Genomic DNA, 109,166 nt, shown 5'->3' with positions numbered 1-109,166 from the left:
GGCGCACACGGCGCCGGCCGTGAGCACGCGCTTGCGCGGAAAGTGAAAGCCCAGCAGCGAGGCCGCAATGGCGCCCAGCAGGCTGCCGCCCTGCATCACCATCGTGAACAGCAGGCTCTTGGACATGCTGTAGCCCAGCGTCACGAGGATGGTCGGCATCAGCGTGAGCACCGAGATCTGCGCGCCGTAGGTCATCCAGATCGTGATGCACAGCGGCACCGTGCGCCGCGCCAGCGCGCCGCGGAAGATCTCGGTCACGCGCACCTTCGGTCGGGCGGCCTGCGCGAGCGTGCCGTCGTCGGTGATGTATTGCTGGGGCGCCGTCGGCTTGCCCGACAGCCGCCCCGAGGCGAGGCGCGACAGCACTGCGTTCGTTTCCTTCACGCGGCCTTGCGACAGCAGGAAGCGCGGCGTCTCGGGGATGTAGCGACGGTAGAAAGCGCCAAGCAGCGCCGGCACCATGAGGCAGGCGAACAGCCAGCGCCAGGCGTTGTCGCCGGGGAACATCCAGAACACCAGCAGGCCGAAGCCCGGTGCGAGGAAGTTGCCGAGGCCGCCCGCGCCCACGTTCACCATCCCCACGGCCGTGCCGCGGAACTTGGTCGAGCAGAACTCGGCCAGCATGGTGACCGCAATGGCGATCTCGCCGCCCAGCCCGAAGCCCACGACCGCGCGGCCCAGCGCCATCACCGTGAAGTTGGGCGCCATCGCGCAGATGCCTGCGCCGAGCGTGAACAGCAGCAGGTCGATCGACAGCATCACGCGGCGGCCGTAGCGGTCGGCAATGAAGCCCGAAATGATCCGCCCGATGGCCGCGCAGGCAAAGGTGACGGTGTTCAGGAAACCGATGTCCGACGCGCTCAGCCCCCACTGCTCGCGCAGCATGGGGCCGACGATGCCCACCGCGTTCTGTTCGAAGGCATCGAACAAGCAGCCGATGAGGATCAGAAAAATGATCGTGTGGTGCGAGCGCGTGACGCCGATGGTGTCGAGCGCGCGATCGAGCTCGGCGACTCGGGGCGAGTCGGGCCCGGAAGAAAGTGCAGGTCCAGCCATGAGAAACCTCTGAAGAAGGATTGAAGTGCTTGCTTGCGCGTGGCAGCCCGATGTCGCGGATCGCATCGTAGGCGGCAACGCGCCTGAACGGCATATGGATTTCACCTACTTTGATAAATTGAAATCCAAATTTCAAACAGGAACAGCCTCAAGCAAGCGGCATGCCGGGGTTTCTCAGGCTCGGGCAGCGGGTTCTCAGGGGTTGGACCGAAAAAAGGGGCGCGAACGCACCTGCAGCGGGCGCTCGTGCACCGAGGGCGTGCGCCGCTAGGACCTCGCCGAGCCGGCCAGCGCCAGCAGCTCGTCGATTTCCCAGTGATCGTCTGCGTGCCGGCCGTATTTGGCGGCGACCACGGTGCCCCGCGCGTCGAGGAGCAGGTCGGCCGGCAAACCCGCGATGCCGTTCTCCGCCCGTTGGTAGAAGCGGCCCGTCGCAAGAACCCAGCGCAGGCCGCTCCAGAAGACGCGCGGGTGCAGGAAGGCCAGCCGCGAGGTTTCCACGCCGAAGCGCCGGTAGTGGCTCTTGGTCGGGTCGGCCACGCAGTCGAACGGCAGCTGCGCCTGGTACTTGCGCATCTCTTGCGCTGACGAATGAAAGAGCACGACCTCGCGGATGCCCGCCGCCGCCAGCTCTTCTTGCCTTCGGGCGAAGGTCATCAGATGGAAGTTGCAGACCGGGCAGCCCGCGAAACGGCGAAACTGCAGGTGGACCCAGCGCGCGCCGGCGTCCGGCAGCTGCAAGGGCTTTCCGTGGATCGTTTCCAAGACCGTGGCGGGCACCACATCGCCGGGCGAGAACTTCATCGAAGGTCCTTCAGAAGGGTTGCGAAGACGCCGGGCGGGCTGCCGGAAAGCGTCTTCCTATTTTTAAGTACACTGTACGTTTATTACTTTACAACCCCTTCAAGAACGGAGTCAAGCGTGGGACGTCCCGCCAAATTCACCCGTGAACAGCTCCAGCAGGCCGCGTTGGCGCTGGTCGATGCGGACGGCCTCTCCGGCCTGACCATGCGCGCGCTCGCGAGCCGGCTCGAGACCGGCGCCATGACGCTCTACAACTACGTCTCGCAACGCGAGGAGCTGGAGATGCTGGTGGTCGAGGCGGTGCTGGGCAAGGTGCGCTGGGAGACCGACAGCCACCAGCCTTGGCATGAAGCGCTGGAAGACATCGCGATCGCGCTGTGGCGCGTGATCCGCGACCATCCCCATGTGATTCCGCTGATCCTCACGAAGCGCAGCCGCTCACCCGCGGTGTTCGAAGTGACCGAAGCCTTGTTGCACACGCTGGCCCAAAGCGGCCGCAGCGGCGCCCGCCTGCTCGTGGGTTTTCGCGCGGTGTCCGCGCTCATCATGGGCGCCGCGCAGGCGGAGCTTGCCGGACCGCTCACGCTGCAGGCCGACGAATCGCCCGACGACACCATCGCGCGGTTCCAGGCCCTGCCGGCGGACCGGTTCCCACACCTGATCGAGATTGCCACCGCCGCCACGGCCAGCGATGCGGAGACCGAGTTCCGGGCCAGCCTGTCGCTGCTGATCGACGGCCTGCGCGCAGACTCTGCGCCGCAGGCCTGAAGCCGATCAGGCGAGCGCGAGCGCCTCGACCCGGTCCAGCGCGCGCGACGCGCCGCCCAGGCGCGTCGCCAGGTGCTGCGCGCGCTTCAGGTACAGGTGCGCGTCGTGCTCCCAGGTGAAGCCCATGCCCCCATGCACCTGGATGGCCGTGCGCGTGCTCTGCTGCGCGCCGTCGATGGCGGTGAACTCGGCTGCGGCGCAGGCGAAGCGCCAGTCGGGCAGGCCGCCGTCGAGCGCGGCGGCGGCGTAGCGCACGGCCAGGCGTGCGTTGTCGACGCCCATCCAGGCGTTGGCGAGCTGGTGCTTGATGGCCTGGTAGCTGCCGATGGCCTTGCCGAACTGCACGCGCTCGCGCGCATAGGCACAGGCGAGGTCGAGCGCGGCTTGCGCGGTGCCGACGAGTTCGGCGGCAAGTGCGACACGGTGCGCTGCGCGCACACGGGCACGCGCTTCGGGTGCGACGGGCAGTGTCTCCCATGCGAGTGACGGCGCAGGAGTCGCCGCAGCCTGCCGCAGCGTGGGGTCGAGCGCATCGGACGCAGCGCCCTCAGGCATCGACCGCAACGCCACGCGCAACGGCACCACGTCGTCGTACCAGCCCTGCACCACCACGAGGTCAGAGGCTTGCCCCGCGTGGTCGATCCAGCCGTCACCCTCCGCGACGCAATGGAAGGCACGCTCACCCGCCATCGCCGCGCGCACCCAGTCGCGCAACGCATCGGGCGCGGCGTCGCCACAGGCCTGCAACCACAGCGGCAACAGCACCGCACTACTGGCCAGCGGCAGGTTCAGCAGCTGCTGGCCGGCGGCCTCGGCCACGATGCAGGCCTCGCTCATGCCGAGCCCCAGGCCGTCGTGCGCCTCGGGCACCAGCAGCGCCATCCAGCCCATGCCGGCCATGTCGGCCCACAGCGACTGCTGCGTGGCATCGGTCCAGGGCAAGGCACGCCGTGCGCGCGTGAGCGGGTGGTGGTCGGCGAAGAAGCGGTGGGCCGACGCATGCAGCATCTGCTGCTCGTCGTTCAATGCGAAATCCATGGCGGGTCGTGTAGTCGTCTTCTTCAGTTCTTGGGCAGGCCCAGCATCTGCTCGGCCAGGATGTTGCGCTGCACTTCGGAGGTGCCCGCCAGGATGGTTTCGGCACGCGTCCACAGGTAGTCGCGCACCCAGGCCGCGGCCTGCGGGTCGGCGCCCGTGGGCTCGGGGCCGGCCAGCGCGCGCTCGCCCAGCACCTCCATGGCCGTGGCGAGCAGCTTCTGGTGCGACTCGCTCCAGTGCAGCTTGGTCGACGACCCCTCGGGGCCCGGCGGCCCGCCGCGCATCGCGTGCGTGAGCGCGCGGTACGACTTGAGCTTTAGCACATGGCTGTCGACCGCCAGCCGCGCAAGGTCGCGCCGCAGGTGCGGGCAGTCGAGCGCGGGGCGTCCGCCCCTCTGCACGCTGGCCGCCAGCCGCGTGAGCGCGCCCAGCTCCTGCGTGAAGCGGACCTGGCGCGGAATGAAGTAGGTGCCGCGCTCGAAGCTCGCGGCGGCCATCGCCAGGCGCCAGCCACCGTTCTCCTCGCCCACCAGCGCGTCGAGCGGCACCTTCACGTCCTCGAAGAAGACTTCGTTGAAGTCCGACTCGCCCGTGATCTGGCGGATGGGTGCCACGCGCACGCCGGGGCTCTTCATGTCGACCAGCAGGAAGCTGATGCCCTTGTGGCGCGCGGCCGCGGCGTCGGTGCGTGCGAGCACGAAGCAGTAGTCGGCAATGTGCGCGAACGAAGTCCACACCTTGTGGCCGTTGAGCACATAGTGGTCGCCGCGCCGCTCGGCGCGCGTGGACAACGCCGCCAGGTCGGAGCCCGCGCCGGGCTCGGAGTAGCCCTGGCACCAGATCTCGCGGTTGCTCAAAATGCCCGGCAGAAAGCGCGCCTTCTGCGCCTCGCTTGCGAAGTGGATCAGCGTGGGCGCCAGGATGCCGTGGCCGATGATGTTCACGCCCAGCGGCGCGCCGATGCGGGCCTGCTCCTCGTGGAAGATGGCCTGCCGCGTGAGTGGCCAGGCCTTGCCGCCGTGGGCCTCGGGCCAGCCCAGGCCCGACCAGCCGGCCTGGCACACGTGGTCTTCCCAGGCGCGGCGCCAGCCCAGTTCGTTGGCGTCGGGCGTGCCCCCGGGCCAGGCCGCGACGAAGCGCGGATAGTGCGTCTCGAACCAGTCGCGCAACGTGAAGCGGAAGGTTTCGTCTTCCGCCGAGTAACCCACTTGCATGCTTGTCTGCTTTCTCGTTCTTGCTGATGGATCGCGGATGTCAGTCGGCCTTTGCGCCTGAATCCTTGATGACCTTGGCCCACTTCACGATGTCCTTGCGCAGGAACGCCGCGAACTCGTCGGGCTTGTTGCCGATGATGTCCAGGCCCAGGCTGCGGAACTTGTCCTTCACCTCGGGTTCCTTGAGCACTTCCTGCAGCTCGTCGTGCAGCTTGTTCACGACCGCTGCGGGCGTCTTGGCCGGCGCGACCACGCCCAGCCACGGCATGGCTTCGTAGCCGGGCAGGCCCGACTCGGCGACGGTGGGCGTGTCGGGCAGCGACTGCGAGCGCTGCGCCGTGGTCACGGCCAGCAGGCGCACCTTGCCGTCCTTGATGAACGGGCCCGAGGACGCGTACGCGTCGAACATCACCTGCAGTTGGCCGCCGATCATGTCGGTGAGCGCGGGCGCGCTGCCCTTGTAGGGGATGTGCTGCATCTTCACGCCGGCCACGCTGTTGAAAAGCTCGGCCTCCAGGTGCGTCGACGTGCCCGCGCCCACCGAGCCGTAGTTGGCCTTGTTGGGGTTGGCCTTGAGCCAGCTCACGAGCTCGCCCACGTTCTTCGCCGGAATGCTCGGGTGCACCACGAGCACGTGCACCACCGAGGCCACCTGCGAGACAGGCGCGAAGTCTTTCACGGGGTCGTAGTTGACCTTGCTGTACAGGCTCGGCGCAATGCCGAGCGACGAAGCCGCGAGCAGCAGCGTGTGGCCGTCGGGTGCGGCCTTGGCGACGTACTCCGACGCGATCATGGTGCCGGCGCCGGGCTTGTTCTCCACCAGCACGGGCTGGCCCAGGCGCTTGTGCAGCCGCTCGGCGAGCAGGCGCGACATGATGTCGGCCGCGCCGCCCGGCGAGAACGGCACGACGAGCGTGACCGGCTTGGTCGGGTAGGTCTGCGCCACAGTTGTACTGGCCGCAAAAGCGGTGGCGGCCAGGGCCACGCAGGCCAGTGCTTTCTTGAACATGGGATGTCTCCTGTCTCTGTCGATGGTTGTGGTTCTGTCTTACGAAGCCAGGACCAGCGCGTCGAGCGCGCGCACGCCCTGGCCCTGTTCCTTCACGAGCAGCGGGTTGACTTCGACCTCGTCTGCCTGTTCCTGCAGCGCCAGCACGGCGCGTGAAAATCCGGCGATGGCGCGGCATGCGGCCTCGACGTCGCCCAGCGGCCGGCCGCGGTAGCCCGTGAGCAACGGAAAGGCCTTGAGCTCGCCGAGCATGTCGCGCGCCATGGCAGCGTCGACGGGCAGCACCCGGTGGCTCACGTCCTTGTACAGCTCGGTGAGCACGCCGCCCAGGCCCACGGTGAGCGTCATGCCGAACACCGGGTCGCGCGTGGCGCCGAGGATCAGTTCGGCCTGCCCTGCTTCCATCTTCTGCAGCAGCGCGCCGTCGATCTGCGCCGTGGGCGCGTAGGCGCGTGCCGAGGCCATCACTTCGTCGAAGGCCTTGCGCACCTCTTGCGCATTGCCCAAGCGCAGGCGCACGCCGCCCGCCTCGGTCTTGTGCGCGATGTCGGCGCTGAGCACCTTCAGCACGACCGGAAAGCCCAGCCGCTCGGCCACGGCCGCGGCTTCGTCCGCCGTGCGCGCCACGGCCTCGTCGACCGGCTGCACGCCGAACTCGGCGAGGTAGCGCTTGGTCGTGTGTTCGTCGGCCCGGCCCGCCAGCGCGGCGCGCGGGGGCGCGGGCTGGCTGCGCACCTGCAGCCACGGGTTGTGCTTGCGCCGCTCCTGCCACAGCAGGAAGGGCGACAGCGCCGACACGGCCACGCCGATGTCCTCGAACACCGGCACGCCGCCCGCGCGCAACTGCTCGCGCGTCTTCGCTGCGCCGGTGTCGATGGCGACGATCAGGCGCGGGTGTTTTTCGGCCACGGCGCACAGGTCGTCGGCCATGCGGTCGAGCATGTAGCCCGGCGCGTAGACCACGATGGCGTCGATCGCGTCGGACACCGCCAGCGCTTCCATCGCCGTGCGCACGAAGCCGGGGTCGTTCACCACGTTGCCCGTCACGTCGACCGGGTTGGAGACCATGCCGTAGTCGGGAATGCCGGCGCGCAACTGGTCTTGCAGCGGCTGCGGCAGCGTGGGCACGTCGAGCCCCTGGCCGATGAACTTGTCGGCCAGGATCGCGCCCAGCGCGCCCGAGATCGTGATGATCGCCACGCGTTGGCCCGCGCTGCGCTGCCGGTAGCCTGCCAGGTGCGCGAGCTGCGCCATCTGCGCGAAGTCGTGGCTCTGGATGATGTTGAGCTGGCGAAACGCCGCCTGGTAGATCTGCTGGTCGCCCGCCAGCGCCGAGGTGTGCGAGCGCACGGCCTCGGAGCCCTTCTCGGTCTCGCCGGCCTTGTAGAGGACGAGCAGCTTGTCGCGCCGCACGAACTCGGCCGCGGCCTCCATGAAGCGCGGACCGTCGCGCAGCTCTTCGATGTAGCCGAGGCCGACCTCGGTCGCGTCGTCCTGCGCCAGGTACTCGAGGTACTGCGCGAAGTCCACGCAGGCTTCGTTGCCGGTGTTGATGAAGTGGCTGAAGTCCACGCCCAGCCGCCGCGCAATGGCGTACACCGCGGCGCACACATTGCCGCTTTGCGTGAGCAGGCTCACGCGGCCTGGTCCCTGCTGCATCGGCGCGGTGTTGAACACCGAAGCGAAGTTGGTGTGGGCCTGCGTGTTGAGGTTGGCAAAGCCCATGGCGTTCGGGCCCGCGACCACCATGCCGGTGGTGGCCACGAAGGCCTCCAGCTCGGCCTGCAATGCAGCGCCCGCGTCACCGGCTTCGGCAAAGCCCGCGGCATACACGATGACAGCGCGCACGCCGCGCGCCTGGCAGCGCTTCAGCATCGGCGTGACCTCGGCCGCGGCCAGCGCGAGCACCACCAGGTCGGGTGCGGCGGGCAGCGCTTCGAGGTCGGGCCAGCAGCGCAGGCCGAAGACTTCTTCGTACTTCGGGTTGATCGGGTAGATCGCGCCCTGGTAGCCGAATTTCGTGAGATGCGCGAGCGGCATGCCGCCGATGCGCGCGGCATTGCCGCTGGCGCCGACCACGGCAATGGAGGCCGGGTTCAGCAGGGGTTCGAGGCGGTGCAGGGTCATCTTGATTCAGGCGGAGGCGGGGTTCTTCTGGATGGCCGAGGCCAGGCCGCGGTCGCGGGCCGTGAGAAAGCCCTCGCTCAGGTGCGAGAGCTGGTGCGTGTCGAAGTGCGCGGCCAGCGCGGTGCGCAGGCCCTGCGCGTCGAGCGTGCGGTTGATCGAGCGCTTGATCAGGCGCAGCCCGAACGGCGGCGCCTTGGCGATCTGCTGCGCGAGCGCCAGTGCGGCGTCGGCCAGTTCGGCATCGGGCACGACGCGGTTCACCATGCCGATGGCGTGCGCCTCCTGCGCCGACAGCTTGCCGCCGGTGTAGAGCATTTCCTTGGCCTTGCGCGCGCCCATCACCCACGGGTGGATCAGCACCTCGGTGGCCGCCGCGCCCAGCGTGTGGCCCACGGGGTCGCTGAAGAAGGCCGACTCGCCCGCGACCACCAGGTCGCACATGTTGGCGATCATGAAACCGCCTGCCACGCAGGCGCCCTGCACCTGCGCGATGGTGGGCTTGGGAAAGTCCCAGATGCGCATCGAGTAGTCGAAGTAGCGCAGCTCTTCGTAGGCCCAGCGCTCTTCCACGGTGAAGTTGGCGCGTTCGGCCTGCGCCTGCTTGAGGTCGTGGCCGGCCGAGAAGTGCGCGCCCTTGCCGCCGAGCACCACGGCGTTCACCGTGTCGTCGCGCGCGGCGTCGTCGAAGGCGGCCATGAGCTCGTCCAGCATCTGCTGGCTCTGGGCGTTGCGCTGGGCGTCGCGGGCCAGCAGGATGCGGCGCACGGCGCCGTGGTGTTCGATTTCGAGGGTGTCGTACGCCATCGTGTGTCTCCGGGTCTGTGTCTGTCTGGGTCTTGAGCGAGGGCAGTTTAGACTTCGGAATTCCTGCATCCCAAACACTAATTCCAATTTTTCCCACTATATGGACGAACCCAGAGAGACCGCCGGCGCCCAGAGCCTGCGGCGCGCTTTGCAGTTGCTGCGCCTGCTGGCCGAGCACCACGAGGAAGGCATCAAGCTCACCGAAGTGATCGCTGCCTCGGGGCTGGAGCGCTCCACCGTGCACCGCCTGCTCTCGTGCCTGGCCGAGGAACAGTTCGCCGAGCGCGACCCCGACGGCAAGGCCTACCGCCTGGGCATCGACGCCATGCAGATGGGCTTTGCCTCGATGCGCCGCGTGCCGCTGGTGGACTCGTGCCGCGCCCTCATGCAAAAACTCGCGCGCATGTCGGGCGACACCGTGTTCCTCGTGATCCGCCAGGGCGACTACTGCGTGTGCCTGCACCGCGAAGAGGGGCACTTTCCGGTGAAGGTGTTCACCACAGACGTCGGCGGACGCCGCCTGCTGGGCCTGGGCGCCGGCGGGCTGGCGCTGATGGCCGCGCTGTCCGATGCCGAGATCGATCGCATCCTCGAACGCCACACCGCCGAGTACGCGCAGGCCGGCTTCACCCGCGAGCGCATGAAGCAGGCCGTGAAGCGCACGCGCGCGGCGGGCCATGCCGACATCGTGGACACGCTCACGGAAGGCGTGTCGGGCGTGGGGCGCACCTTTGCGGCGTCGGCCACCACGTTGGCGGCGATCAGCTTCGGCGCGATCACGCCGCGGCTGCCGACGGCGCGCAAGAAGGAGATGGCGCTGTTGTTGAAGGCGCAGTTGCCGCGCAACGAGGCGGCGAAGTAATCAGCGAGAGGCCGCGCGCGGCCTCTTAAAGCTCGTCGTTTTCCTCGTGCCCCAGCTCGATCGCCGCCAGCCGCTTGCGACCGGCCGAGCCTGCGGCCTCGATCACCATCGTGGCGATCAGGTCGCACACGCCCATCACGGCCGCGTGGTTGTCGAGCAGCCCCGGGCCGCGGCAATCGCATTGCAATGACCACGTGGCGCCCGCGAAATCGGGCGAGGCGCGGTCGCTGATGTAGACGATCTTGGCGCCGACGCGCTGCGCGCCTGCGAGCAGCGTGTCGAGCTGGCGCGTCTGGCGGCGGGTGCCGAACACGATCACGCAGTCGCGTTCACCCAGCCCTGCCAGGTGCTCGGCCAGCGTTTCGCCGGGGCCCGGAATCGCCGTGACGCGCGGCACCACCTGGATGATCTGCCAGCGCAGGTACAGCGCGAACGCGTGGCTGCTGCGCGTGCCGAAGATCAGCACCTGCCCCGCGCCGATGATCGCCTTCACGATCTCGGCCATCTGCTTGTCGCTCAGCCGCTCGAAGGTGCTCGCGAGGTTGGCCTGCGACTGCTGGAAGTGCGTGGCCACGAGGTGGCCGCGCTTCGAGGCTTCGGTGGCGTTCTGGAACAGCGGCGAGCCCGTCTGCTTTTCTTCGCGCACCTGGCGCCGCGCCTCTTCATAGTTCTCGTAGCCGATGCGGCGGATGAAGCGGCTCACCGTGGAGGGCGACACGCCCGCAAGCTCCGCCAGTTCGTTGCCCGCATAGCTGGCCAGCTCGCCGGGAAACTCCAGGACGAAATCGGCAAGCTGGCGTTCGGTCGCGGACAACTGGTCGAGCTGGCTGCGAACGCGGCGGACGAAGGAATCGGCGGACATGGGTGGGTGGTGGGGAGTGGCGCACGATGATGCCATGCCGCCTGCGGCGCCTCGGGCAAGCGCAGGCATTGGACTAAAGTCCCATGACGGCCCCCGCGCCACGCGTTACCTTGCGATGGCAACCCTGCGGCCATCCCCTTCCCCATCCTCCACACACCGATGAGCGCCACCCCACCCACGACGCCCGCCGACCCCGTCTTTGCCGCGCGCATGGCCGCCTTGCGACGCAACTTTCCGTTCTCGCTGCTCGGCATGATGCTCACGGCGGGGCTGGTGGTCGTGGCGCTGTGGGGCGCCGTTTCGCACGAGCAGTTGCTCGTCTGGGTCGGCGCCAACGCGGCGCTCACGGCGGCGCGCGCGTGGCAGGTGGCGTGCTACCGGCACGCCGAGCACGATGCAGCCGCGCTGCGGCGCTGGCAGCGCGGCGCCATGGTGGGCGCGGTGCTCGGCGGCTTGCTGTGGGGGCTGCCGCTCGCGGCGTGGATGCTGCAGGTGTCGCTGCCGCAGCAGATGTTCATCGTGGTAGCGATGCTCACCATGGGCACGGGCGCGATCTACGCGTACTGCATCGACCTGGGGCTGCTCTACGGCTTTCAGGTGACGTACTTCGCGCCCGCGATCCTCGCGATGGCCACGCTCGACGACGTGCTGCTGCGCGTGATGTCGGCGGCCGGCGTGCTCTACCTGTTCGTCACGCTGGCCTTCGCGCAGCGCATGTACCGCACGCAGGTCGACTCGCTCGAGCTGCGTTTTGAAAACCTCTACCTACTACGCCAGCTGCGCCTGGAGAAAGACGCGGCCGAGCGCAGCGACCTGGCCAAGTCGCGCTTCCTCGCCGCAGCCAGCCACGACCTGCGCCAGCCGGTGCATGCGCTGAGCCTGTTCGTCGGCGTGCTGCGCGGGCAGGCGCTGCCGGCGGCGAGCCGGCACCTGGTCGACAGCATCGGCCGCGCCGCCGCCGCGATGGGGCTGCTGTTCGAAGGCCTGCTCAATGTGTCGCGGCTCGACGCCGGCGTGGTGCGCGTGAAGGCGCGGCCGTTTGCGCTGGCGGGGCTGCTCGACCAGATCGTGCTGGAGTTCGCGCCGCAGGCAGCGGGCAAGTCGCTGTCGCTGCGCTTGCGCGCAGTCGATGCCGTGGTGCACTCCGACCCCGCACTGCTCGACCGCGTGCTGCGCAACCTGGTGGAGAACGCGATCCGCTACACGGCGCGCGGCGGCGTGCTCATCGGCTGTCGCCGCGCGGGCGCGGACGCGCTGCGCATCGAGGTGTGGGACACGGGCGTCGGCATTCCGCCGACCGAACAGGAGCAGGTGTTCTGGGAGTTCCACCAGCTCGGCAACCCCGAGCGCGACCGCACCAAGGGGCTGGGGCTGGGCCTGGCGATCGTGCGGCGCACGGCCGCGTTGCTGGGCCATCCGCTGGCGCTGCGCTCGCGCGTCGGCCGGGGCACGGTGTTCTCGGTGACGGTGCCGCTGTCGCGGCAGGCATTGCCCGTGCCCGAGGCACCGCCCCCGCCGCTGCCGGCCGACACCGGCCGCCTCGTGCTCGTGGCCGAGGACGACGGGGAAAGCCGCCACGGCCTGCAGCTGCTGCTCGAAAGCTGGGGCCTGCGCGTGATCGCGGCCGAAAGCGGCGACGAACTGCTGTCGCTCGCCGCGCGCCAGGCCGGCAAGCCGGCGCTCATCATCAGCGACTACCGCCTGCGCGCGGGCGAGACCGGCATCGACGTGGTCGACCGCCTGCACGAGGACTACAACGACGACGGCATTCCCGCGCTGATCGTGAGCGGCGACACCGATCCGCGGCGCCTGAGCGACGTGGCGGCGCGCGGCTGGCAGATGCTGCACAAGCCGGTGGACCCGGCGCAACTGCAGGCGACGGTGTCGCAGTTGATCACTGGCTGAGGTCGGCACCGCGAACTGCGGGCTCGCGCGTCACGCTTGAATTCCTTCAATGGAACAGCGACATTTCCCGCTGAACCCATCGACGCCATTCATATGTCCAACGCCCGGCTGCCCTCTTTCAAGTTCCTCATCGGCTTCGAGGCGGCGGCGCGCCTGGGCAACTACTCGCGCGCGGCCGAAGAGCTGTTCGTCTCGCAGTCCGCCGTGAGCCACCAGATCTCGCAGCTCGAGCAGCAGGTCGGCCAGCCGCTGTTCCGGCGCAAGGGACGCGGCGTGGAGCTGACGGTAGCGGGGAGTCTGCTGCTGGACAGCGTGGGCAAGTCGCTCGAGCACATCCGCAACGGACTGGCCCGCATCGAAACCTACATGGACGACCGCCTCGTCACGCTGGTGTGTCCCGCGCCCGTGGCCAGCGGCTGGCTGCAGCCGCGTGTCGACCGGCTGCTGCAGGCGCACCCCGAGCTGTGCCCGATCATCTCGGTCGACGAAAGCGCGCGCTTCATCGACGAGCTCGACGTGGACATCGCGATCACCCGCGAACCGCTGCGGCAGGAAGGCGTGTTCGAAGTGCCGCTGCTCACCGACGAACTCGTGGCCGTCGGCCCGCCTGCTCAGAAAGACGACGCCAACCTCGGCCTGCTGTGCCTCGAAGAAGACCTCACGAGCGACCGCATCGGCCCCTTCATCCGCACGCATTTCGGCGGCCTGCGCAAGGCCGCGATCTACGACGACCCGCGCCTGGTGCTCGATGCGGCGCTGCGCGGCCGGGGCATCGCGCTGGTGTCTCGCCTGCTGGCCGACGACGCCTTGCGCACCGGGCAACTGCGGCAGCTGGCGGACAGCCCGAGCCTGCCGCTGGGCACCCTCTGGATCTCGCGCGCCGAGGGCCCGTCACGCCTGCCGCTGGTGCGGGAGGTGTTCGACAGCCTGCTGCAGTTTGCGCAGGAAGACACCAATGACATGAGCCAAATCGATCAATTCATTGAAAAGACATCAATTGTGTAGATAGATAGGCGTCGACAGAATCCAGGGCTTCCTAGTAGTAACCCTGATTCGAATGACAACGCGACGCACTCTTCTCGGCCTGAGCGGCCTGGGCTTTTTCGGTGGACTCGTGACCGCTTGTGGTGGCGGCGGTGGTGGGGGTAGCGGCATGCTGCCGCCCTTCCCCGTGCCCATGCCGACCCCTTCGCCCGCACCGCCCCCGACGCCGGCGCCCTCGTCCGGCTGGCGCATGCCCGACGAAGGCGACGCCCACCGCGCGGTGTGGATGGCCTTCGCGGCCCGCGAATCCATCTGGACGGCCGAGATGCGCCAGCCGGTGTTTCAGGCGCTGGCGCGCATCGCCAATGCCATCAGCGTCTACGAACCGGTCAAGATGCTGGTGAACCCCGCGGATGTTTCCACGGCCCGCCAACTGTGCGGCTCCAACGTGCACCTGATCGAACACGCCATCGACGACCTCTGGATGCGCGACACGGGCTGCGTGTTCGTGCGCAACGCCCGCGGCGAGCGCGCGGCCGTGAACTTCAACTTCAACGGCTGGGGCAACCGGCAGCCCCATGCACGCGACGCCACGGTGGCGGCGCGCATGGCCGAGCTCACCGGCGTGCCGCTGCTGCGCAGCAGCCTGGTGCTGGAAGGCGGCGGCATCGAGGTCGACGGGCAGGGCACGGCCCTCATCACGGAGAGCTGCGTGCTCAACAAGAACCGCAACCCGGGCGTCAGCAAGGCCGATGCAGAGGTCGAGCTCAAGCGCATGCTGGGGCTGGACAAGATCATCTGGCTGCCGGGCATCGCAGGCCACGACATCACCGACGGCCACACCGACTTCTACGCCCGCTTCCTCAAGCCCGGCGTGGTCGTGGCGGCGCTGGACACCGACCCGACCTCCTTCGACCACGCCGTCACGCGCCGCCACCTGGAGCTGCTGACCGGTGCCACCGACGCGCGCGGCCGCCCCCTGCAGATCGTCACGCTGAAGACGCCTGGCCAGGTGCGCCCCACCTATGCACGCAAGGATTTTGCGGCCGGCTACGTCAACTTCTTCCTCACCGACAAGGCCGTGTTCATGCCCGAGTTCGGCGACGCCGTGGCCGACAGCGCAGCCCGCGCGGCGCTGGCGGCGCACCTGCCCAGCCACCAGATCGTGCAGCTGGACATCGACGCCATCGCCGCGGGCGGCGGCGGCATCCACTGCACGACCCAGCAAGAGCCGGCGTGATGCCGCGCCCCCGCCCCTGATTCCGGAGACCGACATGCACCTTCCCCTGACCCGCCGCCTGCTGCACGGCCTGAGCCTGGCCCCTCTGGCCTCGTTGGGCGTGGTCGCCACGGCCACGGCCGCAGCCCCCGACACCTGGCACATGCCCGACGAGGGCGATGCGCACCGCGCCACCTGGATGTCCTTCGGCCCCAGCGAACGGGTCTGGGGACGGCGCCTGCTGAAGCCGGCGCGCGAGCACCTGGCGCAGATCGCCCGCACCATCGCCGCCTTCGAGCCCGTGCACCTGCTGGTGCGCGAGCAGGAGCACGACATGGCCGCGCGGCTGTGCGGCAACCGCGTGACGCTCGAGGTGCAGCCGGTCGACGACCTCTGGATGCGCGACACCGGCCCGGTGTTCGTGCGCAACGGCGCGGGCGAGTGGGCCGGCGTCGACTTCAACTTCAACGGCTGGGGCAACAAGCAATCGCATGCGCGCGACGCCGAGGTGGCCGAATACGTGACCGACGCCGCCGAGGTGCAGCGCCTGCGCACGCGGCTCGTGCTCGAAGGCGGCGGCATCGAGGTCGACGGCGCGGGCACGGCCATCATCACCGAGAGCTGCGTGCTCAACGCCAACCGCAACCCCGGCCTGCGCAAGGAGGCCTGCGAAGCCGAGTTGAAGCGCCTGCTGGGCCTGCGCAAGATCATCTGGCTGCCCGGCATCGCGGGCCACGACATCACCGACGGCCACACCGATTTCTACGCGCGCTTTGCCGCGCCGGGCGTGGTGGTCGCGGGCCTGGACGACGACCCCGACTCCTACGACCACGCCGTGACCCGGCGCCACCTGGAGATCCTGCGCCAAGCCACCGACGCACGCGGGCAGCGCCTGCGCGTGGAAGTGCTGCGCGGCCCGGAGACCGTGCGCAGCACCTTCGAGTCGGACGAATTCGCGGCGGGCTACATCAACTTCTACGTCTGCAACGGCGCCGTCATTGCGCCGCAGTTCGGCGATGCACGCGCCGACGGCAACGCCCGCGCGCTGCTGCGCGAGCTGTTCCCAAAGCGTGAGGTGGTGCAGCTCGACATCGACGCCATTGCCGCTGGCGGCGGCGGCATCCACTGCACGACGCAGCAGCAGCCGCGCTGACGGCGTTGCGGCGCTGACTGGTTAGCGCGGGCGCCCGAGCATCCCCGCGCGCCGCGCCGCAATCACGGCCTGCGTGCGGCTGGTCACGCCGAGCGCGCCGAAGATCGCCGAGATGTGCGCCTTGATCGTCTTCTCGCTGGTCGCCAGGCGCAGCGCGATCTCGGCGTTGCGCAGCCCTTCGCACAAGAGCTGCAGCACCTCGGACTGCCGCCCCGTGAGCGTGCTCAGCGCATCGGTCGGCGTCGACAGCACGGGCAGCATGGCAGCGCCTGCCGGCGAGGCCTGCACCACGTTCTGCTCGCCCGCCATGACGCGGCGCAGCGCGTCCATGAGCTGCTGGCTGTCGGCCGACTTGTGCACGAAGCCCTGCGCGCCGGCGTCGAGCGCGGTGTCGATGTCATGCGGGTCTTCGGACGCCGACAGCACCAGGATGCGCAGGCCGCTGCGCCGCCGGTGCAGCTCGGCCAGCAGGGCCGCGCCGCCGAGGTCGGGCAGGTAGTAGTCGGTCATCACTGCATCGAGCCGGGGCAAGGTCGAAAGCGCCTCGAGCGCCTCGGCGCCGTTGCGGGCCGTGGCGACGGTCATCGAGGGCTCGGCCTCGCGCAGCGCGAGGAACAGGCCCTCGCGGAACATCGCATGGTCGTCGATCAGCAGGATGGTGGCGGGCATCCGCCGATTTTGGCCGCAACCGGCGTCTGCCCCACGGTTTCCCGTGGCCAACAGGGGAAACCCGCTGGGCGCGACCCCGGGGTCGCTGGCCACAATGCCGTGCACACATCGGCGCTCCCAACATCCAACGACAAGAAGGACCAGATGCCATGGCGGAATTCGACTACGTGATTGTGGGCGGCGGCTCGGGCGGCGCGACGCTGGCCTCGCGCCTGAGCGAAGACCCGTCGGTGACGGTCTGCCTGATCGAGGCCGGCGGCGACGGTCGCGGCATCCTCGTGCGGGCGCCGGCCGCCGTGGTGGCGATGCTGCCGGGCCGCCCGCGCATCAACAACTACGCCTACCAGACCGTGCCGCAGCCCGGCCTGAACGGACGCCGCGGCTACCAGCCGCGCGGGCGCTGTCTGGGCGGCTCCAGCGCGATCAACGCCATGCTCTACGTGCGCGGCCACCGCGAGGACTACGACGACTGGGCTCGTTCAGGCTGCGCCGGCTGGAGCTTCGACGAGGTGCTGCCGCACTTCCTGCGCGCCGAGGGCAACCAGCGCGGCGCGAGCGCGCTGCACGGCGCCGACGGCCCGCTGCAGGTGGCGGAGCAGCAAAGCCCGCGCGCCCTCAGCGAGGCCTTCGTGCGCGCTGCCGCCGAGTGCGGCATTCCGCGCAACGACGACTTCAACGGCCCCGAGCAGGAAGGCGCGGGGCTCTACCAGGTCACGCAGTTCCACGGCGGTGCGAAGAACGGCGAGCGCTGCTCGGCCGCCGCGGCCTACCTGCACCCGGTGATGGACCAGCGCCCCAACCTCTCGGTGCTGACCGGCACGCAGGCCCTGCGCGTGGTGCTCGAAGACCGGCGCGCGGTGGGTGTCGAGGTGCGGCGTGGCGGCAACGTCGAAACGATTCGCGCGCGCCGCGAAGTGGCGCTGTGCGGCGGCGCCTTCAACTCGCCGCAGCTGCTGATGCTCTCGGGCATCGGCGACCCCGACGAACTCGCGCGCCACGGCATCGAAGTGCGGCATGCGTTGCGCGGCGTGGGGCAGAACCTGCAGGACCACTGCGACTTCATCGTCGCCTACAAGTCGAAGCAGACCGACATGTTCGGCATCGGCCCGGTCGGCGGGCTGCACCTGCTGAAAGCCATCAACCAGTGGCGCCGCGACGGCACGGGCCTGGTCGCCACGCCGTTCGCGGAAGGCGGCGCCTTCATCAAGTCGTCGCCCGAACTGCGCCGGCCCGACCTGCAGCTGCACTTCGTGATCGCAATCACCGACGACCATGCACGCAAGCTGCATGCGGGCTTCGGCTTCTCGTGCCACGTGTGCGTGCTGCGCCCCAAGGGGCGGGGCGATGTGCGCCTGACCGACGCCAGCCCCGACTCGGCACCGCGCATCGACCCGCGCTTCCTGGCCGACCCGGAAGACATGGCGCTGCTGCTGCAAGGCGTGAAGAAGACGCGCGAGATCATGCGTTCGCCCGCACTCGAAAAGTACCGCCACCGCGAGCTCTACACCGCCGACGCCCACACCGACGCGCAGCTCGAGCAGCACATCCGCGCACGCGCCGACACCATCTACCACCCGGTGGGCACCTGCAAGATGGGCGTCGATGCGATGGCGGTGGTCGATCCGCAGCTGCGCGTGCACGGCATCGCGGGCCTGCGCGTGGTCGATGCCTCGGTGATGCCGACGCTGATCGGCGGCAACACCAATGCGCCGACGATCATGATCGCGGAGCGCGCGGCCGGCTGGATGCGCGGGCCTGACGCCTTCGCGGAACCCGCTACGGCTGTGCCGTCGATGAGCCTCGCACCATGAGTTCGCCCGGCAGCAGCAGCTGACGCGGCGCCGCGTCGAGCCCCCGCAGGCGCTCGATGAGGCAGGTGGCCGCGGCGCGGCCGATCTCGTCGGTGGGTTGCGCCACGGTGCTCAGGCCTGGCCCGATGAGCGAGGCCCATTCGGGATCGTCGAAACCCACGAAACCCAGGTCGGCGCCGAAGCGCCAGTCGAGCCGCGCCATGGCCTGCGCCACGCGCAGCGTGACCACGGCATTGCCCGCGACCACCGCCGCGCGGCGGCCGCGCTTGGCGCGCTGGCGCAGCGCGCGCAAGGCCTCGTCGAGCGCGTCGTTCTCGCCCTCGACCGATTCGAAGACCTCGCCCGCCACGCGCGCCTCGTGCGCCGCCACGCAAGCACCGAAGGCGGCCGTGCGCTCGCGCCGCGAGCTGACGCCCTTCTGCGGCTCGGTGACGTACAGCAACTCGCGGTAGCCGCCCTCGACCAGATGGCCGCAGGTGTCGCGCATCGCGGCGTGGTTGTCGAGCGAGACGAAGTCGGTGTGCATGCCCGTGTGCCGGCGGTCGACCAGCACGGCGGGCTTGCCGTGCAGCGTGACCGCATCGACCACGTTGCTGCCGCGCCCCAGCGTGTTGAGGATGAAGCCGTCGACCTGGTAGCCCGCGAGCGCATTGATGGCCTCGCGCTCGCGTTCGCTCTCGTTGCCGAGGTTGAACAGCATCACGAGGTAGCCGGCGTCCTGGCAGGCCTTCTCGGCGCCGCGCAGCACGGCCACCGAGTACGGGTTGGTGATGTCGGCCACGATGAGGCCGATGAGCCGCGAGCGGCCGTGGCTCAGTGCCTGTGCCATCGGGCTCGGCGAGTAGGCCAGCTTGGCGATGGCGGCCTCGACGCGCGTGGCGATGTCGGGGCTCAGCAGGCGCTCGCGGTGGTTCAGGAAGCGCGAGACGGTGGCCTTGGAGACGCCGGCGGCTTCGGCGACGTCGGCGATGGTGGCGCGGCCAGTCGGCTTCATGTCAGGCGGCGGCGGTGTCGTAGCGTGCCGTGGGCTTCTCGCCCGCCAGCGCCTGCAACAGATTGGTCGTCGCCAGCTCGGCCATCGCATGCCGCGTCTCGTGCGTGGCCGAACCGATGTGCGGCAGCGGCGTGACGCGTGGGTGCGTGCGCAGCGGCGACTCGGCCGGCAGCGGTTCCTTCGCGAACACGTCGAGGCCGGCGGCGCGCAAGGTGCCGTGGTCCAGCGCTTCGAGCAGCGCGGCTTCGTTCACGGTGGCGCCACGGCCACCGTTGATGAACGACGCGCCCGGCTTCATGCGCGCGAAGAAAGCGGCGTCGATCATGCCGCGCGTCGCGTCGGTCAGCGGCAGCATCGCGAGCACGATGTCGGCGCGCGCGAGCAGGTCGTCCAGCGGCGTGTGCGTGGCGCGGCCTTGCAGCTCGGGCGCCTGCGTGGCCAGGTCGACCGCGCGACGCGAGTGATAGAGAACCGGCATGCCGAAGCCCAGCGCGGCGCGGCGCGCCACGGCCTGGCCGATGCGGCCGAATCCGAGGATGCCCAGCGTCTTGCCGTGCACATCGGTGCCGAAGAATTCTTCGCCGATGTTCTTCGTCCAACGGCCTTCGCGCACGAGGTTCGACAGCTCCACCACGCGGCGCTGCGTGGCCATGAGGATCGCGAACACCGTGTCGGCCACCGTCTCGGTGAGCACATCGGGCGTGTGGCACAGCACGATGCCGCGCTGGTGCAGTTCGGCCAGCGCGTAATTGTCGACACCGACCGACACGCTCGAGATCACCTCGAGCTGCGGCGCCGCATCCAGCAGCGCGGCATCGACGTTGTAGCTCGAACCGATCAGCCCATTCGCGGTGGCGAGCGCAGCGGCAAAGGCGTCAGGTTCCTTGCGCGGATCGGCCACGGTGACGTGGTGCACGGCCTGCAGGCGCGCCAGCTGGTCTTCGGGCAGCGCCCGGAACACCAGCACATTCTTCTTCGTCATCAGAGCCCCGCTTCTTCGAGTTGCGCCCGCGTCGGCAGGCCTTCGGTGTCGCCGAGCACCTGCACGGCGCGCGCGCCGATCCAGGCGCCGCGGCGTACCGCGTCGGGCACGCGCTTGCCTTCGAGCAGCGCGCTCACCACGCCGGCGGCAAAGCCGTCGCCCGCGCCCACGGTGTCGATCACTTCCTTCACCGGGAAGCCGTCGACATGGCCGGTGCCGGCCACGTCGCTGTCGTAGTACGCACCCGCCGCGCCGAGCTTGACGACGACCAGCTTCGCACCGCGTTCGCGGTAGAACTTGGCCACGTCTTCGGGCTTGTCGTGGCCCGTGAGCAGCAGGCCTTCTTCGATGCCGGGCAGCACCCAGTCGGCGCGCGATGCGAGTTCGTTCACCCAGTGGCGCATCGTCTCGGTGGACGACCACAGCGTAGGCCGCAGGTTGGTGTCGAACGAGATCGTGCGGCCGGCGGCGCGCATCACGTCCATGGTCTTGAGCGCCGCCTGCAGGCTGGTCTCGGAGATGGCCGCGAACACGCCGGTGGCATGCAGGTGGCGCGCGGAGCGCAGCCAGGCTTCGTCGACGTCCGCCGGGCCCATGTGGCTCGCGGCCGAGCCCTTGCGGTGGTATTCGATCGGCGGGTCGCTGCCGTCGGTGACGCGGCCCTTGAACTGGAAGCCGGTGCGCTGCGTCGCGTCGGTGATCACGTGCGAGCAGTCGATGCCTTCAGCGCGCATTGCAGCCAGCAACGCGCGGCCCATCGAATCGGTGCCCAGGCGGCTGGCCCAGCCGACCTTGAGGCCGAGGCGCGACAGGCCGATGGCCACGTTGGTCTCGGCGCCCGCAGTGCGCTTGTGGAACGACTGGGCGTCTTCGAGCGGACCGGGCCGGTCGGCCACCAACAGCAGCATGGCTTCGCCGAACAAGGCGACATCGAAAGCGGTGGGTTCCGTCATGTGTGTGTTCCTACGCCCGTGCGGCGCGGATGAAGTCGATCTGCGTGCGGGTGATGGCCAGCAGGTCGTCGCCCACGAGCGGGTATTCGATGGCATGCGGCACGTCGGCCGGCAGTGCGCGCAGCACCGCGCGCCACGGCGCGACCGAGTCGCCCATCGGCACCGCCACCCACTTGTGCGGCAGGCGCTGCGCGCCCTTGCAATGCACGTAGCGTACGCGATGGCCGAGCGCCTGCGCGGCCTGCAACGGGCACTCGCCGAGCCAGTGCCAGTTGCCCATGTCGAAGGTCATTCCGAGTGGCACGCCGGCGCGGTCGGCCACGTCGAAGAAGGTCTGCAGCGCGGCCAGCGTGCCGGCGCGCACGGTCTGGTCGTTCTCGATGAGCAGTTCGACGCGGGTCTCGGCCAGCGCGGCCTTCAGGCCCCAGAGCGAGCCGTGCGACGAGGGCTGGAAGTCGCCGATGGCCATCTTGAGCCGCTTCGCACCCACGCGCGTGGCGGCGGCGATGCCGCGTTGCAGCGCGGCGCTGTCGAGCCAGCCGCCTTCGGCCCACAGGCCCTCGGGGCTGGAGTAGACCGATGCGAGGCCGTGCAACGCGGGCAGTTCGGCCTCGGCGTCGCGCAGCATCTCGCCGCGCACTTCCACCGAATCGGCACCTGCCGCGCGCGAGAGTTGCGAACACCAGAGCTGGCCGTGCCGCCCCACCTCGGCCGCACCGAAGGACGACAGAGAAATCAGGACTTCGAAGGCCATCAGTGGGCTTGGTGCGAGCTGAGAATCTGACCCAGGAACTGGCGCGTGCGCTCGTCCTTGGGGTTGCCGAAGAACTCCTGCGGCGGCGCCTGCTCGACGATCTTGCCGTCGGCCATGAAGATCACGCGGTCGGCCACGCTGCGAGCAAAGCCCATCTCGTGCGTCACGCACAGCATGGTCATGCCGTCTTCGGCCAGGCCGATCATGGTGTCGAGCACTTCCTTGACCATCTCGGGGTCGAGCGCCGAGGTGGGCTCGTCGAACAGCATGATCTTGGGCGCCATGCACAGCGCGCGCGCAATCGCCACGCGCTGCTGCTGGCCGCCCGAGAGCTGGCTCGGGTACTTCTTCGCCTGCTCGGGAATGCGCACGCGCGTGAGGTACTTCATGGCCACCTCTTCCGCCTGCGCCTTGGTCATGCCACGCGAGCGCATCGGCGCCAGCGTGCAGTTCTCCAGAATGGTGAGGTGCGGGAACAGGTTGAACTGCTGGAACACCATGCCGACTTCGGCGCGCACCGCATCGACGTTCTTGCCGCCCGCCGTGAGGTCGATGCCGTCGACCACGATGCGGCCCTTTTGCACCGTCTCGAGCCGGTTGATGCAGCGGATGAGCGTCGACTTGCCCGAGCCCGAAGGCCCGCAGATCACGATGCGCTCGCCCTGGCGCACCGACAGGTCGATGCCGGTCAACACCTGGAATTCACCGTACCACTTGTTGACCGCTTCCATGCGGATGATCGATTCCGTCGTCATGCCAGGATTCCCTTCAAGCGCTTTCGCTTATTGCATCTTCGGCAGGTCGGCCTGCAGCCACTTTTGATAGAGCTTGTTCAGCTCGCCGTTGGCGGTGTTCTTCTGCACGAATTCGTTCACGGCCTTGGTCAGCTCTTCCTGGCCCGGACGCATCGCGATGCCCATCGATTGCTGCACCAGCGTGAACTTGTTTTCGAAGGTGTTGGCCGGCACGCGCTTGGCGATCTGCGCCGCCACGGTGACCGAGCAGCCGATCGCATCGACCTGGCCCGAGATCAGCGCCTGCATGGCCGAGGCGTCGTCGTCGAAGCGGCGGATCTCGGTGCCTTCGGGTGCGGCCTTGGTCACGGCCACGTCTTGCGTCGAAGCGCGGGCCACGCCCACGCGCAGGCCCTTGAGGTCGCCAGCGGCCTTGATCGAGGTCTTGGTCGCGCCGTACAGCACGATGGTCGCGGCCGCGTAGGGCTGCGAGAACTGCACCTGCTTGGCGCGCTCGGGCGTCACAGCCAGCGAAGCGACCAGCAGGTCGACCTTGTTGGTCAGCAGGAAGGGAATGCGGTTCGGGCCGGTGACCGGCACGATGTTGGCCTTGACGCCCCAGTCTTTCGCCAGCAGCTTGGCCACGTCGGCGTCGTAGCCGTCGGGCTGGTTCTTCGCGTCGGTGGTGCCGTAGGGCGGGAAGTCGACCAGCATGCCGATGGTGATCTCGCCCTTCTTCTTGATGTCGGCCACGGTCTGTGCGGACGCGAAGGGCGCGAACACGGTCAGGGCGGCGCCGAGGCCCAGGGCGGCGAGCGCAACGCGGCGGGTGGTGGAACGGGTCATGGAATGTGTCTCCTGAAAAAGAAAGGAAGCGACGAGAAAAGGGAAAGCGAAAAAAGTGCGGGGATCAGCGGGCGAGCGCCAGGGCGCGCTTGCGCTCCATGCGCGCCGCGAGCAGCGACAGCGGCCAGCAGATCACGAAGTAGATGGCGGCCACCACCGAGAACACGATGAGCGGCTGGAAGGTGGCGTTGTTGACGATCTGCCCGGCGCGCGTGATCTCGACGAAACCGATGATGGCTGCGAGCGATGTGCCCTTGATGATCTGCACCAGGTAGCCCACCGTGGGCGCCAGCGCGATCTTGAAGGCCTGCGGCAGCACCACGTCGCGCATGCGCGCCGCGTACTTGAGGTTGAGCGCCTGCGCCGCCTCCCACTGGCCGCGCGGAATCGCCTGGATGCAGCCGCGCCAGATTTCGCCGAGGAAGGCCGCGCTGTTCAGGATGAGCGCCACGCCCGCGGCGACCCACGGGTTGATGTCCAGCCCCAGCACCGGCGCGCCGAAGAACACCAGGAACAGCTGCAGCAGCAGCGGCGTGCCCTGGAAGATCTGGATGAAGGTGGTCGACACGGCGCGCGCCCACGTCGATTCCGACGTGCGCATCAGCGCGATGGCCAGCCCAAGAATGGCGCCGCCGACGAAGGCGATGGCCGACAGCGCAAGCGTCCACTTGGCCGCTTCGAGGATGAAAAGGAATTCGGGAAAACCGAAGGTGCGCATGGTGTGTGCTCCGTCCGTCGTGGTCAGTCAGTTACCGGCGGTCCGGGTAGTTGAGCGTGCGCTTGTAGATCAGCTTGAACATGGCCGAGAAGGCCAGCGCCAGCGCGAGGTAGATGGCAGCAACCACGATGTAGATCTCGAAGCTGCGGAAGGTCTGCGACTGCAGGTTGGCGGCCACCGAGGTCAGGTCGTCGGCCGAGATGACCGAGACCACGGCCGAGCTCAGCATCAGCAGGATGAACTGGCTCGTGAGCGCCGGGTAGATGGCCTTCAGCGCGGGCTTGATGATCACGAAGCGAAAGATTTCCCAGGGCTTGAGGTTGAGCGCGCGGCCCGCCTCGATCTGCCCCTTGGGAATCGACTCGATGCCCGCGCGGATGATCTCCGTGGCGTAGGCGCCGAGGTTCACCACCATGGCCACCAGCGCGGCCGTTTGCGGCGACCAGCGCAGGCCGATGGCCGGCAATGCGAAGAAGAAGAAAAACAACTGCACGATGAACGGCGTGTTGCGGATCACCTCGATGTACGCATTGACGATGAAGCGCAGCCAGCCCGGCCCCGAGGTCTTGCCCCAGGCGCAAAAAATGGCGACAACCAGCCCCAGCAGGGTGGCGATGAGCGAGAGCTGCACCGTGATCCACGTGCCCTTGAGCAGCAGCGGCCAGGCGGCAAAGACGGCTTCGAATTGGAACTGGTAGTTCATGGTGGAGCGCGCACGGGAAGCCGTGCACGGACCCTGAAAGGAATGCTTGCAGCTTAAATGAAACCGGTTTCAGCGCAATCTAGGGATTCCCCTAGGTGGGCGTTTTGACCCACCCGTCTGCCTACACTGGCGCGATGCCGAACCCCCACGCGGACTCAACTTCCTCCACGGCAAGCACCCCGGCTGACAGCCCCGTCGTGCAGCATTTCCGGCAGGCGCTGCTCTGGCCCTTGCGCCTCGTGCCGGCGCCCGGCGCGGCGCCCTCGCACCACGGCCCCTGGCACGTGCTGCGCGACATGGGCGAGGCCTCGCCGTGGCGCGAAGAGGTGGACGAATACACCGGCGACAGCGGCCGCTTTCACGAACGGCACTACAACGAGTTCGTGAGCTTCCTGCCGTACGTGCAGCGCTTCCTGTACGGCGAAGGCCGATCGCGCAGCAGCAGCAGCAGCAGCAGCAGCAGCAGCAGCAGCAGCAGCAGCAGCAGCAGTGACGGCGACTCGCCGATGCGCGTGTTCCGCCGCCGCGACATCGCGTCCGTGCGGCTGGTGGCGCGGCCCGGCGAGGCGCCCGTCACGCTCGACGTGATTCACTGCGACCTGTACTTCTTCTTCGACATCGACGTGGTGCTGCTCAACCTCGAAGTCGGCACCGACCACCTGAGCCTCGCGCAGGCGCAAGACATCCTCTATCGCTTCGGCCGCGCCTACCCTTCGGGCTGGGAGGCCGACGGCGCCGCCCTGCACTGCATGGCCAGCGTCGAGTGGCTGGGCGCCGACGGCCGCGTGCTCGCCGCCTCCGATGCGCAGCAGCGCGACGCCTTTTTGTCGCACGTGGCACAGCACCGCGCACCGCGCATCGCGGCGCACTGGGCCTACCTGATGCAGCCGCTCGTGAGCGACCATTCGGACGACCCCGGTGTCCTGCGCTACCGCCAGATCGAGTACTACCGCATGCCGGTGATGGCCTACCTGTCGCTCGACGATCCGCGCCGTCTCACGCGTGACGACTTCGTGCGGCTTGCGCTCGTCACGGGCGCGGGCGGGGCCGACGCCCACCTGCCCTACGCAGAGCAGCATCTGGCCGACTTCGAGCACACCTACTGCTACGACCGCTTCTGGGTGAACGCAGGCGCCGCGCCCAACACGCGCTACCTGTGCAACGGCCACGCACTCATCGTCGTGGGCGACGCGCGCTCCGAGTTCTTCTGCTGCCGCGACCGCGGCGTGCTCGCGCAGTTCAGGCACCAGCACTTTTTGTTGTTCCTCATCGCGCATTTCCAGAAGGCCTCGCTGCTGATGTTCTCGGACCAGCTGGTCGAGGCGCTCAATCAACTCGACATCCGCAACACGCCGAGCGTGAAGCAGTTCAAGCGCGCCATCCGCGCGAGCTTCGAGCGCTTTCTGCGCTTCACGCACCGCTACTGGTTCCACGAAATTTCCGAGCAGGCGCAGGTGCGCGCGCTCTCGCACATGTGCGCCACGCACCTGCGACTCGACCCGCTGTACGACGAGGTGAAAGCGCGCATCGCCGACATGAACACGTACCTCGACGCCGACAGCCTGCGCCGGCAAGCCAGCACCGTCGTGCGGCTCACGGTGGTCACGCTGTTCGGCCTCATCGGCACCGTGACGACCGGCTTCCTCGGCATGAACCTGCTGGCCGAGGCCGACGCGCCGCTGTGGCGCAAGGCGATCTGGTTCGGCGTGGTGTTCACCTTCACCACCTGGCTCACGATCTACACGATGGTGAAGTCGCAGCGGCTGTCGGACTTCATCGATGCGCTGTCGAACGACAAGCTGAGTTTGCGGGGCAAGCTGGCGGCGCTCGCGCGGGTGTGGCGGGCAGGCTCGGACTGACGCCTCGGCGCCGCGACGCAGCGCCCGCGTGAAGAACTGAGGTCTTTTGCCATCGGAACGATGCGATGCGCACTCGCGCTGCGGCATCGTTGATTCCTACCATGGGCACTCACAAAGAGACCCTGCCTTCGCGGGTCCGACGGAGACAACCCCATGCTTCCACAACTCTTGCGCCATCGCTGGATGGACGAAGAAATCGACGCCTTTCGCGAGCAGGCGCGCCGCTACATCGCGGCCGAGCTTTCGCCGCACCTGGACGGCTGGCGCCGCCAGGGTTTCATTCCGCGCGAGGTCTGGCGTCCGTTCGGCGAAATGGGCTTCCTGCTGCCCGAAGTCGACGAGGCCTATGGCGGCGCAGGCGCCTCGCCGGCCTACCAGATGGTGGTGCAGGACGAACTGGCCAAGGCCGAGTTTCCCGCCAACACCGGCGTGCACAACCTCGCCGCGCACTACATCCTCGACTACGGCACCGAGGCGCAAAAGATGCGCTGGCTTCCGAAGCTGGCCAGCGGCGAGATGCTGGCCGGCATCGCGCTCACCGAGCCCGGCTGCGGATCGGACCTGAAGGCGCTGCGCACCCGTGCCCGGCGCGACGGCGACCACTATGTGATCGATGGCGCCAAGACCTTCATCACCAACGGCTTCACGGGCAACCTGCTCGTGGTGGCGGTGCGCACCGGCGAGGCGGGCAGCCGCGGCGTGTCGCTGGTCGTGCTCGAGACCGACAACCTGCCGGGCTTTCGCGTCGGCCGGCGGCTCGAAAAACTGGGCCAGCACGCATCGGACACGGCCGAGATCTTCTTCGACGGCGTGCGCGTTCCGGCCGACCACCTGCTCGGCGGCAAGGAGGGCGACGGCTTCATCCAGCTCATGAGCCAGCTGTCGTATGAACGCCTGTTCCTGTGCGTGCCGGCCGCCGCGGTGATCGAGCGTGCGGTGGAGCTGACGGTGCAATACACGCAGCAGCGCAAGGCCTTCGGGCAGACGGTGTTCGACTTTCAGAACACGCGCTTCAAGCTCGCCGAGTGCGCCACCATCGCGCACGTGGTGCGCACCTTCGTCAACGACTGCATCCAGCGCATGGTCGACGGCACGCTCGACCAGGAAGCCGCCTACATAGCCAAGCTCTGGTGCACCGAGCAACAGGGCAAGGTGACCGACGAGTGCCTGCAGCTCTTTGGCGGCTACGGCTACATGGTCGAGTACCCGATCGCGCGGATGTATGCCGATGCGCGCGTGCAGCGCATCTACGGCGGCACCAGCGAGATCATGAAGGACCTGATCGCGCGAAAGCTCGTGGGGTGACACCGGGCCGACACGGGCGGCAGACGCGCGATCTAAGATCGCGCCCATCCTGCTCCATGCCCAAGGCCCGCGAATGCGCATTGCCATCGTCTCCGATATCCACGGAAACCTCCCCGCGCTCGAAGCCGTGGTCGAGGACATCGCCCGCCGCGGCGCGGATGCCATCGTCAACCTGGGCGACAGCCTCTCCGGCCCGTTGATGCCGCTGGAGACCGCGCAATTCCTGATGGCGCAGGACTGGGTTCAGCTGGCCGGAAACCATGAACGCCAGCTTCTCTCCTTGCCGGCCGGAGGGCGCGGCCCGTCCGACGCGTTCGCGCATGCGCGGCTCGGTGCAAAGGAATTCGAATGGATGGCGTCGCTGGTGCCGCACCTTCGCTTCAGCCCTGAGGTTGTGCTCTGCCATGGCACGCCCGCCAGCGATCTCGAATACTTTCTGGAGACCGTGGAGCCCGCGAATTTTCGCGCGGCCACGCTGCCGGAGATCGATGCGCGCCTCGGCCACGTCGAGGCCGAACTGATCGCGTGCGGCCACACGCATGTGCCACGCGCGGTGCACGCTTCCAGCGGGCAATTGATCGTCAACCCGGGCAGCGTCGGCCTGCCGGCGTATGCCGACATCCATCCGCATCCGCATGCGGTCGAAACGGGTTCGCCGAATGCGCGCTATGCCATCGCCGAGCAGCGCGAGGGTGGCTGGACCGCCCGGCTGGTTTCAGTGCCCTACGACCACACGGCCATGTCGGCGCTGGCGCTGAAGCACGGACGGCCCGACTGGGCCCATGCTCTGGCGACCGGGCGCATGCCTTAGAGAACGATCTGCGCGCTGTCGACCGCGCGGATCGGCACGCCGAAGCTCGTGATGTCCGCCAGCGTCGCGTTGTGGTGCGCGCGGATGAAGGCGCCCTTGGCATGCGGCTTGTCGTGCGAGGTGTGGGCGTCGGCCGCCAGCACCACCTCGTAGCCCAGCGCGGCGGCGCGGCGCACCGTCGTGTCCACGCAGAACTCCGACGAATAGCCGCAGACCACCACGCGTTGCACACCCTGCCCCGACAGCCAGGCTTCGAGCGGCGTGCGCAGGAACGAATCGGGCGTGGTCTTGCGCAGGCGCGCGTCGGCTGGCGTCACCTGCAAGGCATCGGCCAGCTGCCAGCGCTCGGAATCGAATTCCAGGTCGATGGCGTTCTCGTGCTGGACGAAGGCCACAGGCACGCCGGCGGCGCGGGCGCGTGCCGTGAGCGCGTTGATGCGCCCGATGACCACTTCGGATTCGTACGGCCGGGGCGGATCGTCGCAAAGGCCGCGCTGCATGTCGATGACGAGGATGGCAGTTTTCATGGCAATGAAGGGCTGTAGCCGTGGATCGCCGGAGTATGCCGCCGGCCCGCGGATTGCCCCCGCGCGCCGAATGTTTCTGTCGCTGAAACCATTGAAAGGCCGACTCCCGCTAGTCTCGCGCCTCAAGACCAACACACATCAAGAAGGCTTTCTCATGGCTGACGACTCGGGTTCGCAAGGCGCTTATCTCCCCCGACTGCTGCGCCGCAGTGCGGTGCTTGCCGCGGCGGGTTGCGCCTTCGTGGCCGGCTGCAGCAGCGCCGGCGGCGGGGAAACGCCCTATGACAAATCGCCGCAGTTCAAGGGCGGCGTGTTCCAGAACATGCCCAACCCCGAGCTGCTGCCCGCCGCCAGCACCTGGCGCATCTGGTCGCGCTTCATCGTCGGCAGCAAGGTCGACACCGTGCCCGTCGACCCGATTCCGGTGCGCGCGCTGACGCCCCAGTCGCTCGACGCGCTCGCGGCCGACGCCAACCATGTGGTGCGCCTGGGCCACTCGTCGCACCTGCTGAAGCTCAAGGGCAAGTACTGGCTCATCGACCCCGTGTTCAGCGAGCGCGTCTCGCCCTTCACGTGGGTCGGGCCGAAGCGCTTTCACAAGCCGCCGATCCAGCTGGAGCAGCTGCCGCCGATCGAGGCCGTGATTCTTTCGCACGACCACTACGACCACCTGGACGTCGCCACCATCGAGTACCTCGCCACACGCGTGCAGCGCTACTTCGTGCCGCTGGGCATACGCGCCCGGCTCGTCGAGATGGGCGTGCCCGCCGAGCGCGTGACCGAGCTCGACTGGTGGCAAGGCGGCGAGCATGCGGGCGTGAAGCTCACGGCCACGCCCGCGCAGCACTTCTCAGGCCGCGCCGTCACACTGACCGACCGCGACCGCACGCTGTGGGCCTCGTGGGTGGTGCAAAGCGGCGATCAGCGCATCTTCTACAGCGGCGACTCGGGCTACTTTCCGGGCTTCAAGCAGATCGGCGAACGCTTCGGCGGCTTCGACCTCGCGCTGATGGAAAACGGCGCCTACGACGCCTACTGGCCCGGCGTGCACATGACACCCGAGCAGAGCGTGCAGGCCTTCGAAGACCTGCGCGGCAAGGCGCTCTATTCAGTGCACAACAGCACCTTCGACCTGGCCTTCCACACCTGGCACGACCCGCTGGACCGCATCGCCGACCTGGCGCAGGCGAAGAAGATCGACCTGGCGACGCCGGTGATCGGCGAAGTGCTGACGGTGGGCCAGGCTCGCACCAACGTGCGTTGGTGGGCCGGCCTGAAGTGAGCGCGCCATCCTCCACGCGCCGGTGAATATTTCGATTGTTTCTCGCCACTTTTAAAAGGTTTACGGACGGTTAACTGACCATCGGTTCAATCGCTTCACCGCCGCGACGACTCCCTCGAAGGAGGCGCCGGCGGGGAAGCCAGATCGTCTGCAAGGCAGCAGCCACAGGGAGCACGACGACAACAGGAACCGGTGCGACATGAGGCCCCGTCACCGAGGCAGAGGCAACCACCCTTCGGGGGCGCTTGGACCGCTGGTTCGAGTGCTTTCGAAGGGTGCGCGCGCACCACGGCGCATGCTTTGCGGCATGAACCACCACGAATGCCGGCAGCGCCCCGCAGACCACCTGCGCGAGGGGTGTCAGGACGCATCGAACCTGTCATCATCGAATTCCGCTCACTGCTTCCGCTCTCGACGATGCCCCTTGCGTCCCTGCTCACGAAACGACGCCCGCGCATCTGGCTGCTGGCCGTCGTTCTCGGCATGGGCCTCGCCGGCAACACGCTCGCGACGCACGGCAACCCGCAAGGCAAAGGCCCACGTGTCGGCGTGCTCGTCAGCGATCTGCGCAACCCCTTCTTCGCCTACATCGCCCGCGCGGTGGAGTCGACCCTGAACCAGGAAGGACGCGGCGCCGCGCAGATCACGGTCGTGTCGAGCGGGTTCGATCCGCAGCGCCAGGACGAGCAGTTCAAGGAAATGATCCGCCAGCGCGTGCAGCTCGTGATCGTGACGCCCGTCGATTCGACCAGCCTCCACGTCCGCGTCGCGGAGGCGCGCGCGGCCGGCATCAAGGTCGTGGCGGTCGATGCGCTCGTGCAGGGCGCCGATGCGGCCGTGGTGACCGACAGCCGCGCGGCGGGCAAGCTGGCCTGTGAACATCTGGTGCGCACGCTCGGCGGCAAAGGCGAAGTGGGCATCATCGACGGCCCTCCGAACACAGCCGCAGTCGGCCGCGTCAAGGGTTGCCGCGAGGCGTTGGGCGCCGCGCCCGGCGTGCGCGTCGTGCCGATCGCGCTCGGCGGCGGCGCCACCAAGGACGGCGGCGTCGAGCAGATGACGCGACTGCTCGCGCACCATCCGAAGCTGTCGGGCGTGTTTGCGATCAACGACCTGTGCGGCATCGGCGCGGAAATGGCGGCCCGGGTCGCAGGGCGGCGCGACCTCGTCATCACCGCGATGGACGGCTCACCGGAGGTGGTGCAACGCCTGCAAGACCCGGCCACATTGATCGCCGGCAGCGCGACGCAGTCGCCCACGTTGATGGGCCAACAGGCGGCCGAGATCGGGTTGAAGCTCCTGGCGGGCCAGACACCGCCGCAACGCGTGCTGCTGTTGCCCTCGAAGCTCGTGACGCGCGAGAACGTCGGCGGCTACGAGGGCTGGTGAGCCCTCCCGCCGACCGACTTACTTGCCTTCCTGCTCGCGCCGCTCGCGCGCGCGCCGCACCTGGCGCGTCTCGTTGGCCTGCGCGATGGCGCGGTCTTTCGCGCGCCGCTTGCCCTGCCGCTTCTCGCGCATGCGGCGCCCCAGGATGTAGCTGCCGAAGCCCGTGACCACGGCGAGGATCACGCCGAGGATGCTGATGTCGATGCCGCCCAGCATCAGAGCACCCGCAGCACGCTCGCCGGCGTGAACCCGAGGTCGGCCACCTTGCCCTTGCGCCCGCGGGTCCCCATCGCGTTGTTGAGCGAGCGGATCTCGAGCGTTTCTTCGCGCTCCTTGCCGCCGCGGGCGACGCCTTCGATCCGCACGCTGCGCGTGTAGGCCACCGCACCGGCCAGCGTGTCCTTGGCCTCCAGGTCGATCAGCGTCAGGCCGCGGCCGCCCTTGGGCAGGCTTTTGAGCTCGGTGATGTCGAAGGTCAGGATGCGCTTGCCGCTCGAGGCGCAGGCCACGTGCGTGGCGGCCGGCATCGGCTCGGCGCCGCTCGCGCCGCCCACCAGCGACGGACGGCACAGCTGCTCGCCCTCGCCCACGTCGATGAAGGCCTTGCCGCCGCGCTGGCGCGACATCATGTTCTCGACGGTGGCCATGAAGCCGTAGCCGCCCGTGTTGGCGAGCAGCACGCAGGCGCCCACCGGGCCCGCGAAGAAGTGCGTGACGTGCGTGCCGGCATCGAGCTCGATGAGCGTGGTGACGGGCTGGCCGTCGCCGCGCGCGCCGGGCAGCGAGGCCACAGGCACGGTGTACACGCGCACGCTCTTGTCCTTCGCGCTGCCGAAGACCAGCAGCGTGTCGACGCTGCGGCATTCGAAGGCGCCGTAGAGCGTGTCGCCCGACTTGAAGCTGTACTCGGGCGCGGTGCCGCCGTTGCCTGCAGCCTTTTCACTCGCCCAGCCCTTCTGCGCGCGGACCCAGCCCTTCTGCGACACGATCACGGTGACGGGCTCGTCGACCACCTTCACCTCGGCCACGGCGCGCTTCTCGGCCTGGATGAGCGTGCGGCGCGGGTCTTCGAAGGTCTTGGCGTCGGCCTCGATTTCCTTGATCAGCAGGCGGCGCAGCGTGGCCGGGCTGGAGAGGATGTCTTCGAGCTTCTTCTGCTCGTCGCGCAGGCCGGCAAGCTCCTGTTCGATCTTGATGGCTTCGAGCCGCGCAAGTTGGCGCAGCCGGATTTCAAGAATGTCCTCGGCCTGCCGGTCGCTGAGGTTGAAGCGCGCAATGAGCGCCGCCTTCGGGTCTTCCGCCGCGCGGATGATGGCAATGACTTCGTCGATGTTCAGCAGCACCAGCTGCCGGCCTTCGAGGATGTGGATGCGGTCCAGCACCTTGTTCAGGCGATGGCGCGAGCGCTTCTCGACGGTGATCTCGCGGAACGCGATCCACTCGTTGAGCATCTGGCGCAGCGACTTCTGCGTGGGCTTGCCGTCGATGCCGACCATCGTGAGGTTGATCGACGACGAGGTTTCGAGCGAGGTCTGCGCGAGCAGCGTGGTCGCGAACTCGTCCTGGCTGATGCGCGAGGTCTTGGGCTCGAACACCAGGCGCACGGCGGCGTCCTTGCTCGACTCGTCGCGCACCACGTCGAGCATCGACAGCATTGCGGCCTTCAGCTGGGTCTGGTCGGCGCTCAGCGCCTTCTTGCCGGCCTTGACCTTCGGGTTGGTGATTTCCTCGATCTCTTCGAGCACCTTCTGCGTGCTGACGCCGGGCGGCAGTTCGTTGACCACGAGCTGCCACTGGCCGCGCGCGAGGTCTTCGATCGTCCAGCGCGCGCGCACCTTGAGCGAGCCGCGGCCGGTGCGGTAGGCGTCGGCGATGTCGCTGGCGCCGCTGATGATCTGCGCGCCGCCCGGGTAGTCGGGACCGGGCACGATCGCCAGCAGTTCTTCTTCACTGAGCTTGCCGTTCGACTTGATCAGCGCCACGCAGGCGTCGGCAATTTCGCGCAGGTTGTGGCTCGGGATTTCGGTGGCCAGGCCCACGGCGATGCCGCTGGCGCCATTGAGCAACGTGAACGGCAGCCGTGCGGGCAGCAGGCGCGGCTCTTCGGTGCTGCCGTCGTAGTTGGGAATGAAGTCGACCGTGCCTTCGTCGATCTCGTCGAGCAGCAGGCTGGTGATGCGTGCCAGGCGCGCTTCGGTGTAGCGCATGGCCGCGGCGCCGTCGCCGTCGCGGCTGCCGAAGTTGCCCTGGCCGTCGACCAGCGGATAGCGCTGCGAAAAATCTTGCGCCATGCGCACCAGCGCGTCGTACGCGGCCTGGTCGCTGTGCGGGTGGAAGCGGCCGAGCACGTCACCGACGACGCGCGCGCTCTTCACGGGCTTGGCGCCCACGGTGCCGTTGGTGCCGCCGAAGCCCAGGCCCATGCGCGACATCGAATACAGGATGCGCCGCTGCACCGGCTTCTGGCCGTCGGACACATCGGGCAGCGCGCGGCCCTTGACCACGCTCAGGGCGTATTCGAGGTAAGCGGTCTGCGCGTAGTCGGCCAGCGTGAGGGTGGTGTCGCCGTCGGTGGGGCCTGCAAGGTCGAGCGGGGGTTGAGAGTCGTCCATGAAGAAGAGAGAAAGAAAACAGTTGCGTGGGGCTGCGTGCGTTGTGCGCTCAGCCCAAAGTGAAAGGGGGGTGCATCGCGGTCTTCGGCGTCACGACAACGGAGACGGCGGCGAAGCATCGCCTGGCTCGGCCGCACTGGTCGGCACGTCGGACAGCTCGGGAACCTCGGGCATGGTCGGCACGTTGCGCGGCGACTCGGACGGCATGTTGCCGCGGCCGATCGCGCCGCCCTTGGGCACCGACATCTCCATGCGGATGCGCCCCGGCGTCTTGCCGCCACCGCTGCTGCCCGTGCCGCTGCGCAGGTTGCCGCCCACGGTCACGGCCGAGGGTTTCAGGTACGCGTACAGCTGCAGCACGGTCTGCACGTAGTTCTGCGTTTCCTTGTAGTTCGGGATCTTGTTGCCCGCGCGCTGCACCGCGCCCTCGCCCGCGTTGTAGGCGGCCAGGGCGAGCTCGATCTGGCCTGGGAACATGGCGATCAGGTCGCGCAGGTAGCGCGAGCCGGCGGCGATGTTGATGTGCGGGTCGAACAGCTTTTTCTCGATCGTGCCGCGCTTGTCCGTCGCCACGCCGTAGCGCTGTGCGGTGGCGGGCATGAGCTGCATGAGCCCCATCGCGCCCTTGGGCGAGACGGCCCTGGCGTCGAAGCCCGATTCGGTGGCGACCAGCGCCTGCAGCAGTTCGTAGTCGATGGCGTGCTTGCTCGACGCATCGCGCAGCGCCGACTTGGCGGTCTTGTAGCCGGGCGAGGCCTCGAACATGGCGAGCAGGTTCTGCGAAGCCGACGACACCTTGCCGTCGAGCCGGCGGTTGATGCTGCTGCGGCCCAGCGGCGACAGGCCCTTGGCGGTGTCGAAGCTCTGGCCGCCGTGAAAGAAGATCTTGTAGCGCTCGTCGACCTTCTCGGCCGCGAAGTGCGCCACGCCGTTGCTGTCGATGTAGCCGTAGATGTCGGCGGCGTGCGCGAGCCCCTGCTGCGTGCACAACAGAAAGGCCAACCACAGCGAACGCTTGAGAACCGACATGCGTGTGAGAAAGAAGAAAGAAAGGAAAGATCAGACGTCGATGTCGACGTCGTCTGCGCGCAATTCCATGAGCTCGCGCCGCGCCGCCGCTTCGCCCTTGCCCATCAGCTTGGTGATCTCGCCCTGGGTGGACGAAAAGTCGAACCGGCCCAATTGGACCTTCATCAGGCGCCGGGTGTCCGGATTGAGCGTGGTTTCCCACAATTGTTCCGCGTTCATTTCGCCCAGGCCCTTGAAGCGACTGATGTTCCAGGCGCCTTCGCGCACGCCATCCTTGCGCAATTTGTCGAGCGTGGCGGTGAGTTCGCCTTCGTCGAGCGCGTAGACCTTGGAGGCCGGCTTCTTGCCGCGCGCGGGCGCATCGACCCGGAACAACGGCGGCTTTGCGACATACACGTGGCCGGCTTCGATGAGCTTGGGAAAGTGCCGGAAGAACAGCGTGAGCAGCAGCACCTGGATGTGCGAGCCGTCCACGTCGGCATCCGACAGGATGCAGATCTTGCCGTAGCGCAGGCCGCTCATGTCGGGCGAATCGGTCGGGCCGTGCGGATCGACGCCCACGGCCACCGAGATGTCGTGGATTTCGGTGTTGGCGAACAGGCGGTCGCGCTCGACTTCCCAGGTGTTGAGCACCTTGCCGCGCAGCGGCAGGATGGCCTGGCTTTCCTTGTCGCGGCCCATCTTGGCGCTGCCGCCAGCGGAGTCGCCCTCGACCAGGAACACTTCGTTGTGGCTGATGTCCTTGCTCTCGCAATCGGTCAGCTTGCCGGGCAGCACGGCCACGCCGGAGCCCTTGCGCTTCTCGACCTTCTGGCCGGCGCGCTGGCGCGTCTGCGCGGCCTTGATGGCCAGCTCGGCGAGCTTCTTGCCGTAGTCGACGTGCTGGTTGAGCCACAGCTCGAGCGTGGGGCGCACGAAGCTGGACACCAGGCGCACCGCGTCGCGCGAATTCAGGCGTTCCTTGATCTGGCCCTGGAACTGCGGGTCGAGCACCTTGGCGCTGAGCACGTACGAGGCGCGCGCAAACACGTCTTCGGGCAGCAGCTTCACGCCCTTGGGCAACAGCGAGTGCAGCTCGATGAAGCTCTTCACCGCGGTGAACAGGCCGTCGCGCAGGCCGCTTTCGTGCGTGCCGCCGGCGCTGGTGGGAATCAGGTTGACGTAGCTCTCGCGCACCGGCTGGCCGTCTTCGGTGAAGGCCACGCACCAGTCGGCGCCCTCGCCTTCGGCGAAGTTGTCGGCGTTCTTGTCGGCATGGCCGCTGCCTTCGAACAGCGGGATCACCGGGTCGCCGTTGAGCGTCTGCATCAGGTAGTCGCTCAGGCCGCCCTTGTAGAGCCACTGCTGGCTTTCCCCGGTCTTTTCGACCGTCAGCGTGACGCTCACGCCCGGCATCAGCACGGCCTTGCTGCGCAGCAGGTGGGTGAGTTCGCCCATGGGCAGCGCGGCGGTCTCGAAGTACTTGGCGTCAGGCCAGGCGCGCACGGTGGTGCCCTGCTTGCGCTCGCCCGCTTCGAGCTTGCGGATTTCGAGCGCCTCGATCACGTCGCCGGCGCTGAAGGCCAGCTTGGCGATCGAGCCTTCGCGGTGCGAGGTCACTTCGAGACGTTTCGACAGCGCATTGGTCACCGACACGCCCACGCCGTGCAGGCCGCCCGAGAAGCTGTAGGCGCCGCCCGAGCCCTTGTCGAACTTGCCGCCGGCGTGCAGCCGGGTGAACACCAGCTCGACCACGGGTGCCTTCTCTTCGGGGTGCATGCCGAAGGGAATGCCGCGACCGTCGTCATCGATGCTGACCGAGCCGTCGGTGTGCAGCGTGACCTTGATCTTCTTGCCGTAGCCCGCCAGCGCTTCGTCGGCGGCGTTGTCGAGCACTTCCTGAATGATGTGCAGGGGGTTGTCGGTCCGGGTGTACATGCCCGGGCGCTGCTTCACGGGCTCGAGGCCCTTGAGCACGCGGATGGAGCCTTCCGAATAGCCGGAAGCGGAATCTGAAGATGTCTTGGGGGAAGTCGCCATGGGGGCGGATTGTAGTCAGTTGGGTTGAAATGACTGGATACCCATACAGGCACCGGCTTCGGTCTTTTCGCACATCAGGCGCTGATTTCTACGGACGGGCCGAACATCCGCGCGCCCAGGAAGTCGATGAACGCCCGCAGCTTGGGCGACGGATGGCGCCCCGAAGGCCAGAGCACGCGGAACGCGATGGTACGGGGCCGCAGCAGATGGTCGGTCAGCACGGGTTGCAGCGTGCCCTCGGCCAGCGCGGCACGCACGCTGAAGTCGGGCAGGCAGGCGATGCCGCGCCCGCGCAGGGCGAAGCACAGGCGGGTCTCGATGTTGTTGCAGATCATCGAGACCGGCGGGCGCACCTCGCTGCCGTCGGGCGCGGGTGCGAGCGGCCAGACCTCCACCTTGCCGGTCGCCGGGTAGCGGTAGTGCAGGCAGGCATGCCGGGCCAGGTCGTCCGGCGAGGCGGGCGTGCCGTGGCGCGCCAGGTAACCGGGCGAGGCCACGAGCAGCTGCGAGAACTCGCCGAGCTGGCGCGACGACAGCCGTGAATCCGCCGGCTCGCCGGTGCGCACCACGGCGTCGAAGCCTTCCTCGATGACGTCCACGAGCCGGTCGCTGAAGTCGAGGTCGAGCTCGATCGCCGGGTAGGCGGCCATGAAGTCGGCCAGCACCGGCAGCACCAGCGAGCTGACCAGCGGCAGGCTCACGCGCAGCCGCCCGCGCGGCGCCTCGGCGGCGTGCGACAGCTCCTGCTCGGCAGCCTCGATCTCGGCCAGCACGCGGCGGCTGCGCGCCAGGAACAGCGCGCCCTCGGCGGTGAGCGTGATGCTGCGCGTGCTGCGGTGGAACAGGCGCACAGCCAGCCGCTCTTCGAGCCGTGCCACGCGCTTGCCCACGGCCGAGGCCGACACGCCGAGCGCGCGCCCAGCCGCCACGAAGCTGCGGGTTTCGGCGACCTGAACGAAGACGGCAAAGCCGCTGAGGCTGTCCATGGGGAATCTCCATTGCGGACTTCGGCGTCCGCATTGAGTGGAACTGTAGCCGTCTTTATCCGAAGTCGGCTTCTTCCTATCGTTGGCCGCATGACCTTTCTCCCCGACATTTCCCCCACTTTTGCCCCGGCCTGGCCGGGCCCGGACCCGTCGCGCATCGACGCCGCCATCGACCGCGCGCTTGCCGAACAGCGTCTGGTCGGCGCCGTGGTGCTGGTGCGCCACGGCGGGCGCCTCGTCCATCGGCGCGCCGCCGGACTGGCCGACCGCGAGGCCGGCCGGCCGATGCATGAGGACGCGCTGTTCCGGCTGGCCTCGGTGTCCAAGCCGATCGTCTCGACCGCCGCGATGGTGCTCGTGGACCAGGGCCGCCTGGGCCTGGACGACCCGGTGACGCGCTGGCTGCCCGGCTTCCGCCCTCGCCTTCCCGATAGCGCTGATGAAGCCGTCATCACGCTGCGCCAGTTGCTCACCCACACGGCCGGGCTGGGCTACCGCTTCTTCGAAAGTTCGGACGACGGCCCGTACGCGCGCGCCGGCGTGTCGGACGGCATGGACCGCGACGATGGACTCACGCTGGCCGGCAACCTGCAGCGCCTGGCCGGCGTGCCGTTGCTGTACCCGCCCGGCACGGGCTGGCTCTATTCGCTGGCCATCGATGTGATCGGCGCGGTGGTCGAGGCGGCCAGCGGCCTGCCGCTGCCCGAGGCGGTGCGCACGCTGGTGACCGCGCCGCTGCAGATGCACGACACGGGCTTCGCCGCCGCCCCCGGCGACCCGCGGCTGGCCACGCCCTACGTGAACGGCCCCGGTGCCACGCCGCCGCAGCGCATGGACGGCCCCGTCGTCGCCACGCCGTTCGAAGGCGCGGTCGGCATCCGCTTCGATCCGGCACGCGCCTTCGACGCCAACGCCTGGCCCTCGGGCGGCGCCGGCATGGTCGGCAGCGCGGGCGACTTCCTGCGCCTGCTCGAAACACTGCGCACCGGCGGCGCCCCGCTGCTGCACGCCGCCACCGTCGACGCGATGGGACGGAACCACACGGGCGACCGGGGGCCGGCGGATGCGCCGGGCTGGGGCTTCGGCCTGGGCTTCTCGGTGCTGCACGACCCGCAGCCCACGCAGACGCCCGAATCGCCCGGCACCTGGCGCTGGGGCGGCGCCTACGGCCACGCCTGGTTCGTGGACCGGGCGCGCGGGCTCAGCGTGGTGGCCTTCACGAACACGCTCTACGAAGGCATGTCGGGCCGCTTCGTCACCGAACTGAGGGACGCCGTCTATGCGTGACACGACCTCTGCTTCACCGCTGCCCTTGTCAGGCCTGCTGGCGCTGGCGGCCGGCGGCTTCATCACCATCCTTACCGAGGCGATGCCGGCCGGCCTGCTGCCGCAGATCGGCGCCGACCTGGGCGTTGCGCCCGCGCTGGTCGGCCAGCTCGTCACCGTGTACGCGCTGGGCTCGCTGGTCGCGGCCATTCCGCTGGTGGCCTTCACGCGCGGCTGGCGGCGCCGGCCGCTGCTGATGGGCGCGATCGGCGGCTTCGCGGTGGTCAACACGGTGACGGCGCTGTCGCACGACTACACGCTGACGCTGGTCGCGCGCTTCTTCGCCGGCGTGTTCGCGGGCCTGCTGTGGGCGCTGCTGGCCGGGCATGCCGCGCGCATGGTGGCGCCGTCGCAGCAGGGCCGCGCCATTGCGGTCGCGATGCTGGGCGCGCCGCTGGCGCTGTCGCTGGGCATTCCGGCGGGCACGCTGCTGGGCGCGAGCGTCGGCTGGCGGCCGGCCTTTCTGATCATGTCGGCGCTGTCGGTGCTGCTGCTCGGCTGGGTGCGCTGGCAGGTGCCCGACTTCCCGGGTCAGGCCGCCGGGCGCCAGCAAAGCGTGCGCCGCGTGTTCCTGCTGCCGGGCGTGCGGCCGGTGCTGGCCGTGATGTTCGCCTTCGTGCTCGCGCACAACATCCTCTACACCTACATCGCGCCCTTCCTCGCGCACGCCGGGCTCGGCACGCAGGTCGGACGGGTGCTGCTGGTCTTCGGTGCGGCCTCGCTGGGCGGCATCTGGCTCACGGGCGTGCTGATCGACCGCTGGCTGCGCGTGCTGGTGCTGGCCGGCACGGCGGCCTTCGCGCTGGCGGCGCTGATGCTCGCCGCGTCGGGTGGATCGGCGGCGGGCGTGTACCTCGCGGTCGCAGTCTGGGGCCTGGCCTTCGGCGGCGCGGCGACGCTGTTCCAGACCGCCTCGGCCCAGGCGGCCGGCGATGCGGCGGACGTGGCGCAGTCGATGGTGGTGACGACCTGGAACCTCGCCATCGCGGGCGGCGGGCTGGCGGGCGGCCTGCTGCTGCAGGGCGGGGGTGCGGGCAGCCTGCCCTGGGCGCTGCTTGCATTGCTGGTGCCGGGGCTGGTGCTGGCGTGGCGGGCCTGCGAGCACGGATTCCCGGGCGCGCGCGGCGCAGCAGCGGCGCCGGCGCGCTGACGACCGCCTGAAACCTGAAGGCAGGCCGCGCGCCTGCCTTCTTTCTTTGATGCGGTATGCGCATCGAAACCGCGCCCACAAATCATCAATGGCTTTGGCCGCCGCGCCACCTGCCGCAGCATGCACTTCGCTACATTCGAAGGATGCAAGCCGCCTCCCCCGCTCCCACCCTTTCGATCAAGCAAGTGCTGTTCTGCGGCGCCATGATCGTCACGCTCTCGATGGGCATCCGCCACGGCTTCGGCCTCTGGCTGCAGCCCATCACGCAGGCGCAGGACTGGAGCCGGCAGACCTTCTCGTTCGCGCTCGCGGTGCAGAACCTGTCGTGGGGCATCTTCGGCGTGTTCGCGGGCATGCTGGCCGACCGCTTCGGCGCGTTCCGCGTGCTGATCGGCGGCGCGATCTTCTATGCACTGGGCCTGTTCGGCATGGCGCATTCGCCAACGCCGCTGCTCTTCACCCTGAGCGCGGGCGTGCTGATCGGCGCGGCGCAGGCGGGCTCGACCTATGCCGTGATCTACGGCGTGATCGGCCGGCAGATCCCGGCCGAGCGCCGCTCATGGGCCATGGGCGTAGCGGCGGCAGCGGGCTCGTTCGGGCAGTTCCTCATGGCGCCCATCGAAGGCCGCCTGATCGGCACCTTCGGCTGGCAGACCGCGCTGGCGATGCTGGCGGTGGTGGTGCTCGTGATCATTCCGCTGGCCTTCGGCCTGCGCGAACCCAAGACCGCGGCACTGGCCGGCCATCGCGACCAGTCGGTGCTGCAGGCCGTGGGCGAGGCCTTCCGCTACCCGAGCTTCGGGCTGCTGATGGCGGGCTACTTCGTCTGCGGCTTCCAGCTGGCGTTCATCGGCATCCACATGCCGACCTACCTGCGCGACCAGAGCCTGTCGGCCGACGTGGCGGGCTATGCGCTGGCGCTGATCGGCCTGTTCAACGTGTTCGGCACGTACACGGTCGGCCTGCTGGGGCAGAAGCTGTCGAAGCCCAAGATTCTTGCGGCCATCTACCTGGCGCGGGCGGTGTCGATCGCCCTCTTCCTGCTGGTGCCGATCTCGCCGCTCAGCGTGTACGTCTTCTCGGCGGCGATGGGCTTCCTGTGGCTGTCGACCGTGCCGGCCACCAACGCCATCGTGGCGGGCATCTTCGGCGTGGCGCACCTGTCGATGCTCAGCGGCTTCGTGTTCCTGAGCCATCAGGTGGGTTCGTTCCTGGGCGTGTGGCTCGGCGGCTTCCTGTACGACACGACGGGCAGCTACAACATCGTCTGGTACATCTCGATCGCGCTGGGCGTGTTCGCGGCGCTGATCAACCTGCCGGTCAAGGAAAGCGCCATTGCGCGCGGGGTCCGGCCGGCCGCCGTGGCGGGCTGACCGCCCTGTCGAGGAGAACCGCGATGACGCCCCGCACTCGCAACCACTACCTGGCCCAAGCCGCCTGGCTCGCCGCCGTGCTGGCGGCGCTGGGCGGCGTGTTCGCGCTGTATGTGCATCCGGCGTTCCTGGTCACGCTGGTCGACCAGGTGTGGTCCTGTTTCTGAACAGGCAGCTATGAAAGATGTAGCAATTCCCGTGCACTCGAGCACCACACCGTCCGAATGGATCGTGCGCTGGTCGCACCTGCTCGCCCCGAACGCCACGGTGCTCGATGTGGCCTGCGGGTCCGGCCGGCACATGCAATGGTTCGCCGGGCGCGGTCATGCAGTGACCGGCGTCGACCGGGCGCCCGAGGCCGTCGAGGCGGCCGGCGTGTTCGGACGTGTGGTGGCGGCCGACATCGAATCGGGCCCGTGGCCCTTCACGGCCCAGCGCTTCGGCGCGGTGGTCGTCACCAACTACCTCTGGCGCCCGCGCATGGCCGACATCGTGGCCGCCGTGGCGCCGGGCGGCGTGCTGCTGTACGAGACCTTCGCGGCCGGCAACGAGGCCGTCGGCAAGCCCTCGCGGCCCGATTTCCTGCTGCAGCCGGGCGAGCTGCTCGGGGCCTGCGCCAGCCTGCAGGTCGTCGCCTATGAAGACGGCTTCCTGGCGGAGCCGGCGCGCTTCGTCCAGCGCATTGCCGCCGTGCGGCCCGGCGAAGCGGCCGCGGGCGCCCCGCCGCGCCACTTCCTGAAGGCCAGCTGAGCCGGCCGACACAACTGTCTCCGGCCCGGCCGGAGTCAGTAGAATGGCCGCTTTCGTCCACCGACAAAGAGATTCCCTTGGAGCAACTGACAGGCAGCATCGTCGCGCTCGTCACGCCGATGCACGACGACGGCAGTGTCGACTACCCCGCCCTGCGGCGGCTCATCGACTGGCACATTGACGAAGGCACCGACTGCCTTGGCGTGGTCGGCACCACCGGCGAATCGCCGACGGTCGATGTGGAAGAGCACTGCGAAATCATCCGCGTATCCGTCGAGCAAGCCCGGGGCCGCGTGCCCGTGATGGCCGGCTGCGGCGCGAACTCGACCAAGGAAGCCATCGAGCTCGCCAAGTTCGCCAAAGGCGTCGGCGCCGACTCGCAACTCCAGGTCGTTCCCTACTACAACAAGCCCACGCAAGAAGGCCAGTACCAGCACTTCAAGGCGATCGCCGAAGCTGTCGGCGATCTGCCCGTCGTGCTGTACAACGTGCCCGGCCGCACCGTCGCCGATATGGCGCACGACACCGTGCTGCGCCTGGCGCAGGTGCCCGGCATCATCGGCATCAAGGAAGCCACCGGCAACATCGAACGTGCCCAGTGGCTCATCCGCGACCTGCCCAAGAGCTTTGCCGTGTACTCCGGCGACGACCCGACCGCGGTGGCGCTCATGCTGTGCGGCGGCCAGGGCAACATCAGCGTCACGGCCAACGTGGCGCCGCGCAAGATGCACGAGCTGTGCGTGGCCGCGCTGGCCGGCGACGTGAAGCGCGCGATGCAGATCCAGTTCGAACTGATGCCGCTGCACCGCAACCTGTTCGTCGAACCCAACCCGATCCCGCTCAAGTGGGCCATGGCCCGCCTGGGTCTGTGCGGCGGCGCCCTGCGGCTGCCGCTCACGGAACTCGGCGAAGCAAGCCGCCCGGCAGTCGAGGGCGCCCTGCGCGCCACCGGCCTGCTCAAGGACTGACCGAGCCCGGGTTTCCCCACCGATCACACCGGTTCCCGCCTGCCCTTTTCCCCTGTTCGCAGCAAGGTCAAGCAACCTTTTGCCGGAACAGTGCTCAGAGAGGGCGGGGCGCTGGGGCCCATCGATTGACCGAACCATTCCACCAAGGAAGACGACGTTGAAGAATATTTCGCGACTTGCACTGCTGGCCCTCGTTGCCAGCCTCGCCGCCTGCTCCGTCCTCGAGAGCGACAAGATCGACTACAAGAGCGCAGGCAAGGCCCCGACGCTCGAAGTCCCACCCGATCTCTCGCAGCTCTCGCGCGACAACCGCTATGCGGTGCCGGGCGGCTCCGTCACCGCCAACGCCTACCAGGCCGGCGTCGCGAACGCACCGGGCATTCCCACCGCCGTGGCCAACATCGGCGACGTGCGCATGGAGCGCTCGGGCACGCAGCGCTGGATCGTCATCAATCGCACGCCCGACCAGCTCTGGGAGCCGGTCAAAGACTTCTGGCAGGAAAGCGGCTTTCTGCTGACCACCGACCAGCGCAACCTGGGCATCATGGAAACCGACTGGGCCGAGAACCGCGCCAAGCTCCCGCAGGACATCATCCGCGGCACGCTGGGCAAGCTGGTCGACTCGGTCTACTCGACCGGCGAACTCGACCGCTTCCGCACCCGCCTGGAGCGCAACCCCAACGGCAGCACCGAGATCTTCGTCAGCCACCGCGGCATGCAGGAGGTCTACAACAACTCCCGCCAGGACCAGACCGTGTGGCAGGCCCGCCCGAGCGATCCTGAGCTCGAGACCGAATTCCTGCGCCGCCTGATGGTCAAGCTCGGCGTGACGCAAGAACAGTCGAAGATCCTGGCCGCGACCACCGCCACGCCCAAGACCGCCACCGTGGCCAGCATCGGCAACCAGCCGGTCGTGCAGATCAACGAAGGCTTCGACCGCGCATGGCGCCGTGTCGGCCTGGCCCTGGACCGCACCGGCTTCACCGTCGAAGACCGCGACCGCAGCGCCGGCGTCTACTTCGTGCGCTACGTGACGCCGAACCCCGACAAGAAGGACGACGGCTTCTTCGGCAAGCTGTTCAGCGGCTCCAAGAAGGACGAAGCGCCGATCAAGTTCCGCATCTCGGTCAAGAGCCAGGGCGAAGCCACCACGGTCTCGGTCCTGAACGACGCCGGCGCACCCGAAACCTCGGCCAACGCGCAGCGCATCGTCAAGGTCATCGCCGACGACCTGAAGTAACCCGCATGCTCCGCTTCCGAAGCCTCGGCAGCGGCAGCACGGGCAACGCCGCGCTGGTCGAATCGACGACCAGCGCCGGCCGCACCACCCGCCTCCTCGTCGACTGCGGCTTCGGCATTCGCCAGCTCGACCGGCGGCTGGCCCAGGCGGGCCTTGCCGCAGCGGACCTCGACGCCGTCTTCATCACCCACGAGCATGGCGACCACATCGGGTGCGCCCATGCGCTGTCGCTGCGCGACCGCATCCCGGTCTGGATGAGCGAAGGCACGTGGCTTGCCACCGGCGGCCGCGACTACGAAGGCCGCCTGCACCTGGCACGCGACGACGCCGAGTTCACGGTCGGTGACCTCTGTCTGCAGCCTTTCACCGTGCCCCACGACGCCCGCGAGCCGCTGCAGCTGCGCTGCACCGACGGCAACCGCACACTGGGCGTGCTGACCGACCTGGGCCACGCTACGAGCCATGTGCTGGCCCGGCTGCGCGGCGCGCACGCGCTGCTGCTCGAGTTCAACCACGACAGCGACCTGCTCGCCGGCTCGGCCTACCCGGCGTTCCTGAAGCATCGCGTGGGCGGCAACTACGGCCACCTGTCGAACACTGCAGCAGCCGAGATCGCCCGCGCCGTGCTGCACGACGGACTGCGCCATGTGGTTGCGGCACACCTGAGCGAGCAGAACAACCGGCCCGAGATCGTGCGGCGCCTCATGGCCGACGCACTGGGTGGCGACGAGGCCGAGATGCTCACGGCGACCGCCGCAGAAGGCTCGCCCTGGCTCGACGTCTGAGAAGGCAGGGCTTCGCCCTCCCCCATGCAAAAAGCCGCCCTCGGGCGGCTTTTTGCATGGTGCGGACCTGGCAGCGGAATTACTGCTTCGGTGCCTCGCCCTTCTTGGCGGCTTCGGTCGCGGCGTTGGCGGCGTCCAGCGCCGACGAAGCGGCGGCCGACGGTGCCGATGCAGGCGCGGCGGCCGGCGGTGCGGCGGGTGCGGGCTCGGTCACGGGAGCGGGCGGCGGGGTCACGACCGCAGGCGCGGCGTCCTCCTTCTTTCCGCAGGCCACCAGGGCGGCAGCGGCGATCAGCGAGGCAATCAGGACGGACGACGGCTTCTTCATGAGGACTCCTTTGGCAATGAAGATCTGGAACCAAAAAATTCTAGACCGCCAACCCCGCCCGGATATGTCGCGGGGGTGTATTTGCGGCATTGGCTTACAAGCCGAGCGTGGAGGCGGGAAAGGCCGGCCGCCCCTGGCGCCAGCACTCGTCGAAGCTTTCGCGCAGGTCGCGCCGTGCACGCGCCTCGCTGCTGCACACGCCGCGGCTGCGTTCGGGGTCGATGCGGTGCAGGCACCAGGTGGGCGTCCAGAGGGCGCTGGGCACCTCCTCGGTCGCGCTGGTGCGCCCCGCCGCGCGGCATTCGACGATGTGGTCCCAGGTGCGGCGCCACGTCACGAAGCGCGCATGGCCGCGTTCGACCAGGTCGAAGCGTCGCGCCAGCAGCAGCAGGCGGCGCCCGCTGGCCGACCAAGCCTGCAGCGCCTCGATGCTCGCGCGCTCGCCCAGGGGCCAGTCGGCGAAGTCGGGGTCGCTGAAGACGATCTCGTTCCAGCCCTCGCGCGCGGCGGCAGACAAGGCGTTGCGCACGAGGTCGGCGAACGCCTCCCGGCCGTCGAAGCGGCCTTCGGTCAGGACCGGTACGGCACCGTCACTCGGCATGCAGCCAGCCCGCCTCGCACCAATCGCCCAGCAGCGCCCGCGCGCCCTCGCTGGCGCGGGCCAGGTCACGCGCGCCAAGCGCGCGCTGATCGGCCAGCCGCCGCATCAGCGTGGCGTCGGCCCCGCCGGCACGGAAGCTCTCGCCGTTGATGTAGATGTGCCGCACGTCGTAGAGCATGCGCGTGCGGCGGTCGAGTGCGACCTCGCGCAGCACCTCGGGCGCCTGGACGCCCTCGCCGAACCAGACATTGGCCTTCGGCTCGGTGAGCGATTCGCCCAGCGCGCGATCGATCGCGTCGGGGTCGTGCAGCGCGGCTTCGACGGCTTTGCGCGCAAAGTCCTGCAGCGCAGCCGGCATCGCGGCCGGGGCCTCGACAGCGGGTTGCGACGGGTCGCGGTAGCGCGCGAGTTCGGCCGGGCCCGCGTCTTCCAGGTCTTCCGAGTAGGCCTGTGCGACGCGCGCCAGCAGGTCGGCGCCCAACTCGCCTACGGCGGACGAGCGCAGCCCGATGGAGTACGTCATGCAGTCGTCGCCCACCGCCACGCCGTCGTGGGCGTACTTGGGCGGCAGGTACAGCATGTCGCCGGGCTCGAGCACAAAGGTCTGCTCGGGCTCGAAGTTCTCGAGCACCTTGAGCGGCACGTCGGGCTGCAGCCGCAGGTCGGACTGCTTGCCGATGGACCAGCGGCGCTGGCCCTGCGCCTGCAGCAGGAACACGTCGTAGCTGTCGAAATGCGGACCGACCCCGCCCGTGTCGCTCGCGTAGCTGATCATCAGGTCGTCCAGGCGCGCATCGGGCAGGAAGCGGAACTGGCGCAGCAGGTCGTGCACGCCGTCGTGGTGCAGGTCGACGCCCTGCACCAGCATCGTCCAGCCCGGCTGCTTCAGCGGCGGCAGCGCGCGCCGGGGCAGCGGGCCGTGCTTCAACGACCAGCCGGCTTTTCCATGCCGGATCAGACGGGACTCGACCCCCTCGCGCTCCGCCAGCGCAAAGAGCGCGGGGCGGTCGATCGGCGGCACCATCGAGGGAATGGCCTGCCGGATCAGCAGGGGTTTCTTTTGCCAGTACCGGCGCATGAACTGCGCGGGACTCAGGTCGCCGAGCAACGGCAGCGGTTGATTGATCTCCATGGGAGAATTCTGCAATGGAAATCTCTGAACAATGCGTGGTCGGCCTGACCTGGACCATGAAAGACACGCTGGGCGATGTGCTGGACGTGCTCGACGAGCCGGTGGAATTCATGGTGGGCGGCGACGACCTCTTCGACGTGATCGAGGCCGCCCTGCAGGGCCATGAGCCCGGTGCGCGCGTCCAACTGCAGATCGAACCCGAGCAGGGCTTCGGCGACTTCAACGACCAGTTGCTCTTCCTGGAGCCGCGCACGCTGTTCCCCGAAGGCACCGAGGAAGGCATGACCTTCGACGGCTCCGCCCTGCCCAAGGGCGTGAGCGACGGCATCCCCAAGGATGCGATCTACACCGTGGCCGAAATCTACCCCGACCACCTCGTGCTCGACGGCAACCATCCGCTGGCGGGCATCGCGATCCGCCTGGACATCACGGTGCGTTCGGTGCGCGAAGCGACCGAAGAAGAAGTCGGCCGCGGCACGGCCGGCACGGCCTTCTTCAAGGTGCCGCCGATGGCACCAGGCAACCAGATGCTGCACTGACACCACGCCATCCAACAAAGCAAAAGCCGGGCACTGCCCGGCTTTTCTCCTTGTGCGCGCGGCCGACCGCTTACATGCGCGAGATGTGCCCGTTGTCGATGCGCACGCGGTCGCCGATGCGCAGGTCGCCCGGGTTTTGCACGTCGAAGGCACGGTAGCCGCCCCGGTCGGTCTGCACCGAGACGCGGTAGCTTTCGTAGGCACGCGGGCCGTTCTGCTGGGCCTCGATGGTGTTGCCCAGCAGGGCGCCGCCCACGAGGCCGAGCGCAGTGGCTGCGGCGCGGCCATTGCCGTGTCCGAACTGGTTGCCCACCACGCCGCCGATGAGGCCACCCGCTACGGCACCGCCACCCGTGGTGCCGGTACCGGCGGTTTCGCTGCGCAGCACCTCGATGTTGGCCACGTGGCCGTACTCGACGTAGGCCGCTTCCTGGTACTGGATCGCCCGCGGCGGGGCTTGGTAGGGATAGCGTGAGGTCTGGTAGACCGGGGCCGGCGCGACACAGGCCGTGAGCGTGGCCAGTGCGAGCACGGACGCGGTGACGGAAATGAAGCGCATTGAGATGTTCATGAAAGAGGCTCCTCGAAGAAAACAGCACACGCCCGGACGGGCGACATGCCTGCTGGGTGTCTAACGTCTCAGCCGAAGCCGCGATGACGAAAGACACACGCTGAAACCTTCGAGGCGAACCGCGCGCCGGCGGTTCCGCTCTTTACGCCTTGGATACTCAGGTGCCCTTCAGCTTTGCTGGGGCCACAAGAGCTCAGTGCTTGCCGGTCGAGCCGTAGCCGCCCTCGCCGCGTTGCGAGGCTGCAAATTCGGTGACCACCTGAAACTGCGCCTGCACCACCGGCACGATGACCAGCTGGGCGAGCCGTTCCATCGGCTGCAGCACGAAGGGCGTGTTGCTGCGGTTCCAGGCACTGACCTTCAGCTCGCCCTGGTAGTCGCTGTCGATCAGGCCGACGAGGTTGCCCAGCACGATGCCGTGCTTGTGGCCCAGGCCCGAGCGCGGAAGGATCAGCGCCGCATAGGCCGGATCGGCCAGGTGGATCGCGATGCCGGTGCCCACCAGTTGCCAGGCATTGGGTTCGAGCGTGACCGGCGCATCGAGGCAGGCCCGCAGGTCGAGGCCGGCGCTTCCGGGGGTGGCATACGCGGGCAATTGATCCACCATGCGCGGATCGAGGATTCGGACGTCGACTTTCACTGACTTGCTGCCTTATTTACTTCTGTTGCTGTTCTTTTTGCTTGCGGGCGGCCTCTTCGAGCACCTGCTGCCACTTGGCGACGCCGGGCCTCAGGTTGAGGCCCTTGAGAAAGCGCTTGCCGAACCACGCGGCCGCGGCGGTTCCCAGGACCAGCACGGGGAGCGACACGCCGAGAGCCCACAGCACCAGGAACACGAACGCGGCCGCGCCGGCCAGCACCTTGAGCGACGCCGGGGCGAGGGCCTTGTTGTCGGCTTTCGCGGCCTCGCCACTTGGCGACTCACGCCGCGCGGCGGCCGTGCCTTGCGCGCCAGGCGAAGGCGTCATGCCGACGTCCAGCCCGTGCTCGGACTCCTTGCCGGGAACGCGGGCCGACTGCCCCGCGCGCGCCGAAAGCTGCTCCACGTAGCGAGCGAAATCGCCATTGGGTGGTGTGTTCGATTCGGTGTTCATCAGGCCCTCCAATCGGGAAGTCGCGCGGCAATTTCCGTGATCAGTTCACGCGCCAGCCGCAGCTTGGGCGCGCGGGGCAGCCCGCGCACGCCCTTCGCGTCCACCAGCAGCAGCGCGTTGTCGTCCTGCCCGAAGGTCAGCGGGCCGATGTTGCCCACCAGCAGTGGGATGCCCTTGCGCTCGCGCTTGGCCTTGGCGTGCTCGACGAGGTTTTCGCTCTCGGCGGCGAAGCCCACGCAGAAGAGCTTCTTGGTCTGCGCACGCTCACTCTTGGCCACGGTGAGCAGGATGTCGGGGTTCTCGACGAAGTGCAGCACCGGCGTCTGGCCGCTGCCGTCTTTCTTGATCTTCTGGTCGCTGTGCGTGGCCGGGCGCCAGTCGGCCACGGCGGCCGTCGCTACAAAAATGCTAGCTGCCTGCGCCGCACGGGTGGTGGCGTCGAGCATCTCCTGCGCCGACAGCACGTCGATGCGGCTCACACCACGTGGCGTGGGAAGGTGCACCGGACCGGCCACCAGCGTGACCTCGGCACCGGCCTCGCGCGCCGCGCGGGCGATGGCGAAGCCCATCTTGCCGGACGAATGGTTGGTGATGCCGCGGATCGGGTCCAGCGCCTCGAAGGTCGGGCCAGCGGTGACCAGCACCTTCTGCCCCGCCAGCAGCTTGGGCTGGAAGAAGGCCGTGATGTCCTCGAGCAACTGCGCCGGTTCGAGCATGCGCCCGTCGCCGGTTTCGCCGCAGGCCTGCCAGCCGCTGCCCACGCCCAGCACGGTCGCGCCGTCGGCGGCCACCTGCATCAGGTTGCGCTGCGTGGCCGGATGGGCCCACATCTCGCGGTTCATGGCCGGGGCGATCAACAGCGGCACCCGGTCGGTCGGACGCGCCAGGCACAACAGGCTCAGCAGTTCATCGGAACGCCCCTGCACCAGCCGCGCGATGAAATCGGCGCTGCAGGGCGCCAGCACGATCGCGTCGGCCTCGCGGCTCAGGTTGATGTGCGGCATGTTGTTGGGCTCGCGGGCGTCCCACTGCGAGGTGTAGACGGTGCGCCCCGAAAGCGCCTGCATCGTGACCGGCGTCATGAACTGCTCGGCCGCCTCGGTCATCACGACCTGCACCGTGGCGCCCGCCTTCACGAGCAGGCGGCACAGCTCGGCCGATTTGTAGCAGGCGATGCCCCCTGTGAGTCCGAGGACGATGTGTTTGCCGGCGAGATCTTGCATGAGTCATATTGTTGCTCACATACCGACAAGATCAGGAATGGGATGGCCTTCGGCCGTGGAGGCACAAAGGGGACACCTATAATCGCAATTTCCCACTGCCCGGATTCACGCGTCCGGAACTGGCATGACCAAATTTGTCTTCGTCACCGGTGGTGTCGTATCTTCCCTTGGCAAGGGAATCGCCTCCGCCTCGCTCGCCGCGATCCTCGAATCGCGCGGCCTCCAAGTCACCCTCATCAAGCTCGATCCGTACATCAATGTCGACCCCGGCACGATGTCACCGTTCCAGCATGGCGAGGTGTTCGTCACCGATGACGGCGCCGAGACCGACCTCGACCTCGGCCACTACGAGCGCTTCATCAACACGCGGATGCGCAAGGCCAACAACTTCACGACCGGTCAGATCTACAAGACCGTGCTCGAGAAGGAACGCCGCGGCGACTACCTCGGCAAGACCGTGCAGGTGATTCCGCACATCACCAACGAGATCCAGGAATACATCAAGCGCGGCGCCGGCATCGGCACCTCGCATGAGGTCGACGTGGCCATCGTCGAAATCGGCGGTACGGTGGGCGACATCGAGTCGCTGCCCTTCCTCGAAGCCGTGCGCCAGATGAGCCTGCGCAACGGCCCGAACAATTCGGCCTTCGTGCACCTCTCGTACGTGCCCTGGATCGCCGCCGCCGGCGAGCTCAAGACCAAGCCCACGCAGCACACCGCCAAGGAACTGCGCGCCATCGGCATCCAGGCCGACGTGCTGCTGTGCCGCGCCGACCGACCGATTCCCGACGACGAGCGCGCCAAGATCTCGCTGTTCTCGAACGTGCCCGAATGGGGCGTGATCTCCATGTGGGACGTGGACACCATCTACAAGGTGCCCCGCATGCTGCACGAACAGGGCCTGGACGGCCTGATCTGCGACAAGCTGCGCATCAACACCCCGCCGGCCAAGCTCACGCGCTGGGACGACCTGGTGTACGAAGTCGAGCATCCGCAACAGGAAGTGTCGATTGCCATGGTCGGCAAGTACGTCGACCTGTCGGACAGCTACAAGTCGCTCAACGAAGCGCTGCGCCACGCCGGCATGAAGAACCATGCGCGCGTGAAGATCGACTACATCGACTCCGAGACCATCTCGACGCAAGACGTGTCGCGCCTGGCGAAATACGACGCCATCCTCGTGCCGGGCGGCTTCGGCCAGCGCGGTGTCGAAGGCAAGATCTCGGCCGCCCGTTTCGCCCGCGAATCGAAGGTGCCCTACCTGGGCATCTGCCTGGGCATGCAGGTGGCCACCATCGAGTACGCCCGCCATGTGGCCGGCCTCAAGAACGCCAACAGCACCGAATTCGACCCCGAAACGCCCACCCCCGTGATCGCGCTGATCACCGAGTGGAAGGACGCCGACGGCACCGTGAAGACGCGCGACGAGAAGTCCGACCTCGGCGGCACCATGCGCCTGGGCGCACAGAGCTCCGACGTCACGCCCGGCACGCTGGCCCACAGCATCTACGGCGACGTGGTCACCGAGCGCCACCGCCATCGCTACGAAGCCAACGTCAACTACCTCGACGAACTGCGCAACGCCGGCCTCGTGATCTCGGCGCTCACGCAGCGCGAGCACCTGACAGAAATCGTCGAGCTTCCGCAAGACGTGCACCCGTGGTTCATGGGCGTGCAGTTCCACCCCGAGTTCAAGTCGACCCCGTGGGGCGGCCACCCGTTGTTCAACGCCTTCATCAAGGCGGCGCTCGACCACAAGGACAAGGGCGCGGGCAGCACCAGCAAGACGCTCAAGGCCGTGGCATGAAGCTCTGCGGGTTCGACATCGGGCTGGACCAGCCTTTCTTCCTGATCGCCGGCCCCTGCGTGGTCGAATCCGAGCAGCTGCAGATGGACACGGCCGGCACGTTGAAGGAAATCACGGCGTCGCTGGGCATTCCGTTCATCTTCAAGAGCAGCTTCGACAAGGCCAATCGCTCGTCGGGCACGAGCTTTCGCGGCCCAGGCCGCGACAAAGGCCTCGAAATCCTGGCCAAGGTGAAGCGCGAACTCGGCCTGCCGGTGCTGACCGACGTCCACACGCATGAAGACATCACCGAGGCCGCCAAGGTGGTCGACGTGCTGCAGACGCCCGCCTTCCTGTGCCGCCAGACCGATTTCATCCACGCCGCGGCGCAGTCGGGCAAGCCGGTGAACATCAAGAAGGGCCAGTTCCTCGCACCGCACGACATGAAGAACGTGATCGACAAGGCCCGCGCTGCTGCCAGAGAAGCCGGCCTCGACGAAGACAGCTTCATGGCCTGCGAACGCGGCGCCAGCTTCGGCTACAACAACCTCGTCTCCGACATGCGCTCGCTCGCGATCATGCGCGAGACGAAGGCGCCGGTGGTGTTCGACGCCACGCACTCGGTGCAGCTGCCCGGCGGCCAGGGCACCAGCTCGGGCGGCCAGCGCGAAATGGTGCCCGTGCTCTCGCGCGCGGCCGTGGCCGTGGGCGTGGCCGGTCTCTTCATGGAGACGCACCCCGACCCCAACAAAGCCCTGAGCGACGGCCCCAACGCCGTGCCGCTCAAGCACATGAAGGCCCTGCTCGAAACGCTGCTGGCGCTCGACCGGGTCACCAAGAAAAACGCATTCCTAGAGGACAGTTTTCAAGCATGAGCAGCGGTTACGTCATTGCCCACGTCGAAGTCACGAATCCGACGCAGTACGAGGAATACAAGAAGTGGTCGAGCGTTGCGATGCAGGCGCACGGCGCCGAAGTCTGCGTGCGCGGCGGCCAGGTGCAGCCGCTCGAAGGCGACTGGAAACCCACCCGCGTCGTCGTGCTCAAATTCCCCAGCTTCGAGCAGGCCAAGGCCTTCTACGAAACGCCCGAATACCTGAAGGCACGCGAAGCGCGTGCCGGCGCCGCCATCATGAACATGATCGCGGTCGAAGGCCTTTGATTCCGTTTTTTGCCAGTCCACTCCACCAAGAGACCCAGAGAAAGAAATAGAGATGAGTGCAATCGTTGACATCGTCGGCCGCGAAATTCTCGACAGCCGAGGCAACCCCACCGTCGAGTGCGACGTGCTGCTCGAATCGGGCACCATGGGCCGTGCGGCCGTGCCCTCGGGCGCTTCGACCGGTTCGCGCGAGGCCATCGAGCTGCGCGACGGCGACAAGAGCCGCTACCTCGGCAAGGGCGTGCTGAAGGCCGTCGAGAACATCAACACCGAGATCTCGGAAGCCGTGCTGGGCCTGGACGCCAGCGAACAGGCCTTCCTCGATCGCACGATGATCGACCTGGACGGCACCGACAACAAGGCCCGCCTGGGCGCCAACGCCACGCTCGCCGTGTCGATGGCCGTGGCCCGCGCCGCGGCTGAAGAGTCGGGCCTGCCCCTGTACCGCTACTTCGGCGGCATGGGCGGCATGCAGCTGCCGGTGCCGATGATGAACGTCATCAACGGCGGCGCGCACGCCAACAACAGCCTCGACCTGCAAGAGTTCATGATCATCCCCGTGGGCGCCAAGAGCTTCCGCGAGGCCGTGCGCTATGGCGCCGAAGTGTTCCACGCCCTGAAGAAGATCCTGGGCGACCGCGGCATCAGCACGGCCGTGGGCGACGAAGGCGGCTTCGCTCCCAGCGTCGAGAGCCACGAAGCGGCCATCCAGCTGATCCTGGAAGCCATCGACAAGGCCGGCTACACCGCCGGCGAACAGATCGCCTTGGGCCTGGATTGCGCGGCCAGCGAGTTCTACAAGGACGGCAAGTACGTGCTGTCGGGCGAAAACCTGTCGCTCACGGCCGAGAGCTGGACCGACATGCTCGCCACCTGGGTCGACAAGTACCCGATCATCAGCATCGAAGACGGCATGCACGAAGGCGACTGGGACGGCTGGAAGCACCTGACCGAACGCCTGGGCAAGCGCGTGCAGCTGGTGGGCGACGACCTGTTCGTCACCAACACCAAGATCCTGCAAGAAGGCATCGACAAGGGCATCGCCAACTCGATCCTGATCAAGATCAACCAGATCGGCACGCTGACCGAAACTTTCGCCGCCATCGAGATGGCCAAGCGCGCCGGCTACACGGCCGTCATTTCGCACCGCTCGGGCGAAACCGAAGACAGCACCATCGCCGACATCGCCGTGGGCACCAACGCCGGCCAGATCAAGACCGGCTCGCTGTCGCGTTCGGACCGCATCGCCAAGTACAACCAGCTGCTGCGCATCGAAGAAGACCTCGGCGACATCGCCGTCTACCCGGGCCGCGGCGCGTTCTACAACCTCAAGTAGCGCCTCGCAGCCTGCATGCGCGCGCGCTTCGTCCCTCCTCTCATCCTGGTGCTGCTGCTGGTCATCCTGCAGTGGCAGCTGTGGAACGGGCGCGGCAGCGTGCGCGAGGTCGCCCAGCTGCGCACCCAGCTGGCCGACCAGAAGGACGCCAACGCCAAGGCCGCGCTCAACAACGAGCGGCTCGCGTCCGAAGTCAATGACCTGAAAGACGGCCTCGAGATGGTCGAGGAACGCGCGCGCGCGGAACTCGGCATGGTCAAACCGAACGAAGTCTTCGTGCAGATCGCGCACTGACCCTTTCCTTCGCCACCGCTTCTCGATGCCAGAGCTTCTCTCGGCCTCCGCCTTTGCGCTGTGGGGTTCTCCCGTCACCTGGCTCGAACTTGTCGCCGCCGTGCTCGCGCTCGCGATGGTCGGCTGCAACATGCGCGAGATCCACTGGGGCTGGCCGTTGGCCATCGTCAGCTCGCTGCTCTACGTGGTGGTGTTCGCCAACGCACGCATCTACGGCGACGCCTCGCTTCAAGTTTTCTTCGCTGTCGTCGCCCTCTGGGGCTGGGCGCAATGGCTGCGCGGCTTTCGCGCCGACGGCAGCGCCTTGCGGGTCAGCCGGCTGTCGCCGCGCGGCACCGCGTACGCCCTCGTCGCCTGCGCGATTGCCTGGCCCGTGGTCGCCCTCTTCCTGCGCCGCTTCACCAACACCGACGTGCCCTGGTGGGACGGCTTTGTCACCGGCCTGAGCCTGGTCGGGCAGTTTTTGCTCGGGCGCAAGTTCATCGAGAACTGGCTCATCTGGCTGGCCGTGAACGTGGTCAGCGTGGGCCTGTTCATCCACAAGGGCCTGTGGCTCACGACCGGGCTGTACGCGGTGTTTGCCGTGCTCAGCGTGGCCGGCTTCCTGGCATGGCAGCGACGCCTGCCGAAGGCCGCAGCGAAGGCGGTGCCCGCATGACGCCGAACCTGCCGACCGGCTGTGTCATCGCGCTCGTGGGCGCCGAGAGCACCGGCAAGACCGAGCTTTCGCGCGCCATCGCGCAGCGCCTGCAAGACCGCGGCACGCCCGTCACGCTGGTGGGCGAGTACCTGCGCGAATGGTGCGAACGCGAAGGCCGCACGCCGCGCCCCGACGAGCAGCAAGCCATCGCCGACGAACAGATGCGCCGCATCGACGCCGCTGCCGCCACGGGCGTGGTGGTGGCCGACACCACGGCGCTCATGACAGCCGTCTACAGCGAGCAGCTGTTCGCCGACACCTCGCTCTACGACAGTGCCCTGGCCGCGCAGCGGCGCTATGCCATCACCTTGCTCACCGCGCTTGACCTGCCCTGGGTGGCCGACGACATGCGCGACGGCCCGCATGCGCGCCAGCCGACCGACACGCTGGTGCGCGCTGCGCTCTCGCGCGCCGGGCTCTCGTACGCCGTGGTGCACGGCAGCGGCGGCGAACGGCTGGCGAACGCATGGAACGCGATCAACACCATCGCCGGCAACGAAGGCCGCGCCCGCACGCGCACCCGCCGCGATGCGAAGCCCGCCTCGTGGACATGGCCTTGCGAGAAGTGTTCCGACCCGGAATGCGAACATAAGCTCTTCAGCGACCTGATGGCGCGCCGCGACCCGCCCTGAGCCTTTCGGTTCGCAGGTGCTAGCGCGCCCTCTCCCCTTCACCGGAGACCCGATGCCCGTTTCGATTGCTGCGCGCCTTGCCCCGCGCGCTCCCGCCGCCGCTTTCCTCGCCCTGCTGCTGACCGTCGGTACCGCTTCCGCGGCCCCCGTGGCCGCCACCGTCGAGAACGCCACCACCCCGACAGCCTGCGCCGAGGAAGACAACGTGTCGATGGTGCTGCGCGGCGACGGCATCCGCCACATGCGCATCGAAGCGCTGCAACCGAGCTACCTCGGCAGCATCGGCAACGACGTCACCGCGCCCGATTTCTCGGGCTGCAATTTCGACGGCGGCGCCCACCCGACCGACCCGGCGCATCGCTTCAAGAAGCGCACCGTCGTGCTGCTCGACAACGCGCAGTGGCGCATCGTCGGCATGACGCTGCCGACCTTCTGGCGATCGGCGCGCGTGCCGGTGCAGGTCGGCGCGCGCCACGACCGCGGCTTTCACCTGCTGCAGGTGTTCAAGAAGGAAAACGGCAAGGCGCTCGAGGCCATCGTGCTCTACCCCTCCGATGGCTACTGGCGCCTCAAGCCGCTGCCCGAGGCACGCTTCGGCGACGGCGTGTACGGCTCGTCGTTCCTGCTCGGCCCGGTCGAGCAGGCCGGGCGGCCGGTGGTGAACATCGCGTCGATCCGCGTGGTGCAGCAGCCGCTCGCCATCCACCTGAACTTTGCCGACGGTGCCAAGGCGGTGGCGCGTGTGACCGAGATCAGCCGCACCCGCACCGCGCTCGACGTGACGCTCTCCAAGCCCACCGCCAGCGCGAAGCAGCCCTTCGCGGTGCTGCGTTCGATGTACGTGACGCCCGACAACGCCGACATGAGCGAGGTGCGCTGGCAGGCCTCGCCGCAGGCGGCCGAGCAGGTATTGCCGCTGCCCGAGGCGAAGACGCTGAACGCCACGCAGGTGCGCTTCGGCCGCAGCCTGCCTTCGAAGCACAACACGAGCGCACCCGACATCGAATTCAGCGGCTTCGACGACGAAGCCCGCTGAACACTACGCTGCGCGCCGCACCTCGCCGGGCGTGAGGCCCAGCACGCGGCGCATGCAGCGCGCCATGTGGCTCTGGTGCGAGAAGCCGCTCTCGAGCGCCACGAGGCTCGCAGGCAGTTCGCTGTTCAGCAGCAGGCTGCGCGCGCGGTCGACGCGGCGATGCACCACATACGCATGCACCGCCTGGCCGGTGGAGCGCTTGAACTGCGTCTTCAGGTGCGAGGCGCTCAGGCCCGCGACCTCGGCCAGTGCGGCCAGCGACAGGTCGCCGTCCAGATGCGCCTCGATGAACTCCGTGACGCGTTTCAGCTGCAGCCGCGTCAGCCCTTGCGCGGGTGACGGCGCCACCTGCGGGCCGGCCGCGATCAACTGCACCGCGAGCGCGGTGCCAAGGCTGTCGGTGTAGAGCCGGCCGTTGGGAAAGCCCGCGCGGCGCTCGGCGTCGAGCGCCCACGCGATGTGCTCGATCTGCGGGTCGCGAAACTGATGGCGCTCGCCGAGCACCGCGCGCTCGGCCGGCAGGCCCATCTCGTCGGCCGTGCGTGCGAGCAGCGCGGGCGCCATGCGCACCACGACCGATGTGCTTGCCGATTCTTCGTGCCAGATGTCGGTGCTGCCGGCCGGCAGGATGTCGAGGTCGCCACGCGTGTAGAGAAAGCGATGGAACTGGCAGGCGCCCGCCACCGGCGCGCCCGCGTGCAGCTTGAGGCGGTGATCGGGCAGCGCCTCGTAGCCGACCACGCCGCCGGGGGTCTGGCGCACGTCGACGCGCAGGCTGTCGGTGGCGGGCGGCACGACGAAGCTGTCGGCCGACAACGCCACCTCGGACGCCGCACCACCGTGCCCGCGCAGATCGGTGTCCAGATCGGTATCGCTCATCGAAACATTATGGGCCGCGCGCGGCGTGCTTGCCGTCGACCGTTTGTGCTCCCCCACGGCCGAATGTGCGCGACCCGACGCCGTGCGATCCGGATCATCGAGCCCATGAACACCACACCCCACACTCCCTACGCAGGCAAGAAAGCCGTCATCACCGGCGGCACCCTCGGCATGGGCCTGGCCACCGCGCTGGCACTGCTCGAAGGCGGCGCCGACGTGCTCGTGACCGGGCGCAATCCGCAGAACCTGGAGACCGCGCGCCGCGTGCTCGGCCCGTTCGGCGCGCGGGCCCATGTGCTGGCATCCGACACGGCCTCGCTGGCCGACATCGACATGCTCGCCGCCACCGTGCGCGAGCGCTTCGGCCGCATCGACCTGCTGCACATCAACGCGGGCATCTCGTCGCTCGAACCCTTCGAGCAGGTGACCGAAGCGGGCTACGACCGCGCCTTCGCGGTCAACACCAAGGGCCCGTTCTTCACCGTGCAACGCCCCGCGCCGCTGATGCCGGCGGGCAGCGCGATCGTCTTCACCTCGTCCATTGCAGACGAAGGCGGCATGCACGGCCTGAGCGTCTACAGCGCGACCAAGGCCGCGCTGCGCTCGATGGCCTCGGGCTTCGCGGCGGAGCTGGTGACGCGCGGCATCCGCGTGAACGTGGTGAGCCCCGGCTTCATCGACACGCCCACGCTCGGCGTCACCGACGCGAGCGCCGAAGAGCGCGCCGAGTTCATGCGGCTGGGCGACCAGATCACGCCGATGCGGCGCCACGGCACCTCGGCCGAAGTGGCGCGCGCGGTGCTCTTCTTCGCCTTCGAGGCGACCTTCACGACGGGCGCACGGCTCACCGTCGACGGCGGGCTGGGCCAGGGCCTGACGCCGGGCGCCGCTTGATCCCTTCTTTCACCAAGGACTTCACATGACCGACGTTTCCCTCATCGGCCTCGGCCCCATGGGCCTGGCCCTCGCGCGCGCCCTGCAATCATCGAAATTCACGCTGACGGTGTGGAACCGCACCGCCGAGCGCGCCAAGCCTCTGCTCAACCAAGGCACGGTGCTCGCACCGACCGCCCTGGCCGCCGTGCAGGCGAGCCCCGTGGTGCTGGTCTGCGTGGCCGACTACCCCGCGTCGCGCGCCATCCTCGCCACCCCCGGCGTTCACGACGCGCTGCGCGGCAAGGTGCTGGTGCAACTGAGCACCGGCACGCCGCAGGACGCGCGCGACGACTGGGCCGCGTTGAGCGGCGTCGCGTACCTCGACGGCGCGCTGCTCGCCACGCCGGGCCAGATCGGCCGGCCCGACACGCCGCTCTTCATCTCCGGTGAAGCACGCGCCCTCGCCGCCTGCCGGCCGCTGCTCGAAGCTATCGCCGGGAACATCCAGCACATGGGCGAGCCGATCGGCAACGCGGCCGCCTGGGACCTGGCCACGCTCTCGTGCATGTTCGGCGCGATGAGCGGCTTCTTCCACGGCGTGCGCATCTGCGAAGCCGAGGGGCTGCCGGTGGACGGGTTCTCTCAGATGATCGGCGCGATCTCGCCGGTGCTCGGCGAAATGATCCAGGCCGAGGGCGAGGCCATTCACGCGGGTCGGTACGGCGAGCCCGAGAGTTCGATGGCCACGTGCGCAGGCTCGGGCCGGCTGTTCGTGAAGCAGGCGCGCGAGGCGCAACTCGACGCGAGCTTTCCGGACTTTTTGATGGGGATGTTCGACCGCGCGCTGGGCGCGGGCCTGGGCAACGAGCGCCTGGCCGCGATGGTCAAGGTGCTGCGGCAGCAGCAGCCGCAGCCCGCCTGAACCGCGTCGCGCCTACTGGACGACCGGGCTGCCCGGCAGCTGGTCGCTCGGCGGCTTGAACAGCTGCGCGGTGTCGATCGCGTCGAAGCGGTACTGCTTGCCGCAGAAGTCGCAGCCGACCTCGATGTCGCCGCGCTCGGCGAGGATCTCCTCGGCCTCTTCCACGCCCAGCCCGCGGATCATCTGCGCCACGCGCTCGCGGCCGCAGGTGCATGCGAAGTGCGGGCCCTGCAGGCCGGCCTGCGGTTCGAAGCGCAGCAGTTTTTCTTCCCAGAACAGGCGGCGCAGGATGGTCTCGACGTCGAGCGTGAGCAGCTCGTCGCGCGTGAGGCTCGACGCGAGGATCGAGATGCGGTTGTATTCCTCGTTGCGACCGATGCGGTCTTCGCTGGCCTGGTCGCGGTCCTTGTCGGAGGTGCCTTCGAGGTTGCCCTCGCCCTTGATTGGCAGGCGCTGGATCAGCAGGCCGGCCGCCACCTGGTCGTCGGCCGCGAGCACCAGCGTGGTGTCGAGCTGCTCGCTTTGCAGCATGTAGTGCTGCAGCACGTCGCTGAGCTTGCCGAGCTTTTCACCGTCCTCGCCGAACAGCGGCACGACGCCCTGGTACGGCGTGGCGCCCGGGAGCTTGTCTTTCGGGTCGAGCGTGATCGCGCAGCGGCCCTTGTTGTTCACGTTGACCATGTCGGGCAGGTGCGCGTCGGCCGGCAGGTCGCCGATCACCTTGGCGGTGGCGCGCACGCTGAGGTCGGGCTTGGCCTCGGCCACGGCCACCTTCACAGGGCCGTCGCCGAAGATCTGCAGGATCAAGGCGCCGTTGAACTTGATGTTCGACTGCATCAGCGTGGCCGCAGCCGTCATCTCGCCGAGCAGTTCAGCCACCGGCGGCGGGTACGGGCCGGTGGCGGTGTTGGAGGCGCGCCGCGCAAGGATCTCCTGCCACGCATCCGTCAGGCGCACGATCATGCCGCGCACCGGCAGGCCATCGAACAGGAATTTGTGCAGCTCGCTCAAAACATCATCTTTCTCAATCAGGCTGTCTTCACGTGGAATACCGCGGAACCGGCTTTGCCGGGCCGCAGGTATTGCCCCCTGCAAGGGGGGAGGAGGCCACACGAAGTGGGCAAGCCTGGGGGTTAGCCAATTTTCTTCAGGCCCTTCGCGAAGCGATGGGCGTTTTCTACATAGTGCTCCGCACTCTGGCGCAGCTTGGCGGCGGCGGCATCGTCGAGCGTGCGCACCACCTTGGCGGGCGAGCCGATGATGAGGGAGTTGTCGGGAAACTCCTTGCCCTCGGTCACGACGCTGCCGGCGCCAACGATCGAATTGCGGCCGATCTTGGCGTTATTCAAGACCACCGCCTGGATGCCGATCAGCGAGTTGTCGCCGATGGTGCAGCCGTGCAGCATCACCTGGTGCCCCACCGTCACGTTGTCGCCGATGGTCAGCGGGCAGCCGATGTCGGCGTGCAGCACCGACAGGTCCTGGATGTTGCTGTTGCGGCCGATGGTCAGCACCTCGGTGTCGCCGCGCAGCACGGCGCCGAACCAGACGCTCGCGTTCTGCGCCAGTTCGACATTGCCCATGACCTGGGCGCTGTCCGCGACCCATGCGCCTTCGCCAAGGCGCGGGGCAATGCCATCCAATTCGTAAATCGCCATCGTGGTTGTCTCCGGAGGGGCAAAACTAGAATTGTAGGGATGCACCCCCGATTGAGCGCGCTGGCCGCGCTGCGCCTGACAGACCCCGACGACAAGGTGGCCGCCACGCGCGCCACAGCTGCACAGGCAGCTACCGTTTCCATAGCACTCGAGCCCCTGCGCACGCCCGGCGACGATGACGGCGTGCCGGGCCGCCCCGAGCGCCCGCTGCGCGTGGCCGCCACCGCCGTGCAGAAGCGCTCGCCCTTCACGCCCGAAGGCCGCGCCGCGCTGATCCATTCGATCTGCCACATCGAGTTCAACGCGATCAACCTCGCGCTCGACGCCGTGTGGCGCTACGACGGCATGCCCGAGGCCTACTACCGCGACTGGCTGCGCGTGGCCGACGAGGAGGCGCAGCACTTCACGATGCTGCACACGCACCTGCAAGGCATGGGCTGGCGCTACGGCGACTTCCCGGGCCACGACGGCCTGTGGAACATGTGCGAGAAGACCAAAGACGACGTGCTCGCGCGCATGGCGCTGGTGCCGCGCACGCTCGAAGCGCGCGGGCTCGACGCCACGCCGCTGATCCAGTCCAAGCTCAAGCGCGTGAACACGCCCGATGCGCTGCGTGCGGTCGAGATCCTCGACATCATCCTGCGCGACGAAGTGGGCCACGTGGCCATCGGCAACCACTGGTACCGCTGGCTGTGCGAACGCGCCGGGCTCGACGCCGAAGCCAACTACCCGGCCCTGGTGGCGCGCTACGACGCGCCGCGCCACAAGCCGCCTTTCAACCTCGAAGCACGCAGCCGGGCGGGCTTCAGCCCCGCAGAGCTGCGCGCGCTGACCGATTCCCGCCCCGAATAATTCTCGTGATGACCGATGTGATTTCCGACCAGACCTGGTCACGCGCCGAGCTGCAAGCCTGCTTGCAGGGCCGCGACACGCCGCCGCACTTCGAACGCTGCCATTTCGACGAGGCCGACCTGTCGCGCCTCGACCTGCGCGGCGCGCAGTTCACGCTGTGCAGCTTCGCCGAAACCTCCTTCGACCGCGCCCAGCTGGCCGACACGCGCTGGACCGGCTGCCGCGCGCGCCAGGCCGACTTCGGGCTCGCCGACCTCACGAACGCGCGCTTCCAGGACTGCGACCTGAACAACACGCAATGGGCGCGCGCCAAGCTGCCCTCGGCGCTCTTCACGGGCGTGAAGCTCACCGGCGCGCACTTCGGCGAAGTGTCGGCGCTGGGCGTCGTGTTCAAGGATTCGCTGCTGATCGACGCGCACCTGCGCGGCCTGTCGTTCCGCAAGCAGACGCTCGCGCAGCTCGACCTGTCGGAGGCCGACCTGTCGGGCTGCGATTTCCGCGAAACCATCTTCGAAGGCGGCAGCCTGCGCAACGCGCACCTGAAGCTCGCGCGCTTCGAAGGCGCCGACCTGCGCGACGTGGACCTGGGCGGCCTGCGGCTGGCCAACGCCGCGCCGTTCAAGGGCGCGACCATCTCCCACCGCCAGGCCGCCGCGCTGGTCGAGGAACTGGGCCTGCGCGTCGTCTGAATCGACTGAAGGTCAAGACGTCGCGGTGCGGCTGTGCACCACCAACTTCGGCGTGAAGTACTGCAGCACCTCGCCGCGCTGGTTGCGTGTCTGGCAGCGCATGGTGACCATCGCGCGGCCGGGCTTGGAGCGCGAGGGCGTGATGTCGACCACCTCGCTCAGCACGTGCAGCACGTCGCCGGGCCGCGTGGGCTTCGGCCACTGCAGCTCGCCGCCCGAGCCGATGATGCCGTCGGCCAGCGGGATGCCGCTGTCGACCAGCAGCTTCATCGTGAGCGCCGCCGTGTGCCAGCCGCTCGCGGCCAGGCCGCCGAAGAAAGTGTTCTTTGCAGCCTCTTCGTCGGTGTGGAAGGGCTGCGGGTCGAACTGCTGCGCGAAGGCCTTGATCTGTGCCACGTCGAGCAGGTGTTCGCCGCTCTGGAAGCGGTCGCCGACCTTCAGGTCTTCGAGATACAACAGCGTGGCCATGGGAGTCTCCTTGTTTCGTTGCCCGTCATTCTCGGGCGATCAGACGCGCTCGAGGATGGTGGCAATGCCCTGCCCGCCGCCGATGCATTGGGTCGCAAGCGCATAACGGCCGTTCTCGCGCGCCAGCAACGAAGCCGCCTTGCCCGTGATGCGCGCGCCGGTCGCGCCCAGCGGGTGGCCGATGGCCAGGCCGCCGCCGTCGAGGTTCACCGTCGCCGGATCGAGCCCGAGGTCGCGGATGCAGGCCAGCGCCTGCGACGAGAAGGCTTCGTTGATCTCGACCACGTCGAGGTCGGCCACGCTCAGGCCCGCACGTGCGAGCGCCTTGCGCGTGGCGGGAATCGGGCCGATGCCCATGACGGCCGGGTCGACGCCCACGGTCGCGAACGAACGGATGCGCGCCAGCGGCTTCAGGCCGTGCTTGGCGGCGAAGGCGTCGCTGGTGACCAGCACCACGGCCGCGCCGTCGGTCAGCGGCGATGAGGTGCCGGCCGTGACCACGCCGTCCGGACGAAACACGGGCTTGAGGTTGGCCAGCGCCTCGGCCGAGGTCGACGGGCGGATGCAGCCGTCGGCATCCACCACCTCGCCGGAGGCCAATCGCACCGGCACGATTTCGGCGGCCAGCCGGCCCTGCGCGCGCGCTTCGGTCGCCTTGCGGTGCGACTCGACGGCCAGCGCTTCCTGGTCGGCGCGGCTCACGTTCCAGCGCTGCGCGACGTTCTCGGCGGTCTCGCCCATCGAAATGTAGGCATCGCTGTTCGCCAGCAGTTCGGGGCTGGGCGAGAAGTTGAAGCCGCCCTGCGGCACCATCGTCATCGACTCCACGCCCACGCACAGGAAAGCCTCGCCCATGCCTGCCTCGATCTGCGCGGCAGCGATGTGCACGGCCTGCATCGACGAGCCGCAGAAGCGGTTCACTGTCATGCCACCCACCTCGTGCGGCAGTCCGGCCAGCAACCCGACGATGCGCGCGAGGTTGTTGCCCTGCGACGCCTCGGGGTAGGCGCAGCCCAGGATGATGTCTTCGAGCAGCGCGGGGTCGAGGTCGGTGCGCTGCAGCAGGCCCTGCACCACGCCGGCGGCGAGCGTGTCGGGGCGCACCTCGGCCAGCGCGCCCTTCTTCGCGAAATGGAACGGGGAACGGGCGTAGGCGGAAATCACGGCTTTCATGGGAACACTCCTTGGGGAAAACTACCATCCAATCGGTAGGCTTCGGGGTTCAAAAAAAGGCACGCCCGGCGTGCCCGTGGTGAAACGGATCGGTCAGTCCAGCGGCAGCGCGCGCCGCAATTGGGCGATGGCGTCGTCGAAATCTTCGACGCGGCCCGTCATGCGCGACGCAAGCAGCGCGCCCTGGCACGACGAGAACACGAAGGCCGCGAGCGAGGCCACGGGGTTGTCTTTTTGCGCCTGCGCCGGCACCAGCGCGCCGAGCACACCGGTGAGCCACATCACCTGCGTGTTGCGCAAGGCCTGCACGGCCTGGCGCAGGTCTTCGTTGATGCAGTCCCAGCCCGGCGCCAGCGCACCGGCCGGGCACAGGCCCGAACCCGCCTTCAGCGTGTTGCGGTACATGCGGAAATAGGATTCGAGCGCGTCCTTGGGCTCGCGGGCGCGCGCCGCCACCCAATCTTTGAAGCTCTGCGTGGCGCCCTGGATCACCGCGATGCCCAGCGCTTCCTTGGTCGGAAAGTGGTGGTACAGGCTCGCCTTGCGCACGCCCACTGCGTTGGCCACGTCCTGGAAGCTAAAGCCCAGGTACGAACGGGTTTCGATAAGCCCGCGCGCCACCGCAAGAATCTGATCGCGGGTGCCGCCGGGGGCCAGGGTGGAAGCGTCGTGCATCTACCTACTATAAGGTAGGGAATCTCGCCCCTGCAAGCGCCGGGGTCAATCGGCCTTGATGCCCGCGGCCTTCACGATGCGGCCGTTGCTCTCGAACTCGCTGGCGATTTCCTTAGCGAAGGCGGCCGGCGTGCCGGTGGTGGGCACGTTGTCGGTGGCCGTGAGCTTGGCGCGCAGCTCGGGGCTGGCGAGCGCCTTGTTGATCTCGGCGTTGTACTTCGCGACCAGCGCCGCCGGCGTGCCCGCGGGCGCGAACACACCGAACAGCGAATGGATGTTGGCCGCGCTGTAGCCCAGCTCGGCCAGCGTGGGCACCTGCGGCAGGCTCTCGAGCCTTGCGGGCGCGCCGGCCGCCAGCGGGCGCAGCTTGCCCGACTGGATGTGCGCCGACAGCGTCGGGCTGGCGTTGGTCGACAAAATTTCGAACTGCCCGCTCAGCGCATCGTTGAGCTGCTGGCCGCCGCCCTTGTACGGCACGTGCGTGACGTCCACGCCGGCCGTCGCGCGCACCTGTTCGAGCACGATGTGCCCGAGCGAGGCCGGCCCCGACGTGGCCCAGCGCACCGCGCCAGGTTGCGCCTTGGCTTCGGCTATCAGCGCGCGGAAGTCCTTCGCCTTGCTGGCGGGCGTGGCCACCAGCAGCACGGGCGAATACATCACGCTGGCCACCGGCACGATCTCCTTCAGCGGGTCGAACGGCAGCTTGCCCAGGTGCGGGCTCAGCACCAGCGGGCTGATGGCCGAGAAGCCCAGCGTCGCGCCGTCGGGCGCGGCCTTGGCCACGGCGTCCATGCCGATGGCGCCGCTCGCGCCCGCGCGGTTGTCGACGATCACCGTGGTGCCCAGTTGCGTGGCGAGCCGGTCGCCGAGCGCGCGGGCGACCACGTCGCTCACGCCGCCCGCCGGGTACGCCACGATGAGCCGCACGGTGCGCGGCACGGCCTGCGCATGCGCGCCGCTGGCCGCGCACAGCGCCGCGGCGGCGAGCAGCCGGGTCGTGGTGCGGCGCGAGGGCTTGGAGGCGGCGAGGAAGTTCATGGTGTCGGTGATAAGCATGCGTCGAAAAGAAGAAGAAAGTCGGTCAGTCCAGCTGCAGCTTGCGCTCGCGGATCAGCTTGGACCATTTCTCATTGTCCGCCTTGACGAACGCCGCGAACGCCGCCGGGCCGAGCGGATGCACCTCGGCACCGGCCGTCGCGAACTTGGCCTTGATCTCGGGCGTCGCCAGGGCTTTGGCAAGTTCACCCGACAGGCGATCGACCACGTCCTTGGGCATGTTGGCGGGGCCGACCAGCCCCTGGAAGCCGACCGCCTCCATGCCCGCGAGGCCCAGTTCCTTCACCGTCGGCACGTCGGGCAGTTGCGGGTCGCGCACCGGGCCGGTCACGGCCAGCGCCTTGAGCTTGCCGCCCTTCACCTGGGGCAGCAGCACGCTGCCCGCGTCGATGAGGATCTGCGTCTGCCCGCCAAGCAGGTCTTGCACCGCGGGCGCGCTGCCCTTGTACGGCACGTGCGTCATGTCCAGGCCCGTCACCTGGTTCATGAGCTCGCCGTTCAGGTGCGTCGAGGTGCCGTTGCCGCCGGAGGCGAAATTGACCTTGCCGGGCTGGCCCTTGGCCCACGCCACGAACTCCTTGAGGTTCTTCGCCGGATGGTCGGGCCGCGTCACCGCGATGTAGCTGCCCTGGCTGATCTGGCCGATGTAGGTGAACTGCTTGATGGGGTCGTACGGCGGCTTGCTCTGCAGGTACGGCGCGATGGCGAAGGGGCCGGTGTTGGCCAGCAGCAGCGTGTAGCCGTCGGCCGGCTGGCGCGTGAGCTCGGTCGCCGCGATCATGCCACTGGCGCCCGGCTTGTAGTCGACCACCAGCTGCTGCTTGAGCGCCTCTTGCAGCGGCACCTGCACCGTGCGCGCCGCGAAGTCGATGCCGCCGCCGGGCGGGTAGCCGACGATCAGGCGGATGGGCTTGGCGGTGGGAAAGCCCTGGGCCATGGCCAGGCCGGCGGTCGTGGCCAGTGCGAGGCCGGTGCAGAGTCTGCGAAGGTTCATGGATGTCTCTCGATGTCTCTTGAATAAGAGCATCCATTTTGAAACATCGCCGGACCTCCGGCACGCACCTTCTCAGGCTTCCTGCGCCTCCGCATCGTTGCCGATGAAGTTGCGCCCGCGCGCCCCGCCCTGCGCATGGCGCAGCATCTCGCGCGCTTCGTCCTCGCCCACGCCGTAGTCGGCGAAACGCGTCTTCACGCCCAGCGATTCGATGAAGGCCGCGAGCAGCGCCGGCGCCTCGGCCAGCGGCATGCGCAGCGCCTGCGCCAGCACCGCGTCGCGGTCGGGCCGACGGCCGATGGCCCGCGCCAGCACCATCGGCAGCGGGAACGAACAGGCGATGCCGTGCGGCAGGCCGTAGCGCAGCGTCATCTCGTACGAAATGGAATGCGCGAGCGCGGTCTTGGTGTTGGAGAAAGCCATGCCGGCCTTCAATGCCGCCAGCGCCATGCGCCCACGCAGTTCGACGTCGTCGAGCCGGGCCATGAGCTGCGGCAGCACCTCCAACGTGTCCTGCACGGCCGCCACGGCGAAGGTGTCGGACATCGGATTGGCGTTGACGTTCCAGATCGCTTCGAGCGCGTGCGACAGCGCATCGAGCCCACTCTGCAGCGTGACCGCCGCAGGCAACGACAGCATCAATTCGGGATCGACGATGGCATGGCTCGGCCAGGTCTGCGGCAGGTGCAGCGAGTATTTCTTCTGGCGCTCGCGGTCCCAGATCGTGGCCCAGGGCGTGACCTCGCTGCCGGTGCCGGCCGTGGTGGGCACGGCGATGAGCGTCTTGTGGCGCGTGGCCACGAAGGGCTGCTCGCCCGCGAGCCCCGCCACCAGATCGGCAAAGCGCCCGTGGTCGTCGGCCACCATCAGCGCCTTCGCCGTGTCGATGGCGCTGCCGCCGCCGACCGCGACGATCACCTCGACGTCGGCATGCGTGCGCCAGAACCATTCGTAGGTCTCGGCCAGTTCCGCCACGTCGGGGTTGGGCCGCGTCTGATCGAGCGTGCAGGCCAGCGCATCGCCGAGCACCGCCTCCAGCCGGTCCAGCAGGCCCAGCGCGCGCGCCTCAGGAAAGGTCACCAGCGCGGCGCGCCGGCCTTCGAGCAGCTTTGGCAGGGACAGCAGGGCCCCTGCCCCGTACACGCTGTGCACGGGGTTGTGGTAGTTGGCGCTCATGGAGAGGTTTCTTCAGGAGGCGGCCAAAGCCGCGGGGACAGGCGCTTGGAACGAGGCTGAGAAAGAGCGACTCATCGGTGCGCGCCCTGCTGGATCCAGCCGCGCAGCCGGGTCGAGAGGTAGTCGGCGGTCATGACCATCACGACGATCACCAGGATGCAGGTGGCCGTGTCCTGGTACTGGAACAGCTTCATGCTGCCCACGAGCTCGAAGCCGATGCCGCCCGCGCCGACCATGCCCAGCACGGTGGCCTGGCGCAGGTTGGTCTCGAAGCGGTAGACGATCACACCAATCCATGCGGTGATCACCTGCGGAATGACGCCGAAGATGATGGTCTGGATCGGCCCGGCGCCGGTGGCGCGCAGCGCTTCGAGCGGACCCTGGTCGATCTCCTCGATCGACTCGGCGAAGAACTTGCCGAGCATGCCCGCGCCGTGCAGCGCCAGCGCCAGCACGCCGGGGAACGGACCGAGGCCGACGGCCGCCACGAAGATCAGCGCCAGGATGATCTCGTTGATGCCGCGCGTGATGTTGAGCACCTGCCGCATCGCATGAAACACGGCGACGTTCGGCGAGATGTTGCGCGCCGCAAAGAAGCACAGCGGCACCGCAAGAATCACCGCCAGCAGCGTGCCCCACAGCGCGATCTGCACCGTCTCGATGGCGGGGCCCACGAGCTTCTGCATGAACTCCCAGTTGGGCGGCAGCATGCGCCCGAGGAAGTCGGCGATCCACGGCATGCCCTTGGCCAGTTCGCCGAAGCTCACCTGGCTGCCGATGGCCGCCCACCAGAGCACGCCGATGCCGGCGAGCACGGCCACGGCGTATTTCCACCAGCCGGGGTTGCCGCCGCTCTTGGCGATCAGCACGTTGAAGCGTCCGATGGCGATCATGATTGCTCCATGGCGAGTTGCGGGGCGGTGCGCGCCGGCACCGCATGAACGGCCGCGGCGGGCACGGCGGGCTCTGCGCCTGCAGGGGCGACTTCAGCGCCCTCGTCCACGCCACCCGGATAGATGAGGTGCAGCACCTCGTCGGTCAGCTCGTCGGGCCGGCCTTCGAACACGATGCGCCCGGCTGCCACGCCGATCACGCGCTGCGCGAACTCGCGCGCGTAGTCGACCTGGTGCAGGTTGCAGATCACCGTGATGCCGTCCTGCCGGCTGGCCTGCTTCAGGTAGTTGAGCACCTTGCGCGAGGTCTTCGGGTCGAGGCTGGCCACGGGCTCGTCGGCCAGGATCACCTTGGGCTTTTGCGCCAGTGCGCGGGCAATGCCCACGCGCTGCTTCTGTCCGCCCGAGAGCGTGTCGGTGCGCAGGTCGGCCTTGTGGTCGAGCTCGACGCGGCGCAGGCATTCGCGGGCGATGGCGATGTCCTTCGCGGGGAACACCTGGAACCACGACAGCAGCGCGGGCATCGAGCCCAGCCGCCCTGTCAGCACGTTCTTGAGCACCGACAGGCGCGGCACCACGTTGTAGTGCTGGAAGATCATCGCCACGTCGCGGCGGACCTTGCGCAGCCCGGCGCGGTCGCCGCGCGAACGCTCGCCGTCCACGTGGATCTCGCCTTCGCTCGGCTCGGCCAGGTGGTTGATGCAACGCAGCAAGGTCGACTTGCCCGCACCCGACGCGCCGAGGATGACGACGAACTCACCCTTGGCGACCGTGAGGTCGACACGGTGAAGCGCAGTGAAGTCGCCGTAGCGCTTGCACAGCCCGCGGATTTCGATCATTTCATCTTCCTCAGGTCGAGGTTCAGCACCTTGGCCGTGTCGCGGATGATGTTGTAGGCCGCGTCGTTGGTCGGGTGGAAACCGTTGAGCAGGCCCTGGTCGGACCAGGGGATGTCTTTGACCTGCAGGAAGGCGGCCTGCACGCGCGCCTTCAGGTCGGCGGGCAGGTCCTTGCGCCACACGGTGGGCGACTCGGGAATCGGCTCCGACTTCCAGACCTCGACCAGGTCTTCGCGCTTGACCAGGCCCTTGGACACGGCAGCGTCGAGGATGCGGTCGGCGATGGCTGCGGCGTCCACCTTCTTGTTCTGCACCGCGATCGCGCTCGAGTCGTGCGAGCCCGAAAAAATCACGCGGCCGAAATCCTTGTCGGGGTTGAAACCCACCTTGATCAGGCCGGCCTTCGGGAACAGATGGCCCGAGGTGGAGCTGGGGTCGACGAAGGCGAAGGTCTTGCCCTTGAGGTCGGCCACCGTCTTGATGCCGGTGTCCTTGTGGGTCACGATCTGGCTGTGATAGTAGGAGCGCCCGGCCTTCTTGGTCTCGGCCACCGCAAAGGCCTCGATGTCGGCCACCGTGGTGCCCAGCACATAAGAGAACGGGCCGAGGTAGGCCACGTCGAGCCGCTTGGAACGCAGCGCCTCGATCACCCCGTTGTAGTCGGCCGCCACGAAGGGCTTGACCGCGAAGCCGAGGGCCTTGGACAGCATGTCCATCATGGCCTGGCTGTTGGCAATCATGGCGCGCGAGTCCTCGGAAGGAATCAGCCCGACAGTGAGAACCTGCTGTGCCCGTGCCATCGGCACGAAGGCGGACGCTGTCACGGCGGCAGTGCCGAGCAGCAACTTTCTACGCTTCATCATGGTTGTCTCCAGTGGTCTGCGTTGCATGGAATCCTCAGGTCGTTTCGAAGGGCAAAAGTACCCGTCTCGAGTCTTCCAGTCGTGCGTGTCATGGTCATGACAGCGTGAGGATTCGGGACGTCTGGCGTGTTTCTGTCGAGGCCTGGTCCGTCTTGAGCGCGAGTACATCACTGGTACTCATATCGATCAAATTCAAATTTTTTCGATGATCTATATACTGAACCTATAGATCAGAAAGGCTCCCGCGATGCGCCTCACCCAGCTGCGTTCCTTCTATGCCGTGGCCCGCGAAGGCAGCTTCACGCGGGCTGCCGAACACCTGCACGTGAGCCAGCCCACCATCACCACGCAGGTGCGCTTTCTCGAAGAGGCCTACCAGGTCGAGCTCTTCCATCGGCGCGGCCGGCGCGTGCAGCTCACCGAAATCGGCGAACAGCTCATGCAGCTGGCGCAGCAGATCTTCAGCCTCGAAGGCGATGCGGTGGCGCTGCTCGGCGACGCCGGCACGCTGCGCACCGGCCACCTGCGCGTGGCAGCCGTGGGCCCGTACCACGTGACCAAGATGCTGGTCGACTTCAGCCTGCGCTACCCCGACGTGAAGGTCACGGTGAGCACCGGCAATTCACAGGACGTGCTCGACCGCCTGCTCGACTACAGCGCCGACGTCGGCGTGCTTGCGCAGCTGGTGCGCGACGACCGCTTTCTGTCGGTGCCCTTCAGCCAGCACCCGGTCGTGATGTTCGTGCCCTCCACGCACCGCTTCGCGAAGCGGCGCAACATCCGGCTCGCGGAGCTTCAGGGCGAGCGGCTCATCCTGCGCGAGCAAGGATCGACCACGCGCAAGGCGCTCGAACTCGCGCTCACGAAAGCCAAGGTCGAGGTCGACGTGGTGATGGAGATCAGCAGCCGCGAAGTGATCCGCGAAGCCGTGGCGCAAGGCCTGGGCATCGCGGCCGTGTCGGGCGTGGAGTTTGTGCCGGGGCCCAACCTGCACATGGTCGGCTTCAGCGACACGGAAATCTTCACCTACGCCCACGTGCTGTGCCTGGCCGAGCGGCGCGAGATGCGCATGGTCAGCGCGTTCTACGACACGCTGGTGCCTGCGATCGAAGCGCGCAAGCGCAAGAGCTGATCGAAGGACCGCTGCGTCAGCCGCGCGGATGGTGCTGCGCGTGCAGCTGCTTCAGGCGCTCGCGCGCCACGTGCGTGTAGATGGTGGTGGTCGAGATGTCGGCGTGGCCCAGCAGCAGCTGCACCGCGCGCAGGTCGACGCCATGGTTCAGCAGGTGCGTCGCAAACGCATGGCGCAGCGTGTGCGGCGACAGCGGCACATGGATGCCCGCCGCAGCCGCCTGCTTCTTCACGATGACCCAGAACATCACGCGCGTCATGCCGGCGCCGCGCGCGGTCACGAACAGGTCGGGCGTCTGCTGGCCGTCGAGGATCACGGGACGCGATTCGTCGAGGTAGCGCTCGATCCAGCGCCGGGCCTCGCCGCCGAAGGGCACGAGGCGTTCCTTGTTGCCCTTGCCGAGCACGCGCAGCACGCCGTCGTTGAGGCTCATGTCGATCGCCTTCAGCGCCACCAGCTCGCTCACGCGCAGGCCGCTCGCGTACATCAGCTCCAGCATGGCGCGGTCGCGCAGGCCGAGCGGGCTCTCGACATCGGGCGCGGCCAGCAGGTCGTCGACCTGCTTTTCGGACAAGGTCTTGATGGCGCGCGGCATCTGGCGCGCGGGCATGAGGCGGATGCTCGGGTCGGCCGTGATGCGGCGCTCGCGCAGCGCCCAGCGGTAGTAGCGCTTGAACACCGTGAGCCGGCGGTTCGCCGACGTCGCCTTGCCCTTGGTGGACAGACGCACGCCCATGTAGGCCTGCAGGTCGGTCTCGCGCGCGGCATCGAGTTCCATGCCGCCCCGCTGTTCGCGCAGCCACTGCGCGAACAGCGCGAGGTCGCGGCGGTAGGCGGCCAGCGTGTTCTTCGACAGCCCGTCCTCGAGCCAGAGGGCGTCGATGAAGGTGTCGATGTCGGCGGTGGGGGGAGCGGCGGCGGCCTCGGTCATGCGGTGCAAGATAACAAAAGAAAAAGCCGCCCGGAACGCGGGCGGCTTTCAGGGGAAGCGAAGCCGATCAGTCGAGCTTGAGGTTCTGCTTCTTCACGACCTGCTTGTACACGTCGAACTCGGCCTTGATCTGCGCGGCGAACTGGTCGGGCGAGTTGGCCACGATCAGCGAGCCGGTGTCTTCGATGCGCTTCTTCACGGCCGGATCTTCCACCGCCTTCTTCACGCCCGCGTTGATCTTGTCGACCACTTCCTTCGGCAGGCCCTTGGGGCCGAGGATGCCGTAGTAAGCCATGCGGTTGACCGGCTCCAGGCCGACTTCCTTGAAGGTCGGCACGTTCGGCAGGCCGGCCACGCGCGCCGGCGCCGACACCACGATCGGCACCAGGCGGCCGCTCTGGATGAAGGGCATCGCCGAAGGCAGGTTGTCAAAGATGATCGGCACCTGGCCGGCCACCACATCGTTCAGCGCCGGGCCCGCGCCGCGGTACGGGATGTGCGTGACGAAGGTCGTGGTCAGGCTCTTGTACAGCTCCATCAGCAGGTGGCCGATGCCGCCCGTGCCCGACGAGGCGTACGAATACTTGCCCGGGTTCTTCTTCAGCTCGGCCACGAACTCGGCGTAGTTCTTGGCGGGGAAGCTCGGGTTCACGGCGATCACGTTCGGCGTGGCCGCGATGTTGATGATCGGCGTGAAGTCGGTGATCGGGTCGTACGGCGTCTTCGGGTTGATGGCCGGGTTGGCCGCCGTGCTCGACACCGTGGCCACGCCCAGCTTGTAGCCGTCGGCCGGCGCGCGCGCGGTTTCGGCCGCGCCCACGATGCCGCCGCCACCGGCGCGGTTGATCACCACCACGGGCTGGCCCAGCACCTTGCCCAGCGGGTCGGCGATCACGCGCGCCACGATGTCCGTCGTGCCGCCGGGTGCGAACGGCACGCTCAGTTCGACCGGCTTGGTGGGATAGCCCTGCGCGAAACTCTGACCTGCCACTGCGACCAGCGCGGCGGCGCCCGCAAGCGCGCTCCATTGACGACGTTGCATCGATAACTCCTTGACTAGACGGGACCGGCCGGGGCCGGAAAAAAGCGAAGCCCGGATGCTAGCGGGTCGGGGCTTTCCTTCATGCTGTGGAATACCCACAGTTGTGGCGGTTTATGCTCGAAGCGGTGAACTACGCGCAGCTGCTCTTCCCCGACTTCTCCCTCATCGCCATCGGCTGGCTCCTGTGCCGCTACACCGCGCTCGACCGCCGCGTGTGGGACCAGGTCGAGAGCCTGGTGTATTACTTTCTATTTCCCGTCCTGCTGTTCCATTCGATCGTGCGCAGCCCGCTCGACTTTGGTGCCACCTCGAGCCTGCTGACCGCGGGCGTGGGTGTCGGGCTGGCCGGCATCGCGATGGCCTACGCCCTGCCCTTCGTGCCGGGCCTGCGCTCGCACATCGACCGCCACGACCACGCCGCCAGCGCGCAGATCGCGTTCCGCTTCAACTCCTTCATCTGCCTGGCGCTGGCCGAACGGCTGGCCGGGCCCGAGGGCCTGCTGCTCATCGCCGTGCTGATCGGCGTGTGCGTGCCGATGTTCAACATCGCCGCGGTGTGGCCGATGACGCGACATGCGCAGACCGGCTTCGTGCGGCAGCTCGTGCGCAACCCGCTGATCGTGGCGACGCTGGCGGGGCTGATCGCCAATGTGCTGGGCCTCACGGTGCCGACCTGGTTGACGCCGACGCTCACGCGGATCGGTGCGGCTTCGCTGGCGTTGGGACTGCTTGCGGCGGGGGCCGGCATGCAGTTCGCGACGCTGGGGCGGGGGAAGGCGCTGGCGGTTTCGGTGCTGGCGATACGGCATTTCTTTCTGCCGCTCGTTGCCTGGGGGCTGTCGCTGGCGTTGAAGCTGGACGCCACGCAGGCTTCGGTGCTGATGGCCTTCTCGGCCGTGCCGACCGCGTCGAGTGCCTATGTGCTGGCGGCGCGGATGGGCTACAACGGACCGTATGTGGCGGGATTGGTCACGCTGTCGACCATCCTGGGCGTGGCAAGCCTGCCGTTCGCGCTGGCGCTGCCACGCTGACCCACCGGCGGCTACGCGTTCGGCCGCCAGTTGCCGTGGAAGCCGAACGGCACGCGGTGCGGCAGCCGGGCTGTCGCGACCGGCGCGGCGCGCAGGTCGCGGGCGTCGAACACGATCAGGTCGCTGCGCCGGGTCTGCGCGCGCCAGACCACGGCCAGGAGCCAGCCGTCGCCTTCGTCGGCGTGCGTCGCGCGCGGCACGAACACCGGCTCCGACACGACATCGCCCGGCGGCAGCGTGTGGAGCTGGCGCTCGCCCGTCTCCAGGTCGATGCGCGCAAGGCTGTCGAAAAGCACGCTCTCGGCATCACCCCGCGCGCGGGCGGTCGCATGGCAGGCATAGAAGCCGTACCGGGTGCGGCTCCCCGCGAAGCGCTCGTCGATGCGCGGGAACTCCCCCACCAGATCATCGAGGTACTCGCGCCGGAAACCGTTGCCGGTGCCGGCCAGGTCGAAGGTCCATCGGCACAGGCGCGCGGCCATCGCGTGCGGGTCGCCGGGGCTGCCCTGCGCATCGGGCAGACCGGGCGCGGTGTCCGACTGCATCACCAACGCGACGACGGTGTCGCCCTCGTCCCACGCATTCATGACGTGGAACATGTGGCAGGCCTCGGTCTCGAACCAGCGCAACGTGTCGACCGCGGCACCGCGCCGCATCACGCCGACGTGGGTGCGTTTGTCGGCATCCCAGGCCAGCAATGGCAGGCCGCGCATCGCGCGCTCCACGCTGGTGGTCAAGGGCGTGACCGGAAAGAGCACGTGCCCGCGCGTCAGCATGAAGTCGTGCGCCATGCTGGCGTACGGTGCGTCGAAGGTCTGCAGCGCGGTCACTTCGCACTGGCTGTCCATCACGCCGTAGAGCATGCCGGGCGTGCCGGGGCCGTCGGGTGAGTAGGCGAAGAAATGCAGCTCGCCGCTGTGCGGGTCGCGCTTCGGATGCGCGGTGCAGCGCGTGGTCAGGCGGTCGCCGAAGCTCTGGTGCCCTCTCGACGCCAGCGTGAAGGCGTCGAGCTCGAAGGGCTGGTGCGATTCCTCGAGCGCGAACAACCGGCCGCCGTGCCAGAGCATGCTGGTGTTGGCCGTGCCGCTGTTGCGCCCGATCACCGCCGGGTCGCTGGTCGCGGGATTGCCGAAGGAGCCGAACAGCGCGTGCCCGGCCTCGTGCTCCAGCTGCCACTTGGGCGTGCGCGCCCAGCGGTTGCGGTACGACACCTGCCCGCCGTCGATGTGGAACGCATGCACCATGCCGTCGCCGGAAAACCAGTGGTAGTTGTCGTCGCGCGGCGCATGCTGCGGGCTCGGCCCCACGCGGTAGAGCGTGCCCGAGAGTTCCGGCGGCATCGCACCGTCGATGGCGAGAGCTGCGATGTCGTGCTCCTCGGTGAGCGGGGCGTAGTTGCCGGTGAAGAAATGGGCGTTGGCCCGGGGCATGGCGGTCACTGAGGTTCCTGGTCGTTCAAAGGGAATGGGGTTCGGCGAGCTGCGCGATGGCGCGCCCGATGTAGGCCGCCAGCGGCGCGTCGATGCCCGAGCCGGCGCGCAGCGTAGGATCGTTGCGGAAGGCCTCTTGCAGCTTCGCGTTCAGTGCCGCATCGCCCCCGGCCTTGGCCAGGGACAGCGCCTGCCAGCGGGCAGCCAGCACGCGCACCGGCGCGCTGTCGGGCGCCGCGCCCTGCCGCATCTGCTGTCGCACATCGGCGATCAGCGGGGGCCAGGCGTCGGTCTGCGCAACGTAGTGCTGCGCGAGCAGAGCCATCTCGGCGGCGTCGCAATGCGCGCCGTACCGCTGCAGCCGCGCGTAGGCCATCGCATGCGAGATGAACTGCATGCCGGCGCGGTCGACACCGGTCAGCGAGTGCAGCGCGGGCTCGTTCCAGTGCATGGCGTAGAGCTGCATGAGCAGGGCTTCGTCGCCGCCGGCCTCTTCGAGCAGCAGCGCGATCCAGCGCTGCGCGAGAGCCTGCGCCTGCGCGCTTTCCGGCGAGGCGCCTTCAGCGACCAGCGCGCGGAGCAGAACGGTCAGCTCGGCGCGCTCGGGTGCCACCGCATCGGCGAAACCGTCGCGGCCCGCCTGGAGCCGGCCGAGTTCGTCGTCGCTGAAATACTTCGCGCCTGCGACCGTGCGCTCGAGCGCCACGAGCCAGTCGTCGATGGCGGGTTCGGTGCGGGCCTGCAGCTGGGCCTGCAGCGTCAGCAGGTGCGTGCGCAATGCCGTGGCCTGCGCGATCTCGCGTTCGAGCTGCGACAGCTGCTGCGCCACGACCTCCGACAGCCCGTCGGCCGCGCGGTCGAGCAGGCCCTGGATCTCGGCCAGCGACAGGTCGAGCCGGCGCAGCGCCTGGATGCGGTACAGCCGCGCGACGTCGTTGCGGTCGTAGAGACGGTAGCCGCCGTCCGAACGCTGCGACGGCACCAGCAGGCCGATGTCGTCGTAATGCCGCAGCGCGCGCACGGTGAGCCCGGTGCGCCGGGCCAGTTCGCCAATCCTCAGGTACATGCCTTCCCTCTCAAGTTGAAGGCATCGTAGGGCGTGCCGTTACGAGAGGGTCAAGGTAGTTTCGTGAAAAAGAGGTGCGCCGTTTTCCGCAGGCGCCGGGGTCAACTGCGCTGCAGCAACGCGGGCACCGCCGACGCCAGCATCGCGACACCCGACAAGGTCAGGAGGCTCAGCACGATCTTGCGAAACGCCGCTTCACTGATCCCGATATACAGCCGAGCCCCCAACAACACCGGCACCGCGACAGCCGCCGCGACCAATGCCAGAAGAGGCACCACCGAACGTCCGATGCTCCCGCTCGCCACATGCACCGCGAAGGCCACAGCCAACATCGAGAGGTTGAAGTTCTGGATCACAGCGCGCTGTGTGTCGCGCTGGAAACCGCGCAGCGTGCACCACAACGTGGGCACGACGCCCGAGAAGCCGCCGATGCCCGCCATCACGCCGCCGATGGCACCCGCAATGCCGTCCGCCGCGCGACCGCCAAAAGTGATCTTCGGCAGGTGCTGCGACATCAGCATGGCCGGGCACCACAGCACCAGCAGCGTGCCCAGACATACCTTGAACAGCACGATGTCCAGGTGCGGCAGCAGCCACACACCGAAGGGCACGCCGACCAGCCCGCCGAGCACGAAGGGCAAAAGGATGCGCTTGTCGAAAGTCCGCCGCACCGTGAGCGCCGCAATCACCTGCCCTGTGAGCGCCCCGAACAGCGCGAGCACGGCGGCCAGTTGCGGCTCCAGCGTCCAGGCCCACACGGACATCGCGACCATGCCAAAAGCAAAGCCCGACAAGCCCTGCACGAACCCCGCCAGCACAGCGCCGACGATCACATAGACATACAAGGCTTGCATGCGGCCGATGATAGGGGCCGCCGCTTCGCCCTCTGACGGAGGTCTATGCCGACGCAGGCACCAGCGCCGTGCGACGCACGCGCCGCACATTGAAGGCGCTGGCGATCAGCACGCCCTGCACCAGCGCCAGCCCGACGATCACGCTCGTGTACTGGCCGGCGTCCATCAGGCGGCCGAACACCAGCGGCGCCACGGCCTGACCGATGTCCAGGCCCGCGTACACCACGCCGTAGACGCGCCCGGTCGCATTGGGCGGCGTCGACTTCTTGACCAGCAGGTCGCGCGACGGCCCGGCGATGCCCGAGACGAAACCCATCGCGCCGAACAGCACCGGCACCATCACGGGCGGGAACTGCGCAAAGGCCAGCACCAGCGCCAGCGCCGCCGCCACGCCAAAGCCCGCGCCCACGATGCGCTCGCAGCGCGAGGGGTCGGAGGCGAGGAAGCCGCCCAGCACCATGCCGGCCGCGCTCGCCACCATGTAGACCGTGAGGCACACCGCCACCAGCGCCACGGGCACCGCGTGCAGATGGCCCGCAGCCACGGGTGCGAAGGTCTGCACCACGCTGATCACGGCGGCGTAGAAAAAGAAGAAGCCGAAGCACATCCACACGGCCGGAATGCGCAAAAAGTCGAACTCACCGCCGACCGGCGTGGGCTCGCCGTGCCCCGTGGCCTTGTGCACGGCCGCCGCATCGAGCGCCAGCACGCTGCGATAGATCCACAGGATCAGGAGCACCACGATCGCCACCACGCCGGCCGAGGCCAGCGCCACGCGCCACGAGAAGGCAATGGCGATCGGCACCACGAAGGCCGGCGCCAGCGCCCAGCCCAGGCTGCCGGTGATGCCGTGCACGCTGTAGGCATGGCCCAGGCGCGTGGGCGCGACCTTGCGGTTGAACAGCGTGTAGTCGACCGGGTGGAACACGCCGTTGCCGATGCCGCCGACCACGGCGCACGCCAGCAGCATCCAGTAGCTCTGCGCTATGGCATAGCCGAAGGCCGCGAGCCCCAGCGCGCCCAGCCCGACGAACAGCACCGGGCGCGGGCCCAGCTTGTCGACGATGAAGCCCGAAGCCGCCTGCACGATGCACGAGACCACGAAGAACACGGTCAGCACCGCGCCCAGCTCGGTGTAGCTCACGTTGAACGCGTCCTTCAGCCACGGGAACAGCGGCGCCAGGATCAGCTGGCTGAAATGGCTCACCGCGTGCGCCAGGCCGACCAGCCCGATCAGTTGGGCGTCGGTGCGCAAAGTGGTGGCGGGAACGGCTGTCGAGGAAGTGGAAGACATGGATTGCTACAAAAAACCGGTGCGGGCACCGATGCTATGCGGCGGCGACGCGGCAGAATGGCGATACAGCGACAACATTTGTCGAAACCATGCCAAGCGCCGCTCCCCCCACCGCTCCGACGGCTCCCGAGCCAGCCCACCCCGCCAAGCCGCGCGGAACGCCCACCGCGCCGACCACCAGCGTGGGCCCGCTCACGCCGCACCTGTACGCCCCCGACGCGGTGCGCCCGCTGCGCGCCAAGGAACACTTTCTAAGCGCCGACACGCTGGTCGAACTGCACGAGCACCCGTGGCCGCAGCTCACCTTCTCGACGCGCGGCGTGATCCGCCTGAGCACGCAAGACGGCAGCTACATCGTGCCGCCGTCGCGCGCGCTCTGGGTGCCGGCGAACATGCAGCACAGCATCACGCTCATCGAAGACGCCGAGCTGCGCACCGTCTACCTGCACGCCTGGATCGCGCCCACCTGGGAGAAGTGCGAGGTGCTCGAGATCAGCCCGCTGCTGCGCGCGTTGATGCTCGCGCTCGACACCACGCCCGACGGCCTGCCGCCGGCCGACCCGCATGCGCCGCAGCGCGAACGCATGATCGCGCCGCTCTTGGTCGACGAGGTCGAGCGCGCCACGCAGATCCGCATCGACGTGCCGCTGCCTTCCGACAAGCGCCTGCGCCAGCTGTGCGAGACGCTGCTGCGCAACCCGGCCGACCGCGCCACGCTGGCCGAGCGCGCCGCCGCCATCGGCGCCAGCGAGCGCACGGTGGCGCGGCTGTTTCGCGACCAGCTCGGCATGAGCTGGCAGCAATGGCGCCAGCAGGCCGTGATGGCGCACGCGCTGCCGCTGCTGGCACGCGGCATGGCCGTGAGCCAGGTGGCGTCGGCCAGCGGCTACGCCACCGACAGCGCCTTCTGCGCCATGTTCAAGGCGGCCACCGGGCGCTCGCCCACATCGTTCCAGCACCGCAAGCGGCCGGCCACCCTTTGATGCCGCAGGGCATGGAGCGGGCACGCCATGGTGCTCTGGCAAGATCGGCGACCGACACCGACACCATGCACTCACCGATCCCCCTGCACATCGCGGCCGAGGCCAGGCCTGCAACGTGGACCGCCGACATCTGGCTGCGCATCCGCCGCCATTTCCTGCTGAAGGCGGTCGGCACCACGGCCTTCACCTGGCTGTTCTTCATCGGCTACTTCCACCTGCTGCGCAACCCGGCCTTCCCGGTCACGGTGATGCCGCTGACGGCGCTGGACCACCTGATTCCGTTCCAGCCCTACACGCTCGGCGCCTACCTGTCGCTGTGGGTGTACGTGGGCATCGCGCCGGGGCTGCAGCTCACGTTCCGCGAGCTGGTGGTCTATGGGCTGTGGATCGTCGCGCTGTGCCTGAGCGGCCTGGGCATCTTCTATGTCTGGCCGACGCAGATCCCGCCGCTGAGCATCGACGTCTCGGGCTATCCCGGCTTCGCGATGCTGCAGGGCGTGGACGCGGCGGGCAACGCCTGCCCGTCGATGCACGTGGCGGTCGCCATCTTCACCGCCGTGCGAATGGCCGACGTGCTGCGCGCGGCGCGCACGCCGTGGCTGTTGCATGCGATCAACTGGGCCTGGTTTGCCGCCATTGCCTACTCCACGCTGGCGGTCAAGCAGCACGTGGTGCTCGACGCGGTGGCCGGCGCGCTGCTCGGGCTGGCCTTCGCGCTGCCCTCGCTGCGCTGGCGTCCCGGCAAACATTGACCAGAGGATTTCCCTAAGGTCGAAGCGGATATCATCAATCACCATTGATCATTCAACACAGGCCGAACGAGGAAGGGATCGACCCGTGGCCCGCCATCCGCAAGGACCCGGCAGCCCATCGATCAACGGCGGCACAAGACGACAGGCATCGCAGATGAGTTCGCTGAAGGAATTGCAGGACCTGATCCACGAGAAGTACGGCATCGAACCGTCCAAGCTCGACCCCCACGCCTCGATGCGTGAAACCGGCGGACTCGATTCGCTGGCACTGGCCGAATTCCTGTTCGCCATCGAAGACCATTTCGGCATCACCATGCCCGACGAAGACGCGACCATCGACACCCTGGCCGAGCTCGCGCAGCTGGTCGACAAGGTCCGCGCCGCCAAGCCCGCGTGAGCACGCACGAAGTCGCCGTCACCGGACTGGGCGTCATGGCGCCCCACGGCGACGCGCCCGACGCGCTGTTCAATGCGCTGCTGCAGGGCCGCTCGGCCCTCGCGCCGGTTTTCCCCGAACTCCCCAAACCCGCCGCCGCCGCCACGGTCGCCTTCGACGAGACGCGCTGGCTCACCAAGCTGCAGCTCGCGGGCGTCGACCGCGTGAGCCAGCTCGCCGTGGCCGCCGCCGACCTCGCCTTGCGCGACGCCGGCCTGGCGATGAGCGATGACGGCGTCGATGCCGAACGCGTGGGCGTCTACGCCGGTTGCGGCATGGGCGGCGCCGCCGCGCTCGAAGCCGCCTACCGCGGCAACGGGCGCGTCTCGCCGCTCACCATTCCCGCCTTCATGCCCAACGCGCCTGCTGCCCACGTGGCGATGCGCAACGGCGTGCTGGGCCCGGTGCTCACCTATTCGGTCGCCTGCGCCTCGTCGTCGGTGGCCATCGCCGAGGCCGCCAAGGCGGTGCAGCGCGGCGAGGTCGACATCGCCATCGCGGGCGGCAGCGAAGCGCTGATCGTCCCGGGTGTGGTGCTGGCCTGGCAGGCCATGCAGACGCTGGCCGGTTTCCAGCCCGGCGAAGCGGCCGGCGCGGTGCGCCCCTTTGCCACCGACCGCAGCGGCTTTGCACTGGGCGAAGGCTCGGCCTTCCTCATTCTTGAATCGGCCGAGCGCGCCCGTGCGCGCGGCGCCCGCCGCTACGCCACGCTGGCCGGCTGGGGCCTGAGCAGCGACGCCACCCACCTCACCAAACCCGACGCGCCCGGCCAGGCCCGCGCCCTGCGCACCGCGCTGCGCCAGGCAGGACTTCAGCCGCGCGACGTGGGCTACTGCAACGCGCACGGCACGGCCACGCGCATCGGCGACGTGGTCGAGCGCAACGCGTTGGCCGAGGTCTGGGGCAGCGACTTCGATGCCCTGCGGGTCAGTTCGACCAAGGCGCTGCACGGCCACATGCTGGGCGCGGCCGGGGCCATCGAGGCGCTCATCACCGTGCTGGCGTTGCACCGGCGCGAGCTGCCGCCCAACGCGAACTGCCGCGAGGTCGACCCCGACTGCCAGATGAACCTCGTCGCCCTCGGCGACAGCGCCGCACCCGCGCTCGACGCCGCCATCAGCAACTCCTTCGCCTTCGGCGGCACGAACTCGGTGCTGCTGTTCCGCAAGGGCTGAGTGTTTTTTCGGGCCCTGCGCACCCCGTGCCGCTGTGCCCCGCGCGATAGAGACATTCCGGGCGCTCCGGTATGCTGGTGGGCGCTTCTCCCCCCATGTCCGTCCCAGGAGGCCACCATGCACGTTCGCTCCACATTCGTTGCCCTCGCCCTGCTCGCCGCAGGCGCCTCGGCGCAGGCCAACAACCTGCTCGACCAGCTGAAAGAACAGGCCGGCGCGGCAGTCAACTCGCAAGGCAGCAGTAGCAGTAGCAGCAGCGGCGGCGGTTCGGCGCTCAGCAACCTCAGCCTCGGCGGCTTCAAGATGCCCGCCGTCGGCTCCAGCACCATCGGCAGCGCGGCCGGCGTGCTCGAGTACTGCGTCAAGAACAACTACCTCGGCGGCGATGCAGCGTCCGTCAAGGACAAGCTGCTGGCCAAGATCACCGGCCAGAAGAAACAGGAAAACGACTTCGCGAGCGGCGCCAAGGGGCTGCTCAAGGGCGGCGACGGCAAGTCGCTCAACCTCAAGGGGCTGTCGTCGAAGGTCAAGGAAAAGGCCTGCGACTACGTCCTGAAAAACGCGACCTCCCTGATCTAGGCTCTTTCTCTCTCTCCCGCTCTCCGCGCGCGGCATGCCCGCCGTGCGCGCGCCCCGCTTCATGAATCCGGCTTCCCCTTCCTCCTCCCCCACGCCCTCTCTTCGCCAGCGCCTCGCGCGCTGGGTTCCCTGTCTCGCCTGGCCCCGACCGTCCGCCGCGCTGTTGCGCAACGAGGCCATGGCCGGCATCACTGTCGCGCTGATGGTGCTGCCGCAGGGCGTGGCTTACGCGGCGCTGGCCGGCATGCCGCTGGTCACGGGCGTGTATGCGGCGCTGTTCCCGGCGCTCATCGCCGTGATGTTCAGCTCGTCGCAGCGGCTGTCGGTCGGGCCGACCGCGCTCACCAGCCTGTTGGTCGGCGCCTCGCTCGCGCCGCTGGCGGTGGCGGGCAGCGACGAATGGGTGGCGATGGCGGTGTGGCTCACGCTGATGTCGGGCGCGATCCAGATCGTGCTCGGCGCGGGGCGCTTCGGCTGGCTGCTGCGGCTGGTCAATTCGCCGGTGCTGATCGGCTTCACACAGGGCGCGGCGGTGCTGATCGCCATCTCGCAGCTGCCCGCACTGCTCGGCTTCACGGGCCGCACCATTCCGCAGGTGCTGCAAGGCGGGCCGCTGCCCGACCTCACGGCCATCGCCTTCGGCCTGGGCAGCATCGCCGTGCTGTGGCTCGGCAAGCGCTGGGTGCCGCGCTTCCCGACCACGATGGCGCTGGTGGCCGGCGCCGCCGCCATCAGCTGGAGCATCAACTACGCGCTGCGCGGCGGCGCCGTGGTGGGCGCCCTGCCCTCGGGCCTGCCCTCGTTCTACTGGCCCGGCCTGCTGCCGGCGCACACCTTCAGCGCGCTGGTGCTGCCCGCGCTGATGATCACGCTGGTGAGTTTTCTTGAAACCGCGTCGAGCGCCAAGGTCGACAACGGCCGCGCCGGCACCCTGTGGAACGAAAACCAGGACCTGATCGGCCAGGGCCTGGCCAAGCTGGCCTCGGGCTTCTCGGGCGCGTTCCCCACCAGCTCGTCGTTCTCGCGCTCGGCCATCACGCTCTACGCAGGCGCGCAGACCGGCTGGGCGACGCTGTTCAGCGTGGCCGTGGTGGCCGGTGCGCTGCTGTGGCTCATGCCGCTGCTGTACCACGTGCCGCAGGCGGTGCTGGCGGCGGTGGTGGTCACGGCCATCCTCGGACTGGTGAAGCCGTCGAGCTTCACCGCGCTGTGGCGCATCTCGAAGCTGGAGGCCGGCATCGCCTTCGGCACCTTCGTGCTCACCATCGCCACCGCGCCGAGCATCTACTGGGGCGTGCTGGGCGGCCTGCTCGCCAGCCTGGCGCACTACATGTACCGCCACCTGCACCCGCGCATCATCGAAGTGGGCCTGCACCCCGACGGCAGCCTGCGCGACCGCCACCTCTGGAAGCTGCCGCCGCTTGCGCCGCAGCTCTACGCGGTGCGCATGGACGCCGAACTCGACTTCGCCTCCGCCTCCACGCTGGAACGCGCGCTCACGGTCGCGCTGGCCGAGCGCCCCGACCTGACCGACGTGTGCCTCTTCGCACAGCCCATCAACCGCATCGACATCACAGGCGCCGAAGTGTTCGGCTCGATCCGCCGGATGATGGAATCCAAGGGCGTGCGCCTGCACCTGAGCGGCATGAAGCTGCCGGCCATGCAGGTGCTGGAACGCGCCGGCCTGCTGGCGCCGGGGCCGATGCTCTTCAGCTACCGCACCGACGCCGAGGCGCTGGCCGCGCTGATGCCGCGCATCGACGTGATCGAAGCCGCCGAAGCCGCGGCCTGACCACGCCCCTCTCTTCGCAGACGCGGGCGCCATGAAAACCACCATCGAAGAACTGGTCGCCTTCCGCGCCGTGGTGGACACCGGCTCGATCACCGCCGCGGCCGAGCAGCTGGGCCAGACCGTGTCGGGCATCAGCCGCGCGCTGAGCCGGCTCGAGCAGAAGCTCGGCACCACGCTGATGCGCCGCACCACGCGGCGGCTCGAACTCACCGAAGAAGGCGCCGCGTTTTTGCAGCGCACGCGCGCCATCCTCGACGCGATCGACGACGCCGAAGAGCACATGGCCGCGCGCCGCCAGCAGCCGGCCGGCCGCCTGCGCGTGAACGCGGCTTCGCCCTTCATGCTGCACGCCATCGTGCCGCTGGTGCCGGAGTTCCGCCGGCTCTATCCGCAGATCAGCCTGGAGCTCGACACCGACGACCTGCCCATCGACCTGCTGGAGCGGCGCACCGACGTGGCGATCCGCATCGGCCCGCTGCGCGATTCCACGCTGCATGCGCGCCCGCTCGGCACGCACCGGCTGCGCGTGCTCGCAAGCCCCGCCTACCTGGAGGCCCACGGCAAGCCGCGCAAGGTGGACGAGCTGGCCGGCCATGCGTTGCTGGGCTTCACCCAGCCCGAGTCGCTCAACCGCTGGCCGCTGCGCGGCGTGCACGGCGACGAATGGACCATCGCGCCCACCGTCGTCGCGTCGAGCGGCGAGACGCTGCGCCAGCTCGCGCTGGCCGGCGTGGGCATCGTCTGCCTGTCGGACTTCATGACCGCCACCGACCGCGCCAGCGGCGCGCTGGTGCAGGTGCTGCCGAAGGACACGGTCGACGTGCGCCAGCCCGTCAACGCCGTGTACTACCGCAACACGCAGCTGTCGGCACGGATCACCTCATTCCTCGATTTCCTCTCGCAGCGCATGGGCTGAATTCAGCCCGGCGGCATCCGCTCGAACTTCGGCAGCGCCGGGTCGAGAAAGTCCCAGGCGTGCCCGCGCACCGCATACGTGACCGCCTGCGGCCGGTAGCGCCCCGGGTCGTCCAGGCTCGCGGCATGCACGGTGAAGACGCCGGGCATCGCCGCGAAGGTCATGTACACGGGCGAGCCGCAGGTCGGGCAGAAGGCGCGCGTCTTGACGTTGCCGCTGTCGCCCTTGAGGCTCCACAGCGTGGCCGCGCCGGTCTGCTTCACCTCGGCGCCCGCGAAGCTGAGATACGAGCCATGGCCCGTGCCGCTCTTGCGCTGGCAGTCCAGGCACTGGCAGTCGTTCTGGAACACGGGTTCCCCTGAAATCTCGTAGCGAATGGCGCCGCACGCGCAACCGCCGGTGTAGGCCGGGTTCATGGTTCTTGCCCTTTCGAAGTGATGAGGGGCAATCTATTCGAGCGAGGGCTGGGTGGGGGAGTAACAAGATCGTCGTGAATCCCGGGCGCTGCGTTCCGGGTCGCCGAGCGGCTGAGCTACCGGCTGCTGGAGCCGGCCCTGGGCGAGCTTGCGGCGCTCACGGCCCCTGCGTGACCACCAGCCGCTCGACCGCCGCCGACGCGATCTCGTAGCCGCTCACCCCCATGTCCGCCGACGCGTAGCGCGCCGCCTTGAGCGTGCCGCTGACGCGCACCGTGTCCATCGCGTGCAGCCCCTTCACGGGCGCTGGCGCGATCACGTGGACGATCTGGTTGGCGGGCGGTGGCGGGGTGTGGATGCAGGCGCCGAAGTACGGCACCAGCAGGAACTCGCGGATGCCGTCGGGCGTGGCGTCGAGCGGCACGACAAAGCCCGAGAGCTTGGCGGGCTTGCCGTCGAGCGCGACGTTGACCGGCGCGTTGTCCCAGACGGCGCGCATCTCGTCGAGCATCTGGATCGCGCGCGGGTCGTTGTCGCGCAGCGCCTCGAGGCTGATGTTGCGGTAGCGCTGGGTCGGGTCCCAATCCTTGGGCACCAGCGTGTCCCAGGCCAGCTCCTGTGCGGCCGGCGCGCTGGCCGTCGTGCCCTGCCCCTCGGCGGCGTCCGGGCTGCAGGCGGACAGCAGGCTTCCCGCAACCGCCATCAGCAGCACCATGCCCACGCGACAAACAAAAACACTCATGGCCCCGATTGTGCTTGCCGAAGGCGACACGGCGCTCGGGGCGGGCCGGAAGACCCGCCTTGAAACAAATGGCACACATGGCAAAAAGGCGGGCACCGCGCCAGAATGCCGCACCACGACCACGAGGAGATCCGCATGGCACCCACAGGATGGCTTGGATTGACGTCACTCGGCACGGTTCACACCGCGATCAGCCTGATCGCCGTGTTCGCGGGCCTCTGGGCCCTGCTGCGCTACAAGGAAATCACCCTGCGCACCGGCCTGGGCCAGGTCTTCGTCTGGACCACGGTGCTGACCTGCCTCACGGGCTTCGGCATCTTCCAGCACGGCGGCTTCGGCAAGCCGCATGCGCTGGGCATCATCACTTTGGTGGCGCTGGCCGTCGGCGCGCTGGCGGGGTACGGGCGGCTCGGGGCCAAGTCACGCTACATCGAGGCCGTCGCCTATTCGGCGAGCTTTCTCTTCCACTGGATTCCGGCCTTCACCGAGACGTTGACGCGCTTTCCGCAGAGCGCGCCGCTGCTGCCGAGCGCCGAGGCGCCCGAACTGAAGGCCATCACCGCGGTGCTCGGCGCGCTCTACGTGGTCGGCGTGACGCTGCAGAGCAAGCGGCTGCGCGGCGACAAGCCGGTCAGTCCTGCACCCGCCCGCGCAGGTTCTTGATCTGCGAGCGCTGGCTCTTGCCTTCGAGCCGGCGCTGCTTCGAACCGTAGGTGGGCTTGGTGGCGCGCCGCACGCGCGGCGGCGTGGCCACGCTGTCGATCACCGCCTGCAGCCGCGCGAGCGCGTCGGCGCGGTTCATCTCCTGCGTGCGATGCTGCTGCGCCTTGAGCACGAACACGCCTTCCTGCGTGATGCGGCTGTCGCGCAAGGCGAGCAGCCGTTCCTTCACATCGGCGGGCAGCGAGCAGGCATGGATGTCGTAGCGCAGGTGCACCGCGCTCGACACCTTGTTGACGTTCTGCCCGCCCGCACCCTGCGCACGGATGGCGCTGATCTCGACTTCGTCGGGGTCGATCAGGAGTGGGGGGCGGAGCATGCCCGCGAGTGTGCCTTCAAACGCGTTCAAACACGGCGGCAATGCCTTGGCCGCCGCCGATGCACATCGTGACGAGCGCGTAGCGGCCGCCCGTGCGGTGCAGCTCGGCGATCGCCTTCGTCGTGATGATCGCGCCGGTCGCGCCCACCGGGTGGCCCAGCGAAATGCCCGAGCCATTCGGGTTCACCTTGGCGGGGTCGAAGCCGAGCTCCTTGATGACGGCGCAGGCTTGTGCGGCGAAGGCTTCGTTCGACTCGATCACGTCGAAGTCGCTCACCTTCAGGCCCGTGCGCTCCAGCACCTTGCGCGTGGCCGGCACCGGGCCGATGCCCATGTACGCGGGCTCAACGCCGGCGTGTGCGTAGCCGACCAGACGCGCGAGCGGCTTCAGGCCTAGCGCCTTCACACGGCCACCTTCGGCGAGCACGACGGCGGCGGCGCCGTCATTGATGCCCGACGCATTGCCGGCGGTGACGAGGCCGTCCTTCTTGAACGCAGGCTTCATCTTCCCGAGCGTGTCGATGGTGGTGTCGGTGCGCACGTGCTCGTCGGTGTCGAACAGCACGACGCCCTTGCGCGTCTTCACTTCGACCGGAACGATCTGATCCTTGAAGCGGCCCGCGGCAATGGCGGCGGCGGCGCGCTGCTGGCTGGTCACGGCCAGTTCGTCCATCTGCTCGCGCGTGATGCCGTAGCGCGCGGCCACGTTCTCGGCGGTGATGCCCATGTGGATCTTCTCCCACGGGTCGTGCAGGATGCCCAGCATGTAGTCGACCAGCACCGCGTCGCCCATGCGTGCGCCATAGCGGGCCGAGGTGTCGAAGTACGGGCCGCGGCTCATCGATTCGGAGCCGCCGCCGATGGCGATGTCGCAGTCGCCCAGCGCAATCGCTTGCGCCGCCGACACGATGGCCTGCAGGCCGGAGCCGCACAGGCGGTTCACGTTGAAGGCCGGCGTCTCGATCGGGCAGCCCGCATCGATCGCAGCCACGCGGCTCAGGTACGCGTCCTTCACATCGGTGGGAATCACGTTGCCCATGACCACATGGCCGATGGCATCGGCGGCCACGCCGCTGCGTTCGATGGCGGCCTTGACGGCGGTGGTGGCCAGTTGCGTGTTGGGCACGTCTTTCAGTGCACCGCCGAAGGTGCCGATGGCGGTGCGGGCGGTGCCGACCACGAAGATGTCGCGTTGGGTCATGGGATGGGTCTCCTGGATTGAAAAAATGAAAAGCGGAATTCTTCAGCGGCCGGTGAAGGCCGCGGGCTTCTTGCCGAAAAAGGCATCGAGGCCGATGCGGAAATCGTCGGTGGCGGCGCACGACTGGAACGCGGCCGACTCGGCATCGAGCTGGCTCGCGAGGTCGCGGTCGAGCGAGCCGCGCATCAGCCGGCGCAGGTTGCCGAGCGCCACGGTCGGGCCCTTGGCCAGCCGCTGTGCGAGGGCCATGGCTTCGGATTCAAGCTCGGCCGCGGGCACCACGCGGTTGATGAGGCCCATGCGTTCGGCCGCGGCGGTGTCGTAGGTGTCGCCGAGCATCGCGATCTCGAGCGCGCGGCGCATGCCGACGAGGCGCGGCAGCGCCCACGAGGCACCGACGTCGCAGCTGGTGCCGATGTTCACGTAGGCCAGGTTGAAGCGCGTGCCTTCGGCCGCGAGCACGAAGTCGGCCTGCAGCATCAGGCTCAGGCCGGCACCGGCCGCCACGCCGTGCACCTGCGCGACCAGCGGTGCGTCCATGGCGTCGAGCACCGTCAGCGCCTCGTGCAGCGGGCCGATGAGGTCGGCCGCGCCCTGCTTCGGGTCGGCGCTCAGCACGCCGAGGTCGCCGCCGGCCATGAAGCCCTTGCCCGCGCCGCTCAGCAGCACGGCGCGCACGCCCTTGTCAGCAGCCAGCGTGCGCGCGGCGGCGAGGAAAGCAGTGGCCATCGGCACGTCGATGGCATTGAGCGCGGCCGGCCGGTTGAAGCGCAGCGTGGCCACCGCGCCTTCGCGGCTCACCAGCAGTGGGGAAGAAGGAGTCTCTGGGGTTGTCATGTCTTGGCTTTCGTCGGGGCGCGCTGCAGCACGCCGTTGAGCAGCAGCTCGATGCCCTGGTCGGCGATCTGGTCGGGCGTGAGGTCGCCGTCGGGGCGGTACCAGCGGCCGATCCAGCTCAGCGCGCCGGCCAGCATGAAGGCGGCCATCTTCGGGTCGCAGGGCGCCAGCGCGCCTTCGGCCACGCCCTCCTCGATCAGCCGACGGAAGTGCCCGTCGATGCCGGCCTTGAGGCGGCGCAGTTCTTTCTTGAGTGGATCGGGCAACGGGTCTTCGCCGATGCGGATCACGCACATGCCGAAGTCCTGCGTGACCACGCCCGAGTAGATGCGCATGCAGGCCTTGAGCTGGTCGATGGCGCTGCCGCCCGCGGCGCGCACCTCGCCGATGCCGGTCTGCATGAGGTCGAGTGCCATCTTCACGCACTCGAGCAGGATCTGGTCCTTGTTCTCGATGTAGTAGTACAGCGTGGGCTTGCTCACGTTGAGCCGCTCGGCAATGTCGTCGAGCGAGGTCGCGTGGAAGCCGCGCTCGTTGAAGAGCTGGGCGGCCGTGCGCAACACGGCCATGCGCTTGACCTCGCGCTGCTGCGCGCGGCGGTCGGCGGGCTCCCACGGAGAGGGGGGCGCTGAGGCTGGAACGGCGGAAGAACGGGGCATGGGGTTTGTGCGGGCGGGGAAAGTCCCGATGCCGCGACCTGCGGCGAACACAGACATTACCGACCAGTAGGAATTTTACGGGCCAGTAGCATTTCGCTGCTGGACACAAACCCTGACCTTGCGGCGCGCCCCTTAGCCATGCCTGACGAGACCCGACGGGAACCCTCCATGTCCGCACCTTCCGCCACGGCCCCGGTGCTGCAGGCCGAGGCGTTGACGCTGGCATTCGGCGGCGTGAAAGCGCTCACCCACGTCGGCTTCAGCGTCGCGCCCGGCTCCATCACCGCGGTGATCGGGCCCAACGGCGCGGGCAAGACCTCGCTGTTCAACACCATCTCGGGCTTCTACAAGCCCTCGCAGGGCCGCGTGCTGTTCGAAGGCGCCGACATCACTCGCCTGCCCGCCCCCAGGCGCGCCGCGCTGGGCCTGGCGCGCAGCTTCCAGAACATCGCGCTGTTCCGCGGCATGACCGTGCTCGACAACATCAAGCTCGGCCGCCATACCCACCTGAAGACCAACGTGTTCGACGCCCTCTTCTACCTGGGCCGCGCGCGCCGCGAAGAGGCCGAGCTGCGCCGCGACGTCGAAGAACGCATCATCGATTTCCTCGAGATCGACCACATCCGCCACGCCTCGGTGGCGGCCCTGCCCTACGGCCTGCAGAAGCGCGTCGAGATGGCGCGCGCGCTCGCCATGCAGCCCAAGGTGCTGATGCTCGACGAGCCCGTGGCCGGCATGAACCGCGAGGAGACCGAAGAGATGGCGCGCTTCATCCTCGACGTTCGGCGCGAGTGGGGCATCACGGTGCTGATGGTCGAGCACGACATGGGCATGGTGATGGACCTGTCGGACCACGTGGTGGTGCTCAACTTCGGCCAGGTCATTGCGCAAGGCACGCCGGCGCAGGTGCAGGCCGATCCGGAAGTGATTCGCGCGTACCTCGGCGCGGGCGATGTCGGCGAGTTGCGTCGCCGACTGCGCGGCGAAGCTGCCGTGGGAGCCGCCTGATGGATTGGGCCTACCTCTTCGAGATCGCGCTCACCGGCATCGCCGGCGGTGGCCTGTATGCGCTCGCGGCGCTGGCCTTCGTGCTGGTCTACAAGGCGACGCGCGTGGTCAACATCGCCATCGGCGAGATGCTGATGGTCGGCGCCTACCTGTTCTTCACCTTCGCGGCGAGCTTCTCGCTGCCGATCTGGATGGCGGTGCTCGGCTCGGTGATCGGCACCGGCCTGCTGGGCGCGGTGATCGAGCGCACCATGATCCGCCCGCTGCTGGGCGAGCCGCCGATCTCGGTGTTCATGGTGACGGTGGGGCTGGCGTCGATCCTCGTCGGGCTGGTCGAGATCATCTGGACCGCCGACCAGCGCCGCCTGCCCGAGTTCCTGCCCAACACGCCCGTGATGGTCGGCGAGGCCTTCCTGGCGCCGAAGATCGCTTATGGCGCGCTGATCGCGGTGGTGCTGATCGGGCTGGTGCTGCTGCTGTTCCGCTTCTGGCGCGGCGGCGTGGCACTGCGGGCCACGGCCTCGGACCAGGCCGCGGCGTACTCGATGGGCATCCACGTGCCGCGCGTGTTCTCGCTGGCCTGGGTGGCCTCGTCCATGATCGCGGCGGTGGCCGGCATCATCGTCGGCGCCATCGGCGGCATCTCGTCGTCGATGGGCGTGTTCGGGCTGTCGGTGCTGGTGGTGGTGATCGTCGGCGGGCTCGACAGCGTGCTGGGCGCGCTGGTCGGCGGCGTGCTCATCGGGCTGATCGAAGCACTGGCCGGCTCCTACCTCGGCGGCGAATACAAGCTGCTCGCCACCTTCATCGTGCTGGTGTTCGTGCTGATGGTGCGGCCGTACGGCCTCTTCGGCACGCACGAGATCGAGAGACTCTAGCCATGCGCATCGGCACCCTCAAGCAAAGCTACACCGCCGACGCGGCGTTGTTCGATTCGCGCACGCAAAAGGTGTGGCTCGCGGTCGGCGTCGCGCTGCTCGTGCTGTTCCCCTTCACGGCCAGCGACTACTGGCTTTACCTCGCGTGCCTCGTGGCCATCAACGTCGCGAGCGCCACGGGGCTGAACATCCTCACGGGCTACACGGGCCTCGTGAGCCTGGGCCAGGCCGCGTTCATGGGCCTGGGCGCGTACACCGTCGCGATCATGCAGACGCGGCTGGGCACGCCCTTTCTGCTGAACATCCTCGCGGGCGGCGTGGTCGCCATGCTCGGCGGGCTCGTCGTCGGCATTCCGTCGCTGCGCGTGAAGGGCCTGTACCTGGCCATCGCGACCATCGCGGCCTCGTTCATCACGCACTTCCTGTTCGCCAACCTCAAGCTCACGGGCGGCACCACGGGCATCTCGTTGCCGCCCGCGCAGCTCTTCGGCCTGCCGCTGGACACCTCGTTCCGCCTCTACTGGGTGATCGTTCCCGTGATGGTGCTCATGGTGCTCGGCGCGGCCAACCTGTTCCGCACGCGCGTGGGCCGCGCCTTCATCGCCATCCGTGACCGCGACATCTCGGCCGAGGTGCTGGGCATTCCGCTGCTGCGCTACAAGCTGCTGTCGTTCGGACTGTCGTCGTTCTATGCGGGCGTGGCGGGCGGGCTGTGGGCGTACTTCTTTCGCGTGGTCACGCCCGAGAGCTTTCCGCTGCTGATGTCGATCTTCTTCCTGGCCGCCATCATCGTCGGCGGCATGGGCACCATCCTGGGCGGCATCTTCGGCGCCGTGTTCATGACCATGGTGCCCGAGCTGCTCAAGCTGGTGGTCGACCTGCTGCCGGGCGGTGTCGAGATGACCGTGTTCCTCTCGCCGGTGCGCACCGTCGTCTTCGGCCTGCTCATCGTCGGATTTCTGGTGTTCGAGCCGCACGGGCTCGCAGAAGTGTGGCGGCGCATACGCCGCTTCTTTCACCTATGGCCGTTCCGTAACTAGAACCAGGAGACACACATGCCCAAGACAACGAAGAAGCCTTCTCACCAGCGCCGCGCCCTGCTGCTCGCAGCCGGCCTGGCCGCCACCGTGCCCTTCGCAGCGCACGCGCAAGCCAACGAAGACATCGTCATCGGCGGCTCGATTCCGATGACCGGCGTGTTCGCCTTCGCGGGCGTGGGCATCAACGCCGGCATCGCCGACTACGTGAAGATCGTCAACGACGCGGGCGGCATCAAGGGCCGCAAGCTGCGCTACGTGCCGGAAGACACGGGCTACAAGGTCGACGTGTCGGTGGCGGCCTTCAAGAAGATCACGAGCCAGAACAAGGTCAACCTCTACTACGGCGACTCCACCGGCTTCTCGAAGACCATCAACCCCGAGCTCGACCGCGGCGGCCAGATCCTGATGGCGGGCGCCTCGTTCGCGACCGAGCTCAACGACCCGGCCAAGTACCCGAACCAGTTCCTGGTCGGCCCCGACTACACCGAGCAGATCGGCATCCTGCTGCGCCACATCGCCAAGGAAAAGCCGGGCGCAAAGGTGGCCTTCGTGTACTCCGACTCCGAGTTCGGCCGCGACCCCATCGAGGCTAGCGAAGCTGCCGCGAAGAAGCTGGGCCTCAGCGTGCCGGTGAAGCTCATGACGCCCGCGGGCAGCGTCGACGTGTCGACCGAGGTCATCAAGCTGCGCCGCGCCGCACCCGACTACACGATCTTCCACGGCTACATCCTGGCGCCCATTCCCGAGTTCGTGCAGCAGGGCAAGCAGATGGGCATGACCAGCAAGTGGATGGGCACCTTCTGGACCATGGACAGCTCCACCGTCATGAAGATGGGCGAAGGCGGCGACGGCTTCATGGGCGTCATGCCCTACCGCTACTACTACGACACCACGGTCAAGGCGCCGATGCTCGACAAGATCCGCGCGCTGCGTCCCGAGTACCAGAGCACGGCCTACACGCAGGGCTTCCTCACGGCGATGCTGTTCACCGAGGCTGCCAAGCGCACGCTCGACGCCGGCAAGCCGCTGGACGGCAAGAACCTGAAGGCCGCACTGAACACCATCAAGGACTTCGACACCGGCGGGATCATCGGCACGCCGATCACCATCAAGGGCAACTCGATTCCCGTGGGCCGCGTCTACAAGGCCGACATGAAGGCCCAGAAGATGGTGCCGGCGTCGGACTGGATCGCACTGAACTGACCGACACGATGGACGCGCGCGCGGCACCGCCCGACCTCGTTCTGGAGGTCAACAACATCGAGGTGGTCTACAACAAGGTCGTGCAGGTGCTGCGCGGCCTGTCGCTGGCCGTGCCGCGCGGACAGATCGTGGCGCTGCTGGGCAGCAACGGCGCGGGCAAGTCGACCACGCTGAAGGCGGTGTCGGGCCTGCTCGCGCTGGAAGACGGCGAGGTCGAGGCCGGGCGCATCGTGTTCGACGGCGCACCGACCGAGCGGCTCGCGCCGCAGCAGCTGGTGCGGCGCGGCCTGAGCCATGTGATGGAAGGCCGGCGCGTGTTCGAAGACCTCACGGTCGAGGAGAACCTGGTCGCCGCGACCTACGCGTTGACGGGCCGCACGGGCGCTGCGCCTGCGTCGCGCAACTTCGACGACGTTTATGCCTACTTCCCTCGCCTGCACGAACGCCGCAAGGGCCTTGCGGGCTATCTCTCGGGCGGCGAGCAGCAGATGCTCGCCATCGGACGCGCGCTGGTCGCGCAGCCTCAATTGATACTGCTCGATGAGCCCTCGCTGGGCCTGTCGCCCAAGCTGGTGGAAGACATCTTCACGATCATCGCGCGCATCAATGCCGAGCGTGGCACCTCGATGCTGCTGGTGGAGCAGAACGCCAGCGTGGCACTGGCCATTGCGCACACGGGCTACATCATGGAAAGCGGCAAGGTCGTGATCGACGGCAGCGCCGAACGCCTCGCGGCCGACCCCGACGTGCGCGAGTTCTACCTCGGCGTGGGCGGCAGCGGCGAATCGCGTAGCTTCCGCGAGCTGAAGCACTACAAGCGCCGCAAGCGCTGGCTCTCATGACCGACGCGCCCTCTCTTCCCTCGCTCACGCTGCCGCAGATGCTGCGCGAGCAGGCGCGCTTGCAGCCGCAGCGCATCGCGATCCGGCAGAAGGACTTCGGCATCTGGCATCCGCTGGACTGGGCCGGCTACCTGCAACGCGCCAGCCGTTTCGGCCTGGGCCTGCATGCGATGGGCCTCGCGCCCGGCGGGCACCTGGGCGTCATTTCCGAGAACCGCGTCGAATGGCTGCTCGCGCAGATGGGCGCGGGGCTCATCGGCGCCGTGACCGTCGGCGTGTACCCCACCAGCCCGAGCAACGAGGTCGCCTACGTGGTCGGCCATGCCGACATCGAAGTGATCGTCTGCGAGGACCAGGAGCAGACCGACAAGGTGCTCGACGCCATCGACCAGCTGCCGCACCTGCGCAAGATCATCGTGATCGAGACCAAGGGCCTGGCGAGCTACCCGCCCGAGGTGCGCGAGCGCATCGCGACCTTTGCGGAAGTCGAGCAGGCCGGCGCCGAGGTGCTGGCACGTGACGGCACCACGCTCATCGATGCCGCGCTGCAGCGCCAGACACTCGCCGACATCGGCTTGATGATCTACACCTCGGGCTCCACCGGCAAGCCCAAGGGCGCGATGATTTCGTACCGCAACATCCGCGGCGTCGTGCCCGGCATCGTCGAGCGGCTCGGGCTCGACGGCAGCACCACGCACCTGTCGTACCTGCCGCTGTGCCACGTGGCCGAGCAGATGCTCACGGCCTTCGTGCCGCTGTACCTGGGCTCGCAGGTCAACTTCGGTGAATCGATCCGCACCGTGCAGGAAGACCTGCGCGAGGTCGCGCCCACCATGTTCCTCGGCGTGCCGCGCATCTGGGAAAAGCTCCATGCGGGCATCAGCATCAAGATGCAGGAAGCCGGCGGCTTGCAGCGCGCGCTGTTCCGCAAGGCCATCGAGGCCTGCGCGCCGCTGGCCGAGAAGCCACGCAGCGCCTGGACGCTGGCCGAACGCGGCCGCTTCGCCCTTGCCTACTGGACCGTGCTGCGCGCGCTGCAGAACTTCATCGGCCTGCGCCGCGCGCGCATTGCGCTCACGGGCGCGGCGCCGATTCCCGCGGACGTGGTGCGCTTCTTTCGCACGCTGGGCGTGCCGCTGGTCGAGGTGTATGGGCTCACCGAATCGACCGGCATGGTTTCTGGCCACCGCGCCGACGCCGTGACCATCGGCACCGTCGGCCCGCCCACGCAAGGCACCGAGCACCGCGTGGGCGAAGCGGGCGAGCTGCTGGTGCGTGGCGACATGGTGTTCGAGGGCTACTACAAGAACCCCGAAGCCACGGCCTCATCGATCCGCGATGGATGGCTGCACACGGGCGACGTGGTGCGCGAAGAAGCCGGTGGCCAGCTGCGCATCGTCGATCGGCTGAAGGACATCATGATCACCGCCGGCGGCAAGAACCTCACGCCTTCGGAGATCGAGAACACCATGAAGGGCAGCCCCTTCATCAAGGAATGCATCGTGGTGGCGGACGGCCGCAAGTTCGTCGGCGCGCTGCTTCAGATCGACTACGAGACGGTCGGCAAATGGGCCGAGGCCCAACGCCTGCCCTTCACGCACTTTCGCTCGCTGGTGGAAGAACCCAAGGTGCGCGCGCTGATCGAGGCCGAAGTGGCTCGCGGCAATGGGAAGCTGGCGCAGGTGTCGCAGATCAGACGTTTTCATCTGCTCACCAAAGAGTTGGACCATGACGACGGTGAAGTCACCGCCACCATGAAGGTGCGGCGCTCCAGCATCTACAAGTCTTACGCCGACGAGATCGAGGCGCTGTACAGCGCCTGATCGAAGAAAAGAGCGAGGCTCAGTCGCCGCGCACGGGGCGGGCCCGCACATCGGTCACATCGTCGGCCGGGCCCAGCACGACCGGGCTGCGCACCGACTCGCCGCGCGCACGGGCGCTGACCACGTCGGCCGCCGTCGGCTCGGCCGGCTGCTGTGCCGCATGGCGAAATCGGTCGAAGCCCGAGCGGGGGTTGAAACGCATGACCCAGGGCGTCACGGGCTTGCCCGTGAGACGCCCCCAGGCGTAGCGCACACCCCACACCGCCGCCAGCAGCAGGGCCGCCACGGCCAGGCTGGCCGCGAAGACCAGCCCCAGGAGCAGAAGAATGACGCGAAGAATGAAGTTCATCATCCGACTTTAGGCCGATGCAGCCGCCGTTGGTTCCCCGCCCTTGCGGAACGAGAACTGGCCCGGCGACTGGATCGGGTCGGTTTCGACCTCGATCGTGTCCTTCGGCACGAAGCTGCCGTCGAGCAAAAGCCGCGAGAGCGGGTTCTCGATGCGCTGCTGGATGGCGCGCTTGAGCGGACGCGCACCGAACACCGGGTCGAAGCCGACCTTGGCGATTTCGGCCAGCGCCGCGGGCGACACCTCCAGGCCCAGGTCCATCTTCGCCAGACGTGCCTTGAGCACCTTGAGCTGGATCGCGGCGATCGACTCGATGTTCTTCGCGTCGAGCGCGTGGAACACGACCGTCTCGTCGATGCGGTTCAGGAACTCGGGGCGGAAGTAGTTCTTCAGCTCGTCCCACACCGCTTCCTTGATGTCCTCGCTCGGCTGGCCCACCATCGCCTGGATGATCGGCGAGCCGATGTTGCTGGTCATCACGATGACGGTGTTCTTGAAGTCCACGGTGCGGCCCTGGCCGTCCGTGAGGCGGCCATCGTCGAGCACCTGCAGCAGCACGTTGAACACGTCGGGATGGGCCTTCTCGACCTCGTCGAGCAGCACCACGCTGTAGGGCTTGCGGCGCACGGCTTCCGTGAGGTAGCCACCCTCTTCATAGCCCACGTAGCCCGGCGGCGCGCCGATGAGGCGGGCGACCGAGTGCTTCTCCATGAACTCGCTCATGTCGATGCGGATCAGGTGGTCTTCGCTGTCGAACAGGAAGCCCGCGAGCGCCTTGCACAGCTCGGTCTTGCCCACGCCCGTGGGGCCGAGGAACAGGAACGAACCCGTGGGACGGTTCGGGTCAGACAGGCCCGAGCGCGAACGGCGGATGGCATTGGCGACGGCACCGATGGCCTCGTCCTGGCCGACCACGCGCTCGTGCAGCTTGTCTTCCATGACGAGCAGCTTGTCGCGCTCGCCCTGCATCAGCTTGGCGACCGGAATGCCGGTGGCGCGTGCCACGACCTCGGCGATTTCTTCCGCGCCGACTTGCGTGCGCAGCAGCGTGGGCGCGCTCGACTTGCCCTTGTTCGCTTCGCTCTCTTCGGCTTCCTTCAGACGCTTCTCGAGAGCAGGCAGCTGACCGTATTGCAGCTCGGCGACCTTGTTGAAGTCGCCCTTGCGCTTCCACTCTTCGATCTGGAACTTGATCTTGTCGATGTCTTCGCGCACGTGCGCGCTGCCCTGGGCCTGAGCCTTCTCGGCCTGCCAGATCTCGTCGTAGTCGGCGATTTCCTTTTGCAGCTTGGCGATCTCGTCCTCGATGAGGCCGAAGCGCTTCTGCGAGGCTTCGTCCTTTTCGCGGCGCACGGCTTCGCGCTCGATCTGCAGCTGGATGAGGCGACGGTCGAGGCGGTCCATGACCTCGGGCTTGGAGTCCATCTCGATCTTGATCTTGGCCGCGGCTTCGTCGATCAGGTCGATGGCCTTGTCGGGCAGGAAGCGATCGGTGATGTAGCGGTCGCTCAATTCGGCCGCGGCCACGATGGCCGGGTCGGTGATCTGCACGCCGTGGTGCACTTCGTATTTTTCCTGCAGGCCGCGCAGGATGGCGATGGTGGCCTCCACGGTGGGCTCGCCCACGATGATCTTCTGGAAGCGGCGCTCCAGCGCGGCATCTTTCTCGATGTACTTGCGGTATTCGTCAAGCGTGGTGGCGCCCACGCAGTGCAGCTCGCCGCGCGCGAGCGCGGGCTTGAGCATGTTGCCCGCGTCCATGGCGCCTTCGGCCTTGCCTGCGCCGACCATGGTGTGCAGCTCGTCGATGAAGACGATGGTCTGGCCTTCGTCCTTCGCGAGTTCGTTGAGCACGGTCTTCAGGCGCTCTTCGAACTCGCCGCGGAACTTGGCGCCCGCGAGCAACGCGGCCATGTCGAGCGACAGCACACGTTTGCCCTTGAGCGACTCGGGCACTTCGCCCGCGACGATGCGCTGCGCCAGGCCTTCGACGATGGCGGTCTTGCCCACGCCGGGTTCGCCGATGAGCACGGGGTTGTTCTTGGTGCGGCGTTGCAGCACCTGGATGGCGCGGCGGATTTCTTCGTCGCGGCCGATGACCGGATCGAGCTTGCCCAGGCGGGCGCGCTCGGTGAGGTCCATGCAGTATTTCTTGAGGGCTTCGCGCTGGCCTTCGGCATCGGCGCTGTTCACGCCCTGCCCGCCGCGCACGGCCTCGATGGCCGATTCGAGCGACTTGCGGCTCAGGCCGTTCTCCTTGGCCAGCTTGCCGATGTCGGCCTTGCTGTCGGCCACGGCGAGCAGAAAGAGTTCGCCCGCAATGAACTGGTCATTGCGCTTGATGGCTTCCTTCTCGGTCGCCTGCAGCAGCTTGCCCAGCTCGGGGCCGACCTGCACGATGTCGTGGCCCTGCACCTGGGGCAGTTTCTTGATGGCGCCCTCGGCCGCCGGCAGCAGCCCGGGCACGTTGACGCCGGCACGCTCCAGCAGGGCACGCGGGCCGTCGTCCTGGCGCAGCATCGCGACCAGCAGGTGGGCCGGTTCGATGTAGGCGTTGTCGTTACCGAGCGCCAGCGTCTGGGCGTCGCTCAGTGCTTCCTGAAATTTGGTGGTGAGTTTGTCTTGTCGCATGGTGGTATTCCTGCATCCAAAATAGGGCTGTTCGGGCACGATTCAAGGTTGTGAATCGGATTTGCACCCTGGGCACGGGTATTGCACCGGGCCCCGCACCGTCCTGCCACAGGCATTTCTCTCTTTATCTCGAATGGAGTCGATCATGGTTTTTTCAATGCAGCGCGTCCAGCCGATGCGCCGCGCGTTCAGCGTGGGTCTCTTGGCGGCTGCCCTGGGCATGGCCGGGCTGGCACAAGCCCAGAGCGGCACGCCGGTGCGCATCCTGGTGGGCTTTCCCGCCGGCGCGGGCACCGACGCGATTGCGCGCACCCTGGGCGAAAAGCTCAAGGACGTGTTGGGCGTGCCCGTGGTGGTCGAGAACCGCGCGGGTGCGGGCGGCCAGATTGCGGCGCAGGCGCTGAAGGCCGCACCGGCCGACGGCCACACGCTGTTCCTGTCGCATGACCACTCCATTTCGATCCTGCCGCAGGTGGTGAAGAACCCGGGCTTCAACCCCGCGACCGACTTCGTGCCCGTGGCCGGCTTTGCCACCTTTGCCAACGTGCTGGCGGTGTCGGGCGGCACGCCGGCCAAGAGCATCGACGAGTACGTGAAGTGGATCCGCACGCAAAAGGGCGGCAAGGAGACCATCGGCGTGCCGGCGCCGGCGTCGATCCCCGAGTTCCTCGTGAAGATGATCTCGGACAAGTACAAGATCGACGTGCAGCCCGCACCGTACCGCGGCAGCGCGCCCATGACGGCCGACATGCTGGGCAACCAGATCACGGCGGGCATCGCCTCGGTGCCGGACTTCATCGAGAACCACCGCGCGGGCAAGGTGCGCATCGTGGCGTCCATCGGTGCCAAGCGCCAGGCGCTGCTGCCGAACGTGCCGACCTTCACCGAGCTGGGCTTTGCGAACCTCGAAGACCTGCCCTACTACGGCATCTTCGCGCCGGTGGGCACGCCGCAGGCCGTCATCGACAAGTACGGCGATGCGCTGCAGAAGGTGCTGGCCATGCCCGACGTGAAGCAGAAGCTCACCACCATGGGCCTCACGGTCGGCTACGAGCCCCAAGGCCAGTTCGCGGGCCGCGTGCGCAGCTACACGCAGACCTGGGAAAAGATCATCCAGGCGAGCGGCTTCAAGCCCTGACCCGCGCGGCCTGACACGGCCGTCACCTGGGTGATATTCCGGCCCGGCGGGGTCCCTCTACGATGGGACCTCACCTTTCAAAAAACAAAGCCGGAGACACATCCCTCATGCAATTCACGACCCTCGCCGCCTCGCTGGCGGCCGCGCTCCTGCTCGGCGCCTGCGGCAGCACCGCCCCCATTTCCCCCGCCGAAGTCGGCGAATTGCGCCCGGGCTCGGGCTACCTCAAGGGTTACCTGCCCACCGCCGAGCTGCCCGACAGCCTCGCCCTGCTGCCGGCGCCTCCGGCCGAGGGCTCGGCCGCACTGGCAGCCGACGGCGCCACCTTCCGCGCGCTCACGGCCCTGCAGGGCACGCCACGCGGCGCACTGGCGGTGCAGGACGCCAACCTCAAGTTTCCGAAGGCCGCCGAGGTGTTCTCGTGCGCGCTGGGCATGCCCATTTCCGAGCAAGCCACGCCGCACCTGAACATGCTGCTGCGCCGCACGCTGGCCGATGCCGGCTCGGCCACCTACAAGGCCAAGAACACCTACAACCGCACACGCCCCTTCGTCGCGTTCAAGACCGGCAGCTGCACGCCCGCCGAAGAAGCCTTTCTGGCCAAGGACGGCTCCTACCCCTCGGGCCACGCAGCCCTGGGCTGGGCCTGGGCTCTGGTGCTGACGGAACTCGCGCCCGAACGCGCCGATGCGCTGCTGCAGCGCGGACGCGCCTTCTCCCAGAGCCGCGCGATCTGCGGCGTGCACTGGCAGAGCGACATCGAGAACGGCCGGCTGGTCGGCGCGGCGACCGTGGCGAAGCTGCACACGAACCCGGTGTTCCAGGCGCAGATGGCGGGCGCCCGGTCGGAGATTGCGAAGGCACGCGCGGCGGGTACCGTACCCGCTCAGGATTGCAGTGCGGAAGCCAAGGCACTGGCGACCTCGGCGCTGATCGCGCCGTAAGTCTCGAACGCGTCGAACGCGCCGCTCAGGTGGCGCTGTTCGACGCCGCGATGCCCCAGCGCGCCAGCGCCTCGTCGTCGGTCACGCGGGCATCGACCCAGCGCGCGCCCTCGGGCGTCTGCTCTTTCTTCCAGAACGGCGCCTGCGTCTTCAGGTAGTCCATCAGGAACTCGCAGGCCTGGAAGCTGTGGCCGCGGTGGGCGGACACCACCGCCACCATCATGATCTGGTCGAGCGGCTGCAGCAGCCCCACGCGGTGGATCACGCGTGCGCCGAGGATGTCGAAGCGTTTGTGGGCTTCGTCGATCATGGCCTCGATGGCCTTCTCTGTCATGCCGGGGTAGTGCTCCAGCTCCATCGACGCGATGGTGCTGCCATCGTTGCGGTCACGCACGGTGCCGATGAAGCTGCAGACGGCGCCGACGCGCGCGTCGGCCGCGCGCAGGGCGGCGATCTCGGCACCGGCGTCGAAGTCGGCCGTCTGGATGGAAACGCGAGGGAGCGAAGACATGCCCAAATTGTGGCACTGCCGCCCTACACTGCGCCGATGCCGGCCCCCACGTCGCAGCCTTTGACACCCGACGATGTCGAGATGCTGCGGCGTGTCGACCTTGCCTCGCGCACCCCGGCCGCCGGCCTGGCAGTACTGGCCGTGCTGCTGGCGGGCTGCGCCCTCGTCTTCGTGGTGATCGGGCGGCTGCCCGGCGCCCCGCCGGGCCTGGCCCTGGCGATGAACGCAGCGGCGCTGGTCACCTTGCTGCTGGGCGTGTGGCTGTTCACCCATCGGGCGCGGATCGACAAGCGCCTGGCTCAGGCCACCCGCGAGGCCCTGGCGAAGAACAGCAAGTTCACCGTGACCGGCACCGTGGACCACGTGGCCGCCCTGCCCGGCGGCGCGCTGCGCTACACGGTCGACGGCCAGTTCCACATCGACGTCGTGCCGGTGCTGGGCCTGGACGCCCCCCGCAGCCACGCCGTGGGCCGACCGCTGACGGCGGTGCGGCACCTGGCGCAGGCGCCCGTCGAAATCGAATGCGTGGCGCGCAACAGCGCCGTGCACCTGCTGCTGCGCACGCGCTACCCGATGGCGCGCCAGGCCACGCGCAGCGAGCGGCCGGCCACCGCGCGCGACCGCCGGCGCGCCGGGCGCTCGGACCGCCGCTTCATGGGCTTTGTGCTGGCGGGCGGCGCGGTCCTGGCGATCGGAACGGCGTGGGCCGACGGCTTTCGCGCGGGCTTCGGCCTCTTCATGGCGGGGTACGCGGCCGCCATCTGCGCGCTGGTGTTCGCGGTCGGCGTGCTGCCGCAGTTGCTGCGCGCGCGCCGGTTCACGCACCTGCACGCGGTGAGCGGACCGGTCACCGAAATCCTCACGGCCCAGGTGCCACAGGGCAAGCACACGGCCGAGGTGCAATGGTTCCGGGTCGATGGCCAGCTGTTCGGCGCGCTCGACCTCAAGACCGACGCGCAACTGGGCAACCAGGTCACGGTCGAGTTCCTGGGCAACGCCCGCGCGGCCGATGGCGGCCGTGTCGTGAGCCTGCAACGCAGCGCCGCCGCACCGCCGGCCTAGGCGCGACAATGCAGCCCATGCCTTCGCGCCGCACGCCCCTCCGCCTCTCGCCTTCGTTCGAAGGCCAGGCACGCGCGCGCCAAGGCAGCAAAGCCAAAAAACCAAAGCTCGTCTGACCGGAGCCGAGGTTCCGTCGTCGGATGAGCGACGGAACCCTGCCAAGGCTTTGGCCCCTCTCGGGTTGCGCGCGCATCGGACGGTGGTTCTTTCCATCGGTCGATTCCTGAAAGGAAGCCTGCGTGCCACAACAACAACCAACCGTCGACACCCCTGATTTTTCGGGCCTCTGGGTCGCCCTCGTCACCCCGTTCCGCGATGGCGCGGTCGACCACACCGCCCTGGCGGCGCTCGTCCGGCGGCTTGCCGACGACGGCGTGACCGGCTTCGTGCCCTGCGGCTCGACCGGCGAGGCCGCCGCGCTCGACGAGGCCGAACAGCTCGCCGTGCTCGACACCGTGCTGACAGCCGCGGGCGGACTGCCGGTCGTCATGGGCATGTCGGGCTACCACTTGGGCAAGGCCACGGCCTGGGTGCGCAAGCTCTCGGAACGTCCGCTGGCGGGCCTGCTGGTGTCCGCGCCGCATTACATCCGCCCATCACAGGCCGGTGTCGTCGAATGGTTCCACGCCATCGCCGATGCCAGCACGGTACCCGTGCTGGTCTACGACATCCCCTACCGCACCGGCGTGACCATCGCACGCGAGACGCTGCTGACGCTGGCCGAACACCCGCGCATCCGCGGCATCAAGGACTGCGGCGGCGACATGGCCAAGACGCGCGCGGTGATCGCCGACGGCCGGCTGCAGGTGCTCACGGGAGAAGACCACCAGATCTTCGCCACCATGGCCGAAGGCGGCGTGGGCGCCATCGCGGCCAGCGGCCATGTGCAGACGAAGCGCCTCGTGCGGCTGGTGCGCCTGCTGGCCGAGAACCGGCTGGCCGAAGCGCGCGCCGAATGGCAACCGCTGCAACCGCTGCTGGAGATGCTGTTTGCCGAACCGAACCCTGGCCCGCTGAAGGCGCTGCTGGCGCATGCGGGCGAACTGCGTGACGAGCTGCGCTCGCCGATGACGCGCGCGTCGGAGGGCCTGCGCGAGCGCCTCGTGGCGCTGGACGCAAAGCTCAGCCGCCCGTGACGGGCGGGAAGAACGCGACTTCGCAGTCGTCGCTCAGCGCGGCGGCTTCGTCGCTCATGGCCTGGTCGAGTGCCATGCGCACGGCCTTGCCGCGTGCGAGCGCGGTGGCATAGGCGCCGCCACGGGCGATGAGTTCGTCGCGCAGGGCCGCGAGCGTACCGGCCTGCGTGTCGACGGTTTCGCCGCTGTTGGACAGTGCCTCGCGCACCGAGGCGAAATAACGGATGCGGACTTTCATGGGCAAACTCAGCCGAGCAGCGATGCGAGGGGAATGAAGTTCACGGTGTCGCCGGTCTTGATGGTCCGGCCCGCCGGGTTGTCGACCAGGCCATCGCCCCAGACCATCGAGGTGAGCACACCCGAACTCTGGTTGGCGAACAGGTCGAGCCCGCCCGCCGCGTTGCGCCGTACGCGCAGGAACTCGCGGCGCTTGTCGGCGCGCAGCCAGTCGAAGTCGGCGCGCAGCGGCACGGCCTCGGGCGCAACGCGCGTGGCGCCCTGCAGCGTGAGCAGGAAGGGCCGCACCAACATCAGGAAGGTCAGGAAGCTCGACACCGGGTTGCCGGGCAGCCCCGTGACATGGCATGCGCCCTGCCCGTTGCGACGTGCGATGGAACCGTAGGCGAAGGGCTTGCCGGGCTTCATCGACAGCGACCACAGCTGCAGCTCGCCGAGCGACTGCAGCGCGGCGCGGATGTGGTCTTCTTCGCCGACCGAGACACCGCCGGTCGTGATGATCAGGTCGCTGCTTTCGGCCGCATCGCGCAGCGCGGCGATGGTGGCTTCGCGGTTGTCGGGCACGATGCCCAGGTCGTTCACCTCGCAGCCCAGGCGGTGCAGCAGCGCGCGCATGAAGAAGCGGTTCGAGTTGTAGATCGCGCCGGGCTTCATCGCGTCGGGCGCGACCTCGCCGGGCATCACCAGCTCGTCGCCGGTGGAGAGCATGGCCACGCGCGGCTTGCGCGCGACCTGCAGCGTGTCGAAGCCGACGCTGGCGGCGAGGCCGAGCGCAGCGGGCGTGAGGCGTTCGCCGCGCTTGAGCACCACATCGCCCGAGGCCACGTCTTCGCCCGCGCGGCGCACCCACTGGCCGGCCACGGGCGCGATGGCGATGCGCACCGAGCCCAGGCCGCCCTCTTGCGGCGTGGCGGTCGTGTCTTCCTGCATGACGACCGCGTCGGCACCCTCTGGAATCTGCGCACCCGTGAAGATGCGCGCCGCCGTGCCGGCCGCGAGCGGCGTGCCGACGGTGCCTGCGGGGATGCGCTGCGTCACGGTCAGTTCGGTGCCGGGCGTGGCGCAATCGGCCGCGCGCACGGCATAGCCGTCCATCGCGCTGTTGTCGCGCGGCGGCACGGTGAGGCCCGAGACGAGGTCCTGCGCCAGCACGCGCCCGTCGGCGTCGAAGGTGCCGACGCTTTCGGCCGTCAGCACCGACTGCACCTTCGCAAGCAGCGCCGCGATCGC

112 protein-coding genes (2 of these 112 running past the window's edge) are annotated in these 109,166 nt (G+C 68.4%); 53 read left to right on the top strand and 59 right to left on the bottom strand.

What is annotated here, in order from left to right; genetic code table 11:
* Window positions 1-1,056, bottom strand: the 5' portion of a protein-coding gene (locus IG196_RS10810) for an MFS transporter (protein ID WP_192196142.1). 399 nt of this gene lie to the left of the window's left edge; only the first 1,056 of its 1,455 coding nucleotides appear in the window; it begins with the start codon at window positions 1,054-1,056; its stop codon lies off the left edge, out of view.
* 267 nt (window positions 1,057-1,323) lie between these two features.
* Entirely contained in the window at window positions 1,324-1,860 is a 537-nt protein-coding gene (locus IG196_RS10805) for a peroxiredoxin-like family protein (RefSeq protein WP_192196141.1), read from the bottom strand.
* 117 nt (window positions 1,861-1,977) lie between these two features.
* Between IG196_RS10805 and IG196_RS10800 the strand changes: the two genes are divergently transcribed.
* Window positions 1,978-2,628 carry a TetR/AcrR family transcriptional regulator gene (locus IG196_RS10800; RefSeq protein ID WP_192196140.1) on the top strand — a complete coding sequence of 217 codons (651 nt, stop codon included), beginning with the start codon at window positions 1,978-1,980 and terminating at the stop codon, window positions 2,626-2,628.
* A 6-nt stretch (window positions 2,629-2,634) separates the two neighbouring features.
* Here IG196_RS10800 and IG196_RS10795 read toward each other — a convergent pair whose 3' ends face one another.
* Genes IG196_RS10795 through IG196_RS10775 form a run of 5 tightly spaced genes read right to left on the bottom strand, consistent with a single transcriptional unit; the run spans window position 2,635 to window position 8,820 of the window.
* A complete protein-coding gene (locus tag IG196_RS10795) occupies window positions 2,635-3,666 on the bottom strand; it encodes an acyl-CoA dehydrogenase family protein (protein ID WP_192196139.1) in 1,032 nt (343 codons plus the stop codon).
* 23 nt (window positions 3,667-3,689) lie between these two features.
* Window positions 3,690-4,880: an acyl-CoA dehydrogenase family protein gene (locus IG196_RS10790; protein ID WP_192196138.1), complete on the bottom strand. Its 1,191-nt coding sequence runs from the start codon at window positions 4,878-4,880 to the stop codon at window positions 3,690-3,692.
* A 40-nt stretch (window positions 4,881-4,920) separates the two neighbouring features.
* Window positions 4,921-5,889 carry a tripartite tricarboxylate transporter substrate binding protein gene (locus IG196_RS10785; protein WP_192196137.1) on the bottom strand — a complete coding sequence of 323 codons (969 nt, stop codon included), beginning with the start codon at window positions 5,887-5,889 and terminating at the stop codon, window positions 4,921-4,923.
* A gap of 39 nt (window positions 5,890-5,928) precedes the next feature.
* Entirely contained in the window at window positions 5,929-8,016 is a 2,088-nt protein-coding gene (locus tag IG196_RS10780) for an acetate--CoA ligase family protein (RefSeq protein ID WP_192196136.1), read from the bottom strand.
* A 6-nt stretch (window positions 8,017-8,022) separates the two neighbouring features.
* Entirely contained in the window at window positions 8,023-8,820 is a 798-nt protein-coding gene (locus IG196_RS10775) for an enoyl-CoA hydratase (RefSeq protein ID WP_070059491.1), read from the bottom strand.
* A 100-nt stretch (window positions 8,821-8,920) separates the two neighbouring features.
* Here IG196_RS10775 and IG196_RS10770 point away from each other — a divergent pair, with 100 nt between their 5' ends.
* Complete coding sequence (locus IG196_RS10770) at window positions 8,921-9,682, top strand: IclR family transcriptional regulator (RefSeq protein WP_192196135.1); 762 nt, start codon at window positions 8,921-8,923, stop codon at window positions 9,680-9,682.
* A 25-nt stretch (window positions 9,683-9,707) separates the two neighbouring features.
* Here the strand turns inward: IG196_RS10770 and IG196_RS10765 are convergent, their stop codons facing one another.
* The gene (locus tag IG196_RS10765; protein ID WP_101492418.1) at window positions 9,708-10,544 is read right to left on the bottom strand and encodes a MurR/RpiR family transcriptional regulator; all 837 of its coding nucleotides are present in this window, start codon (window positions 10,542-10,544) and stop codon (window positions 9,708-9,710) included.
* Between the two features lie 159 nt (window positions 10,545-10,703).
* Between IG196_RS10765 and IG196_RS10760 the strand changes: the two genes are divergently transcribed.
* The 4 genes from IG196_RS10760 (at window position 10,704) to IG196_RS10745 (ending at window position 15,805) form a co-directional block, all read left to right on the top strand.
* The gene (locus IG196_RS10760) at window positions 10,704-12,449 is read left to right on the top strand and encodes a hybrid sensor histidine kinase/response regulator (RefSeq protein ID WP_192196134.1); all 1,746 of its coding nucleotides are present in this window, start codon (window positions 10,704-10,706) and stop codon (window positions 12,447-12,449) included.
* Window positions 12,450-12,542: 93 nt separating this feature from the next.
* Window positions 12,543-13,454 carry a LysR family transcriptional regulator gene (locus IG196_RS10755; protein ID WP_192196133.1) on the top strand — a complete coding sequence of 304 codons (912 nt, stop codon included), beginning with the start codon at window positions 12,543-12,545 and terminating at the stop codon, window positions 13,452-13,454.
* 172 nt (window positions 13,455-13,626) lie between these two features.
* Complete coding sequence (locus IG196_RS10750; protein ID WP_225617001.1) at window positions 13,627-14,673, top strand: agmatine/peptidylarginine deiminase; 1,047 nt, start codon at window positions 13,627-13,629, stop codon at window positions 14,671-14,673.
* Window positions 14,674-14,707: 34 nt separating this feature from the next.
* Entirely contained in the window at window positions 14,708-15,805 is a 1,098-nt protein-coding gene (locus IG196_RS10745; RefSeq protein ID WP_192196131.1) for an agmatine/peptidylarginine deiminase, read from the top strand.
* A 21-nt stretch (window positions 15,806-15,826) separates the two neighbouring features.
* Here IG196_RS10745 and IG196_RS10740 read toward each other — a convergent pair whose 3' ends face one another.
* Window positions 15,827-16,474, bottom strand: a complete 648-nt coding sequence (locus IG196_RS10740) for a response regulator transcription factor (RefSeq protein ID WP_192196130.1) — start codon at window positions 16,472-16,474, stop codon at window positions 15,827-15,829.
* A gap of 149 nt (window positions 16,475-16,623) precedes the next feature.
* On the opposite strand from IG196_RS10740, the gene IG196_RS10735 reads away from it, so the two are divergent.
* Complete coding sequence (locus tag IG196_RS10735) at window positions 16,624-18,285, top strand: GMC family oxidoreductase (RefSeq protein WP_192196129.1); 1,662 nt, start codon at window positions 16,624-16,626, stop codon at window positions 18,283-18,285.
* Here IG196_RS10735 and IG196_RS10730 read toward each other — a convergent pair.
* The 8 genes from IG196_RS10730 to IG196_RS10695 all read right to left on the bottom strand — a co-directional run bounded on the left by IG196_RS10730 (window position 18,251) and on the right by IG196_RS10695 (window position 24,969).
* Window positions 18,251-19,279, bottom strand: a complete 1,029-nt coding sequence (locus tag IG196_RS10730; RefSeq protein ID WP_192196128.1) for a LacI family DNA-binding transcriptional regulator — start codon at window positions 19,277-19,279, stop codon at window positions 18,251-18,253. The genes IG196_RS10735 and IG196_RS10730 overlap by 35 nt on opposite strands.
* Before the next feature lies 1 nt (window position 19,280).
* The gene (locus tag IG196_RS10725; protein WP_192196127.1) at window positions 19,281-20,261 is read right to left on the bottom strand and encodes a 2-hydroxyacid dehydrogenase; all 981 of its coding nucleotides are present in this window, start codon (window positions 20,259-20,261) and stop codon (window positions 19,281-19,283) included.
* A complete protein-coding gene (locus IG196_RS10720) occupies window positions 20,261-21,214 on the bottom strand; it encodes a sugar kinase (protein ID WP_192196126.1) in 954 nt (317 codons plus the stop codon). The genes IG196_RS10725 and IG196_RS10720 overlap by 1 nt, the downstream gene beginning before the upstream one ends.
* Window positions 21,215-21,224: 10 nt before the next feature.
* Window positions 21,225-21,968, bottom strand: a complete 744-nt coding sequence (locus tag IG196_RS10715; RefSeq protein ID WP_192196125.1) for a sugar phosphate isomerase/epimerase family protein — start codon at window positions 21,966-21,968, stop codon at window positions 21,225-21,227.
* A complete protein-coding gene (locus IG196_RS10710) occupies window positions 21,968-22,723 on the bottom strand; it encodes an amino acid ABC transporter ATP-binding protein (protein ID WP_192196124.1) in 756 nt (251 codons plus the stop codon). Before IG196_RS10710 ends, IG196_RS10715 begins: the two co-directional genes overlap by 1 nt.
* Before the next feature lie 27 nt (window positions 22,724-22,750).
* Window positions 22,751-23,548 (bottom strand): transporter substrate-binding domain-containing protein, encoded by a 798-nt coding sequence (locus IG196_RS10705; protein ID WP_101492320.1) that lies wholly within the window; start codon window positions 23,546-23,548, stop codon window positions 22,751-22,753.
* A gap of 64 nt (window positions 23,549-23,612) precedes the next feature.
* A complete protein-coding gene (locus IG196_RS10700; protein WP_192196123.1) occupies window positions 23,613-24,266 on the bottom strand; it encodes an amino acid ABC transporter permease in 654 nt (217 codons plus the stop codon).
* Window positions 24,267-24,297: 31 nt separating this feature from the next.
* A complete protein-coding gene (locus tag IG196_RS10695; RefSeq protein WP_099796309.1) occupies window positions 24,298-24,969 on the bottom strand; it encodes an amino acid ABC transporter permease in 672 nt (223 codons plus the stop codon).
* A 134-nt stretch (window positions 24,970-25,103) separates the two neighbouring features.
* Here IG196_RS10695 and IG196_RS10690 point away from each other — a divergent pair, with 134 nt between their 5' ends.
* The 3 genes from IG196_RS10690 (at window position 25,104) to IG196_RS10680 (ending at window position 28,944) form a co-directional block, all read left to right on the top strand.
* Window positions 25,104-26,828, top strand: a complete 1,725-nt coding sequence (locus tag IG196_RS10690; RefSeq protein ID WP_192196122.1) for a hypothetical protein — start codon at window positions 25,104-25,106, stop codon at window positions 26,826-26,828.
* Between the two features lie 153 nt (window positions 26,829-26,981).
* Window positions 26,982-28,133, top strand: a complete 1,152-nt coding sequence (locus IG196_RS10685) for an acyl-CoA dehydrogenase family protein (protein ID WP_192196121.1) — start codon at window positions 26,982-26,984, stop codon at window positions 28,131-28,133.
* Between the two features lie 73 nt (window positions 28,134-28,206).
* A complete protein-coding gene (locus IG196_RS10680) occupies window positions 28,207-28,944 on the top strand; it encodes a metallophosphoesterase family protein (RefSeq protein WP_192196120.1) in 738 nt (245 codons plus the stop codon).
* Here the strand turns inward: IG196_RS10680 and IG196_RS10675 are convergent.
* On the bottom strand, window positions 28,941-29,471 hold the full coding sequence (locus tag IG196_RS10675) for a cysteine hydrolase family protein (RefSeq protein WP_192196118.1): 531 nt from the start codon (window positions 29,469-29,471) through the stop codon (window positions 28,941-28,943). The two genes, IG196_RS10680 and IG196_RS10675, sit on opposite strands and share 4 nt — an antisense overlap.
* 154 nt (window positions 29,472-29,625) lie before the next feature.
* Between IG196_RS10675 and IG196_RS10670 the strand changes: the two genes are divergently transcribed.
* Together IG196_RS10670 and IG196_RS10665 are read left to right on the top strand one after the other, a co-directional pair.
* Window positions 29,626-30,753 (top strand): MBL fold metallo-hydrolase, encoded by a 1,128-nt coding sequence (locus IG196_RS10670; protein WP_192196117.1) that lies wholly within the window; start codon window positions 29,626-29,628, stop codon window positions 30,751-30,753.
* 417 nt (window positions 30,754-31,170) lie between these two features.
* Window positions 31,171-32,142, top strand: coding sequence for an ABC transporter substrate-binding protein (locus IG196_RS10665; RefSeq protein WP_192196115.1), 972 nt, complete (start codon window positions 31,171-31,173; stop codon window positions 32,140-32,142).
* 18 nt (window positions 32,143-32,160) lie between these two features.
* Here IG196_RS10665 and IG196_RS10660 read toward each other — a convergent pair whose 3' ends face one another.
* From IG196_RS10660 to IG196_RS10640, 5 genes are all read right to left on the bottom strand, one after another.
* Window positions 32,161-32,358, bottom strand: a complete 198-nt coding sequence (locus IG196_RS10660; protein ID WP_225617000.1) for a hypothetical protein — start codon at window positions 32,356-32,358, stop codon at window positions 32,161-32,163.
* Entirely contained in the window at window positions 32,358-34,754 is a 2,397-nt protein-coding gene (gene parC, locus IG196_RS10655; protein ID WP_192196113.1) for a DNA topoisomerase IV subunit A, read from the bottom strand. Before parC ends, IG196_RS10660 begins: the two co-directional genes overlap by 1 nt.
* Before the next feature lie 90 nt (window positions 34,755-34,844).
* Entirely contained in the window at window positions 34,845-35,783 is a 939-nt protein-coding gene (locus IG196_RS10650; RefSeq protein ID WP_192196111.1) for a lytic transglycosylase domain-containing protein, read from the bottom strand.
* Window positions 35,784-35,813: 30 nt separating this feature from the next.
* A complete protein-coding gene (locus tag IG196_RS10645) occupies window positions 35,814-37,802 on the bottom strand; it encodes a DNA topoisomerase IV subunit B (protein ID WP_192196109.1) in 1,989 nt (662 codons plus the stop codon).
* Window positions 37,803-37,876: 74 nt separating this feature from the next.
* Complete coding sequence (locus IG196_RS10640) at window positions 37,877-38,788, bottom strand: LysR family transcriptional regulator (RefSeq protein ID WP_192196107.1); 912 nt, start codon at window positions 38,786-38,788, stop codon at window positions 37,877-37,879.
* A 90-nt stretch (window positions 38,789-38,878) separates the two neighbouring features.
* On the opposite strand from IG196_RS10640, the gene IG196_RS10635 reads away from it, so the two are divergent.
* From IG196_RS10635 to IG196_RS10600, 8 genes are all read left to right on the top strand, one after another.
* Window positions 38,879-40,075 carry a serine hydrolase domain-containing protein gene (locus tag IG196_RS10635; protein WP_192196106.1) on the top strand — a complete coding sequence of 399 codons (1,197 nt, stop codon included), beginning with the start codon at window positions 38,879-38,881 and terminating at the stop codon, window positions 40,073-40,075.
* Window positions 40,068-41,264, top strand: coding sequence for an MFS transporter (locus IG196_RS10630; RefSeq protein ID WP_192196104.1), 1,197 nt, complete (start codon window positions 40,068-40,070; stop codon window positions 41,262-41,264). Before IG196_RS10635 ends, IG196_RS10630 begins: the two co-directional genes overlap by 8 nt.
* A gap of 143 nt (window positions 41,265-41,407) precedes the next feature.
* On the top strand, window positions 41,408-42,637 hold the full coding sequence (locus IG196_RS10625) for an MFS transporter (RefSeq protein WP_192196103.1): 1,230 nt from the start codon (window positions 41,408-41,410) through the stop codon (window positions 42,635-42,637).
* 23 nt (window positions 42,638-42,660) lie between these two features.
* Window positions 42,661-42,804, top strand: a complete 144-nt coding sequence (locus IG196_RS10620; RefSeq protein WP_192196102.1) for a hypothetical protein — start codon at window positions 42,661-42,663, stop codon at window positions 42,802-42,804.
* 10 nt (window positions 42,805-42,814) lie between these two features.
* Window positions 42,815-43,387, top strand: coding sequence for a class I SAM-dependent methyltransferase (locus IG196_RS10615; protein WP_192196101.1), 573 nt, complete (start codon window positions 42,815-42,817; stop codon window positions 43,385-43,387).
* Window positions 43,388-43,458: 71 nt separating this feature from the next.
* Entirely contained in the window at window positions 43,459-44,355 is an 897-nt protein-coding gene (gene dapA / locus IG196_RS10610) for a 4-hydroxy-tetrahydrodipicolinate synthase (protein WP_374221129.1), read from the top strand.
* 157 nt (window positions 44,356-44,512) lie between these two features.
* Entirely contained in the window at window positions 44,513-45,595 is a 1,083-nt protein-coding gene (bamC, locus tag IG196_RS10605; protein ID WP_101492302.1) for an outer membrane protein assembly factor BamC, read from the top strand.
* A gap of 5 nt (window positions 45,596-45,600) precedes the next feature.
* Window positions 45,601-46,380 (top strand): MBL fold metallo-hydrolase, encoded by a 780-nt coding sequence (locus IG196_RS10600; RefSeq protein ID WP_192196099.1) that lies wholly within the window; start codon window positions 45,601-45,603, stop codon window positions 46,378-46,380.
* A gap of 79 nt (window positions 46,381-46,459) precedes the next feature.
* Here the strand turns inward: IG196_RS10600 and IG196_RS10595 are convergent, their stop codons facing one another.
* The 3 genes from IG196_RS10595 to IG196_RS10585 all read right to left on the bottom strand — a co-directional run bounded on the left by IG196_RS10595 (window position 46,460) and on the right by IG196_RS10585 (window position 48,441).
* Window positions 46,460-46,708, bottom strand: a complete 249-nt coding sequence (locus tag IG196_RS10595; RefSeq protein WP_101492300.1) for a hypothetical protein — start codon at window positions 46,706-46,708, stop codon at window positions 46,460-46,462.
* A 94-nt stretch (window positions 46,709-46,802) separates the two neighbouring features.
* A complete protein-coding gene (locus tag IG196_RS10590) occupies window positions 46,803-47,309 on the bottom strand; it encodes a hypothetical protein (RefSeq protein ID WP_192196098.1) in 507 nt (168 codons plus the stop codon).
* Entirely contained in the window at window positions 47,299-48,441 is a 1,143-nt protein-coding gene (locus IG196_RS10585) for a JmjC domain-containing protein (protein ID WP_192196097.1), read from the bottom strand. The genes IG196_RS10590 and IG196_RS10585 overlap by 11 nt, the downstream gene beginning before the upstream one ends.
* A gap of 14 nt (window positions 48,442-48,455) precedes the next feature.
* On the opposite strand from IG196_RS10585, the gene IG196_RS10580 reads away from it, so the two are divergent.
* Window positions 48,456-48,980, top strand: coding sequence for an FKBP-type peptidyl-prolyl cis-trans isomerase (locus IG196_RS10580; protein WP_153285006.1), 525 nt, complete (start codon window positions 48,456-48,458; stop codon window positions 48,978-48,980).
* Window positions 48,981-49,050: 70 nt separating this feature from the next.
* On the opposite strand, the gene IG196_RS10575 is transcribed toward IG196_RS10580, so the two are convergent.
* The 4 genes from IG196_RS10575 to coaBC form a co-directional block, all read right to left on the bottom strand.
* Window positions 49,051-49,551 carry a glycine zipper 2TM domain-containing protein gene (locus IG196_RS10575; protein ID WP_101492296.1) on the bottom strand — a complete coding sequence of 167 codons (501 nt, stop codon included), beginning with the start codon at window positions 49,549-49,551 and terminating at the stop codon, window positions 49,051-49,053.
* A 193-nt stretch (window positions 49,552-49,744) separates the two neighbouring features.
* Entirely contained in the window at window positions 49,745-50,191 is a 447-nt protein-coding gene (gene dut, locus IG196_RS10570; RefSeq protein WP_101492295.1) for a dUTP diphosphatase, read from the bottom strand.
* A gap of 16 nt (window positions 50,192-50,207) precedes the next feature.
* Complete coding sequence (locus tag IG196_RS10565) at window positions 50,208-50,645, bottom strand: hypothetical protein (RefSeq protein WP_192196096.1); 438 nt, start codon at window positions 50,643-50,645, stop codon at window positions 50,208-50,210.
* Window positions 50,645-51,868, bottom strand: coding sequence for a bifunctional phosphopantothenoylcysteine decarboxylase/phosphopantothenate--cysteine ligase CoaBC (gene coaBC, locus IG196_RS10560; protein ID WP_192196094.1), 1,224 nt, complete (start codon window positions 51,866-51,868; stop codon window positions 50,645-50,647). Before coaBC ends, IG196_RS10565 begins: the two co-directional genes overlap by 1 nt.
* Window positions 51,869-51,992: 124 nt before the next feature.
* On the opposite strand from coaBC, the gene IG196_RS10555 reads away from it, so the two are divergent.
* Genes IG196_RS10555 through IG196_RS10520 form a run of 8 tightly spaced genes read left to right on the top strand, consistent with a single transcriptional unit; the run spans window position 51,993 to window position 58,814 of the window.
* Window positions 51,993-53,675 carry a CTP synthase gene (locus tag IG196_RS10555; protein WP_192196093.1) on the top strand — a complete coding sequence of 561 codons (1,683 nt, stop codon included), beginning with the start codon at window positions 51,993-51,995 and terminating at the stop codon, window positions 53,673-53,675.
* Window positions 53,672-54,529 carry a 3-deoxy-8-phosphooctulonate synthase gene (gene kdsA, locus IG196_RS10550; protein ID WP_192196091.1) on the top strand — a complete coding sequence of 286 codons (858 nt, stop codon included), beginning with the start codon at window positions 53,672-53,674 and terminating at the stop codon, window positions 54,527-54,529. The genes IG196_RS10555 and kdsA overlap by 4 nt, the downstream gene beginning before the upstream one ends.
* On the top strand, window positions 54,526-54,816 hold the full coding sequence (locus IG196_RS10545; RefSeq protein ID WP_056583246.1) for a DUF1330 domain-containing protein: 291 nt from the start codon (window positions 54,526-54,528) through the stop codon (window positions 54,814-54,816). Before kdsA ends, IG196_RS10545 begins: the two co-directional genes overlap by 4 nt.
* Before the next feature lie 52 nt (window positions 54,817-54,868).
* A complete protein-coding gene (gene eno / locus IG196_RS10540) occupies window positions 54,869-56,152 on the top strand; it encodes a phosphopyruvate hydratase (protein WP_062474653.1) in 1,284 nt (427 codons plus the stop codon).
* A gap of 15 nt (window positions 56,153-56,167) precedes the next feature.
* Window positions 56,168-56,446: a cell division protein FtsB gene (ftsB, locus tag IG196_RS10535; protein ID WP_070059525.1), complete on the top strand. Its 279-nt coding sequence runs from the start codon at window positions 56,168-56,170 to the stop codon at window positions 56,444-56,446.
* Between the two features lie 25 nt (window positions 56,447-56,471).
* Window positions 56,472-57,104, top strand: a complete 633-nt coding sequence (gene pnuC, locus IG196_RS10530; protein ID WP_192196089.1) for a nicotinamide riboside transporter PnuC — start codon at window positions 56,472-56,474, stop codon at window positions 57,102-57,104.
* Entirely contained in the window at window positions 57,101-57,778 is a 678-nt protein-coding gene (locus tag IG196_RS10525; RefSeq protein ID WP_159272747.1) for an AAA family ATPase, read from the top strand. The genes pnuC and IG196_RS10525 overlap by 4 nt, the downstream gene beginning before the upstream one ends.
* A gap of 52 nt (window positions 57,779-57,830) precedes the next feature.
* Window positions 57,831-58,814: a hypothetical protein gene (locus IG196_RS10520; protein WP_192196088.1), complete on the top strand. Its 984-nt coding sequence runs from the start codon at window positions 57,831-57,833 to the stop codon at window positions 58,812-58,814.
* Window positions 58,815-58,817: 3 nt separating this feature from the next.
* Here IG196_RS10520 and IG196_RS10515 read toward each other — a convergent pair whose 3' ends face one another.
* A complete protein-coding gene (locus IG196_RS10515; RefSeq protein ID WP_192196087.1) occupies window positions 58,818-59,693 on the bottom strand; it encodes an AraC family transcriptional regulator in 876 nt (291 codons plus the stop codon).
* A gap of 105 nt (window positions 59,694-59,798) precedes the next feature.
* Here IG196_RS10515 and IG196_RS10510 point away from each other — a divergent pair, with 105 nt between their 5' ends.
* Entirely contained in the window at window positions 59,799-60,587 is a 789-nt protein-coding gene (locus tag IG196_RS10510; RefSeq protein ID WP_192196086.1) for an SDR family oxidoreductase, read from the top strand.
* 25 nt (window positions 60,588-60,612) lie between these two features.
* Window positions 60,613-61,491, top strand: a complete 879-nt coding sequence (locus IG196_RS10505; protein ID WP_192196085.1) for an NAD(P)-dependent oxidoreductase — start codon at window positions 60,613-60,615, stop codon at window positions 61,489-61,491.
* A gap of 12 nt (window positions 61,492-61,503) precedes the next feature.
* Here the strand turns inward: IG196_RS10505 and IG196_RS10500 are convergent, their stop codons facing one another.
* Both IG196_RS10500 and IG196_RS10495 read right to left on the bottom strand, forming a co-directional pair.
* The gene (locus IG196_RS10500; RefSeq protein WP_101492285.1) at window positions 61,504-62,502 is read right to left on the bottom strand and encodes an Hsp33 family molecular chaperone HslO; all 999 of its coding nucleotides are present in this window, start codon (window positions 62,500-62,502) and stop codon (window positions 61,504-61,506) included.
* A gap of 122 nt (window positions 62,503-62,624) precedes the next feature.
* The gene (locus tag IG196_RS10495; RefSeq protein ID WP_192196084.1) at window positions 62,625-63,149 is read right to left on the bottom strand and encodes a gamma carbonic anhydrase family protein; all 525 of its coding nucleotides are present in this window, start codon (window positions 63,147-63,149) and stop codon (window positions 62,625-62,627) included.
* A 39-nt stretch (window positions 63,150-63,188) separates the two neighbouring features.
* Here IG196_RS10495 and IG196_RS10490 point away from each other — a divergent pair, with 39 nt between their 5' ends.
* On the top strand, window positions 63,189-64,001 hold the full coding sequence (locus IG196_RS10490; RefSeq protein ID WP_192196083.1) for a ferritin-like domain-containing protein: 813 nt from the start codon (window positions 63,189-63,191) through the stop codon (window positions 63,999-64,001).
* Window positions 64,002-64,009: 8 nt separating this feature from the next.
* A complete protein-coding gene (locus tag IG196_RS10485; protein WP_192196082.1) occupies window positions 64,010-64,690 on the top strand; it encodes a pentapeptide repeat-containing protein in 681 nt (226 codons plus the stop codon).
* Between the two features lie 12 nt (window positions 64,691-64,702).
* Here IG196_RS10485 and IG196_RS10480 read toward each other — a convergent pair whose 3' ends face one another.
* The 9 genes from IG196_RS10480 to phnD form a co-directional block, all read right to left on the bottom strand.
* Window positions 64,703-65,158, bottom strand: coding sequence for a MaoC family dehydratase (locus IG196_RS10480; protein ID WP_099796273.1), 456 nt, complete (start codon window positions 65,156-65,158; stop codon window positions 64,703-64,705).
* A 39-nt stretch (window positions 65,159-65,197) separates the two neighbouring features.
* Window positions 65,198-66,331, bottom strand: coding sequence for a thiolase family protein (locus IG196_RS10475; RefSeq protein ID WP_192196081.1), 1,134 nt, complete (start codon window positions 66,329-66,331; stop codon window positions 65,198-65,200).
* Window positions 66,332-66,424: 93 nt separating this feature from the next.
* Window positions 66,425-67,006, bottom strand: a complete 582-nt coding sequence (locus IG196_RS10470; protein WP_192196080.1) for a TetR/AcrR family transcriptional regulator — start codon at window positions 67,004-67,006, stop codon at window positions 66,425-66,427.
* Window positions 67,007-67,051: 45 nt separating this feature from the next.
* Complete coding sequence (locus IG196_RS10465; RefSeq protein ID WP_192196980.1) at window positions 67,052-68,044, bottom strand: Bug family tripartite tricarboxylate transporter substrate binding protein; 993 nt, start codon at window positions 68,042-68,044, stop codon at window positions 67,052-67,054.
* A gap of 43 nt (window positions 68,045-68,087) precedes the next feature.
* Window positions 68,088-69,056 carry a Bug family tripartite tricarboxylate transporter substrate binding protein gene (locus IG196_RS10460; RefSeq protein WP_192196079.1) on the bottom strand — a complete coding sequence of 323 codons (969 nt, stop codon included), beginning with the start codon at window positions 69,054-69,056 and terminating at the stop codon, window positions 68,088-68,090.
* Between the two features lie 72 nt (window positions 69,057-69,128).
* Window positions 69,129-70,232, bottom strand: a complete 1,104-nt coding sequence (psrA, locus tag IG196_RS10455; protein ID WP_192196078.1) for an iron-containing alcohol dehydrogenase PsrA — start codon at window positions 70,230-70,232, stop codon at window positions 69,129-69,131.
* A gap of 71 nt (window positions 70,233-70,303) precedes the next feature.
* Window positions 70,304-71,125 carry a phosphonate ABC transporter, permease protein PhnE gene (gene phnE, locus IG196_RS10450; protein WP_101492278.1) on the bottom strand — a complete coding sequence of 274 codons (822 nt, stop codon included), beginning with the start codon at window positions 71,123-71,125 and terminating at the stop codon, window positions 70,304-70,306.
* On the bottom strand, window positions 71,122-71,964 hold the full coding sequence (gene phnC / locus IG196_RS10445) for a phosphonate ABC transporter ATP-binding protein (RefSeq protein ID WP_192196077.1): 843 nt from the start codon (window positions 71,962-71,964) through the stop codon (window positions 71,122-71,124). Before phnC ends, phnE begins: the two co-directional genes overlap by 4 nt.
* Window positions 71,961-72,824, bottom strand: coding sequence for a phosphonate ABC transporter substrate-binding protein (gene phnD, locus IG196_RS10440; protein ID WP_153286144.1), 864 nt, complete (start codon window positions 72,822-72,824; stop codon window positions 71,961-71,963). Before phnD ends, phnC begins: the two co-directional genes overlap by 4 nt.
* 250 nt (window positions 72,825-73,074) lie before the next feature.
* Between phnD and IG196_RS10435 the strand changes: the two genes are divergently transcribed.
* Window positions 73,075-73,959, top strand: a complete 885-nt coding sequence (locus IG196_RS10435) for a LysR substrate-binding domain-containing protein (RefSeq protein WP_101492276.1) — start codon at window positions 73,075-73,077, stop codon at window positions 73,957-73,959.
* Window positions 73,960-73,975: 16 nt separating this feature from the next.
* Here the strand turns inward: IG196_RS10435 and xerD are convergent, their stop codons facing one another.
* Window positions 73,976-74,890, bottom strand: a complete 915-nt coding sequence (gene xerD / locus IG196_RS10430; RefSeq protein WP_192196076.1) for a site-specific tyrosine recombinase XerD — start codon at window positions 74,888-74,890, stop codon at window positions 73,976-73,978.
* A 67-nt stretch (window positions 74,891-74,957) separates the two neighbouring features.
* Window positions 74,958-75,932 carry a tripartite tricarboxylate transporter substrate binding protein BugE gene (locus IG196_RS10425; RefSeq protein WP_192196075.1) on the bottom strand — a complete coding sequence of 325 codons (975 nt, stop codon included), beginning with the start codon at window positions 75,930-75,932 and terminating at the stop codon, window positions 74,958-74,960.
* A 113-nt stretch (window positions 75,933-76,045) separates the two neighbouring features.
* On the opposite strand from IG196_RS10425, the gene IG196_RS10420 reads away from it, so the two are divergent.
* Window positions 76,046-76,963, top strand: coding sequence for an AEC family transporter (locus IG196_RS10420; protein WP_192196074.1), 918 nt, complete (start codon window positions 76,046-76,048; stop codon window positions 76,961-76,963).
* A gap of 11 nt (window positions 76,964-76,974) precedes the next feature.
* Here IG196_RS10420 and IG196_RS10415 read toward each other — a convergent pair whose 3' ends face one another.
* The 4 genes from IG196_RS10415 to IG196_RS10400 form a co-directional block, all read right to left on the bottom strand.
* Window positions 76,975-78,393 carry a carotenoid oxygenase family protein gene (locus tag IG196_RS10415; RefSeq protein ID WP_225617071.1) on the bottom strand — a complete coding sequence of 473 codons (1,419 nt, stop codon included), beginning with the start codon at window positions 78,391-78,393 and terminating at the stop codon, window positions 76,975-76,977.
* Between the two features lie 25 nt (window positions 78,394-78,418).
* Entirely contained in the window at window positions 78,419-79,459 is a 1,041-nt protein-coding gene (locus IG196_RS10410; RefSeq protein ID WP_192196072.1) for a MerR family transcriptional regulator, read from the bottom strand.
* A 101-nt stretch (window positions 79,460-79,560) separates the two neighbouring features.
* Window positions 79,561-80,313, bottom strand: a complete 753-nt coding sequence (locus IG196_RS10405) for a sulfite exporter TauE/SafE family protein (RefSeq protein WP_192196071.1) — start codon at window positions 80,311-80,313, stop codon at window positions 79,561-79,563.
* Window positions 80,314-80,356: 43 nt separating this feature from the next.
* Window positions 80,357-81,607 carry an MFS transporter gene (locus IG196_RS10400; RefSeq protein ID WP_192196070.1) on the bottom strand — a complete coding sequence of 417 codons (1,251 nt, stop codon included), beginning with the start codon at window positions 81,605-81,607 and terminating at the stop codon, window positions 80,357-80,359.
* 89 nt (window positions 81,608-81,696) lie between these two features.
* On the opposite strand from IG196_RS10400, the gene IG196_RS10395 reads away from it, so the two are divergent.
* The 7 genes from IG196_RS10395 to IG196_RS10365 all read left to right on the top strand — a co-directional run bounded on the left by IG196_RS10395 (window position 81,697) and on the right by IG196_RS10365 (window position 88,240).
* Window positions 81,697-82,590 (top strand): AraC family transcriptional regulator, encoded by an 894-nt coding sequence (locus IG196_RS10395; RefSeq protein WP_192196069.1) that lies wholly within the window; start codon window positions 81,697-81,699, stop codon window positions 82,588-82,590.
* 65 nt (window positions 82,591-82,655) lie between these two features.
* Window positions 82,656-83,342 carry a phosphatase PAP2 family protein gene (locus IG196_RS10390; RefSeq protein ID WP_192196068.1) on the top strand — a complete coding sequence of 229 codons (687 nt, stop codon included), beginning with the start codon at window positions 82,656-82,658 and terminating at the stop codon, window positions 83,340-83,342.
* Window positions 83,343-83,496: 154 nt separating this feature from the next.
* Entirely contained in the window at window positions 83,497-83,739 is a 243-nt protein-coding gene (locus IG196_RS10385) for an acyl carrier protein (protein ID WP_099796257.1), read from the top strand.
* Window positions 83,736-84,953 (top strand): beta-ketoacyl-[acyl-carrier-protein] synthase family protein, encoded by a 1,218-nt coding sequence (locus tag IG196_RS10380; protein WP_192196067.1) that lies wholly within the window; start codon window positions 83,736-83,738, stop codon window positions 84,951-84,953. Before IG196_RS10385 ends, IG196_RS10380 begins: the two co-directional genes overlap by 4 nt.
* A 117-nt stretch (window positions 84,954-85,070) precedes the next feature.
* On the top strand, window positions 85,071-85,532 hold the full coding sequence (locus IG196_RS10375) for a DUF2501 domain-containing protein (RefSeq protein WP_192196066.1): 462 nt from the start codon (window positions 85,071-85,073) through the stop codon (window positions 85,530-85,532).
* A 61-nt stretch (window positions 85,533-85,593) separates the two neighbouring features.
* Window positions 85,594-87,324, top strand: coding sequence for a SulP family inorganic anion transporter (locus IG196_RS10370; RefSeq protein WP_192196065.1), 1,731 nt, complete (start codon window positions 85,594-85,596; stop codon window positions 87,322-87,324).
* A gap of 31 nt (window positions 87,325-87,355) precedes the next feature.
* Entirely contained in the window at window positions 87,356-88,240 is an 885-nt protein-coding gene (locus tag IG196_RS10365) for a LysR family transcriptional regulator (protein ID WP_192196064.1), read from the top strand.
* Window positions 88,241-88,242: 2 nt separating this feature from the next.
* Here IG196_RS10365 and IG196_RS10360 read toward each other — a convergent pair whose 3' ends face one another.
* Window positions 88,243-88,656 (bottom strand): GFA family protein, encoded by a 414-nt coding sequence (locus IG196_RS10360; RefSeq protein ID WP_101492264.1) that lies wholly within the window; start codon window positions 88,654-88,656, stop codon window positions 88,243-88,245.
* Between the two features lie 157 nt (window positions 88,657-88,813).
* Window positions 88,814-89,398: a DUF3299 domain-containing protein gene (locus tag IG196_RS10355; protein ID WP_192196063.1), complete on the bottom strand. Its 585-nt coding sequence runs from the start codon at window positions 89,396-89,398 to the stop codon at window positions 88,814-88,816.
* Window positions 89,399-89,533: 135 nt separating this feature from the next.
* Between IG196_RS10355 and IG196_RS10350 the strand changes: the two genes are divergently transcribed.
* A complete protein-coding gene (locus tag IG196_RS10350; RefSeq protein WP_192196062.1) occupies window positions 89,534-90,061 on the top strand; it encodes a hypothetical protein in 528 nt (175 codons plus the stop codon).
* Here the strand turns inward: IG196_RS10350 and arfB are convergent.
* The 4 genes from arfB to IG196_RS10330 are packed head-to-tail and all read right to left on the bottom strand — an operon-like array spanning window position 90,030 to window position 93,134.
* The gene (gene arfB / locus IG196_RS10345; protein ID WP_095950761.1) at window positions 90,030-90,437 is read right to left on the bottom strand and encodes an alternative ribosome rescue aminoacyl-tRNA hydrolase ArfB; all 408 of its coding nucleotides are present in this window, start codon (window positions 90,435-90,437) and stop codon (window positions 90,030-90,032) included. The genes IG196_RS10350 and arfB overlap by 32 nt on opposite strands.
* Before the next feature lie 16 nt (window positions 90,438-90,453).
* Window positions 90,454-91,638 carry an acetyl-CoA C-acyltransferase family protein gene (locus IG196_RS10340; RefSeq protein WP_192196061.1) on the bottom strand — a complete coding sequence of 395 codons (1,185 nt, stop codon included), beginning with the start codon at window positions 91,636-91,638 and terminating at the stop codon, window positions 90,454-90,456.
* Window positions 91,639-91,680: 42 nt separating this feature from the next.
* A complete protein-coding gene (locus IG196_RS10335) occupies window positions 91,681-92,475 on the bottom strand; it encodes an enoyl-CoA hydratase/isomerase family protein (protein ID WP_192196060.1) in 795 nt (264 codons plus the stop codon).
* Window positions 92,472-93,134, bottom strand: a complete 663-nt coding sequence (locus tag IG196_RS10330; protein WP_318646647.1) for a TetR/AcrR family transcriptional regulator — start codon at window positions 93,132-93,134, stop codon at window positions 92,472-92,474. The genes IG196_RS10335 and IG196_RS10330 overlap by 4 nt, the downstream gene beginning before the upstream one ends.
* A gap of 168 nt (window positions 93,135-93,302) precedes the next feature.
* Here IG196_RS10330 and IG196_RS10325 point away from each other — a divergent pair, with 168 nt between their 5' ends.
* The 6 genes from IG196_RS10325 to IG196_RS10300 are packed head-to-tail and all read left to right on the top strand — an operon-like array spanning window position 93,303 to window position 99,928.
* Window positions 93,303-94,142, top strand: a complete 840-nt coding sequence (locus IG196_RS10325; protein ID WP_192196058.1) for an ABC transporter ATP-binding protein — start codon at window positions 93,303-93,305, stop codon at window positions 94,140-94,142.
* Window positions 94,142-95,020, top strand: a complete 879-nt coding sequence (locus IG196_RS10320) for a branched-chain amino acid ABC transporter permease (RefSeq protein WP_056583166.1) — start codon at window positions 94,142-94,144, stop codon at window positions 95,018-95,020. The genes IG196_RS10325 and IG196_RS10320 overlap by 1 nt, the downstream gene beginning before the upstream one ends.
* 2 nt (window positions 95,021-95,022) lie before the next feature.
* Window positions 95,023-96,060, top strand: coding sequence for a branched-chain amino acid ABC transporter permease (locus tag IG196_RS10315; protein WP_192196057.1), 1,038 nt, complete (start codon window positions 95,023-95,025; stop codon window positions 96,058-96,060).
* A 15-nt stretch (window positions 96,061-96,075) separates the two neighbouring features.
* Window positions 96,076-97,263, top strand: a complete 1,188-nt coding sequence (locus tag IG196_RS10310; RefSeq protein WP_192196056.1) for an ABC transporter substrate-binding protein — start codon at window positions 96,076-96,078, stop codon at window positions 97,261-97,263.
* A gap of 8 nt (window positions 97,264-97,271) precedes the next feature.
* Window positions 97,272-98,105 (top strand): ABC transporter ATP-binding protein, encoded by an 834-nt coding sequence (locus IG196_RS10305; protein WP_192196055.1) that lies wholly within the window; start codon window positions 97,272-97,274, stop codon window positions 98,103-98,105.
* Window positions 98,102-99,928, top strand: coding sequence for an AMP-dependent synthetase/ligase (locus tag IG196_RS10300; protein ID WP_192196054.1), 1,827 nt, complete (start codon window positions 98,102-98,104; stop codon window positions 99,926-99,928). The genes IG196_RS10305 and IG196_RS10300 overlap by 4 nt, the downstream gene beginning before the upstream one ends.
* A 19-nt stretch (window positions 99,929-99,947) precedes the next feature.
* Here the strand turns inward: IG196_RS10300 and IG196_RS10295 are convergent, their stop codons facing one another.
* Entirely contained in the window at window positions 99,948-100,277 is a 330-nt protein-coding gene (locus IG196_RS10295) for a hypothetical protein (protein WP_223301262.1), read from the bottom strand.
* Window positions 100,278-100,286: 9 nt separating this feature from the next.
* Window positions 100,287-102,908: an ATP-dependent chaperone ClpB gene (clpB, locus tag IG196_RS10290; protein WP_192196053.1), complete on the bottom strand. Its 2,622-nt coding sequence runs from the start codon at window positions 102,906-102,908 to the stop codon at window positions 100,287-100,289.
* A gap of 145 nt (window positions 102,909-103,053) precedes the next feature.
* On the opposite strand from clpB, the gene IG196_RS10285 reads away from it, so the two are divergent.
* Both IG196_RS10285 and IG196_RS10280 read left to right on the top strand, forming a co-directional pair.
* Entirely contained in the window at window positions 103,054-104,046 is a 993-nt protein-coding gene (locus IG196_RS10285) for a Bug family tripartite tricarboxylate transporter substrate binding protein (RefSeq protein WP_153285051.1), read from the top strand.
* A gap of 107 nt (window positions 104,047-104,153) precedes the next feature.
* On the top strand, window positions 104,154-104,990 hold the full coding sequence (locus IG196_RS10280) for an acid phosphatase (RefSeq protein WP_192196052.1): 837 nt from the start codon (window positions 104,154-104,156) through the stop codon (window positions 104,988-104,990).
* 25 nt (window positions 104,991-105,015) lie between these two features.
* Here the strand turns inward: IG196_RS10280 and IG196_RS10275 are convergent, their stop codons facing one another.
* A complete protein-coding gene (locus IG196_RS10275; RefSeq protein ID WP_192196051.1) occupies window positions 105,016-105,501 on the bottom strand; it encodes a molybdenum cofactor biosynthesis protein MoaE in 486 nt (161 codons plus the stop codon).
* A gap of 36 nt (window positions 105,502-105,537) precedes the next feature.
* Here IG196_RS10275 and IG196_RS10270 point away from each other — a divergent pair, with 36 nt between their 5' ends.
* Complete coding sequence (locus tag IG196_RS10270; protein WP_192196050.1) at window positions 105,538-106,563, top strand: hypothetical protein; 1,026 nt, start codon at window positions 105,538-105,540, stop codon at window positions 106,561-106,563.
* Between the two features lie 239 nt (window positions 106,564-106,802).
* Window positions 106,803-107,699, top strand: a complete 897-nt coding sequence (dapA, locus tag IG196_RS10265; protein WP_192196049.1) for a 4-hydroxy-tetrahydrodipicolinate synthase — start codon at window positions 106,803-106,805, stop codon at window positions 107,697-107,699.
* Here dapA (IG196_RS10265) and IG196_RS10260 read toward each other — a convergent pair.
* Together IG196_RS10260 and glp are read right to left on the bottom strand one after the other, a co-directional pair.
* Entirely contained in the window at window positions 107,686-107,937 is a 252-nt protein-coding gene (locus IG196_RS10260; RefSeq protein WP_095950773.1) for a MoaD/ThiS family protein, read from the bottom strand. The genes dapA (IG196_RS10265) and IG196_RS10260 overlap by 14 nt on opposite strands.
* An 8-nt stretch (window positions 107,938-107,945) precedes the next feature.
* A protein-coding gene (gene glp, locus IG196_RS10255) for a gephyrin-like molybdotransferase Glp (RefSeq protein WP_192196048.1) crosses the window boundary here: on the bottom strand, window positions 107,946-109,166 show its 3' portion. 69 nt of this gene lie beyond the right edge of the window; the window shows 1,221 of its 1,290 coding nt (coding positions 70-1,290); its start codon lies off the right edge, out of view — the gene reads right to left on this strand; its stop codon occupies window positions 107,946-107,948.

It is taken from the genome of Variovorax sp. 38R, from assembly GCF_014843395.1.
In the GTDB taxonomy this organism is placed as follows: domain Bacteria; phylum Pseudomonadota; class Gammaproteobacteria; order Burkholderiales; family Burkholderiaceae_C; genus Variovorax; species Variovorax paradoxus_H.
This window is presented reverse-complemented; position numbering and strand designations above follow the sequence as displayed.

Excerpts from the sequence above, each read along its gene's own strand:
- IG196_RS10805 (WP_192196141.1), bottom strand. The coding sequence starts at position 1,860 with ATGAAGTTCTCGCCCGGCGATGTGGTGCCCGCCACGGTCTTGGAAACG.
- IG196_RS10795 (WP_192196139.1), bottom strand. The coding sequence starts at position 3,666 with ATGGATTTCGCATTGAACGACGAGCAGCAGATGCTGCATGCGTCGGCC.
- IG196_RS10790 (WP_192196138.1), bottom strand. The coding sequence starts at position 4,880 with ATGCAAGTGGGTTACTCGGCGGAAGACGAAACCTTCCGCTTCACGTTG.
- IG196_RS10785 (WP_192196137.1), bottom strand. The coding sequence starts at position 5,889 with ATGTTCAAGAAAGCACTGGCCTGCGTGGCCCTGGCCGCCACCGCTTTT.
- IG196_RS10780 (WP_192196136.1), bottom strand. The coding sequence starts at position 8,016 with ATGACCCTGCACCGCCTCGAACCCCTGCTGAACCCGGCCTCCATTGCC.
- IG196_RS10775 (WP_070059491.1), bottom strand. The coding sequence starts at position 8,820 with ATGGCGTACGACACCCTCGAAATCGAACACCACGGCGCCGTGCGCCGC.
- IG196_RS10770 (WP_192196135.1), top strand. The coding sequence starts at position 8,921 with ATGGACGAACCCAGAGAGACCGCCGGCGCCCAGAGCCTGCGGCGCGCT.
- IG196_RS10765 (WP_101492418.1), bottom strand. The coding sequence starts at position 10,544 with ATGTCCGCCGATTCCTTCGTCCGCCGCGTTCGCAGCCAGCTCGACCAG.
- IG196_RS10760 (WP_192196134.1), top strand. The coding sequence starts at position 10,704 with ATGAGCGCCACCCCACCCACGACGCCCGCCGACCCCGTCTTTGCCGCG.
- IG196_RS10755 (WP_192196133.1), top strand. The coding sequence starts at position 12,543 with ATGTCCAACGCCCGGCTGCCCTCTTTCAAGTTCCTCATCGGCTTCGAG.
- IG196_RS10750 (WP_225617001.1), top strand. The coding sequence starts at position 13,627 with ATGCCGACCCCTTCGCCCGCACCGCCCCCGACGCCGGCGCCCTCGTCC.
- IG196_RS10745 (WP_192196131.1), top strand. The coding sequence starts at position 14,708 with ATGCACCTTCCCCTGACCCGCCGCCTGCTGCACGGCCTGAGCCTGGCC.
- IG196_RS10740 (WP_192196130.1), bottom strand. The coding sequence starts at position 16,474 with ATGCCCGCCACCATCCTGCTGATCGACGACCATGCGATGTTCCGCGAG.
- IG196_RS10735 (WP_192196129.1), top strand. The coding sequence starts at position 16,624 with ATGGCGGAATTCGACTACGTGATTGTGGGCGGCGGCTCGGGCGGCGCG.
- IG196_RS10730 (WP_192196128.1), bottom strand. The coding sequence starts at position 19,279 with ATGAAGCCGACTGGCCGCGCCACCATCGCCGACGTCGCCGAAGCCGCC.
- IG196_RS10725 (WP_192196127.1), bottom strand. The coding sequence starts at position 20,261 with ATGACGAAGAAGAATGTGCTGGTGTTCCGGGCGCTGCCCGAAGACCAG.
- IG196_RS10720 (WP_192196126.1), bottom strand. The coding sequence starts at position 21,214 with ATGACGGAACCCACCGCTTTCGATGTCGCCTTGTTCGGCGAAGCCATG.
- IG196_RS10715 (WP_192196125.1), bottom strand. The coding sequence starts at position 21,968 with ATGGCCTTCGAAGTCCTGATTTCTCTGTCGTCCTTCGGTGCGGCCGAG.
- IG196_RS10710 (WP_192196124.1), bottom strand. The coding sequence starts at position 22,723 with ATGACGACGGAATCGATCATCCGCATGGAAGCGGTCAACAAGTGGTAC.
- IG196_RS10705 (WP_101492320.1), bottom strand. The coding sequence starts at position 23,548 with ATGACCCGTTCCACCACCCGCCGCGTTGCGCTCGCCGCCCTGGGCCTC.
- IG196_RS10700 (WP_192196123.1), bottom strand. The coding sequence starts at position 24,266 with ATGCGCACCTTCGGTTTTCCCGAATTCCTTTTCATCCTCGAAGCGGCC.
- IG196_RS10695 (WP_099796309.1), bottom strand. The coding sequence starts at position 24,969 with ATGAACTACCAGTTCCAATTCGAAGCCGTCTTTGCCGCCTGGCCGCTG.
- IG196_RS10690 (WP_192196122.1), top strand. The coding sequence starts at position 25,104 with ATGCCGAACCCCCACGCGGACTCAACTTCCTCCACGGCAAGCACCCCG.
- IG196_RS10685 (WP_192196121.1), top strand. The coding sequence starts at position 26,982 with ATGCTTCCACAACTCTTGCGCCATCGCTGGATGGACGAAGAAATCGAC.
- IG196_RS10680 (WP_192196120.1), top strand. The coding sequence starts at position 28,207 with ATGCGCATTGCCATCGTCTCCGATATCCACGGAAACCTCCCCGCGCTC.
- IG196_RS10675 (WP_192196118.1), bottom strand. The coding sequence starts at position 29,471 with ATGAAAACTGCCATCCTCGTCATCGACATGCAGCGCGGCCTTTGCGAC.
- IG196_RS10670 (WP_192196117.1), top strand. The coding sequence starts at position 29,626 with ATGGCTGACGACTCGGGTTCGCAAGGCGCTTATCTCCCCCGACTGCTG.
- IG196_RS10665 (WP_192196115.1), top strand. The coding sequence starts at position 31,171 with ATGCCCCTTGCGTCCCTGCTCACGAAACGACGCCCGCGCATCTGGCTG.
- IG196_RS10660 (WP_225617000.1), bottom strand. The coding sequence starts at position 32,358 with ATGCTGGGCGGCATCGACATCAGCATCCTCGGCGTGATCCTCGCCGTG.
- parC (WP_192196113.1), bottom strand. The coding sequence starts at position 34,754 with ATGGACGACTCTCAACCCCCGCTCGACCTTGCAGGCCCCACCGACGGC.
- IG196_RS10650 (WP_192196111.1), bottom strand. The coding sequence starts at position 35,783 with ATGTCGGTTCTCAAGCGTTCGCTGTGGTTGGCCTTTCTGTTGTGCACG.
- IG196_RS10645 (WP_192196109.1), bottom strand. The coding sequence starts at position 37,802 with ATGGCGACTTCCCCCAAGACATCTTCAGATTCCGCTTCCGGCTATTCG.
- IG196_RS10640 (WP_192196107.1), bottom strand. The coding sequence starts at position 38,788 with ATGGACAGCCTCAGCGGCTTTGCCGTCTTCGTTCAGGTCGCCGAAACC.
- IG196_RS10635 (WP_192196106.1), top strand. The coding sequence starts at position 38,879 with ATGACCTTTCTCCCCGACATTTCCCCCACTTTTGCCCCGGCCTGGCCG.
- IG196_RS10630 (WP_192196104.1), top strand. The coding sequence starts at position 40,068 with ATGCGTGACACGACCTCTGCTTCACCGCTGCCCTTGTCAGGCCTGCTG.
- IG196_RS10625 (WP_192196103.1), top strand. The coding sequence starts at position 41,408 with ATGCAAGCCGCCTCCCCCGCTCCCACCCTTTCGATCAAGCAAGTGCTG.
- IG196_RS10620 (WP_192196102.1), top strand. The coding sequence starts at position 42,661 with ATGACGCCCCGCACTCGCAACCACTACCTGGCCCAAGCCGCCTGGCTC.
- IG196_RS10615 (WP_192196101.1), top strand. The coding sequence starts at position 42,815 with ATGAAAGATGTAGCAATTCCCGTGCACTCGAGCACCACACCGTCCGAA.
- IG196_RS10600 (WP_192196099.1), top strand. The coding sequence starts at position 45,601 with ATGCTCCGCTTCCGAAGCCTCGGCAGCGGCAGCACGGGCAACGCCGCG.
- IG196_RS10595 (WP_101492300.1), bottom strand. The coding sequence starts at position 46,708 with ATGAAGAAGCCGTCGTCCGTCCTGATTGCCTCGCTGATCGCCGCTGCC.
- IG196_RS10590 (WP_192196098.1), bottom strand. The coding sequence starts at position 47,309 with ATGCCGAGTGACGGTGCCGTACCGGTCCTGACCGAAGGCCGCTTCGAC.
- IG196_RS10585 (WP_192196097.1), bottom strand. The coding sequence starts at position 48,441 with ATGGAGATCAATCAACCGCTGCCGTTGCTCGGCGACCTGAGTCCCGCG.
- IG196_RS10580 (WP_153285006.1), top strand. The coding sequence starts at position 48,456 with ATGGAAATCTCTGAACAATGCGTGGTCGGCCTGACCTGGACCATGAAA.
- IG196_RS10575 (WP_101492296.1), bottom strand. The coding sequence starts at position 49,551 with ATGAACATCTCAATGCGCTTCATTTCCGTCACCGCGTCCGTGCTCGCA.
- IG196_RS10565 (WP_192196096.1), bottom strand. The coding sequence starts at position 50,645 with ATGAACACCGAATCGAACACACCACCCAATGGCGATTTCGCTCGCTAC.
- coaBC (WP_192196094.1), bottom strand. The coding sequence starts at position 51,868 with ATGCAAGATCTCGCCGGCAAACACATCGTCCTCGGACTCACAGGGGGC.
- IG196_RS10555 (WP_192196093.1), top strand. The coding sequence starts at position 51,993 with ATGACCAAATTTGTCTTCGTCACCGGTGGTGTCGTATCTTCCCTTGGC.
- kdsA (WP_192196091.1), top strand. The coding sequence starts at position 53,672 with ATGAAGCTCTGCGGGTTCGACATCGGGCTGGACCAGCCTTTCTTCCTG.
- IG196_RS10545 (WP_056583246.1), top strand. The coding sequence starts at position 54,526 with ATGAGCAGCGGTTACGTCATTGCCCACGTCGAAGTCACGAATCCGACG.
- eno (WP_062474653.1), top strand. The coding sequence starts at position 54,869 with ATGAGTGCAATCGTTGACATCGTCGGCCGCGAAATTCTCGACAGCCGA.
- ftsB (WP_070059525.1), top strand. The coding sequence starts at position 56,168 with ATGCGCGCGCGCTTCGTCCCTCCTCTCATCCTGGTGCTGCTGCTGGTC.
- pnuC (WP_192196089.1), top strand. The coding sequence starts at position 56,472 with ATGCCAGAGCTTCTCTCGGCCTCCGCCTTTGCGCTGTGGGGTTCTCCC.
- IG196_RS10525 (WP_159272747.1), top strand. The coding sequence starts at position 57,101 with ATGACGCCGAACCTGCCGACCGGCTGTGTCATCGCGCTCGTGGGCGCC.
- IG196_RS10520 (WP_192196088.1), top strand. The coding sequence starts at position 57,831 with ATGCCCGTTTCGATTGCTGCGCGCCTTGCCCCGCGCGCTCCCGCCGCC.
- IG196_RS10515 (WP_192196087.1), bottom strand. The coding sequence starts at position 59,693 with ATGAGCGATACCGATCTGGACACCGATCTGCGCGGGCACGGTGGTGCG.
- IG196_RS10510 (WP_192196086.1), top strand. The coding sequence starts at position 59,799 with ATGAACACCACACCCCACACTCCCTACGCAGGCAAGAAAGCCGTCATC.
- IG196_RS10505 (WP_192196085.1), top strand. The coding sequence starts at position 60,613 with ATGACCGACGTTTCCCTCATCGGCCTCGGCCCCATGGGCCTGGCCCTC.
- IG196_RS10495 (WP_192196084.1), bottom strand. The coding sequence starts at position 63,149 with ATGGCGATTTACGAATTGGATGGCATTGCCCCGCGCCTTGGCGAAGGC.
- IG196_RS10490 (WP_192196083.1), top strand. The coding sequence starts at position 63,189 with ATGCACCCCCGATTGAGCGCGCTGGCCGCGCTGCGCCTGACAGACCCC.
- IG196_RS10485 (WP_192196082.1), top strand. The coding sequence starts at position 64,010 with ATGACCGATGTGATTTCCGACCAGACCTGGTCACGCGCCGAGCTGCAA.
- IG196_RS10480 (WP_099796273.1), bottom strand. The coding sequence starts at position 65,158 with ATGGCCACGCTGTTGTATCTCGAAGACCTGAAGGTCGGCGACCGCTTC.
- IG196_RS10475 (WP_192196081.1), bottom strand. The coding sequence starts at position 66,331 with ATGAAAGCCGTGATTTCCGCCTACGCCCGTTCCCCGTTCCATTTCGCG.
- IG196_RS10470 (WP_192196080.1), bottom strand. The coding sequence starts at position 67,006 with ATGCACGACGCTTCCACCCTGGCCCCCGGCGGCACCCGCGATCAGATT.
- IG196_RS10465 (WP_192196980.1), bottom strand. The coding sequence starts at position 68,044 with ATGAACTTCCTCGCCGCCTCCAAGCCCTCGCGCCGCACCACGACCCGG.
- IG196_RS10460 (WP_192196079.1), bottom strand. The coding sequence starts at position 69,056 with ATGAACCTTCGCAGACTCTGCACCGGCCTCGCACTGGCCACGACCGCC.
- psrA (WP_192196078.1), bottom strand. The coding sequence starts at position 70,232 with ATGAGCGCCAACTACCACAACCCCGTGCACAGCGTGTACGGGGCAGGG.
- phnE (WP_101492278.1), bottom strand. The coding sequence starts at position 71,125 with ATGATCGCCATCGGACGCTTCAACGTGCTGATCGCCAAGAGCGGCGGC.
- phnC (WP_192196077.1), bottom strand. The coding sequence starts at position 71,964 with ATGATCGAAATCCGCGGGCTGTGCAAGCGCTACGGCGACTTCACTGCG.
- phnD (WP_153286144.1), bottom strand. The coding sequence starts at position 72,824 with ATGAAGCGTAGAAAGTTGCTGCTCGGCACTGCCGCCGTGACAGCGTCC.
- IG196_RS10435 (WP_101492276.1), top strand. The coding sequence starts at position 73,075 with ATGCGCCTCACCCAGCTGCGTTCCTTCTATGCCGTGGCCCGCGAAGGC.
- xerD (WP_192196076.1), bottom strand. The coding sequence starts at position 74,890 with ATGACCGAGGCCGCCGCCGCTCCCCCCACCGCCGACATCGACACCTTC.
- IG196_RS10425 (WP_192196075.1), bottom strand. The coding sequence starts at position 75,932 with ATGCAACGTCGTCAATGGAGCGCGCTTGCGGGCGCCGCCGCGCTGGTC.
- IG196_RS10420 (WP_192196074.1), top strand. The coding sequence starts at position 76,046 with ATGCTCGAAGCGGTGAACTACGCGCAGCTGCTCTTCCCCGACTTCTCC.
- IG196_RS10415 (WP_225617071.1), bottom strand. The coding sequence starts at position 78,393 with ATGCCCCGGGCCAACGCCCATTTCTTCACCGGCAACTACGCCCCGCTC.
- IG196_RS10410 (WP_192196072.1), bottom strand. The coding sequence starts at position 79,459 with ATGTACCTGAGGATTGGCGAACTGGCCCGGCGCACCGGGCTCACCGTG.
- IG196_RS10405 (WP_192196071.1), bottom strand. The coding sequence starts at position 80,313 with ATGCAAGCCTTGTATGTCTATGTGATCGTCGGCGCTGTGCTGGCGGGG.
- IG196_RS10400 (WP_192196070.1), bottom strand. The coding sequence starts at position 81,607 with ATGTCTTCCACTTCCTCGACAGCCGTTCCCGCCACCACTTTGCGCACC.
- IG196_RS10395 (WP_192196069.1), top strand. The coding sequence starts at position 81,697 with ATGCCAAGCGCCGCTCCCCCCACCGCTCCGACGGCTCCCGAGCCAGCC.
- IG196_RS10390 (WP_192196068.1), top strand. The coding sequence starts at position 82,656 with ATGCACTCACCGATCCCCCTGCACATCGCGGCCGAGGCCAGGCCTGCA.
- IG196_RS10385 (WP_099796257.1), top strand. The coding sequence starts at position 83,497 with ATGAGTTCGCTGAAGGAATTGCAGGACCTGATCCACGAGAAGTACGGC.
- IG196_RS10375 (WP_192196066.1), top strand. The coding sequence starts at position 85,071 with ATGCACGTTCGCTCCACATTCGTTGCCCTCGCCCTGCTCGCCGCAGGC.
- IG196_RS10370 (WP_192196065.1), top strand. The coding sequence starts at position 85,594 with ATGAATCCGGCTTCCCCTTCCTCCTCCCCCACGCCCTCTCTTCGCCAG.
- IG196_RS10365 (WP_192196064.1), top strand. The coding sequence starts at position 87,356 with ATGAAAACCACCATCGAAGAACTGGTCGCCTTCCGCGCCGTGGTGGAC.
- IG196_RS10360 (WP_101492264.1), bottom strand. The coding sequence starts at position 88,656 with ATGAACCCGGCCTACACCGGCGGTTGCGCGTGCGGCGCCATTCGCTAC.
- IG196_RS10355 (WP_192196063.1), bottom strand. The coding sequence starts at position 89,398 with ATGAGTGTTTTTGTTTGTCGCGTGGGCATGGTGCTGCTGATGGCGGTT.
- IG196_RS10350 (WP_192196062.1), top strand. The coding sequence starts at position 89,534 with ATGGCACCCACAGGATGGCTTGGATTGACGTCACTCGGCACGGTTCAC.
- arfB (WP_095950761.1), bottom strand. The coding sequence starts at position 90,437 with ATGCTCCGCCCCCCACTCCTGATCGACCCCGACGAAGTCGAGATCAGC.
- IG196_RS10340 (WP_192196061.1), bottom strand. The coding sequence starts at position 91,638 with ATGACCCAACGCGACATCTTCGTGGTCGGCACCGCCCGCACCGCCATC.
- IG196_RS10335 (WP_192196060.1), bottom strand. The coding sequence starts at position 92,475 with ATGACAACCCCAGAGACTCCTTCTTCCCCACTGCTGGTGAGCCGCGAA.
- IG196_RS10330 (WP_318646647.1), bottom strand. The coding sequence starts at position 93,134 with ATGCCCCGTTCTTCCGCCGTTCCAGCCTCAGCGCCCCCCTCTCCGTGG.
- IG196_RS10325 (WP_192196058.1), top strand. The coding sequence starts at position 93,303 with ATGTCCGCACCTTCCGCCACGGCCCCGGTGCTGCAGGCCGAGGCGTTG.
- IG196_RS10320 (WP_056583166.1), top strand. The coding sequence starts at position 94,142 with ATGGATTGGGCCTACCTCTTCGAGATCGCGCTCACCGGCATCGCCGGC.
- IG196_RS10315 (WP_192196057.1), top strand. The coding sequence starts at position 95,023 with ATGCGCATCGGCACCCTCAAGCAAAGCTACACCGCCGACGCGGCGTTG.
- IG196_RS10310 (WP_192196056.1), top strand. The coding sequence starts at position 96,076 with ATGCCCAAGACAACGAAGAAGCCTTCTCACCAGCGCCGCGCCCTGCTG.
- IG196_RS10305 (WP_192196055.1), top strand. The coding sequence starts at position 97,272 with ATGGACGCGCGCGCGGCACCGCCCGACCTCGTTCTGGAGGTCAACAAC.
- IG196_RS10300 (WP_192196054.1), top strand. The coding sequence starts at position 98,102 with ATGACCGACGCGCCCTCTCTTCCCTCGCTCACGCTGCCGCAGATGCTG.
- IG196_RS10295 (WP_223301262.1), bottom strand. The coding sequence starts at position 100,277 with ATGAACTTCATTCTTCGCGTCATTCTTCTGCTCCTGGGGCTGGTCTTC.
- clpB (WP_192196053.1), bottom strand. The coding sequence starts at position 102,908 with ATGCGACAAGACAAACTCACCACCAAATTTCAGGAAGCACTGAGCGAC.
- IG196_RS10285 (WP_153285051.1), top strand. The coding sequence starts at position 103,054 with ATGGTTTTTTCAATGCAGCGCGTCCAGCCGATGCGCCGCGCGTTCAGC.
- IG196_RS10280 (WP_192196052.1), top strand. The coding sequence starts at position 104,154 with ATGCAATTCACGACCCTCGCCGCCTCGCTGGCGGCCGCGCTCCTGCTC.
- IG196_RS10275 (WP_192196051.1), bottom strand. The coding sequence starts at position 105,501 with ATGTCTTCGCTCCCTCGCGTTTCCATCCAGACGGCCGACTTCGACGCC.
- IG196_RS10270 (WP_192196050.1), top strand. The coding sequence starts at position 105,538 with ATGCCGGCCCCCACGTCGCAGCCTTTGACACCCGACGATGTCGAGATG.
- IG196_RS10260 (WP_095950773.1), bottom strand. The coding sequence starts at position 107,937 with ATGAAAGTCCGCATCCGTTATTTCGCCTCGGTGCGCGAGGCACTGTCC.